Source organism: Streptomyces sp. NPDC001070 (genome assembly GCF_053598835.1).
This window is the reverse complement of sequence record NZ_JBSFLB010000034.1, coordinates 1-95,318: the sequence shown is the minus strand read 5'-3', so window position 1 is coordinate 95,318 and position 95,318 is coordinate 1. Positions and strand designations below refer to the sequence as shown.

74 protein-coding genes, 8 pseudogenes and 1 riboswitch are annotated in these 95,318 nt (G+C 70.5%); of the genes and pseudogenes, 36 read left to right on the top strand and 46 right to left on the bottom strand.

The features are described 5' to 3' along the window. The 4 genes and pseudogenes from ACWDAS_RS33455 to ACWDAS_RS33440 all read left to right on the top strand — a co-directional run. Nucleotides 1-598, top strand: a pseudogene (locus ACWDAS_RS33455) (hypothetical protein); the annotation flags it as partial. Between the two features lie 790 nt (nucleotides 599-1,388). Then, entirely contained in the window at nucleotides 1,389-2,648 is a 1,260-nt protein-coding gene (locus tag ACWDAS_RS33450) for a YbfB/YjiJ family MFS transporter (protein WP_450398410.1), read from the top strand. Nucleotides 2,649-2,675: 27 nt separating this feature from the next. Beyond that, a complete protein-coding gene (locus ACWDAS_RS33445) occupies nucleotides 2,676-3,098 on the top strand; it encodes a universal stress protein (RefSeq protein WP_450398408.1) in 423 nt (140 codons plus the stop codon). 452 nt (nucleotides 3,099-3,550) lie between these two features. After that, entirely contained in the window at nucleotides 3,551-4,366 is an 816-nt protein-coding gene (locus tag ACWDAS_RS33440; protein ID WP_450398406.1) for an MIP/aquaporin family protein, read from the top strand. A 148-nt stretch (nucleotides 4,367-4,514) separates the two neighbouring features. Here ACWDAS_RS33440 and ACWDAS_RS33435 read toward each other — a convergent pair whose 3' ends face one another. From ACWDAS_RS33435 to ACWDAS_RS33405, 7 genes and pseudogenes are all read right to left on the bottom strand, one after another. Then, nucleotides 4,515-4,949, bottom strand: coding sequence for an STAS domain-containing protein (locus tag ACWDAS_RS33435; RefSeq protein ID WP_450398404.1), 435 nt, complete (start codon nucleotides 4,947-4,949; stop codon nucleotides 4,515-4,517). 206 nt (nucleotides 4,950-5,155) lie between these two features. Then, nucleotides 5,156-5,806, bottom strand: a pseudogene (locus tag ACWDAS_RS33430) (response regulator); the annotation flags it as partial. Next, on the bottom strand, nucleotides 5,775-6,977 hold the full coding sequence (locus ACWDAS_RS33425) for a sensor histidine kinase (RefSeq protein WP_450398402.1): 1,203 nt from the start codon (nucleotides 6,975-6,977) through the stop codon (nucleotides 5,775-5,777). The pseudogene ACWDAS_RS33430 and the gene ACWDAS_RS33425, both read right to left, overlap by 32 nt. Nucleotides 6,978-7,251: 274 nt before the next feature. After that, nucleotides 7,252-8,262, bottom strand: a complete 1,011-nt coding sequence (locus ACWDAS_RS33420) for a GlxA family transcriptional regulator (RefSeq protein WP_450398401.1) — start codon at nucleotides 8,260-8,262, stop codon at nucleotides 7,252-7,254. A 40-nt stretch (nucleotides 8,263-8,302) separates the two neighbouring features. After that, the gene (locus ACWDAS_RS33415; protein ID WP_450398399.1) at nucleotides 8,303-9,394 is read right to left on the bottom strand and encodes a GlxA family transcriptional regulator; all 1,092 of its coding nucleotides are present in this window, start codon (nucleotides 9,392-9,394) and stop codon (nucleotides 8,303-8,305) included. 224 nt (nucleotides 9,395-9,618) lie between these two features. Continuing rightward, on the bottom strand, nucleotides 9,619-10,623 hold the full coding sequence (locus ACWDAS_RS33410; RefSeq protein ID WP_450398397.1) for a helix-turn-helix domain-containing protein: 1,005 nt from the start codon (nucleotides 10,621-10,623) through the stop codon (nucleotides 9,619-9,621). A 486-nt stretch (nucleotides 10,624-11,109) separates the two neighbouring features. After that, the gene (locus ACWDAS_RS33405) at nucleotides 11,110-14,535 is read right to left on the bottom strand and encodes a S8 family peptidase (RefSeq protein WP_450398395.1); all 3,426 of its coding nucleotides are present in this window, start codon (nucleotides 14,533-14,535) and stop codon (nucleotides 11,110-11,112) included. A gap of 719 nt (nucleotides 14,536-15,254) precedes the next feature. Between ACWDAS_RS33405 and ACWDAS_RS33400 the strand changes: the two genes are divergently transcribed. Beyond that, on the top strand, nucleotides 15,255-15,932 hold the full coding sequence (locus ACWDAS_RS33400; RefSeq protein ID WP_450398393.1) for a hemerythrin domain-containing protein: 678 nt from the start codon (nucleotides 15,255-15,257) through the stop codon (nucleotides 15,930-15,932). 85 nt (nucleotides 15,933-16,017) lie between these two features. Here ACWDAS_RS33400 and ACWDAS_RS33395 read toward each other — a convergent pair whose 3' ends face one another. The 3 genes from ACWDAS_RS33395 to ACWDAS_RS33385 form a co-directional block, all read right to left on the bottom strand. After that, on the bottom strand, nucleotides 16,018-16,437 hold the full coding sequence (locus tag ACWDAS_RS33395; RefSeq protein WP_450398391.1) for a transposase: 420 nt from the start codon (nucleotides 16,435-16,437) through the stop codon (nucleotides 16,018-16,020). After that, nucleotides 16,371-16,511 carry a hypothetical protein gene (locus ACWDAS_RS33390; protein ID WP_450398420.1) on the bottom strand — a complete coding sequence of 47 codons (141 nt, stop codon included), beginning with the start codon at nucleotides 16,509-16,511 and terminating at the stop codon, nucleotides 16,371-16,373. Before ACWDAS_RS33390 ends, ACWDAS_RS33395 begins: the two co-directional genes overlap by 67 nt. 851 nt (nucleotides 16,512-17,362) lie before the next feature. Next, nucleotides 17,363-17,998 carry a CBS domain-containing protein gene (locus ACWDAS_RS33385; RefSeq protein ID WP_450398390.1) on the bottom strand — a complete coding sequence of 212 codons (636 nt, stop codon included), beginning with the start codon at nucleotides 17,996-17,998 and terminating at the stop codon, nucleotides 17,363-17,365. A 216-nt stretch (nucleotides 17,999-18,214) separates the two neighbouring features. Here ACWDAS_RS33385 and ACWDAS_RS33380 point away from each other — a divergent pair. Both ACWDAS_RS33380 and ACWDAS_RS33375 read left to right on the top strand, forming a co-directional pair. Continuing rightward, nucleotides 18,215-18,632 (top strand): annotated as a pseudogene (locus tag ACWDAS_RS33380) (transposase); the annotation flags it as partial. 282 nt (nucleotides 18,633-18,914) lie between these two features. Next, on the top strand, nucleotides 18,915-19,559 hold the full coding sequence (locus tag ACWDAS_RS33375) for an aggregation-promoting factor C-terminal-like domain-containing protein (RefSeq protein ID WP_450398388.1): 645 nt from the start codon (nucleotides 18,915-18,917) through the stop codon (nucleotides 19,557-19,559). A gap of 93 nt (nucleotides 19,560-19,652) precedes the next feature. Here the strand turns inward: ACWDAS_RS33375 and ACWDAS_RS33370 are convergent, their stop codons facing one another. Then, nucleotides 19,653-23,720 carry a carboxypeptidase regulatory-like domain-containing protein gene (locus ACWDAS_RS33370; RefSeq protein WP_450398418.1) on the bottom strand — a complete coding sequence of 1,356 codons (4,068 nt, stop codon included), beginning with the start codon at nucleotides 23,718-23,720 and terminating at the stop codon, nucleotides 19,653-19,655. A 792-nt stretch (nucleotides 23,721-24,512) separates the two neighbouring features. Continuing rightward, a complete protein-coding gene (locus ACWDAS_RS33365; RefSeq protein WP_450398386.1) occupies nucleotides 24,513-27,005 on the bottom strand; it encodes a SpoIIE family protein phosphatase in 2,493 nt (830 codons plus the stop codon). Between the two features lie 331 nt (nucleotides 27,006-27,336). On the opposite strand from ACWDAS_RS33365, the gene ACWDAS_RS33360 reads away from it, so the two are divergent. From ACWDAS_RS33360 to ACWDAS_RS33350, 3 genes are all read left to right on the top strand, one after another. Then, nucleotides 27,337-28,233, top strand: coding sequence for an RNA polymerase sigma-70 factor (locus ACWDAS_RS33360; RefSeq protein WP_450398385.1), 897 nt, complete (start codon nucleotides 27,337-27,339; stop codon nucleotides 28,231-28,233). A 94-nt stretch (nucleotides 28,234-28,327) separates the two neighbouring features. Further along, on the top strand, nucleotides 28,328-28,582 hold the full coding sequence (locus ACWDAS_RS33355; protein WP_450398384.1) for a hypothetical protein: 255 nt from the start codon (nucleotides 28,328-28,330) through the stop codon (nucleotides 28,580-28,582). A gap of 36 nt (nucleotides 28,583-28,618) precedes the next feature. Beyond that, nucleotides 28,619-29,191 carry a GNAT family N-acetyltransferase gene (locus ACWDAS_RS33350; protein WP_450398416.1) on the top strand — a complete coding sequence of 191 codons (573 nt, stop codon included), beginning with the start codon at nucleotides 28,619-28,621 and terminating at the stop codon, nucleotides 29,189-29,191. A 490-nt stretch (nucleotides 29,192-29,681) separates the two neighbouring features. Here the strand turns inward: ACWDAS_RS33350 and ACWDAS_RS33345 are convergent, their stop codons facing one another. From ACWDAS_RS33345 to ACWDAS_RS33330, 4 genes are all read right to left on the bottom strand, one after another. Further along, the gene (locus ACWDAS_RS33345) at nucleotides 29,682-30,293 is read right to left on the bottom strand and encodes a hypothetical protein (RefSeq protein WP_450398383.1); all 612 of its coding nucleotides are present in this window, start codon (nucleotides 30,291-30,293) and stop codon (nucleotides 29,682-29,684) included. A 463-nt stretch (nucleotides 30,294-30,756) separates the two neighbouring features. Further along, nucleotides 30,757-31,446 carry a thiamine phosphate synthase gene (gene thiE / locus ACWDAS_RS33340; protein WP_450398381.1) on the bottom strand — a complete coding sequence of 230 codons (690 nt, stop codon included), beginning with the start codon at nucleotides 31,444-31,446 and terminating at the stop codon, nucleotides 30,757-30,759. Continuing rightward, nucleotides 31,443-32,252: a hydroxyethylthiazole kinase gene (gene thiM / locus ACWDAS_RS33335; protein WP_450398379.1), complete on the bottom strand. Its 810-nt coding sequence runs from the start codon at nucleotides 32,250-32,252 to the stop codon at nucleotides 31,443-31,445. Before thiM ends, thiE begins: the two co-directional genes overlap by 4 nt. Nucleotides 32,253-32,339: 87 nt before the next feature. Beyond that, entirely contained in the window at nucleotides 32,340-33,746 is a 1,407-nt protein-coding gene (locus ACWDAS_RS33330; protein WP_450398378.1) for a purine-cytosine permease family protein, read from the bottom strand. Beyond that, nucleotides 33,738-33,831: riboswitch (TPP riboswitch) on the bottom strand. (Overlaps the previous gene by 9 nt.) 539 nt (nucleotides 33,832-34,370) lie before the next feature. On the opposite strand from ACWDAS_RS33330, the gene ACWDAS_RS33325 reads away from it, so the two are divergent. The 3 genes from ACWDAS_RS33325 to ACWDAS_RS33315 all read left to right on the top strand — a co-directional run bounded on the left by ACWDAS_RS33325 (nucleotide 34,371) and on the right by ACWDAS_RS33315 (nucleotide 40,261). Continuing rightward, nucleotides 34,371-34,718, top strand: a complete 348-nt coding sequence (locus ACWDAS_RS33325) for a transcriptional regulator (protein WP_450398377.1) — start codon at nucleotides 34,371-34,373, stop codon at nucleotides 34,716-34,718. Beyond that, the gene (locus ACWDAS_RS33320) at nucleotides 34,715-35,380 is read left to right on the top strand and encodes a nucleotidyl transferase AbiEii/AbiGii toxin family protein (protein ID WP_450398375.1); all 666 of its coding nucleotides are present in this window, start codon (nucleotides 34,715-34,717) and stop codon (nucleotides 35,378-35,380) included. The genes ACWDAS_RS33325 and ACWDAS_RS33320 overlap by 4 nt, the downstream gene beginning before the upstream one ends. 822 nt (nucleotides 35,381-36,202) lie before the next feature. Next, complete coding sequence (locus tag ACWDAS_RS33315) at nucleotides 36,203-40,261, top strand: carboxypeptidase regulatory-like domain-containing protein (protein ID WP_450398374.1); 4,059 nt, start codon at nucleotides 36,203-36,205, stop codon at nucleotides 40,259-40,261. Between the two features lie 263 nt (nucleotides 40,262-40,524). Here the strand turns inward: ACWDAS_RS33315 and ACWDAS_RS33310 are convergent, their stop codons facing one another. Continuing rightward, the gene (locus ACWDAS_RS33310; RefSeq protein ID WP_450398372.1) at nucleotides 40,525-40,959 is read right to left on the bottom strand and encodes a hypothetical protein; all 435 of its coding nucleotides are present in this window, start codon (nucleotides 40,957-40,959) and stop codon (nucleotides 40,525-40,527) included. Between the two features lie 324 nt (nucleotides 40,960-41,283). Beyond that, nucleotides 41,284-42,282, bottom strand: coding sequence for an AsnC family transcriptional regulator (locus ACWDAS_RS33305; RefSeq protein ID WP_450398370.1), 999 nt, complete (start codon nucleotides 42,280-42,282; stop codon nucleotides 41,284-41,286). Between the two features lie 112 nt (nucleotides 42,283-42,394). Here ACWDAS_RS33305 and ACWDAS_RS33300 point away from each other — a divergent pair, with 112 nt between their 5' ends. Beyond that, nucleotides 42,395-43,213, top strand: a complete 819-nt coding sequence (locus ACWDAS_RS33300; RefSeq protein ID WP_450398369.1) for an inositol monophosphatase family protein — start codon at nucleotides 42,395-42,397, stop codon at nucleotides 43,211-43,213. Between the two features lie 369 nt (nucleotides 43,214-43,582). On the opposite strand, the gene ACWDAS_RS33295 is transcribed toward ACWDAS_RS33300, so the two are convergent. Then, on the bottom strand, nucleotides 43,583-44,044 hold the full coding sequence (locus ACWDAS_RS33295) for an RrF2 family transcriptional regulator (RefSeq protein WP_450398367.1): 462 nt from the start codon (nucleotides 44,042-44,044) through the stop codon (nucleotides 43,583-43,585). A 222-nt stretch (nucleotides 44,045-44,266) separates the two neighbouring features. On the opposite strand from ACWDAS_RS33295, the gene ACWDAS_RS33290 reads away from it, so the two are divergent. Next, on the top strand, nucleotides 44,267-44,740 hold the full coding sequence (locus tag ACWDAS_RS33290) for a nuclear transport factor 2 family protein (protein ID WP_450398365.1): 474 nt from the start codon (nucleotides 44,267-44,269) through the stop codon (nucleotides 44,738-44,740). Between the two features lie 438 nt (nucleotides 44,741-45,178). Here the strand turns inward: ACWDAS_RS33290 and ACWDAS_RS33285 are convergent, their stop codons facing one another. The 5 genes from ACWDAS_RS33285 to ACWDAS_RS33265 form a co-directional block, all read right to left on the bottom strand. Further along, on the bottom strand, nucleotides 45,179-47,389 hold the full coding sequence (locus tag ACWDAS_RS33285) for a SpoIIE family protein phosphatase (RefSeq protein WP_450398363.1): 2,211 nt from the start codon (nucleotides 47,387-47,389) through the stop codon (nucleotides 45,179-45,181). Between the two features lie 86 nt (nucleotides 47,390-47,475). Beyond that, nucleotides 47,476-47,622 (bottom strand): hypothetical protein, encoded by a 147-nt coding sequence (locus ACWDAS_RS33280; protein ID WP_450398361.1) that lies wholly within the window; start codon nucleotides 47,620-47,622, stop codon nucleotides 47,476-47,478. Nucleotides 47,623-47,669: 47 nt separating this feature from the next. Further along, complete coding sequence (locus ACWDAS_RS33275; RefSeq protein ID WP_450398359.1) at nucleotides 47,670-48,209, bottom strand: DUF6448 family protein; 540 nt, start codon at nucleotides 48,207-48,209, stop codon at nucleotides 47,670-47,672. A gap of 93 nt (nucleotides 48,210-48,302) precedes the next feature. Next, nucleotides 48,303-49,208, bottom strand: coding sequence for a universal stress protein (locus ACWDAS_RS33270; RefSeq protein WP_450398357.1), 906 nt, complete (start codon nucleotides 49,206-49,208; stop codon nucleotides 48,303-48,305). A gap of 55 nt (nucleotides 49,209-49,263) precedes the next feature. Next, on the bottom strand, nucleotides 49,264-49,533 hold the full coding sequence (locus ACWDAS_RS33265) for a hypothetical protein (RefSeq protein WP_450398355.1): 270 nt from the start codon (nucleotides 49,531-49,533) through the stop codon (nucleotides 49,264-49,266). A 371-nt stretch (nucleotides 49,534-49,904) separates the two neighbouring features. Between ACWDAS_RS33265 and ACWDAS_RS33260 the strand changes: the two genes are divergently transcribed. Next, entirely contained in the window at nucleotides 49,905-50,030 is a 126-nt protein-coding gene (locus tag ACWDAS_RS33260; RefSeq protein ID WP_450398354.1) for a hypothetical protein, read from the top strand. Further along, the gene (locus tag ACWDAS_RS33255; protein ID WP_450398352.1) at nucleotides 50,027-50,914 is read left to right on the top strand and encodes a universal stress protein; all 888 of its coding nucleotides are present in this window, start codon (nucleotides 50,027-50,029) and stop codon (nucleotides 50,912-50,914) included. Before ACWDAS_RS33260 ends, ACWDAS_RS33255 begins: the two co-directional genes overlap by 4 nt. 209 nt (nucleotides 50,915-51,123) lie before the next feature. On the opposite strand, the gene ACWDAS_RS33250 is transcribed toward ACWDAS_RS33255, so the two are convergent. From ACWDAS_RS33250 to ACWDAS_RS33240, 3 genes are all read right to left on the bottom strand, one after another. Next, the gene (locus ACWDAS_RS33250; RefSeq protein ID WP_450398351.1) at nucleotides 51,124-51,393 is read right to left on the bottom strand and encodes a hypothetical protein; all 270 of its coding nucleotides are present in this window, start codon (nucleotides 51,391-51,393) and stop codon (nucleotides 51,124-51,126) included. A 15-nt stretch (nucleotides 51,394-51,408) separates the two neighbouring features. Further along, nucleotides 51,409-51,540 (bottom strand): hypothetical protein, encoded by a 132-nt coding sequence (locus ACWDAS_RS33245; protein WP_450398350.1) that lies wholly within the window; start codon nucleotides 51,538-51,540, stop codon nucleotides 51,409-51,411. A 111-nt stretch (nucleotides 51,541-51,651) separates the two neighbouring features. Beyond that, the gene (locus tag ACWDAS_RS33240; protein ID WP_450398348.1) at nucleotides 51,652-52,128 is read right to left on the bottom strand and encodes an Hsp20/alpha crystallin family protein; all 477 of its coding nucleotides are present in this window, start codon (nucleotides 52,126-52,128) and stop codon (nucleotides 51,652-51,654) included. A 505-nt stretch (nucleotides 52,129-52,633) separates the two neighbouring features. On the opposite strand from ACWDAS_RS33240, the gene ACWDAS_RS33235 reads away from it, so the two are divergent. The 4 genes and pseudogenes from ACWDAS_RS33235 (at nucleotide 52,634) to ACWDAS_RS33220 (ending at nucleotide 55,872) form a co-directional block, all read left to right on the top strand. Beyond that, complete coding sequence (locus tag ACWDAS_RS33235) at nucleotides 52,634-54,148, top strand: DUF1254 domain-containing protein (RefSeq protein WP_450398347.1); 1,515 nt, start codon at nucleotides 52,634-52,636, stop codon at nucleotides 54,146-54,148. A gap of 38 nt (nucleotides 54,149-54,186) precedes the next feature. Further along, a pseudogene (locus ACWDAS_RS33230) lies at nucleotides 54,187-54,654 on the top strand (amino acid permease); the annotation flags it as partial. A gap of 133 nt (nucleotides 54,655-54,787) precedes the next feature. Continuing rightward, nucleotides 54,788-55,591, top strand: a complete 804-nt coding sequence (locus ACWDAS_RS33225) for a sigma 54 modulation/S30EA ribosomal C-terminal domain-containing protein (protein ID WP_450398345.1) — start codon at nucleotides 54,788-54,790, stop codon at nucleotides 55,589-55,591. Nucleotides 55,592-55,626: 35 nt separating this feature from the next. After that, entirely contained in the window at nucleotides 55,627-55,872 is a 246-nt protein-coding gene (locus ACWDAS_RS33220; protein ID WP_450398344.1) for a hypothetical protein, read from the top strand. Between the two features lie 91 nt (nucleotides 55,873-55,963). On the opposite strand, the gene ACWDAS_RS33215 is transcribed toward ACWDAS_RS33220, so the two are convergent. Further along, nucleotides 55,964-57,286: a phosphoribosyltransferase family protein gene (locus tag ACWDAS_RS33215; protein ID WP_450398342.1), complete on the bottom strand. Its 1,323-nt coding sequence runs from the start codon at nucleotides 57,284-57,286 to the stop codon at nucleotides 55,964-55,966. 1,089 nt (nucleotides 57,287-58,375) lie between these two features. Between ACWDAS_RS33215 and ACWDAS_RS33210 the strand changes: the two genes are divergently transcribed. Continuing rightward, a complete protein-coding gene (locus ACWDAS_RS33210) occupies nucleotides 58,376-58,795 on the top strand; it encodes a CBS domain-containing protein (protein ID WP_450398340.1) in 420 nt (139 codons plus the stop codon). 201 nt (nucleotides 58,796-58,996) lie between these two features. Here the strand turns inward: ACWDAS_RS33210 and ACWDAS_RS33205 are convergent, their stop codons facing one another. From ACWDAS_RS33205 to ACWDAS_RS33195, 3 genes are all read right to left on the bottom strand, one after another. Further along, nucleotides 58,997-60,103, bottom strand: coding sequence for a baeRF2 domain-containing protein (locus tag ACWDAS_RS33205; protein ID WP_450398339.1), 1,107 nt, complete (start codon nucleotides 60,101-60,103; stop codon nucleotides 58,997-58,999). A 205-nt stretch (nucleotides 60,104-60,308) separates the two neighbouring features. Continuing rightward, on the bottom strand, nucleotides 60,309-61,019 hold the full coding sequence (locus ACWDAS_RS33200) for a class I SAM-dependent methyltransferase (protein ID WP_450398414.1): 711 nt from the start codon (nucleotides 61,017-61,019) through the stop codon (nucleotides 60,309-60,311). Nucleotides 61,020-61,062: 43 nt separating this feature from the next. Beyond that, entirely contained in the window at nucleotides 61,063-61,278 is a 216-nt protein-coding gene (locus ACWDAS_RS33195; protein WP_450398338.1) for a hypothetical protein, read from the bottom strand. Nucleotides 61,279-61,539: 261 nt separating this feature from the next. On the opposite strand from ACWDAS_RS33195, the gene ACWDAS_RS33190 reads away from it, so the two are divergent. Both ACWDAS_RS33190 and ACWDAS_RS33185 read left to right on the top strand, forming a co-directional pair. Further along, nucleotides 61,540-61,857, top strand: a complete 318-nt coding sequence (locus ACWDAS_RS33190; protein ID WP_450398336.1) for a hypothetical protein — start codon at nucleotides 61,540-61,542, stop codon at nucleotides 61,855-61,857. A gap of 158 nt (nucleotides 61,858-62,015) precedes the next feature. Continuing rightward, nucleotides 62,016-62,645 carry a hypothetical protein gene (locus tag ACWDAS_RS33185; RefSeq protein ID WP_450398335.1) on the top strand — a complete coding sequence of 210 codons (630 nt, stop codon included), beginning with the start codon at nucleotides 62,016-62,018 and terminating at the stop codon, nucleotides 62,643-62,645. A gap of 262 nt (nucleotides 62,646-62,907) precedes the next feature. Here the strand turns inward: ACWDAS_RS33185 and ACWDAS_RS33180 are convergent, their stop codons facing one another. Then, nucleotides 62,908-63,873 carry a hypothetical protein gene (locus tag ACWDAS_RS33180; RefSeq protein ID WP_450398333.1) on the bottom strand — a complete coding sequence of 322 codons (966 nt, stop codon included), beginning with the start codon at nucleotides 63,871-63,873 and terminating at the stop codon, nucleotides 62,908-62,910. Next, the gene (locus ACWDAS_RS33175) at nucleotides 63,870-64,280 is read right to left on the bottom strand and encodes a hypothetical protein (RefSeq protein ID WP_450398331.1); all 411 of its coding nucleotides are present in this window, start codon (nucleotides 64,278-64,280) and stop codon (nucleotides 63,870-63,872) included. The genes ACWDAS_RS33180 and ACWDAS_RS33175 overlap by 4 nt, the downstream gene beginning before the upstream one ends. Before the next feature lie 92 nt (nucleotides 64,281-64,372). On the opposite strand from ACWDAS_RS33175, the gene ACWDAS_RS33170 reads away from it, so the two are divergent. Further along, complete coding sequence (locus ACWDAS_RS33170) at nucleotides 64,373-68,638, top strand: CHAT domain-containing protein (protein WP_450398330.1); 4,266 nt, start codon at nucleotides 64,373-64,375, stop codon at nucleotides 68,636-68,638. 6 nt (nucleotides 68,639-68,644) lie between these two features. On the opposite strand, the gene ACWDAS_RS33165 is transcribed toward ACWDAS_RS33170, so the two are convergent. The 3 genes from ACWDAS_RS33165 to ACWDAS_RS33155 form a co-directional block, all read right to left on the bottom strand. Further along, the gene (locus tag ACWDAS_RS33165) at nucleotides 68,645-69,025 is read right to left on the bottom strand and encodes a hypothetical protein (protein ID WP_450398328.1); all 381 of its coding nucleotides are present in this window, start codon (nucleotides 69,023-69,025) and stop codon (nucleotides 68,645-68,647) included. A 397-nt stretch (nucleotides 69,026-69,422) separates the two neighbouring features. Beyond that, nucleotides 69,423-72,215 carry an FtsX-like permease family protein gene (locus tag ACWDAS_RS33160; RefSeq protein ID WP_450398413.1) on the bottom strand — a complete coding sequence of 931 codons (2,793 nt, stop codon included), beginning with the start codon at nucleotides 72,213-72,215 and terminating at the stop codon, nucleotides 69,423-69,425. A gap of 5 nt (nucleotides 72,216-72,220) precedes the next feature. Continuing rightward, nucleotides 72,221-72,919 carry an ABC transporter ATP-binding protein gene (locus ACWDAS_RS33155; protein ID WP_450398327.1) on the bottom strand — a complete coding sequence of 233 codons (699 nt, stop codon included), beginning with the start codon at nucleotides 72,917-72,919 and terminating at the stop codon, nucleotides 72,221-72,223. Nucleotides 72,920-72,988: 69 nt separating this feature from the next. Here ACWDAS_RS33155 and ACWDAS_RS33150 point away from each other — a divergent pair, with 69 nt between their 5' ends. Further along, nucleotides 72,989-73,573 (top strand): PadR family transcriptional regulator, encoded by a 585-nt coding sequence (locus tag ACWDAS_RS33150; protein ID WP_450398325.1) that lies wholly within the window; start codon nucleotides 72,989-72,991, stop codon nucleotides 73,571-73,573. A gap of 54 nt (nucleotides 73,574-73,627) precedes the next feature. On the opposite strand, the gene ACWDAS_RS33145 is transcribed toward ACWDAS_RS33150, so the two are convergent. Continuing rightward, entirely contained in the window at nucleotides 73,628-74,563 is a 936-nt protein-coding gene (locus tag ACWDAS_RS33145; protein ID WP_450398323.1) for a LysR family transcriptional regulator, read from the bottom strand. A gap of 133 nt (nucleotides 74,564-74,696) precedes the next feature. On the opposite strand from ACWDAS_RS33145, the gene ACWDAS_RS33140 reads away from it, so the two are divergent. The 7 genes and pseudogenes from ACWDAS_RS33140 to ACWDAS_RS33110 all read left to right on the top strand — a co-directional run bounded on the left by ACWDAS_RS33140 (nucleotide 74,697) and on the right by ACWDAS_RS33110 (nucleotide 81,554). After that, nucleotides 74,697-75,947 (top strand): MFS transporter, encoded by a 1,251-nt coding sequence (locus ACWDAS_RS33140; RefSeq protein WP_450398321.1) that lies wholly within the window; start codon nucleotides 74,697-74,699, stop codon nucleotides 75,945-75,947. A 69-nt stretch (nucleotides 75,948-76,016) separates the two neighbouring features. Next, nucleotides 76,017-76,346, top strand: a pseudogene (locus tag ACWDAS_RS33135) (transposase family protein); the annotation flags it as partial. Nucleotides 76,347-76,599: 253 nt separating this feature from the next. Beyond that, nucleotides 76,600-77,198: pseudogene (locus ACWDAS_RS33130) on the top strand (hypothetical protein). 185 nt (nucleotides 77,199-77,383) lie between these two features. After that, complete coding sequence (locus ACWDAS_RS33125; RefSeq protein WP_450398319.1) at nucleotides 77,384-78,577, top strand: esterase-like activity of phytase family protein; 1,194 nt, start codon at nucleotides 77,384-77,386, stop codon at nucleotides 78,575-78,577. Nucleotides 78,578-78,964: 387 nt separating this feature from the next. Then, nucleotides 78,965-79,834, top strand: coding sequence for an LLM class F420-dependent oxidoreductase (locus ACWDAS_RS33120; protein WP_450398317.1), 870 nt, complete (start codon nucleotides 78,965-78,967; stop codon nucleotides 79,832-79,834). Between the two features lie 357 nt (nucleotides 79,835-80,191). Next, nucleotides 80,192-80,971 carry an aminoglycoside adenylyltransferase family protein gene (locus ACWDAS_RS33115; RefSeq protein ID WP_450398315.1) on the top strand — a complete coding sequence of 260 codons (780 nt, stop codon included), beginning with the start codon at nucleotides 80,192-80,194 and terminating at the stop codon, nucleotides 80,969-80,971. Between the two features lie 79 nt (nucleotides 80,972-81,050). Beyond that, complete coding sequence (locus ACWDAS_RS33110) at nucleotides 81,051-81,554, top strand: AAA family ATPase (RefSeq protein WP_450398313.1); 504 nt, start codon at nucleotides 81,051-81,053, stop codon at nucleotides 81,552-81,554. Nucleotides 81,555-81,671: 117 nt separating this feature from the next. Here the strand turns inward: ACWDAS_RS33110 and ACWDAS_RS33105 are convergent, their stop codons facing one another. From ACWDAS_RS33105 to ACWDAS_RS33075, 7 genes are all read right to left on the bottom strand, one after another. Further along, nucleotides 81,672-82,475 (bottom strand): aminoglycoside phosphotransferase family protein, encoded by an 804-nt coding sequence (locus tag ACWDAS_RS33105; RefSeq protein ID WP_450398411.1) that lies wholly within the window; start codon nucleotides 82,473-82,475, stop codon nucleotides 81,672-81,674. A 690-nt stretch (nucleotides 82,476-83,165) separates the two neighbouring features. Further along, nucleotides 83,166-84,650, bottom strand: a complete 1,485-nt coding sequence (locus tag ACWDAS_RS33100; RefSeq protein ID WP_450398311.1) for a long-chain-fatty-acid--CoA ligase — start codon at nucleotides 84,648-84,650, stop codon at nucleotides 83,166-83,168. A gap of 17 nt (nucleotides 84,651-84,667) precedes the next feature. Beyond that, nucleotides 84,668-86,401 (bottom strand): aldehyde dehydrogenase family protein, encoded by a 1,734-nt coding sequence (locus ACWDAS_RS33095; RefSeq protein ID WP_450398309.1) that lies wholly within the window; start codon nucleotides 86,399-86,401, stop codon nucleotides 84,668-84,670. A gap of 37 nt (nucleotides 86,402-86,438) precedes the next feature. Then, entirely contained in the window at nucleotides 86,439-87,764 is a 1,326-nt protein-coding gene (locus ACWDAS_RS33090; protein ID WP_450398307.1) for an MFS transporter, read from the bottom strand. A 49-nt stretch (nucleotides 87,765-87,813) separates the two neighbouring features. Further along, entirely contained in the window at nucleotides 87,814-88,734 is a 921-nt protein-coding gene (locus tag ACWDAS_RS33085; protein ID WP_450398306.1) for a TauD/TfdA dioxygenase family protein, read from the bottom strand. A 123-nt stretch (nucleotides 88,735-88,857) separates the two neighbouring features. Then, nucleotides 88,858-89,460, bottom strand: coding sequence for a TetR/AcrR family transcriptional regulator (locus ACWDAS_RS33080; RefSeq protein ID WP_450398304.1), 603 nt, complete (start codon nucleotides 89,458-89,460; stop codon nucleotides 88,858-88,860). A 58-nt stretch (nucleotides 89,461-89,518) separates the two neighbouring features. Further along, nucleotides 89,519-89,884, bottom strand: a complete 366-nt coding sequence (locus tag ACWDAS_RS33075; protein WP_450398302.1) for a nuclear transport factor 2 family protein — start codon at nucleotides 89,882-89,884, stop codon at nucleotides 89,519-89,521. 691 nt (nucleotides 89,885-90,575) lie between these two features. On the opposite strand from ACWDAS_RS33075, the gene ACWDAS_RS33070 reads away from it, so the two are divergent. Together ACWDAS_RS33070 and ACWDAS_RS33065 are read left to right on the top strand one after the other, a co-directional pair. Further along, nucleotides 90,576-91,523 (top strand): SDR family oxidoreductase, encoded by a 948-nt coding sequence (locus ACWDAS_RS33070; RefSeq protein ID WP_450398301.1) that lies wholly within the window; start codon nucleotides 90,576-90,578, stop codon nucleotides 91,521-91,523. Between the two features lie 117 nt (nucleotides 91,524-91,640). Continuing rightward, on the top strand, nucleotides 91,641-92,117 hold the full coding sequence (locus ACWDAS_RS33065; RefSeq protein ID WP_450398299.1) for an N-acetyltransferase family protein: 477 nt from the start codon (nucleotides 91,641-91,643) through the stop codon (nucleotides 92,115-92,117). A 14-nt stretch (nucleotides 92,118-92,131) separates the two neighbouring features. On the opposite strand, the pseudogene ACWDAS_RS33060 reads toward ACWDAS_RS33065, so the two are convergent. Beyond that, a pseudogene (locus ACWDAS_RS33060) lies at nucleotides 92,132-92,363 on the bottom strand (helix-turn-helix domain-containing protein); the annotation flags it as partial. A 427-nt stretch (nucleotides 92,364-92,790) separates the two neighbouring features. Here ACWDAS_RS33060 and ACWDAS_RS33055 point away from each other — a divergent pair. Beyond that, nucleotides 92,791-93,329, top strand: a pseudogene (locus ACWDAS_RS33055) (GNAT family N-acetyltransferase). 1,481 nt (nucleotides 93,330-94,810) lie between these two features. On the opposite strand, the gene ACWDAS_RS33050 reads toward ACWDAS_RS33055, so the two are convergent. Continuing rightward, complete coding sequence (locus ACWDAS_RS33050) at nucleotides 94,811-95,032, bottom strand: hypothetical protein (protein ID WP_450398297.1); 222 nt, start codon at nucleotides 95,030-95,032, stop codon at nucleotides 94,811-94,813. Nucleotides 95,033-95,318 lie beyond the last annotated feature (286 nt).

The window sequence follows — 95,318 nt, the reverse complement described above, 5'->3', positions numbered from 1 at the left end:
CCACCTGGCACATCGTCCCGGCCACCGCATAAAGGAAAGGGCCGCCCGGCCTCCGGCCGGGCGGCCCCACAACAAGATTTTCAGCAGTCTTCTAGCCAGCGCGCTCGGCCGCGGCGGCCACTCGCTGAACCAGTTGTGCGACGCCGTCCTCTCCGATCTGCGCCCGCACGGCGGCGAGGACGACATCACCCTTCTGGCGATGGGGATCAGGGGCCTGCCCGACCATCGCACCGCCTCATGGGACCTTTCATGCGACAGCACCGAGGCCTGCCGGGCGCGCCACCTCATCCGTGGCCAGCTGGAGCAGTGGGACCTGCCGATGCTCGCGGACATGGCAGAGCCTTTGATCGAGGAGCTGGTCAGCGCTGCCGGCTGCGACGACGGTTGCCCCCTCGGTGTCCGCCTGCACCGCACGAATGTGCTGCTCGTCGAGGTGCTCAGCGCCCGCGGAACCCTGCGCGGGGCAGCACTAGGTGGCTGCGAAAGCGGGGAATTGCGCATGGTCGGCGATCGGGCACAGCACTGGGGAGTACGCGAGCATGCCGACGGCAGGACTGTCTGGTTCGAGATTCCTCTGGGCGCGGAGAAACACCGGTGATGGCCTCGTGTTCCCCCATGCGGGCCATCCGGGACCTGCCCGACCAGCGCACGGCCTGCTGAACGCGGGCTGACCTCCGGCCTCAAGGACGAGGCCGCCGCCCCGTACCTGGGACTCGGCCTGCGCACCGTGCGCCGCCGTATCGCCGCCCTGATGGACCGGACCGGGGCGGAACACCCGCTTCCGGGCCGGAAGGCTGCTGGGATTGGGCTCCACCACTGCCCCGGCCGCGAGCCCAGCCGTCCGGCCGGCTGACCGGACGATCGTCCCTACGCTCCCACGGGCCTCGTCGCGGCGTACCGCGAATCGAAAGACACCGACATCGCGCCTGGAAGAGGAGCGGCGGCGGGGCCCTCCTCCGGCGACCTGTCCTGACTTGGGGGCGCCACCTCACGGCTCCCCGGTCTGCTCCTGGCTCATCGGTTGCCTCCGCCCCATGCCGACGGCGCGGCTGCCCGGTGCGCACTGCGCGTCCCCGAACCCTGCCCGACGCCATCCGGCGCGTGGCGGCGCATCGAGCCGCCTTGCCGGCTCCTGCCAGCTACCGGCTACCAGCCCGCTGTGCCGCGCCTGTCGTGACGGGCTCGGCGGCCCGATGACCGCCGCCCGCGGCGCGGGTCTTCGCGATGGCCCGATTGGTGGGCAATGCGGCCCGGCGACCGGCCATGGCAGCACCTGCAGCACGCATTGAACCCCCGTGAAGGCGCTAATCAAGCGCCGTGATCCTCACATCCGAATCGTTCGAGAAAGGCCCTGTCGTGATCGACTGGACTGTCTGGGAGCGTGTGCGATGACCGCCTCACCGTCTGCGGCCGCCAAGCAGCGGCCGGAGTTTCTCGTTGCACTGGGGCTGGCGGCCGGCCCGGTGGTGGCGCTGGGCTTCACCCGTTTCGCCTACGCGCTGCTGCTGCCGGCCATGCGGGAGAAGCTGCACTGGAGCTACGCCGCGGCCGGCGGGATGAACACCGCCAACGCCCTGGGCTACATCATCGGAGCCGCCACCGCGGCCTGGTGGTCGCGCCGCTTCGGCGCCCGGGCCGCGTTCGTGTGGGGCATCGTCATCAGTGCGCTCACCCTGCTCGCCTCCGGGGCGACCGGCGACCTCGCCGGCCTTGCCGTCCTGCGGTTCATCGGCGGTCTGAGCACCGCGGTGACCTTCGTAGTCGGCTCGGCGCTCGCCTCCCGCGTCCACAGCGGCGGCCAACAGACCCGCTCGGCCGCGCTGGTCGCCATGTATATGGCCGGCGTCGGCATCGGGGTGGTGCTCTCCGGCGTGGTGATCCCCGCGGCCCTCACCGCCTGGGGCGTGTCGGGCTGGCAGGCCGGGTGGCTGCTGATGGGTGTGCTCGCCCTCCTCGCGATCGGGCCGGCCGCCTGGGCCGCACGCCAGGTGCCCGAGCAGGTGGCGGGCGGCGCCACCCACGGCGGCCGCATCAGCCTCAAGCCGCTGACGCCTGTCTTCGCCTGGTACGTGCTGTTCGGCGCCGGCTACGTGTCCTACATGACCTTCGTCGTCGCCCTGCTGCACAGCCAGGGCATGAAGGTCTGGGGCACGGCCACGTTCTTCATCGTGCTGGGCATCGCCTCCGCGGCGGCGACACTGCTGGTGTGGGGCCGGTTGATCGGCCGGCTGCGCGGCGGCGCCGCTCCCGCGCTGGTGTCGGCCGTCGTCCTGGTCGGTGTGCTGCCCGTGCTGCTGTGGCACGGGATGGGCGCCGCAATCGCCTCGGCGATCATCTTCGGCGGCTCGTTCATGGCCGGCCCCACCGCCGTGACCGTCCTGGCCCGCCGGATGCTGCCCGCGCACGCGTGGACCTTCGGTATCGCCCTGCTGACGGTGGCCTTCAGCGTCGGCCAGGCAGTCGGGCCTCTGGTCTCCGGTTTGCTGTCCGACTCCTCCGGAGGCATCGCCAAGGGCCTGTGGCTGTCCGTGGTGCTGCTCGCCGTCTCCGCCGCTGTCGCCCTCGTCCAGCGCGAGCGGGCCATCGAGCACCACCACCAGGAGACGCCGGCCGTCGCCCCCGCCGCTCCCGGCGCCGCCGGACGCTGACCATTCCCGTACGTCAAGGAGATCCCCATGTTCCACCGCATCCTTGTTGCCCTCGACGGCAGCCCGGCCTCGCACAGCGCGGTCCGCACCAGCGCAGAACTGGCCGCCGTGACCGGCGCGAAGGTCCGGGTGCTGCACATCGACCCCTCCGAGGTGGTGTACGACACCGTCGTCGGCCTGGAGGACGACGCAGCCGCCCACCAAGTCCTGGACTCGGCCGTCGCGACCCTGCGGCAGGCGGGTGTCCCGGCGGACGGTGAGCTGCTGGACGGCCTGGTGTCCGATGTGGCGCAAGCCGTGCAGGAGGCCGCCGAGGGCTTCGACGCCGACCTGATCGTCGTCAGCCCGCACCACCGCAGTCGTCTCGCCGCCTGGTTCTCCCCCAGTGTCAGCATCGCGATCGCCCACAAGAGTCGGATCGCCGTGCTCCTGACTCCCGGGCAGGACTGAGGTGTCCCACCGCGCGGTGCACGTCACAGAACAGGAAGCCTCGCCCGCCTGATCACTGTCGGGCCCCACCGTCTGATCGCCGACGAACACACCCCCATCGGCGGCGACACGGGGCCCGACCCGTTCCAGCTGCTGCTCGCCGGCCTGGGCCCCGCACTTCGACAACGTTGAGGATGTACGCCGACCGCCACGCCTGGAAACTGCACGACGTGCAGGTCCGGCCGCGGCTGGAGCAGGGCAGCGAGCCGGCCGTCGTCCGGGGGATCCTCCCGGACGGGAGCCTGGACGACGACCTGCGCAGCAGGTTCACGGCCGTGGCTGGATCCCGTGCGGCGGCCCGCCTCCGCCCGCGCAGGCCGGCGACAGGGCCGGGAACTGGCCCGGGGCCCGCCACCGGCCGCCGGCGGCGGCTTCCTGGCCCGTGCGGCCGCCCTTCGACGTACCGTCGAAAGGTGCTCCGGGAAAAAGCCACCGGCCCCGCTGCCGCTCCTTGGGACCGCCGCCCGCTGTACGGGCTTGCCGACGCGGCCTGGGAGTTCGTGCTGACGACCGTCCTGTTGTACTGCGTGGTCACGGCCGTCCGCTGGCTGACGTCACCTGACTCGCCGCTCGCCGTGGCAGGCACTCGGGCGGCGACAGCGCTCGTGGGGGTCGTGGTCGGGATCGTCCTCGTGGTGCTGATCACCTCCCCGCCGGGGCGCTGCTCCGGCGCCCACATGAACCCCGCGATCAGTCTCGCGCTGTGGCTGATGGGTGCCTTCCCCGGGCGCTACGTGCCGCTCTACGCCGCCGCGCAGCTGGCAGGCTCGGTGGCAGGCACTGCGCTGGGACGGCTGTGCTGGGGACCGGTGATTGCCCGGCCATCGATGCGTTATGCCGCCGTGCACCCGAGCCCGGCGTGGAACACGACCGCACTCATGCTCGCGGAAGGCGGCTGCCTCGCACTGGTGGTGTTGATGGTGGCGTTCTTCCTGGCGCACCCCGCCATCAGCCGCTGGCTGCCCTATGCCGTCGGCGCGGCGACGACCCTGATCATCACCGTGCTGGGGGGATGGAGCGGGGGTTCGGCGAACCCGGCCCGCCAGCTGGGCCCCGCGCTGCTGTCCGGTAGCACCCGGCTGCTATGGGTCTACCTGGTCGCCCCGCTGATCGGCGCGTTGCTCGGGGCTGCGGCCTACTGCCTCCTCCAGCGCCGCCTGGGCGCCCCCACCCCGTGCACCTACCGGCTGTGCGGGAACGACGACGCCCTGCGAAACCGGGCCCGATAAAGGGTGCGGGCGCGTTCAGCGGCAGGCGTCGAGCCACCGTGCCGGAGTAGTCGATGCGCGCGGCAGGTGCGCCCCGGCCTTCGGGCCGGAAAGGAACCGGCTTCCTGCGCAGCAGGGAAAGGGCCCCTCCCTTCGGAGAGGGGCGCAGTCAGCGCTTCGGCAGCGATCCGGGCAGAACCTGCTGGGTGTCGACCTCACCGGCTGCCGTGCAGTCCAGGAGCCGGTGGGTGTGCCGGGTCAGGACCACAACCCGGCGCAGCGCCGCACTCACGGGTGCGATGCGCAGCCACTGGCCGCGTCGTCGGCTGAGCGTGTGAGCCTCGACCAGGGGGCGCAGGCCGGCCGCGTCGACGAAGGTGAGGTCGGCTGCGTCCAGGGTCACGCCGTGGCTGTGATCGAGGCTGAGGCAGAAGTCGAGTGCGCTGTTGACCGCGGGAGCGCCGGCGATGTCCAGTTCACCGCTCAGGCGGACGAGCATGCTGCACCCCGGCCCCGTCAGGAGGGTGATCCGCAAAGAAGGCGGGCACGGCCAGGAGATCGTCGGGCAGGGGGCGGGACGGTCGAGTGTGGTCGTGGTCGTCACGTGTTTCCTCAATGAGATTCCGGCCGCCTGTCACACGCGGCGCTCGCTACCGCCAACGGAGGGGGTGGCCGTTGACTGCATCCAGCCTGCACTTGACGGCGTGTGCGGGCATCGGCCCTGGTGGCGATGGCGGAGGTCATTCGCATGGATGACCGCGGGCGGGCCGTCTCCTGCCCGGTGCTGTGCCCGCGGCCGGGTGAGGTGGAGGGCAGGGCGAGTCCGGTGTCGTAGGCGAGGATGACGGCCTGGACGCGGTCGCGCAGGTGGTACTTGTCGAGGATGTGGGCGACATGGGTCTTCACGGTGGATTCGCTGATGAAGAGTTCGGCGGCGATCTCGGCGTTGGACAGCCCGCGGGACAGGGCCCGCAGCACGTCTGTCTCCCGCTGGGTGAGGGCGTTCAGGCTCGGCGGGGCGGGCGCCGGTTCGGGCAGCGCGGCGAACCGCTCCAGCAGTCGGCGGGTCACTTGGGGGGAGATGACCGCTTCCCCCGAGACGATGGCGCGGATCGCCTCGACGAGGGAGTCGGCCGGGCCGTCCTTGACCAGGAAGCCGCTGGCCCCGGCGCGCAGGGCGTCCAGGACGTGTGCGTCCAGGTCGAAGGTGGTCAGGATGATCACCCGGGTCGCCGAGGGGGCCTCAAGGATGCGGTAGGTCGCCTTCACCCCGTCCAGCCGGGGCATGCGGATGTCCATGAGGACGACGTCCGGCTGCAGGCTGCGGGCGTCGGCGACCGCGGCCAGGCCGTCGCCGGATTCGCCGACCACGATCAGGTCGGGTTCGGCTTCCAGGATGAGACGGAACCCGGTGCGGATCACGGGCTGGTCATCGACGAGGAGGATGCGGGTGGCGGTGATCAAGGACAGCCCGTTTCGTTGTCGCAGGGTGGGGTGGGGTCAGGGGCAGGTCGGCGCGGACGAGGAAGCCGCCGTCCGGTTGCGGGCCGGTGTGCAGGGTGCCGCCGGCGGCGGTGACGCGTTCGCGCATGCCCACCAGGCCGTGGCCGCCGCCGGGCGCCACCGCATGGGAGCCATGGGCGCCGGCACGCGGGCCGTCGTCGCGCACCGTGACGGTCAGGCAGTCCGGCTGCCAGTCGAAGGTGACGGCTGCGTGCGTGTGCCCGGCGTGTTTGAGCGTGTTGGTCAGCGCCTCCTGCACCACCCGGTATGCGGTGAGCTCGGTGCCGGCCGGCAGGCGGCGGGCGATACCCGTGGAGGCCTCCGCCACGCGAAGCCCGGCGTCGCGCAGGGAGTCCAGCAGTGAGGGGATGTCGCTGATCGCCGGCTGCGGCGAGCGACCCGCCACCGCCTCGTCCTCCTCGGTGCGCAGCAGCCCCAGCAGGCGCCGCAGCTCTGCGATGGTGGCCCGGCCGGTCGCCTCGATGGCGGCGTGCAGCTCCCGGGTCTTGCCCGGGTCGCTGGACTGGACGCGGTCGGCGGCGATGACCTGCACGATCATCAGGCTCACATGGTGGGCCACGATGTCGTGCAGTTCACGGGCGATCCTGGCCCGCTCCTCCACCACCGCAGTGCGCGCCAGCGCGACCTGCTCCCGCTTGAGCGCGGCCGCATGCTCCAGCGCCTCGGCCGCCATGGCGCGGCGGGCGCGCACCAGGCAGCCCAAAGCCCACGCGGCGACCACCAGGACGTCCACGACGAGGGCCGAACCGATGCCGCCGGCACCGCCGATCAGTACCTCGGTACCGCCGGCTGCCAGTGCCGTCCCGGCCAGCAGCCGGTAGGTGGGACAGCGCATGGAGCGGACGGTGGTGAGGAAGACCGCCACGGCGAAGGCGAGCAGCACCGTGCCGATGGCGGCGCCGGCTCCGGCGCCGGCGACCGGTGCGGGGATGGAGTGCCGGGCCTGCAGGGCGGCCGCCGCCGCGCCGACGACCAGCAGTGCGGCAACCGGCCACCGCCGGTGCATCGCGAAGGGGGCTCCCACCATCAGGGCCAGGGCGATGCCCACCGCGTCCAGGCCGTGTCCGGCCGGGTGCGCGGGATCGACGGCCTCCGTGAGGGCGGCCACCGCCAGCAGCGGGGCGAGCAGGAGGTCGACTGCTGCACGCGGTAGCCGGTGCCGGGCAAGGGCCTCCAGACGCCCGTGCCTGCTCGCCTGTTGTGGAAGAGGGAATCGTCTGCCGATGACAGCTACCAAAGCGGCCCCTTTCGGTTACGGACTCGGCAACGTGCAGGAACTCCGGCGGATTTCCGGATCCGGCGCGAGAAGGAGGCCTTGGCCCGTTCGGCGGGAAGCGCGGCCGAATATGCGGGCGGGCCGGAAGAAAAAGGCGAGGGGGCGGTCAGTGGGCGTGGGCCATGGCCGACTGCGCTGTGAGGGTGGTCCTGAACCGCGCCCGGTACGTGCCCGGGGTGACGCCGCGTTCCCGCTGGAAGGCGCGGCGCAGGGTCTCCTCGGAGCCGAAACCCGAGCGGCGGGCCACGACGTCCAGCGGGTCGGTGCCGGACTCGAGCAGCCCCTGTGCCGCCTCGAGGCGGATCTGCTCCACAAAGCGGGTCACGGTCATCCCGGTCTCGGTGCGGAAGAGCCGGGTCAGCTGGCGCACGCTCACACCGACCCGCCCGGCCACCGCCTCCAGGCTGTGATCGGCGGCGGGGTGGGCCGTGACGTCGTCCATCACCTGCCGCACCACCTGGTGGCGGGGCTGCCGGGCGGCCTGGCGGACGCTGAACTGTGACTGGCCGCCAGGCCGGGCCATGAAGACCACCAGATACTTCGCCGCCGCACGCGCCACCTTGGGCCCGAAGTCCTCCTCGACCAGCGACAGGGCCAGATCGATACCGGAGGTGACCCCGGCGGAGGTGATGACCTTCCCGTCGCGCACGAAGATGGAGTCGGCATCGACCTGGATGCAGGGGAAGTGCCTGGCCAGGTCGCCGGCCAGGCACCAGTGGGTGGCCGCTCGGCGCCCGTCCAGCAGTCCCGTGGCCGCGAGCGGGAACGCGCCGGCGCACACCGAGGCCACCCGGCGGGAGAATCCGGCCAGGCGGCTGATCCCGGCGATGAGGGGGGCGTCCGACACCGCCGTGCGCCAGTCGGGGCGGCCGGGAATGATCAGGGTGTCGATTCTGCCGGTGAACTCCTCCAGGGCCACATCCGCCGCCAGCCGCGCACCCGCCGTGGTCACCACCTCCCGCCCCCCGCAGGAGGCGGTCAGCAACCGGTAGCGGGCGCCCTGGTCGTTCGCGGCGGCGAACACCTCCAGCGGCCCGGTGACGTCCAGCAACTGGACGCAGTCGAACAGCACCATCACCGCCAGGTGCGGCCGGCTCCGCCCGCTTCGCCCGTCCATGGGAAAATCCTCCGCCCGCCCCACCTGCGGGGCAAGGCGTTCACCCACCGTGAGCCGGCCCGCCGTCCAGCGCGGCTGCCACCCGGCCTGCGGGCACTGCGCCGCCGGATCCGGAAGACGCCCGGGGGGATTCCGGCTGCGTGGTACGGAAACGCGCACGGTAGGCGCCGGGGGTAATCCCGAATTCGCGTTGAAATGCACGGCGCAGCGTTTCGGCGGATCCGAATCCGCTCCTGCGGGCGACCGTGTCCAACGGGTCGGTGCCCGACTCGAGCATCCCCTGCGCCGCCTCCAGGCGGATCTCCTCGACGAACCGGGCGGCCGTGGTGCCGGTCTCCTGACGGATCAGCCGGGTCAGGTGGCGCACGCTCACTCCCGCCCGGGCGGCCAGTGCGTCCAGCCGGTGATCCCCGTGGGGAGCGGCCGCCACGGCGTCCAGCACCGCACGGACCGTCGCGCTGCGGCAGTACCGTGCGCGCAGCCGGACACTGAACTGGGACTGCCCGCCGGGCCGGGCCATGAAGACCACCAGGTCCTTCGCCGCGGCCCGTGCCGTCTCGGGCCCCAGGTCCTCCTCCACCAACGACAGCGTCAGGTCGATGCCTGCCGTCACGCCCGCCGAGGTGATGATCCGTCCGTCACGTATGAACAGCGCATCGCGGTCCACGTGCACCGACGGGAAGCGGGCGGCCAACTGGTCGGCCTGCCGCCAGTGGGTGGCCACACGGCACCCGTCCAGCAGACCCGCGGCCGCCAGCGGGAAGGCCCCCGCGCACAGGGAGGCCACCCGGCCGGCCGAGCGGGCCAGCCGCGTCAACTCCCCGATCAGCCCGTGGTCTTCCACGGGCACGCGCCAGTTGGGACTGCCGGGAACCATGAGTGTGCCGATCCGCCCGGACCACTCCTCAAGCACCCCATCGGCGGCAAGCCGCAACCCGGACGTGGTCCGCACCTCCTTACCACCGGGCGACAGGGCGACAACCCGGTAGCGGCCCCCGTGGTCGTTGGCGGCCGCCAGAACGTCCGTCGGCCCGGTGACGTCCAGCGCCTGCACCCCGTCGTAGAGGACCATCACGACGAGGTGGGTGCGCGGGCGCCAGTCCGCGCCGGCCGGTCCGTTCGAGGTGATCATGACTGCCAGGGTCGGGCCATGCCTTGCGGCGGGGCAAGGACCGATACCCCTCGTATCCGGCCATCACCGCGCAGGAGCGCCGAAACGGGGCCGGCCGGGCGGAGTGCGGGTGGCGGGCGGTCGGCTCCTGGCCGCTCCGGCGCTCACGACGGAAGCGGAGTTCGGGCAGCGGCCGCGCCGCCGGCCCCTGTGGTGCTGAACGGCGGGTCGGCTCCCGGGCCGTGTCACAGCAGTCCGGCTCGGGCGGCGTACCAGCCCAGTTGCATGCGGGTGGTGGAGCCGGTGAGGGACATCAGCCGGCGGATACGCCGGTGGACCGTGCGGACGCTGACGCCCAGTTGGGATGCCAGCGCCTTGTCGGGCAGGCCGGCCAGCATCAGTGCGAGCAGCTCGAGATCGTCGCCGCCGACGGTGGTCAGCGCGTCGTTTTCCGGCCCGGCCTCATCGTGCGGCTGCAGGGGCACCGAGCGGTCCCAGACGTACTCGAACAGGGCTGTCAGGGCGTCCACGATCCCCGTGGTGCGGATCAGGAGGCAGCCGGAGGCCATCTCCTGCTGGTCGCTGCGGACCGCGATCATCGCAAGGTGGCGGTCGGCGATGACGAACTTGCTGGGCAGGACGGTCGCGGCGCGGGCCTGTTCACCGGCGTTCAGGTAGTCGCGCAGCTGCTCTCGCGCGCCGGGCTGGGCCAGTACGGCCCGCTCGTAGACGGCCCGGTAGCCAACGCCCCGCTCCAGCATCTCCAGCTCCGTGTCGTTGCGGTCCAGGGCCAGGGCGAAGGGCAGGCGGGTGAAACTGAGCACCTCCTGGCGGGCCGTGCGCTGCAGGTGCACGAAGCACTCCCGGACTTCTTCGGGGCTGCGCAGGAGCTGGACCGGCGGGCCGACCCCGACCGCACGGCTGCGGTAGGTCTGCATCAGTGTGTCGATGCGTGACTGGACCTTCAGCAGGGCCAGCTGGCGCTGCATCACCGCCGCCGCCACCGCGACGTCGGGTGCCACGGCCGTGTACCGGCCGCCCGCGGTGTCCTGCCTGGCCACGAGCCCGAGCGCCGCCAGGGTGGACAGGTCCCCCGCCGCGGCCTGCGCAGGCACATCCAGCATGTCGGCGAGCCGCTCGGTGTGCTCGCCGCCCAGCGCCAGCAGCGTCAGGTAGATCCTCTCCTGGGCCGGGGAGAGGCCCAGCGGGGCCAGGTGGGGTTCCGCCTCCTGGCCGGGTCCCTGGTCCATCACGTTGACCTGCACACTTGCCTTTCAGGTTCGGTTCGCTCCCGACACAGGGGACACACCTGGCTCGGTCTCGTCTTCCGCGGCCCTGCTGCCCGGCCCCCATGAAGGCTGGCAGACCTGCGCCGGCTCGGTAACCGCACGGCAGGCCAGCATTGCCTCGCACCGGGCCACTCCCCCACTCCTCCTCCCAGACGTCGCATCACCTTCCGCCCGGCCGCCGGCGGGACGGTACGGCCGGCAGCATCAGGGCTCTGGGGGCCCGGCAGTACCGGCCCTTGATCAGGCGCCGGCGAACACCGTCGAACGCCCCGCCGGGCAGGGGCGTCCCTCCCCCGTGCTCCACGGCGCACCCCTGTCCGGTGAGGGTGCCGGACCGGCGTCGCGGACGGGACCGGCGCCCTCCTGCACAGCCTGCCGCGTGCAGGCGGAACCGCATCCGGCGGGGACGGGTGCCCGTCCCCGCCGGATGCGGCCTGTGGTGAGGACTCAGCGGGCGACCAGGATCGCCTCGTTCAGAGTCTGGTCGACGGAGCCGCCGTCGGCGTCCCGGGCGGTGACGTGGAGGGCGACCATCTGACCGGCCGCCAGGGCGCCGCTGGGCAGGACACCGTGGTAATGGCCGTCCTGGATCTCACCGTACGGCTTGCGCCAGGTCTTTCCGCCGTCGGTGGAGTAGCTGACCTGAAGCGAGGTGATCCGGCTGGACCGCGCGCCGTCCAGTCGGTGCACATCGACGGTGATGGGCAGGGCGTGGGCCGGTCGGGCTTGGTTGTTCTCGTCCAGCGGGATGCGGTAGTCGAGGTTGAGCAGGGGCAGGGAAGCGGTGCCGTCCGTGACGGGCTTGGTCCGGAAGGTCCACACGGTGTGCGTGTCGTTGCCGCTGGTGAGCTTGCCGGGGGTCGTGATGTCGCGCTGGACCTTCCAGGTGGCCGGGGCGGACGGCGCGGGCAGGTCGAAGCCGCCTTGGTAGTCGCTCCAGTCGGCGACCAGCCGGCCGTCCCGCCATGCCTTGGTCTCGTTGCCCCAGCCCGGCTGCGATCCGGCGGGGTTGTCGTTCCACAGGCTGTTGCCGGCGGTGTCGGTCAGATCCCAGGCCAGCATCTCCAGGGTGTGCGCATCCAGCCGGCCGGTGCCGATCGTGGTGAACGGGCCGGCGAGCTGGTCCTCGTGTGTGCGCTCACCGGTGCGGTAGTGCTGGGGCCGGACGCCCATCAGCTGGGTGCTCTCCCGGTTGCTGGAGGAGTTGTGGAAGTACCAGCGTTGCCAGTCCAGGCCCGGGCTGACGTACTCCGTCCGCTTGATGGGCAGGGCGATCTGCTGATGCGGGGGCCACAGGAAGAACAGCGGCTTGCTGTTCGCGGAGGGCAGCCGTCCCTCGAAGTCGCCCCGGCTCTGCTGCGGGTAGTTGAGGTTGCGGTAGTCGGCGTCGATCCGGGCCAGCTTTGCCACGTCCCCGCTGGAGAGCACGTGGCGCATGCCGGCGGGGAAGGAGGTGCCGTTCCAGGCCAGGTCGTACACCTGGGAGGCGTGCGCGGTGTCATCGGCGTGCGCGGCATCCACCAGCCGGAAGTACTGCTGGGTGTTCAGGGTGCCGTGGACGACGGGATCGTCGGTCTGGCCGGCGTAGAAGGCGATATCGGAGGAGCCGTTGGTGGCCATGTCGAAGAACGCGATGTGACCGATGCCGTCGGCGCTGGCGCGGTTGGCGTTCACATAGGTGGTGGCGGTCGCGACGTGCCGGCTGGGGATGTCGGCCGTGACGGGCGATGCCTTGCGCATGTCCAGCACGACGTGCTTGCCGGGGGTGACCGTGATCTCGGGGACGTTCATCACGGCGGCGGCCAGGCGCCCGTCGGGCTGCGTCTGCTCGACGCTGAGGGTGAAGGCCAGGTGCTTGCCCTCCGGTAGCAGCAGTGTCGTCCCGCCATTGGGGATGCTCACGCCGGAGGGGTGGTCGGTGTCCAGGTCCAGCACCGGGCCGTAGGCGATGGCGGGGTTGCCGTCCAGGCCGAGGGCGGACAGGTGCAGGGCGCACAGGTCGGACTTCTCGAAGCCGATCGCCAGGTGCAAGGGCGCACCGCCGCCGGTGGGGGTGGCCACGACCTGACCGGAGTACTCGCCCTGCAGGGTGCCGCTCGGGTCGAGGGCGAGGGTGAGGGTCTTGGACCCTCCGGCGGGGACGGTCAGGTGGCCGGCGGACAGCGTCACCATCCCGGCCGGGGCCGGCTCGAGGTTGCTCAGGGCGGTCAGCTGGGAGGACAGGTCGAACGACTGGTCGGTGGTGCCGGTGTTGGTGAGAGTGACCTGACGGGTCACCTCGGTGGTGCTGTCGCACAGCAGCCGGCCGAAGTCGAAGGTCCCGCGGTCGGGGACGACCTGCTGGTCGAGCGCGGCAGCGGCGTCCAGCCGGCCGGCGCCCTGGTCGGAGCCGAAGACCACACCCGGCGCCGGGCCGCCCAGGGTGTGGGAGCTCGACTGCAGGACCGACTTGAGCTGCGCTGCGGAGTAGTCGGGGTGCTCCTGGGCCAGCAGGGCGGCCGCGCCCGCGACGTGCGGGGTGGCCATGGAGGTGCCGGACAGGGCGGTGTAGTACTGATCGACCGGGCTGCCCAGCGAGGTGCCGGCCGCACGGTCCTCGACGATGCCGTCACCGGGGGCGGAGATGTCGGGCTTGAAGGCGCCGTCGATGCGCGGGCCGCGGGAGGAGAAACGGGCCACCGCATCGTCTTGGTCGGTGGCCGCCACCGTCAGCGCGGCATCCGCCGCGCCGGGCGAGGCGATGGTGTGGGTCCTGCCGCTGTTGCCGGCCGCGACGACGAACAGGGTGCCGTACTGGGCGGTGAGCTTGTCGAGGGCCTGGCTGTCGGGGTCGGTGCCATCCGTCGGCTGCCCGCCCAGGCTCAGGTTGGCGACCTTCGCGCCGTGCTGGGCCGCCCACTCCATGCCGGCGATGATGGAGGAGTCCATCCCCTCGCCCTGGTCGTTGAGGACCTTGACGTTCAACAGGCGGGCGCCGTAGGCGGTGCCCCTGCGTGCCCCGCCGGAGGCGGCGCCGGTACCGGCGATGGTGCCCGCCACGTGGGTGCCGTGGCCGAAGTGGTCGACAGCGTCCGGGGCATCGGAGAAGTTGACCGATTCGCTGACCTGGCTCACCAGGTCGGGGTGGGTCGTGTCGATCCCGGTGTCGATGACGGCGACCTTCACACCCTCGCCCGTGGCGCCGGCAGACCACGCCGCCGGGGCGTTGATCTTCTGAAGGTTCCAGTCGAGACCGGCGGCCTTGACCTTGCCGTCCAGCCACACGTGCCGGACACCGGCCAGCGCACCACCCAGCGTGCCGACAGCCTTGTGGCCGGCCAGCGCGCTGCGGCCGGCCGCAGCCAAGGCTGTTCCCAGCCCAGCGGCGGCCTTCGAGCGGACCTCGCCGACGGCGGTGGCATGGATGCTGCTCAGCTCCCGGCCCGCGCGCACCGACGCCCCGCCCAGCGCGGCGGCCCGCGCCCCCGGGCCGTGCTGCACGATCAGCGGCAAGGACGAGGCGTGCGCGTCGTCGTAACCCTCGCGGATGAGCAAACCGACGTCGAACAACCGCTCGTCCAGGACCGATCCCAGCAGCGGCGCCATGTCGCTGGGCACCACCCGCACCTCCCCGCCGGGTCCGGTCCAGGCGCTGAAGACCACATGACGCCCGGGTATGTCGGCAGGCTCCACCGTCACGGCCGGGTGGCCGCCGGTGTCCTTGCCGACCCTCACCCGGTCCCCGGTGATCAGCGTCACCGTGGTGGCCGTACCCGTACCCAGCCGGGTGGCCTTCGAGGCGGCGGGCGCCGCGCCGGCCTGGGCGGGCAGGGCAGCAATGCACAGCGAACCGGCGGCCACGACAGCCGCCGCGGCCGTATGAAGACGTTTCAACAGAACTGACTCCTTGGATCACAAGCAGGCAGGCAGAAGATGTGCCGCATGTCCCGACACAGGCCCGGAACTTCGTGGATTCACCTGCCGGGCACCGACATCCTTCAGCGCCCGCTGTCGATCACGGAAGGGCCTCGCGTGGCGAACAGGAGTCAGCGTCAGGAAGTGGTCAGAAGTGCCCCGGCCGGGCCATCAACTCGGCCGCCCCTGGACCACGTGCCAGGGGTCACAGGCATGCGCCGCCGGGGGCTGAGCCGGGAACGCGTGGTGAACCCCTCGCAACAGTTCGGCCCGGCTCTGTTCGCCGACGAGAGGGAGTTGTTGCAGGTCTGTCTGCTCGGCTCGGTGGCCGGCACAGGCGTGGACCGACTGCTGCGACGCCGTCTGCGCATTCCCGGGCCGTGCACCCACCGGCTCACCCAACCGGCCACTGCCTTCTCGTCCGTGATGTCACAAACGGTCACTGCAAACGCTGCCGTTCGAGGCGGCTTCGACTTCAGCGATCTCGCCGGCTGTCAGCGCCGTACCCGATTCCCGGTAGCTCGTTGCCGGTTCGAGAATGTGCCGGCGCAAGCCACGGACCCTGGAAGTGGTCCTTCAGCAGCGCCTGGCAGGCCGAGGGGCGAGTGGTACTTGCGGGTGGTCACCGACAGGGCATACTCCCGCCACAATAAGTCACCATATTGACAATAAGTCTCTCCAATGAATAGGTTCGGTAAATGACGAAAGATGCCCCCGAGCACTCCCCGGCGGTCGTTGCGACTCGGCGCGCCCATCAGGTCCACCGTGTTGCCACCACGCTGCTGGCCGAGGCGGCTGTTCGCCCCTCGGTGCCGCTCGGCGACCTGGCGCAGCTGCGCGACTTCGTCGTCGCAAAACTGCGCCATCACCACGAGACCGAGGACAACGATCTGTGGCCGCGGATCGTCTCTGCGGCGCCGGCCACGGAGCACGCGCTCGCAGCCCTGAGCGAAGAGCACGAGCGACTGGACGTCGCGCTCGACCGGCTGGCCTCGGTGAACCTGAGCGGCAATGGGGTTGACGACGGGGCCGGTGAGACCGCCGGCACAGGCCGAGGCGGTACCGGCCTCGGTGACGGCGGCGTGGCGGAGAGAACCCGGGCCGCGCTGCGGAACACGGCCGTCGCGGTGCGCGACAATGTGCACGATCACCTGGCCCATGAAGAGCCGGTCCTTATTCCCGCGCTCCGCGACCACATCAGCCCCGCAGAATGGCAGGAGTTCGCGCAGCGGGTGGGCGCGACCACGCCGCCTGTGGTCAGAGACCTGCTGGACGGCTTCCTCGACAAGCAGGGGGGCCCCGCGAAGGTGGAAGTGCTGCTTGCGAGCCTTCAGGCGATGGGCGACCTGCGGATCCTGCGCGGGACCGGCTCATAACCTCCGTCCCCGTCCCATGGCCGGACGCGGCGGATGTCGTGATCAGGGGCGACCGCGCGGTTGCGGTCGCCCAAGTCACCGCGGCTCAGGCCGCGTGGGGGAATCCAAATGCAGGTCGGTGACGGTGAGCACGCGCACCGTGCGGGGCTCGCGGCGCCCGTGCCCGCGGCCGCGCCGGTAGTGGCGGGAGGTCACCTCGGTCCAGGCAGTGCCGCAGCGCCGTGAACAGCGCAGGCTGGTTCGCCTTCACCATCAGCAGGTAGTGCGCCTGCTTCTGCTCGGCCAGGAACCGGGCGTGCTCGCGCTGGGTGTGCCATGCGTCCGCGGTGACCGTGACCCCGAGCGGGTCGTAGGGCGCGAGCAGGGCGGCGAGGCAGGTGACCTCGTTGGTGCGGTCCGGCAACCGCAGTTGTCCGACAGTCTGGCCGGCCCCGGTCATCACGGCGAGGAGGTGTGCGGCCGGCGCGTCGTCGTGGCGGGAACCCCGGGCGGCCGTGCCGTCCACAGCCAGCCAGGCGGCCCAGCCGGGTCGGCGCCGGTCAGCTCGGCCAGACCGCCGGTGCAGACCGGGGAGATCACGCGGCGGATCGTCGCCGTGTTGGGCGCTGTCGGCGTACACCGGGCGCGCGCGGGCACCGAGCCGGGCCGGCGTGTGCTGCGGGGCCGCGGCTGCCCAGTGGCCGATCGCCGCATACGAGCGTGCCCCGCCAGCACCGCAACCAGTGCGCGCCGCCTGCCGCGCCGGTGGCGCGGGTCGGGCAGCGTGGCCAATCGGTCCGCCAACCACGCGACACCGCTCTGTGCGCGCGTCGGAGACTTGTTCAGACACACGGTGGAAGACTGGCGGCACATCGAAACTCAGGTGGTGGCAGGCGACTTGGCGGTTACCTTCACAACCGGAGTTTCGTTGCGTTCGCGACGGCCACGCAGCCGCCGGCCACACTGGCCTGGCCTGCAGACTCACGTGATCACCGGAACTTTGAATCAGCCCTGCCGGAAAGGGGTGGCAGCCGTGAGGAAGGAGGTGGTGCCCGTTATCCGAATGCCGACGCCGCGTATAGGGGCGGGTGAGCCGGCGGAAGGCAACGCGTCGGCAAGAGCCGGGCCAGAGCACAGACGCACCGCCACAATCCGGACCTTCCCGCTGTCTCCCCGACTGATCTCGGGCTGCGGCGGAAGACTGCCGCAGCCAGGTCACCGGGACCCTGGCTCCCCACGGATCCTCGTGCACCGCACGGCGCAGTCGCCAGACGTCACTGTCCGACGACGGGGCGACCGCCCCCGCGAGCAGGCCGGGCCGTGCCGACCGCGCCACAGCCCAACCCCCACCGGGTCCGTGTAGGCGCCCCCGCGGCGGCGAGCCCGGCCAGGGCGCCCGCCGGCAGGCGATACGCGCCTTCCGCGACGTCAAGTGGCGTCGCCCCGTGGGCCTAGCGGATGGCGGCGAGGTGGGCGTCCACGGCGACGACACCGTCGACGCCCTGGCACAAGCCCACGATCACCAGGATCAGACGCTCCGGGACGTGACCCCGCAGGGTGACGGCCCCGTCCCGGACCTCGACCGCGACGGTGCCCTCCTCCAGGCCGAGGATGCGCCCCAGGACGTCCTGCTCGACCTCGCCGCGGATCTCGGCATCGGAGCGGACGAAGATGTCGAGCAGGTCGCTGCGGCTGACGATGCCGACCAAGAGCCCGTCGTCGCCGACCACCGGCAGCTGCTTGACGTGCCGCCTGCGCAGTTCCCGCGCGGCCCGGGGGACCGTCCAGTCGGCGCGGGCGGTGAAGACGGGGCTGCTCATCAGCTCGCCCGCGGTCCGCGCCCGGGCCTTGCCCCAGGCGCGCTCGTCGTCGTCCTCATCCCGCCCGCGCGGATCGGGCATGCCGATCTCGTGCCGCAGCACGTCGGAGGCGGACACGACGCCGACGGGGGCGCCGTCGTCGACAACCGGGGCCGCGGCGATGTCGTTCGCGTCCAGCAGGGCGGCGACCTCGTGGAACGGCGTGTCGGTGCGGAGGGTGACGACCTCCTCGGTCATCACGTCACCGACCGTGCGGCGGTGCAGCATGGCATCGGCCTCCTCCGTGGTGCGAGGGGGCGGCCGCGGTTCGGACCGCCCGGACGGACGACGCGCGGACGCCTGCGACGGCACCTCCCGGGGCAGCCGCGGGCCCCGCCGGCTCATCCACGCCGCCTCCCCACCATGACAGCACCACACCGCCCCGGCGACCAGTGACGTTCGGCCGGACAGGGAGAGCCGGCTGTCCCACGACCCGGGGCCAGTCGGCACGCGGCGACCATCCGCACGATCTTCGCCGAGCCCACCGCCCAGGGGTACGTGCTCAGCTGCGGACCGTGGCCGACATGCTCGGAGCCCAGCCCCCGAGGTCGAGGCGGTGCCGCCGGAGGCGGAGGAGGACCTGACGGCCTTCGCGGTCTTGCCTGAACGACGTGGGAAGAAGATCCAGTCGACGAACCCGCTGGAGCGGGTCAACCGCGAGATCAAGCGTCGCATCGATGTCGTCCAGGTCTCCCCCGACGACGACACCCTGCTGCGGCTGGTCACCGCCGTGCTCTTCGAAATGCACGACGAGTGGATCGCCTTCCCCCGCCGCTACCTCCCCGAAGGCAGCATGGAGCAGATCTACCCCGCCGAACTCCCGGAAAGCGCCCCCGCGCTCCCCAGCGACCGAACTGCTTGACACAGAAAGGTTCCAAGCCGTTGCGCTGTCGTGCCCGGTTGGGGCAAGCTGTCGCTTCTGTAAGGCCCTGCCCATGGCTCACCCGTGATCACCAGGTGTACGGAACCTCGGAATTGAAAGGTGCGCCGCGGGCCGCCCGCGCTGCATCAGCGGGTGCCCGCCTCCGACGGGCGCCCACCGGTCCAGTGGCTTCTGCCACTGGCGCACGACGATGAGGCCGGTACGCAGGGGCATGTTCACGTCCGTGAGGTCACCAAGCGGGCGATGCTGGAAGGAAACCGTGTGAGCCGGATCTCGGTCCGGGGATTCGCGGTGGCTTCGGCCACTGCGGTCACCACCGTGGGTGCTGTCGTCGGTATCGCCTCCGAAGGCGAGCAGTCGGGCCCGCAGCCCGTCGCCGCCGCCGACGCGACGACCGTCCTCGCGGACATACCGGCAGGCCAGCAGGTTCAGCAGGCCTCGCTCACGCAGCAGGTGCAGGCGCAGACGGACGCCGCTGACGCGACCGCGCGGAGGACCGCCGAGGAATCGGCCCGCAGGCAGGCCGCCAAGGACGCCACAGCCCGCAAGGAGGCCAAGGAGAAGGCCGAGGAGAAGCGGAAAGCCGCCACCCTGGTCGTGACGGCTTCCCACTCCACCGCCGAAATCCAGGCGATGGCGCGCGAAATCATAGGCGATTCCTCCCAGTTCCAGTGCTTCTCGCAGATCGTCACCCGTGAGAGCGGCTGGAACTACACCGCGACCAACGCCTCTTCCGGCGCGTACGGGCTCGTCCAGGCCCTGCCCGGCACCAAGATGTCCACCGCGGGCGCCGACTGGCGTACCAACCCCCGCACCCAGATCAAGTGGGGACTGAACTACATGAACGCCGCCTACGGCAGCCCCTGCGGCGCCTGGTCCTTCTGGCAGGCCAACCACTGGTACTGAGGAGCCGTTACTCCCCCACCGTGGTGAGCTCGGGGGGGTGCGCCGACGGCCCGTTGCCCGGGCCGTCGGCGCCGTTCCCGGCGCCTGCCCCGGTTACTTGCGCTTCAGGGTGAAGTTCGCGGTGACCGTCGCTCCCTTCTTCAGCTTCACCGTCGTGACGGTCGGCTGGTAGCCGTCCTTGGCGACGATGACGGTGAGCGGGTTGTTGCGGACGTCGAGCCACAGTCCGTATGTACCGTCGGCGGACGTGGTGAGTGTGTAGGACGAGGCCCAGCTGTCGATCTGTACGGTCGCCCCGGCCAGTGGCGCGGTACCGCCGGTGGCCTTGTTGCCCAGGACAAGACCGGTGATCTTCCCCCAGGTCCTGGGCGGGTCGACGTGCAGGCTGACCGGGATGCGCGGCACGGAGTACGGCGTGTCGGTGCCCACGCTCAGGCCGGCGGTCAGGTCACCGGGCTGGGTCACCGAGACAGCGGTGGCGTCCAGCGAGACGGTGACGGTCGTGCTGGCCCCGGGCTGCAGGGTGAGCTCCTGGACGCTCTCGCTCATCCAGTCGACGTCGCTCGCCCCGCCCTGGTCGTAGCCGGGCAGCAGCTCGACCTTGCTGATCGGCCTGGCGGGGGCGTTGCCGCCGCCGACCTTGTAGAAGCCGGGTGCGCCGCCGCCGCGGTACGTGGCGACGTTGGCGTTGGGCAGAGTGCCCCAGGTGCCGGAGCTCGGGTCGAAGGCCTGGCTCCGGTTGGTGAGGGCGTTGTTGCCGACACCGCCGACCAGCAGCAGACGGCCGTTGGCCGCGGTGTAGGCGGAACCCCACTGCGGGGCCGGGACGTCCGCGAGCTGTGACCAGCTGTCGGCGCCCGGGTCGTAGGCGTAGGTGTGGATGACGTCGTTCTCAGTCGCGCCCAGACCGCCGGCGCAGTAGATCTGGCCGTCGATGGCACCGCACGCCTCCCACGAGATGGGCTCGGGGTAGGCGGCGATCTGGGACCAGCTGTCGGTGCTCGCGTCGTAGACGCTGGCGTCCGTGGTGCCGCAGGAGTCGGCGGCGCATCCGCCGATCATGTAGAGCTTGCCGTCCAGGACGGCGGTGCCGGAGCCGGCGTACGGCTTGGGCGCGGACGCGCCGGTGGTCCAGCTGTCCGAGTCCGGGTCGTAGATCTCCAACTTCGCGTCAGGGGCGCCGGTCGGACCCCAGCCGCCGGCGACGTAGAGCTTGCCGTCGATGAACCCGTGCGCGGGGTCCTCTCGGGTGTCGGACGCGCTCGCCAGCTTCGTCCAGCTGCCGGCGACCGGGTCGAGGACGTACAGGTCCTTGACGTCGGTCGATCCGTTGTACCCGAAGGCCGAGTAGACCTTGCCGTCCAGCGTGTCGACAGCGTTGTCCATGATGGCGGCCGGCAGGTCCGGGGCCGTCTGCCAGGTGTCGTCGGCCGGGGCCGCCGCGGTCGGCTTGGCCGTGCCGGCCGCCGCGTGGGCCTTGCTGGACAGCGGGTTGAAGTCACCCTTGACGGTCTGCAGCTCGGCGCCCTTGACCTGTTGGGTGAAGCCGCCGGACTGTTCGCCGAGCTTGACCGTGGCGGCGGCGCCGCCGGTGTTCTTGACGGTCAGATTCTGCGTCTTGGAGCCGCCCCAGGCGACGGAGGCGGAGACGGAGGCCGGAGTGACGGTGACCTTGCCGGCCTTGAGCTTGAAGTTCGCCTGGACGGCGCTGTCGGCCCCCGGTCTGACGGTCTTGGTCAGCGAGGTGTACTTCGCCTTGGCCGCGGTGAAGGGGTGGCTGCCGAAGGCGGTCGAGACGAACGAGTAGAAGCCGTCGGGCAGGTTCGGGTCGTCGGGGGTGGCCGTCGTGGTGGTCTTCTCGGCGGGCTTGTCCTGGCTGGTGACGGTGGCGCCGACGATGCCCGTGTCGGTGTTGGCGTCGGTCACGGTGCCCACGACCAGGCCGGCGGGGACGGCAGTGAGCTGCCGGTCGCCGATGAAAACGTTGTCGACGGCCCACCACCAGCCGAAGCTCCCGGTGAAGTGGAAGCGCAGCTGCACCTCGGGCTTGCCGGCGAAGTCGGACAGCGACGCCTGGACGTGGTCGCCGGTGACGTCCGAGCCGGGCGACCAGATCCTGGTCCAGTTCTCGCCGCCGTCCGCGGTCGCCTCGACGGCTGCGGACTGGCCGCCGTACTGCTTGTACTCGGTGTCGAAGGCCACCTCGGGGTCGTTCTTCCCGGTGAAGTCGTAGACGGGGCTGACCAGTGAGGTGTCCTGGGTGGCGCCACCGCCGAAGTGGTCGCTGTCGATGATGGCGAACGCGCCGTCACCGCCGGTGTGGTTGCCGCGGCTGCCCGGGTCGTCGAACTGCCAGCCGCCCGTGGTGTCCTCTGCGTTGACCACCTTCCAGTCGGCGGGCGGGGCGTCGGTGGCGTCGAACGGTTCGGTGGTGCCGGTCACGTCGACCCGGTATCCGGGCGGGTTCGCCGTCCAGGCGTCGACCGGGACCGCGATGCCCACCGTCTGCGCGGAGCCGCCCACGGTGATCGTCTTGCTGACGGTCTTGTAACCGGGTGTGGCCGACGCGACGTGCAGGGTGTAGGAGTGCCCCTGGGGCAGGTCCAGGCTGTACGCACCGGTCGCGGGGTCGGTCCACACCACGCCGGGGACGCCGTCCGCGGTGATCTTGGCGTAGAGCGGCCAGCCGTGGCCGGAGCCGTCGCTGACCTTCCCCGCGACCGTCTGGCTCGGCACCGGGGAGAGGCTGAAGTTCTTGGTGACCGTGGCGTCGTCGTCGACCACGATCCCGTCGGCCGAGCCCTCGGCGTAGCCGAACGCCTCGACGGAGACGTCGTAGGTGCCGGTGGGCACGGTCAGGGAGTAGGCGCCCGAGGCGTCGGTGTGGGCGATGCCGGTGCCCGCAGTGACCGTGGCACCGCTGACCGCCTTGCCGGTGGCGCTGTCGGTCACGGTTCCGGCGATCACGCCGTGCGCGCCGGTGCGGAACGCGGTCAGACCGGCGGGTGTGCCCAGGCCGGTTGGGCCGTCGAAGCCCGTGGTTCCGTTGCACAGGTACGACGGGGAGCAACTGCCGTTGCTGCCGGTGGTGATGTCGTTGATCCCGCTGCCGGCCTCGTACGGGTAGGAGTTCGGGTAGGTGCCGGGCTTGGGGGTGCCGGCGACGGCGTACACCGAGGCGATGATGGGCGACGAAACGCTGGTGCCGCCGTAGACCGCCCAGCCGCCGTGGCCGTAGGTCTGGTAGACCGCCACGTCCTCCGCGACGGCCGAGACGTCGGCCAGTGCCCGCTTGTCGCAGCCCGTGTCGTGCTGGAAGGCGGGCTTGGGCTCGTACAGCGAGCAGCCGGAACCGGCCAGGCTCCAGGCGGCTTCGGTCCATCCACGGGGGGTGGACGAAGCGCGGGTCAGCGTGGTGCCGCCGACCGCGGTCACGTACTGCGAGGCGGCCGGGTAGCTCACGCCGTAGCCGTAGTCGCCGGTGGACGCGGTGATCGCGACTCCGGGGTGGTTGTAGTGGGCGTCCAGCACCGTGGTCTCGGACGGGTCCTCGCCGTTCCCGCCGCGGTAGTCGGTGCCGTAGGAGTTGGAGACGTACTTCGCACCGAGCGCGACCGCCTGGTCGACGGCGGCGGACAGGCTCTCGAAGCTGTTGTCGTCGGCTTCGACCAGCAGGATGTGCGCGTTGGGCGCGATCGCGGAGACCATGTCGAGGTCGAGGGAGATCTCGCCGGCCCAACCGGGGTCCGGCGTGGGGTAGTCGGTGCCGCCGCGCTGGTCGACCTTGCGGAAGCATCCGTTGTCCGTGGTGCAGGCCGGCAGCCCGAACTGCGCCCGGTAGACGGCGAGGTCGGCTTCGGCGGTCGGGTCGTCGAAGGCGTCCACGATGGCGACGGTCTGTCCGGCGCCCCCGTCGGTGGGCAGGTCGTAGGCGCTCTGCAGATCACCGGCGCCGTAGCCGGCCGGCGTGTCCGCCGCCCGCATCAGGCCCTTGACCGGCTTCACGTCGGTGCGGCGCAGGGCGAAGCAGTTGAAGTGGCCGGGCTTGGCGGTGTCACAGGTGGGTTCGAAGGAGGGGCGGGCGTCGGTGGCCGAGGCAGCGGACTTCGCGCCTGCGGCACCTGTGGCTAATGCCGGTGCTTGTATTCCGAGGACCGCCATGGCGACGGCGCCGAGGACGGCCAGCCCCCTGATCGCCGTCCGGCGGACGGGGTTTGTGGTTCTCGCTGGTCTGCGCAACGTGACTCCCATGCGTGCTTGCAGGGATCGAGCCGTGGACGGATCCCGGTCGACGGCGAACGTCCGAGCGTTCACCGGAGCCAATTAGCGAGTTCCGCTCTGTTCATGTCAACAAGGACGATCAGCGCCACTGGTGACGGAAAGTGATCATGTGAGTGCTGCAAGTGCGCAGCCCGACATGATTATTGGACGCTTTGGGTGGAATGCGCATTCCTGTGTGTTCGCTGAGTGAACGCCGCGTTTCCGTTGATCGTGAGTGTTCACTGCACGTATCGAGGGCGTGAATACGACACGCGACGGAAAGCCGCCAGCACCCTCGGGGAACCGATCAAGGTTCCCGGACGGCTTTTTGCTGGTCAACTGCCTCTCTGGTCACAACTCGGCGGCCGTAGTGCCGCCCGCCGGAAATGTCCCCGCGTGACGCCCCCTCCGTCGCGGTCTCCGTGGTCACGCCACACTGCACGCGGTCCTGACGGCGCCGCTGCATCCGCAGAGCCCGCTTGCGGCGAGCCCAATTGCTGCCGAGACGGACGCCTGAACAACGGGCCCATCACACCCGACGTCGAAGTCCCGGAAGCACGGGGACGTGGCCATGCGTCGAATTCCGCCACGGAATGGCTCAGAAACCAAGAGCCCTGCCATAAGGCCTCATGACCACAAACTTCGAACCGCCGGCTCTTGCCTTGCAGGTTCGGGCCACTCATCACCCATTCCCTATGCAGCACTGGGCTGCCGCGAGCGTGACAACGGCCGGGGGCCGGAGGTCGCGGGTATGTCTTGTTCCACCCAGACGACCTTGCCTTTCGACATCAATCGTGTTCCCCACCTATGCGACATCTGAGCGACGAGGAGGAGGCCGCGGCCGTTCTCGTCCGTGGAGCGTGCGCGGCGTGGACGTGGGGCGCAGGTGTCGGTGTCGGACACTTCGCAGGTCAGGACTCCGTGTTGTCTCAGGCTCAAACGGATGGGGCCGGTGCTGTGGCGGACTGCGTTGGTGACCAGTTCGCTGACGATCAGCCTCGTCGAGTCACCGAGACCGCCCAGGCGCCCCAGGCGGTCAGCTGACCCTGCTGCCAGGTCGCGGGCACTTCGCACGGCGGTCTCGTCGTTGGGCAGTGTCCAGGAGGCGACCTGGGCCGCGTTCAGGGATCGGGTCCTGACCAGGAGCAGGGTGGTGTCGTCGCACGATGGCTGCCCGGAGATGGTGTCCGTGGCACGCGTGCAGAGTTCTTCCAGGGACCGGCCCGGTTCCGCGAGGAGGGTGCCCAGGCGGCGCATGCCGTCCTCGATGTCGCCGTCGCGGGTCTCGATCAGGCCGTCGGTGTAGAGGGCGAGGAGGCTTCCTTCGGGTAGTTCCAGTTCCACGGTCTCGAAGGGGTCCCCCAGGCCGATACCAAGGGGGGCTCCAGGGGGAAGGTCGGGGAAGGTGACCCGGCCCTGCGGGTCGACGATCACGGGCGGAAGGTGCCCGGCCCGGGCCATGGTGCACTTGCGGGTGGCCGGGTCGTAGACGGCGTACAGACAGGTGGCGCCCACGGCCCCGGAGGCCTGGTCCGGGATATCGCAGTCCTCCTCGGCCAGTCGCTGGACCGTGTAGTCGAGGTGGGTCAGCAGTTCGTCGGGGGGTAGATCCATGTCGGCGAGGGTGCGCACGGCGGTGCGCAGCGTTCCCATGGTGGCGGCGGCGTGCAGGCCGTGCCCGACCACGTCGCCGACGACGAAGGCCACCCGGGCACCGGACAGCGGGATCACGTCGAACCAGTCGCCACCGACGCCGTGGTCCATGTCGGCGGGCAGGTAGCGCGACGCCGTCTCGACTGCTGAACCGCCCTTCAACCGGCGCGGCAGCAGGGTGCGTTGCAAGGTGAGGGCGGCGGCGTGCTCGCGAACGTACCGACGGGCGTTGTCCAGCGCGAGGGCGGCGCGGTTGACGAGCTCTTCGGCCAGGAGCAGGTCGGCCTCGTGGAACGGCGTCCGGTTCTCGGTGCGGACGAAAATCACCACGCCCAGCAGCGCACTTCGCACGCGGACGGGCACGACCATCAGCGAGCGCATGCCGGTCTCGCGGAACCCCCGGGCGCGTGCCGGCCTCCCCACGGCACGGGGCCAGTCGAGGTGCTGTTCCAGGTAGGGCTTGCCGGTGCGCAGGACAACGGCGCGCGGCGACGCGGACGACGTGGGGACCGAATCGCCGCGCGTCAACGGGGATTCCCGGAGCCCCGGATGAATCGAGGCCTGCGCGGCCCGGCGCAGCACGGGAACACCCTCGGCCGTGGTGCCGAGGTGGACAGCCGGCCCCCTGCCGAACGGGACGGACTGCTCCAGGTCGACAGCGACGTAATCGGCGAGCAGGGGTACGGCGAGGTCGGCCAGGCCCTGGCTGGTCTGCATCACATCCAGGCTTTCGCCCAGTCGTGTATTGGCCTCGGAGATGGCGGCGATGCGCTCGCGCATCCGCCGGCTCTCGGTGACGTCGGCGCTGATCACGCACACTCCCACCGTTTCGCCGTCGGCGCCCTTGAGGCAGTGGTAGGCCCAAGCGAACGGGTGCTGCCGCCCCTGGGCGGTGGGCAGCCATGCCCGGTACTCGTGCACTTTGGTAGCGCCGCGCTGGAGGACCTGCTGCATCAGTGCCTCGAGGGCTTCGGCCTTGGCTCCGGGCAGAGATTCGGGGAGTCGCCGTCCGAGCCGTCGGTCAGCGGGGATGCCGTCGTGCTGCTCCATCACGTCATTGGTGAACGTGCACAGCCGCTGCAGGTCCCGGACGACGACTCCGATGGGCGTGCGGGCGAGGAGCGGGCCCCTCGCCAATCCGCTCAGCACGTCGCCGGACGGTGCCCCTGCGTCGGTCAGTGAGGCCAGCCAGCGTGTGGTCCCGTCCTGGCCTTGCAGTGCCGTGATCCGCAGGCCGACGTCGATCAGGTGGCCGCCGCGGTGGCGTACAGCCGTCGCGCCCGGCCAGCCGTTCTCGGCGAGGCAGCGCTCGACAAACGCCGAATTAGTGGCCGCCGCCTCGAAGGACGGCACCACCAGGGCGGCGGAGCGGCCCACGATGTCCCCGGCACCGTAGCCGACGAGCCGCTCGGCGGCCTGCGTCCATCCGACAACCGTGCCCAGTTCGTCGAACAGCGCGAATGCCCTGTGGGATATGCCGAGCCCGTTGAATTCCCTACCGAGGGTCACTTCCAGCATGCTGTCTGTCGTCATCGGGATGTCGTCCTTGTGCAACGAGGGGATAGAGGTCCGTTTTCAACTCATTTGGTTGAATGTTAAACCAGCTCCCGGATTTGCGACAGCTCCCGCAAATTCAACCGAAGGTCACTGCGCGATTACGCTCGGCATCGGGCCGAGAGTGCGGGACACCATCAGGCACGGCAGGGCACGGCACCCTTGGGCGCGGACAGCGCCCGCTCTCCATGGAACTGCACCTATGCGCATCGGAACCCGATCGCTCACGTGCAGCGGGACACCCGCCCGTCTCGGCGCGCGACCCTCTGTGCCCGCTAATAGCATGGTGATCACGAGTTGGAGGCCACTCATGCGCACGCGCGAGAACACAGACTCCCTTGAGCAGGCAACGAGGGATTTCATGGCGGCGCGTCCCCGACTCTTCGGCATCGCCTACCGCGTGCTCGGCAGTGCCGCGGAAGCCGAGGACATCGTCCAGGAGGCATGGCTGCGGTGGCAGACCGTCGACCATGCCGACGTCCAGGAACCGGCGGCGTTCCTCACTACGATCACCACCCGCCTGTCGATCAACCACGCCAAGTCCGCCAGGATGCGGCGCGAGACCTACATCGGGCCCTGGCTTCCGGAACCAATCGACACCAGCGCGGATCCGCAGTTGGGGGCGGAACGGGCAGAGGTGCTCGACATGGCGGTTCTCTTCCTCCTGGAGAAGCTGAACCCCGTGGAACGGGCTGCTTACGTGCTGAGGGAAGCCTTCGCCTACCCGTACAAGAAGATCGCGGACATCCTGGAGACGAGCGAAGCCAATACGCGCCAGTTGGTGAGCCGCGCCCGGAAGCACCTGGCAGCGGAACGCAGAGAGCCGGTCAGCTCTACCGATCACCAACGTCTGCTGAAGGCGTTCGTCACGGCGGCGCAAACCGGCGATCTGGCGGCGCTTGAGGAGCTTCTCGCGGCCGACGTGGTCAGCTACGCCGACGGTGCGGGAATGCGCGGGGCATCCAGGATCCCGATCGTCGGCCGCCCGCATGTCTCCAAGACCCTTGTCGCATACTCCCCGCGCTTCTGGCCCGAGACAGACATCCGCTGGGTAGAGGCCAACGGCAGGCCGGCTGCCCTTGTGACAAGCCACGGTGAGGCGGTGGCTCTTGTGACCGCCGATGTGTCGGAGCGCGGCATCGAGCGCATCATGTGGGTGGTGAGCCCTCCCAAGCTGGCTACCTATGTGGCGTCTCTGGACAGTTGAGGCAGTCAGGCAAATCGGCCTCGGTCGGCCGAACCGGTGTGCCTAACGTCCTCGGTCGATGCCGGTTGGTGGCAGGAGGTGAGCTTGTTCCGCTTTGACGGACATCATCCGGACCACCCGGCCTACCAGCAGATCATGGCAGTTCACCGCGGCCGACGCCCCGCTGCGGGCGCGGGCGGTGTGCGAGGCGATGGACCTGGAGATCACGCCCAGCAGCATCAACAACGTCCGTCTGAAGCTCAAGCGGCTCGCCGAGCGGGGAGGGAGGCTCGGTCGCGCCGATGAGCGGACGTCGTTCTGCCGGCCCGCCGAGAAAACCCATTGCGAGAGACCCGCATCGGATGTCTGATTGATCGGCCACCGATCAGGGGAGGGGGACATGAGTATGCCGCTGCCCACGCCCTCGTTGCACACCGCTCGCCTTCGACTGCGTGCCTTCGAAGACGCGGATGCGAACGGCCTCTTCGCACTGCACAGCAGCGCCTACGTGCTGCGCTACTGGGACGCGCCACCGTGGACCGAACGCGTGCGCGCCGAGAAGTTCATCACGGCTTGCCGGCAGATGGAACAGGAGGGCAGCGGGGCGCGGCTGGCCGTGGATCGTGTCTCCGACGGGGCGTTCATCGGCTGGTGCAGCCTGAACAGGTGGAATCCGGACTACCGCAGCGCGTCGCTCGGCTACTGCTTCGACGATGCAGCGTGGGGCCACGGCTACGCGACCGAGGCCGCGCGCGCTTTGCTGCGGTGGGCATTCGACACACTGGACCTCAATCGCGTCCAAGCTGAGACCGATACGCGCAACGTGGCATCTGCCCGCGTGCTGGAGAAGCTCGGCTTCCTGCGTGAAGGGACGTTGCGGGAAGACTGCGTCGTCAACGGCGAGGTCTCCGACTCGTGGGTCTACGGGCTGATCAGGCGGGACTGGCAGCCGTCGTCCGAGCCGGTTCCCGCCCACTGAGTTCCGTCGCTCGGCACACGGTATCGGCCACACCCCAAACCACTGATCACTGGGCCTCATCCACACAACGGCGAACCGAGCAAAGCCTTACACACCGTCCTCTGAAATCACGCGAATCCGGCTACGGTCGGGCGCATGGATCGCCTGTCCGAGATCACTTTCCTTCTGCCCAACACACACGGATCGCGCAGTCGACCAAGTGCGCTCGATGTCAGCCGAAGTGGCGTACGCCGACTTCACCGTGGGCGCAGGGCCGGCAGCCCGCGCGCTTGATTCGGGAAACACTGCAGGTGGCAGGCCGATCTCGATGGTGACCAGGCACGACCCGCTCACATCGGGTGTGCGCTTCTGGTGCGGCGAACTGCTTGGTCCGTGGGCAACCCGGTCATTGGCATTGCCTCCGTTGATGGACTGTTGGCGTGCGGCAGTATTTTCGTGGGCCTTCGCCCTTGTTCGCGTCTGTGCGGAGAGGTGTCACGCGGTCGGACACTCACTCCCCGTCGGCCAGCGCCGGCACCTCGTGTTCGGGAAACAAGCCGCTGGCTCGCATCGCCTCGGCGGCTCGCGGGTCCAGCAGGAAGACGAGTCCCTCATTGCCACCTGCGTAGAGGGTGTGAGCGCGCTGCGCGCCACGCCCGGCAGCGGCAAGCAGTCGGTTGACGACGGCCAGGGGACGGACGGTGGACAAAGCCCATGGATCCCCGCCCTCCCAGTCCTCGGGCCTCCAAACCACGCACCGGATCCCGTTGATCGAAACCATGTAGTCGTCGGCATCCGGGACCGTCTCGACCTCCAGCGTCACGCCGTATCGCACCAGGGCCGGTGCCAGCGCTCGAAGGAACTCCTCGACCCCGCCCTCGGCCAGTTCCTCTCCGTCCGCGTGGAACTCGATCTGCTCGAAGAGAAGCTCGAAATTGAGCGGATAGCAGCCGGTTGCGACCTCGGTCATTGCGGACTCACGCAGCTCCGCCGGCAGGTGATCCCACAACCCGTAGCGGTTCAGCGCCTCCGCCATCACGCGATGACGCTCATCGCCCCGCCACGGATCATCGCCGGCGTCCCTGGGTCGAAACCGTCCGGCCGCTTCGCCGTCAACCGTCATGGGCCGACGGTACCGCGATGATCTGACATTGCCGCTGGTGCCAAGTAGGCGGGCCAACGAGTGCCGGAACGGCCTTGGACAGCCCACGGACGGCCCGGCGTTCTGCCGAAGGGACCCTTGCCGGTCGATCTGTCCGAGCGGTGCTTATGGTGCCACCGCCCAAGACTTCCCCAATCCCTGGAGAGGATCTGTCCCGGCTGGGGCTGGTGGGCGTGGACGCTTCAACCGCACCGCACCGCCCCAACGAGCCGATCGTGCTCCTAGGTGTGCCACCGCAAGAGGTACCCCGCCCGGCCACCCCTGTGGCCGGCCCGGCTGGATCGGGGGGAGTCACGGCCACCCGTCGCGGCTGCGCGGTGCCGCCCCGTCGGGGACTTCGTGCCGGCTCGACGAGATCGGTGACCGCTCCCCCGATCGGCCCTCCGCTGAGCCGAACGGTCAGCTGCCTTGCGCATGCGCACCGTCAGGCGAGGTTCTTCTCCCGGCTCCGGGTCGCCACACGGCCCCAAGCGAGGGCATACGCACGTGCCGCGGCACAGGGGTCCTCGGCAGCGCAGATGCCGGACACGACGGCCGCCCCCGCTGCCCCGGCCTCCCGCAGTCGCGGAAGGTCGCCCGGGTCCACGCCGCCGATGGCAACAGCGGGCAGCGCGCTGAGTCGGGCGAGGCGGGCGAAGCCGTCGTGGCCGAGCGAGGGCGGGGCGTCCGCCTTGGTCCGGGTCGCGTGCAGCGCGCCGATGCCGACGTGGTCGACGCCTGCCGGATCCTGGGCGGCGGCGCGCAGTTCATCGGGAGTGGCGGCGCTGAGGCCCAGAACCGCGTGCGGCCCGATCAGGTCGCGCACAGCGCCCGCAGGCAGGTCCGACTGTCCGACGTGGACGCCCGACACGCGTATGCCCCCGGCGCGGGCGGCCAGGAACACATCCACCCGGTCGTTGACGATCAACGCCACGCGCTCCGGGAGGACCGCGGCCACCTCCGTGACCGTGCGCAGGAAATCACCGCCGTCGGCGTGCTTCTCGCGGATCTGAACCGCGGTGACGCCCCCCGCCACCGCCTGGGCGACGGTCTCGGCCACACTGCGGCCACGGTCCCTGCACTGGTCCGTGTCCGTGACCAGGTAGACCGACAGATCGACCGGCGTCACCGTCACGACACGGCCGCCCGCACGGCGATGTCGGACTCGCGCAGCGCGGCGAGCGCGTCCAGGAACGCCACGGCGAAGCTGCCGGGCCCGGAGGCCTCCTTCGCGGCCAGTTCGGCGGCGACCGTGTAGGCGGTGACGGCCGCCACGGTCGAGGCGAACCGGTCCCCGTCCACCGCCGCGTAGGCGGCCATCACGGCGCCCAGCGCACAGCCCCCGCCCGTCACCCGGGTGAGCAGCGCGTCACCGTTGGCGATGCGCGCCGTACGCACCCCGTCGGTGATGAAATCCACGGGTCCGGAGACGGCGACCACGCCGCCGGTCGCACCCGCCAGGCGCCGCGCCGTCTCCTCCGCCGCCTCGACGCCGTCGGACGAATCCACTCCGCGGCCGCCGCCGCCCGCTCCCGCCAGCGCGATGATCTCCGACGCGTTGCCCCGTACGACCGTCGGCCGCAGTTCCAGGAGCTCGCGTGCCAGCGCGGTGCGCACGGGCAGCGCGCCGACCGCCACCGGATCGAGCACCCACGCGGTGCCGGCCGAGGCAGCCGCCTGCGCGGCCTCGATCATGGCGGCGCGCTGCTCGGCGTGCGGGGTGCCGAGATTGACCAGGACCCCCGAGGCGACCTGGGCGAAAGGTCCGGCCTCCCCCGGAATGTCGACCATGGCGGGTGAGGCGCCCAGCGCCAGCAGCACGTTGGCGGTGAACCCCGTCACCACCGAGTTGGTCAGGCACTGGACCAGCGGGGAGTGGGCCCGTACGCGCGAGAGCGCCTGCGCGGCGAAGGCGGTGTGATCGGCGGAGGTCGGGGGCATGCGGTGTCGCTCCTTGGGGGACGGACGGTGTGCGGGCGCCTGGGGTCGGCGGCGGCTTCCGGCGCCGGGTGGTGGGGCCACGGCGGATCAGGGTCGCGAGCGGTGGCGCAGCCGCAGCGGGGTGTACACCCCGAGGGCCACGAGGAACGCCACGTAGTACGACAGGTCCGCGCCGTGCAGGGCCTCCGCGACCGGGCCGACGTACAGGCTGGTGTCCATGAACGGCACAGCGGCGGCGAAGGCGGCCACGAAAGCGACCACGGCAGGCAGGCCGGGCAGCGGCCGGCCGGTCTCGGCGGCGAGGTCGATCTCGGCGCCTGCCCGTGCGCGTGCCCGGGCCAGCCAGTCGACGATGACGATCGCCACGAAGCCGGGAATCCAGTAGCCGACGAACAGCAGCACGTTCTGGAAGCGCGCGGTGGTGTCGGCGGCGTGCATCCACAGCACCAGGGGGAAGCCGAGCACGGCGGCGAAAGCGGCTGCCGCCGGGCGTGGAACGCGCACGCCGACGGTCTGGAGAGCCAGGGACCCGCTGTAGTCGTTCATGGCGTTGCTGCACAGGGCCGCCAGGGCCACGGCGAGCAGTCCGAACGCCCCCAGTGGCCCGCCGCCCAGCAGCTCGGCCACGCCCGCGGCGGTCTGGTCGGTGAGCAAGGACGCGCCCCACAGCCCGAGGGCCTGGACGGCCACGAAGGACACCACCAGGCCCGCCAGGGTGCACCAGAACATGAGCGAGCGAGAGGTGGTCCGGGGCAGGTAGCGGCTGAAGTCGCTGGCGTAGGGAGCCCAGGACAGGGCCAGACTCAGCGCGATGGTGCTGGTCAGGACGAACGCCCCGCCCCGGTCGGCGCCATGGGCGGACCCGGTGGCCGCGGGGTGGACGCCGTCGAGCAGCTTCCACGCGATCAGAGCGAAGGCGGCGGCGAGAACGAAGGTCATGACGATCTGGAGCCGGTGGATGGCCTCGTAACCCAGGACGCCGAGAAAGCCCTGGGCGAGCATCATGACCAGGACCCCGAGCCAGAAGGGCAAGCCGCACAGCCGCGCCAGCGCGTCCCCGCCGAAGAGCCCGATCAGCGCGTCCCAGGCGACCGAGGACAGCCACTGCAGGACGCCGGGTACCGCGACGGCCCGGCCGAAGGCGAGCCGGGCCAGCGGTAGCTGCCCCGCCCCGGTCCGGCTCCCCCAGGTGCCCAGGTAGGCGGTGGGTATCGCGCCGATCACGGTGCCGAGCACGACGGCCGCGAGCGCGGTGGCGAAGTCCAGGCCGAGGACGATGCCGATGGTGCCGGTGAAGACGCCGGTCATGGTGAGATTGGGGGCGAACCACACGGTGAACAGGCGCCCGGGGCCGCCGTAGCGGTTGCTCTCCGGGACCGGCTGTATGCCGTGCGCTTCGATCCGGAGATCGCCGGCGGCCGCCGGCATGCGCCCGTCGAAGACGGTCTGCCGGCTGTCGGCGGGCAGACCGCCGGAAACATGCGCCAATGGCATGGAAGACATCCCTCCGCCAGTACGAACTGGTTCAGGTTCGACGGGTGTGATCTCAGCCCTCGGCGGGGCACCCCGTGTCCGGTACGAGGGACAGACTAACCCCACGGCAGTGCCCGGCGCGTCGGCGGGAGGGGACTGCGACAGCAAGGTCAAGCGGCCGGCACGGTGGTCTTGTGTCCTCGAACGTCGACGCCACGGCGGGCACGGCCGCAACGGTCCACGGAGGCAATCGTCCCGCAGGGCTGCGTCCGCGCCGAAGGGCGGGGGTGTCCATCGGGCGGAGGAGTCTCCGGACCGCGGCTATCGCCACACCACCACGTCCAGTTGATGCGCGCGGCCCGGTCGGCGACCGCGCGGGTCCGGCAGTTGGTCGCCACCCGCCGGACCCGCCTCACCGCCGCACGGCCGGGTTCCCCCGCGGAATGGGCGGTGACCGGAGCGCGCTGAACCCATGCACCACCGGCCCGGCCCCGGTTCGGCGACGCGGAGCCAGGGACAGGCCGCAGGACATGCTGCAGCAGGCGCCCTCCCCGCAGACACGGGGAGGGGTCCGCCGTCGACCGCGCCCGTCACGGATCGGCGGGTATGTGGCCTCGGTGCCGCAGGCTGGGAAATAATCGGGGCATGGCACCGACGTCCAGTACAACAGAGCTGCGCCGCGCTCGGTTCCGCAGGCGGCTGCCCGCGGAGCTGTCCGCTCTGCAGGGACCCGCGCACGGGACGGTCGCCCTGCCGCTGCACCTGGCCTGGTCGGGCCTGACAGAGTTCGATCTGGACCAGCCGCGGCTGCGAATGAGTTGTTACCGGACTGTCCTGGCCGAGGGCCTCCACGACGACCTGGTCCGCTACCTCAACCGCGACCTTCTCCTGAACCTCTGGCCTGTGCTGCGCACGCTGATCAGCCGCGACATCCGCGACGTCTGGGAAGCCGCGTTCGGCGAACTTCCCACTCGGGCCTCTCGAGCAGCGTGAACCTCGATCCACTGCACCGCCGGCTTCTGGCGGACGTCCTCACCATCGGCAGCCCGTACCCCCTGGTCCTCACCGGCGGGTACGCCGTGCAGGCGCACGGCCTGGTCCAACGGCTCAGTCAAGATCTCGACGTTGCCACAGACAACAACGACCCGATGGACCGGATCGCCGCGACCGTCACCGCCGGGCTTCGCAACCGTGGCTGGCAGGTACACGTCGTGGAAACCGACCCGCTGGCCGCCCGCCTCACCGTGACAGACCCGGACAGTGGCGAGGAATGCGAGCTCGACATCCTCAAGGAAGTCCTCACCCGCCCCGCCGTGATCACTGACCACGGACCGGTCCTGTCCCTCGAAGACGTGGTGGGTACCAAAGTCCGTGCCCTGGCCGACCGCGGAATCGCCCGGGACCTCATCGACGTCCGTGCCGCAGCCCACCTGTGGTCCGCGATCGAGCTCGAAGAGCTCGGCCGCCGCCACGCCCGCGACGCCTTCGACCTGGAAGACCTTCTGGCCCGCCTGGGCGGCGCGGACTGGATCGACGACACCGAATTCGCTGCCTACGGTCTCACGGAGTCCGCGATCGACGAATTGCGCCAATGGGCCCAGAGATGGGCCGACGATCTCACCGCTCGTCTCCACGACCAGCCGCTCGACGACTGACCGCCGTCACCCGACAGCATGCTCGGCCGTGGAAGCCGAACGCTTCGCCCGTGGAAACCCCAGCAGCCGAGGACCAGCTCAAGGGCGGTCCGCTGTGCCCGGCCCGCAGGCGTCGCGCGTCAGCGCTCCCGACCCGGTTCGGCGCACGCACGCGCTCAGCTCCGGCTCCATGACGCGACCGCCGGAACGCTCCCGGCCGTGCGCCTCCGCCGAGGTCCGCGAGTACCGCGATGCGATCGGGCAGCTGGTCAGGGCCGGCCCGCAGGGCTGGATGTGCGGTCCGTGGGTGATCCGCGGCAAGAACCGGCACCTGCCACCCGGGCACCGCGACCGGTTCGAGAGTGACCCGGTCTCGACGAGGCCCTTGCAAGCGCCGGCGACAACGGCGCCGCGGACTTCATGCGCAACAGGATTGAGGCGTTGCCCGGTTGAGGACAGGGCCGACAAGATCAGCACTCGGCCCCTCGCACATGGCGGCCGGGTGGCCGGCCCGGCCGCCGATGGTAGGTACGCCGCCGCGGTGGAGCGGCGGTCGGCAAGGCGTGAATACGACACACGGCGCCAAGTCGCCAACTCCATCCATTGACCTGGTCGTCGAGGACGCGCGATCTTTCTTCCGGCAACGCGTCACGCGCCCGACAACGTTGTCGGGATTGCCCTGTCCACTCCGCCCTCCATCGGAGTCGCCCTGTGCTCGTTCCCCGCCTTCCACGCCCCCTCGCCAGATATTCGAGGGGTGCCCCTGCCCGACCATCGGGACCCCGGTGGCGACAAGCCACCGGCGCGGCCGCGGCCCTGCTGCTGACCGCCCTCGCGGTCCAAGTGCCGCACCAGAGCCCTGCCGTCGCCGATGACGCCGGGCCCGCGGCGCAGTCTCTCTGCGGCACCCCGCAGCCCGGGCACTTCGGTTGCTTCGCGGTACGCCGAGCGGACACCGACAGCGGGCGCGGCGCACGGCCCGCCGCACCCGAGGGGTTCGGCCCGGCCGACCTGCGCTCGGCGTACGACCTGCCCGCCGAAGGCGGCGCCGGGGCGACCATCGCGATCGTGGCGGCCTACGACAACCCGATGGCCGAGCAGGACCTCGCCGCTTACCGGGCCCGGTACGACCTGCCGCCCTGCACGACCGACAACGGCTGCTTCCGCAAGGTCGACCAGCGCGGCAGCACGGACTACCCGCAGCCCAACGACGGCTGGGCCGGCGAGATGTCCCTGGACCTGGACATGGTCTCGGCCGTCGCACCGAAGGCGCACATCCTCCTCGTCGAGGCCGACACCTCCGCCACGGAGGACCTCGGCTCCGCCGTCAACACGGCGGTGGCGATGGGCGCCCGCTACGTGTCCAACTCCTACGGCGCCTACTACGACGGCCCGGACCTCGGCGCCCTGGACGCGGCGTACTTCGACCATCCCGGAACCGCCGTGGTGTTCGCCTCCGGCGACTACGGCCACGGGCTGAGCTATCCGGCGTCCTCCCCGTACGTGACGTCCGTCGGCGGCACCTCGCTCAGCAGGAGCGACACCGGTGCGCGCGGCTGGACGGAGACGGTGTGGAGCGGCACGGGCTCCGGGTGCTCCGCCTACCAGCCCAAGCCGGCGTTCCAGACCGGCACCGGCTGCGGCAAGCGATCGGTGGCGGACGTCAGCGCGGTCGCCGACCCCGACACCGGCGTGGCGGTCTACAACACCTACTCCGGCGGCGGATGGGGCGTCTACGGCGGTACCAGCGCCTCCGCCCCGATCATCGCCGGTCTGTACGCGCTGGCCGGGACGCCCGTCGAGGGCACCTACCCGGCCGGGTACCCGTACCGCACCCCCGGTGCGCTCAACGACGTGACCACCGGCAGCAACGCCCAGTCGGACACCATGCCCGCGTGCGAGCCCGCGAACAGCTGCACCGCCGGTCCCGGCTACGACGGACCGACGGGCCTGGGCACGCCGAACGGCGTCGACGCCTTCCGCCCCGGCCCGCACGGCACCGTGACCGGCAAGGTCACCGACAAGGCCACCGGCAAGGCGCTGTCCGGGGCGACGGTACGGCTGGGCGCACTCTCGGCGGTCACCGGCACGGACGGCAGGTGGTCGCTGGCGGCGCCCACCGGCTCGTACACGCTGACGGTCAACGCCTTCGGCTACTCCGAGAAGGACCTGGGCACGGTCACCCTCGCCGACGGCACGGAGCTGACCAGGAACGCCGCGCTCGCCGCCGTGCCGACCACCACGGTCTCCGGGACGGTCCGTGACGGCGGCGGACACGGCTGGGGCGTCTACGCCCGGCTGACCGTCGACGGCGTGCCCGGCACCGTCCACACCGACCCCAGGACCGGCCGGTACTCCGTCCGCCTCGAGCGCGGAAAGACGTACACCCTGCGCGCCACCGGCCTCTACCCCGGCTACCGGCCGGCCGAGACGAAGGTCGTGCTCGGGTCGTCGCCGAGGACCGCCGACCTGGCGCTCCCACTGGTCGGCACCGGTGCCCTCCCGCCCGGCTACGCCGTCGACTACCACGGCGGCGGTTTCCAGTCCTTCGACACCGCCGCGAAGCCTGCCGGGTGGAGCATCGTCAACCACACCCCCGCCGGCGGCTGGGGATTCGACGACCCGCTGACCCGCGGCAACCAGACCGGTGGTGACGGCGGCTTCGCCCAGGTCGACGACTACGCCCTCGGCTGGGGCGAGGTCGACACCGAACTGATCAGCCCCGCCTACGACTTCTCGGCGCAGACCCGGCCGGCGCTGGAGTTCGACACCTCTCTGCCCGGCCTGTGGCGCTTCAACGACCCCACGGCCGACATCGACGTGAGCACCGACGGCGGGGACCACTGGGAGAACCTCTGGCACCACACCGACGTCGTGGCGGGCCCCTCCCACCAGGTGGTGCCGCTCACCGCCTACGCCGGCAAGTCCTCGGTGCGGCTGCGTTTCCACTTCGCGGGCTCGCTGACCGGCATCTGGCAGCTGGACAACGTCGCCGTCGGCACCCGCTCGCTGGTCACCGTGCCCGGCGGGCTGCTGACGGGCCGGGTGACGGACGCCAACACCGGTGCCGGCGTGGTCGGTGCGACCGTCTCCGCCGCGAAGGCCCCAGAGGACAGCGGCCACACCATCGCCACACCGGATGACCCGGCCGTCGGCGACGGGCTGTACTGGGCCTTCTCCTCCCGTACCGGCCGCCAGGAGTTCACCGCCGCCCTGCCGGCCTTCGGCTATCCGGCCGGAACGTCGGCCGTGACGGTCAAGACCGACGCCGTCACCGCCGCGGACTTCGCCCTGCGCCCGTCCCGGCTGAAGGCCACCCCCGGAGCGGTGGGCGTCACCGTTCCCTGGGGCGGGAAGAAGACCGTCACCGTGAAGGTGCGCAACACCGGCGGCGCCCCGGCCTCCCTCGCCGTCGGGGAGCAGGCCGTCGCCGGAGCCACGGCGCGCGTTTCCGGCGCCGTCAGGGAGCGGACGGCCGCCAGGCCCGATCCGCTCGACGTCGCGACGGCCACCGCCACGGCGGCGGGCCGGACCAACGGGGCGACCGCCGGGCAGGCATGGCAGCCGCTCGCGGACCTCCCGCAGCCCATGACCGGCGGAATCGCGGCCGCGTACGACGGCGTCCTCTACACCGGTCTCGGCCAGACCCCCGACGGTCAGTGGACCACCGCCCTGCGCTCCTACGACCCGGCCACGGCGACCTGGAAGGACCTCGCCCCGGCCGTCACCAAGCGCAGCGGCGCGGCCTACGGGTTCGTCCGGGGCAAGCTGTACGTCGTCGGCGGCAAGAACCGCGCGGGCACACCGATCGCCGGCGGCGAGGTCTACGACCCGGCGAGCGACACATGGTCGCGGATCGCCGACGCGCCCAAGGCGTACGGCAATTCCGCCGCGGCGGCGGTCGGCGACCGGCTGTATGTGATCGGCGGGTGCACCAGCGTCTCCTGCGGCACGCGCGACGTCCAGGTCTACGACCCGGCGGCCGACACGTGGTCCTCGGGTCCGGCCTACCCTCTGCCGACCTCCTGGCAGAGCTGCGGAACCGTCGACGGGACGCTGTACTGCGCGGGCGGTGTCCACCAGGGCGACGGGCAGCCTCCGCACGCCACGGCCGTCGGCTACGCCCTGGACCGGGCCGCGGACCGCTGGACGCCGATCGCCTCCCCGCCGGTGGACTTCTGGGGTGCCGCGACGGCGAGCGGGGCGGGCCGGCTCATGGCCGCCGGCGGTGTGCTGGTCGGGGCCGCCGCGGTGACCAACGAGGCCTACGCCTACGATCCGGCCGCGGACACGTGGAGCGCGCTGCCGAACCTGCCGCAGCCGCTGTACGCGGCGGCCGGAGCGCCGGGCTGGTCCGTCCTGGGGGGCCTGAGCGCCGACAGGGTGATGCAGACCTCCGCCCTCGAACTGCCCGGCTACGACGCGCCTCACGGGGACGTCGCGTGGCTGGCGGCGAGGGCGGGCTCCTCCTCCGTCGGCGCGGGCAGGACGGCGGAGCTGACCGTCACCGTCGACGCCCGGGACATGGGGCCGGCCGACGCGGGCGTGCACCAGGCACGGCTGGTCATCGACAGCGACGGGCCGTACGCCTCCGTCACCGTGCCCGTCACCGTGACCGTGGTGGCGCCGCCGGGGTGGACGCACCTGAGCGGCACCGTCAGCGGTGCCGGGCGGCAGGGCGGCAGCACCCCGCTGGCCGGAGCCACGGTCCGGGTCGGGACCGGGACGGGCGCGCACACGCTGAGCACCGCGGTCGACGGCACGTACCAACTGTGGCTCCCGGAGGCCGGACCCACCGTCTCCCTCACGGTCAGTGCCGAGGGCTACCGGACGGCCGAGCGCACCCTGCGACCGCACGGTCGCGACGCCGTCACCGCCGACGTGGTCCTGACCAGGCGTTAGGCGGATTCGCAGAACCTGGTGGGGCCGGCCCGGCGACGGGACGGCCCCACCGTGCCGGGCGAGGATCACCTCGTGACAGGCGGGATCAACAGTCTCGAAATACCGCGCCGTTGCTGCTTGTCGTGCCCGAGCCGTCGCGACCCGTTACGACGAACGCGTCTCGATCCTCCTCGGCTCGGCCTCCGCAGCAGCCCTTGTCATCTGGCTCCGAACGCGACCGGCCGGACAAGTGCCGGCGGCCATGTCCGGCCGTGGAACGTGGATCAGTCGCCGGTGAAGCCCCAGAAGCACAGCTCTGCCGGACGGCCCTCGGCGCCGTAGACGATCGTGCAGCAACCGGAGCCGCGATCGAACGGAGGGAACCATCCGTCGCCGGCCCGTGTCGGGGCCTGCTCGACAACCTCCCGCACGGGCTGCGCCGTCCCGAACAGTTCGGCGGCTTCCGCCCCTTCGACCACCCTTACGTCGCCGGGCTCCTCCATGTCCTCCTCGCAGCGGACCACCCGTTCGACGTCCAGCACCGAATGCGCCGGTTCCTCCTCCAGCCAACCGCTCGCCATCAGCGCCGCCAACGTCTCGACGCCTGCTTCCCGGTAGTACCCGGCATCGCGAACGAAGACCACCTCGCGAAGATTGTTCAGTGCATCTTGCTCACTCTGCCGGAAAGGCGTGAAGTACGACCATCTGCTCGCTCCCATGCAGGCGAACCCTATTGCGGACGTGTGACAGGAGCTCTTGGCATGCCGTCGCGATGTGATCGCCCGGACACCTCCCGGCCGCAGCGGTGGCGCAGTCGCCAGGCCTGTTCGCGGGTCGATGCCGGTGACACCCGGGGAGTCCGGCGCCGGCACCGGCGGAGATCAGGTGCCGGCCGTCGACGCCGCGGGCCGCCGCGTCGGACGGCGCCTTGAGGGCCTGCCCGGACTTCCCGACCTGGGAGAACCCGTAGGGGCCGCCGGTCATCGTGGAGGCCGTGTCCGACAGCCGCGGGCGGCGGCGGTGGCCCTCACGGATCAGGTCTGTCACGACTGCCGCGCGGCGACGCGGGTCACTCCCGGGCGTTTCAGGGCGTCTCCGACGATCACCGTCTCGGCCGCGTCGACGCCGAGTGCACCCAGGTCCCGGGTGAGGAAGGCGTAGAGCTCGGCCAAATCCCGCAACCACACGGCCACGTTGAGGTTGGCTTCGCCGGTCGTCGCCACGGCGCCGTGGACGGCCGGGTGCGCCGCGAGCGCGCGGCCCACAGCGTCCAGCCTGCCGGGCGCGACGCGCAACAGCACGTTGGCGTCGACGGCGAGGCCAAGCCGCCGCACGTCCACGGCCACGTAAGTGCGCAGCGCGCCGGTCCGGACGAGAGCGGCCAGGCGCCGCCGGACGGTCGACTCGGGCAGGCCGAGCCGGGCGGAGAGCGCGGCCGCCGGCAGCCGGGCGTCGATCGCCAGTTGGGCGAGCAGGGCGCGGTCCGAGGGGTCGGCGTGTCGCGTCACGGCGGTGGGGTTCGCCACGGGCGACGGGGTGAGGGATTCGCGTTCGGCGGGGGTGAGTACGTCGAGCCGCCAGTCGGAGGCATCGGCGAAGACGTGCAGGACGGTGGCCGCGGTCACTGCGGTCACCGCCTGAGATCGGGGCAGTTGACGGAAGAGCAGGCGGTCCCTGTGGCCGGTCGCAGGGCGGGTGAGCTGGACCGCGAGGATCTCGTCCCCCGTGGCGGACAGGTCGACGAACGGCACGTCCTCACGCGCGGCAAGCGCCGCCGCGATGGTGTCGAGCCGGCCTCGCAGTACCCGGACGCGCAGCAGCGTCGCCCCCTGCCCGGCAGGCCGCGGAGGCTCGGCCAGGACCCGGATGGTGCCCTCGTTCAGCAGCGCGCGCCACCGCCGCTGCACCGTCCGCACACCGAGGCCGAGCACCTGCGCAGCGCGCTCCGCGCCGAGGCGCCCGTCGCACTGGAGGGCAGCGAGGAGTCGCTGATCGCGCAGGTCGAGCAGTGGGCTGTCGGATTCCGCCGGGATATAGGTCATGAGAGCCAGTTTCGATCATCAGAGACACGGACAGGGACGGCACCCCGGAGGCGCGGCCGAGGATGGTGAGCGGCTCGATCACCCCGCCCGCATCTGGAAGGCAGGTCCGCCCGTGACCCCAACCGACCCCGTCGCCGTGCTCCCCGTTCTCGCCGACGCCGCCCGCGAGGCCGGCGCGCTGTTGCTCCGGGCATCGCGTCCCGCGCCGGCCGTCGACCTGGCTGGGTTCCGCCGGGCCTTGGACGCGATCGAGGCACCGCTGGTGGCCGTACTGCGCGAGCGTCTGGACGCGCTGCGCCCGGGGGTGCCCTGGGCGGCCGAACTCGATGAGCGCGTGCCGGACCGCGGCGAGGTGTGGGTCGTGGACGCGATCGACGGCGCCGTGCAGTACCTGCAGGGACTTCCGCAGTTCTGCGTCAACCTGGCCCTGGTGAGGGACGGCGAGCCGGTTGCGGCGGCGCTGCACGCGCCGCTTCTCGGCGAGACCTGCACGGCCGCCGCCGGCGAGGGCGCGGCCCGCGACGGTGTGCGAATCTCCCCCTCGATGAAGACGGACCCGGCCGCGGCCGTGCTCGCGACCAGCCATCCGCCGTTCCTCGCCGCCCGGGAGCCGGGGCTCGCCGAGCCGACCGGCAGGGCGCTGGCCGCCGTACTGCCGCACGTGGGGGCCGTACGCAACCTCGGTCCGACGTCCTGGCAGCTTGCCGACGTGGCGGCGGGCCGCCTGGACGGCTTCTGGCAACTGGGACGGGACGACGCCAACCTGTTGGGCGGCGTCCTGATCGCCCGCGAGGCCGGTGCCGTCGCGACCGACCTGCACGGCCTCCCGTGGCGGGCCGGGGCCACGAGCGTCCTCGTCGCGGGCCCCGGCCTGCACGGGCGGCTGCTGGCACCGCTGAGCGCGGTCGCTCCGCCGGCTGTGACTGCCTAGGCTCCCGCCGCTACGGCAGTGCCTGCGGCCGGAACGCGGACGAGCGGGACCGACCGGTGCAGCCGGGAGTTCACCGACAGCGCCGGCCACGACAAGCGCTGACAGCCAGGCACGCGGCGCCCCGGAGCAACCCGCCCGCCGGGCGGCCGTAGGGCGTTGTGGACGCCCCGGCCGCCAGGCAAGGCACCGGCGGACCGCCGCCCATGCCTGGCGCGCTGCGCTGATCGGCACGGCGGCCCCGACGCCTGCGCCCAGCGCCGCTTGGAGTATGCGAGGGTCCCGGCCGACGAGAAGGAGTCGCCGATCTTGAAAGGATCGCACTGATCTGAAACGGACCGCGGCCGGACTGCCGCTTGGGCCTGTTGCCCCTCAGCGGTTCCCGAGGCCGAGGGCATCACCGGCCCGGTCGATGGCGCGCAGGTCATCGAGGCTGTCTGCGAGGGTGCGGCCTGCCAACGCGCCGAGGACGGCTGCCTCGGTCTCGTCGGTGAGTCGGGCGAAGTACTCGGCGGAGTGGTTCGTCACCAGACACTCCCGTGGCCCCTCCGGCCGGGGTGCCCACAGCGGCTTGTCGCCGATGGACGAGCGGTAGATCTCCTCCAGCGTGATCCGGTCGGCTGGCCGACCGAGGCGGACACCCCCGCTGCGGCCCTTGATGGACGCGACGAGACCGTCGTGCACCAACGGGACCATCAGCTTGCGCACCAGGCTCGGGTTGGTGTTCAGGCTCCTGGCGAGCTGGGTCGAACTCAGGACGGGACTGCCCTCTTCCTCGGCGTGGCCCAGCAGGAGCATCGCCTTCAGCGCGCTGGAGAACCGTACGTCCAGCATGCCCGCACCCCTTCCTTCCGCCGGCTTGGTCCGGGTGACCCCCATATTAGCAACTTTCACAGTTGCACTTCCGTGGAGAGATATGTACTTTTCACAAATGCAGATTGCGGTCCGCTCAAGGTGACCGCAAGCACGAGCACCCGGCGCACAAGTAACCCGTCACCTGTCCGCCACCGGAGTCCCGGACACCCACAGGCACCACACACAGAACCGGAGAACACCATGAGCACCGAGAACGAGATCAGGGAGATCGTTTCCCGGTACACCCGGGCAGCCGACTGGCGCGACGGCGCGGCGCTGGTGAAGCTCTACGAGGCCGACGCCGTCGTCGAGATCCACTACCGCGGGCCCGACGGGATGGAGCTGCTGGGAACCCTCTCCGGAGGGGAGCAGATCGCGGCGGCCATGTCCACGGCCATGGCGCCGCACCCGCCCCTGGGCTGGAGCCACCACACCACCTACGACCACCTGGTCACCGTCGACGGCGACGAAGCCACCATCGACACCCAGTTCATCACCTTCGACGTCGCCGGAACCAGGAAGCCCGAAGGCGGCTGGCCCGCCGGCACCTTCGGCGCCCAGGGCACCATCAAGCCCATCGAGTCCGGGTACTACCGCTTCACCTTCCGCCGGACCGATGGAACCTGGCGCATCCGCCACCAGGACGTCATCCACGACATCCCTTACGTCTTCTGATCGCCTGCGGCTCGCACCGGCCCTCGGCACAGCGGGCTCCCACAGCTCCCGCACCGACAGGCCGGTCAGCTCCGCCGCTGCCCGCAGCGTGTGCAACGCAGGATCGGTGGCCATCTGCCGCAGATCGGCCCGACCCGCAGCACCCGCCGGACCCGACGCCACCATCTCCGGCGTCACATCCGTCAAATGCATCGGCCCGAAACCAACACCTCCTCCGGCACCCCGAACTCCGGGGCCGACGCCGCGAACTCCTCCTGCCGCACACCATCCGACGGCGACTTCTCACCGGCCGCATGTGCCGTCAACGGCACCGCGGCCGACCCCACGACGAAGCGGCGGTGGAGCCATCGGCGGGCGGTGTCGACTACGACGCCGTGGCGTCGGTCTGCTAAAGAGTCTTGTGACTCCGGGCTGGGCAGCCACCTGGCGACAGGGGCTCTAGTGGGGAACGGTGGTTTCGCACCAGACGACCTTGCCACGACCACTGGGCGAACTCCCCCACTCGCCGAGAGCGTCCACGATGAGCAGGCCGCGGCCGTGCTCTGCCTGAGCGTTCTCCTCCTCGCATGCTGAGAGGGAGGATGGGACCGGAGGCGTTACGTCGGAATCGCGGACCTCAAGCCGGATCCGATCCGGATACAGCCTCAATTGCAGCTCGACGTAACTATCGGCATGAAGCAAGGCGTTCGTCACGACTTCCGATGCCATGAGTTCCAAGTCATCCGCCGCTGCTTCCACTTCCCAGTCCTTCAGGCAATCTCGAACGAACTCACGGGCAGCCTTGACGCCGTGCAGATCGTGGCGCTGAATCTCCATCCTGCCGGTACGGTGTTGTGGGCCTGTGCCGGCGCAGAGCGCGAAGAGGAGGACGACGTCGTCCCGGCGCTCAGGCGGAGAGGGCACCATGGACATGAGATGGTCCGCAAGGTCCTCCAAACAGTGGTCGGTTTCCCGACTGCCGGTGGCGAGCATCGTGCGTGCTGAGGAGACCGCGTCAGGCCCATATGCTTGACTGAGACCGTCGGTGTACAGAAACAACAGTGCCCCCGGGGAGAGGTTCGCCTCGAAAGCGCGATAGGGAATAGGTGACGGCACCCCAAGAGGGACACCGATGACCGTGTCAAGCGCTGCGATACCTCCGTCGGGACAGCGGATCAGCGGTGCGGGGTGACCTGCCAGGGCCACCTCAGCCGTCCCGTCGGCCGATTCCAGATAGACAACGCAACACGTGGCCAGCAGTTCGCGCTCCAGCTGACTGAGCAGGTTGCTGGCGCGCGTCAGAACCGCTTCCGGTCTGTGCCCCTCGCTGACAAATGCGAGTACTGCACTGCGCAGCTGGCCCATGACCACGCAGCTTTCTACGGAGTGACCCTCCACATCCCCGATCACCAGCCCGATGCCACCGGACGGAAGTGAGACCACGTCGTACCAGTCCCCACCTCCTCCAGCCGGGGCGGGAATATAACGAGCAGTGGCGACCACCTCCGGCAAGTCGGACAGGACACGTGGCAGCAGCCGTCTCTGCAGGCTCTCAGCGAGAGCGTGCTCGCCTTCGCCCAGAAGAGTCCGCTCCAATGCCTGGCCAAGCAAATCCGCCATCATCATCATCACGGCCTGGGCTTCCGCACCGAAAAGCCGGTGCTCCGCCCACCCAAGAGAGCAGACACCCACCGGGTGCCCGCCCGCCCGCATGGGCAGGTGCGCCCACGCTCGATTGCCGTCGTCCTGTGCGTCGGGGTAGGCACGGAGCAGGTCGCCACGCTGCGGGAAGAAGTACGGGTCCGAGCCGCGCAGAACGTCGGCCAAAGGAGTCGTCCCTTTCCTCAGGGCACTGGACCCGTGGAGTTGCCTGACCGCCCTGGCGGTCGGGCCGGTGTGTCCGACGACCCACAGTCTCCCGTCGGCGACCATCGTCACGATGAGGCTCTGCGCGCCGAGAGTGTCCATCAATCGTGACCGGGCAACCTCGACGACCCCACGTGGGCTCACGACCGAGTTCAATTCGTCGGCCAGCTTGAGGACCTGGTATATCCAGCTCAGGCCGGCAGAGCCGGGGACGTCCGGCAGTGCCCACCGGGTGGCAGGTTCGGTAAGAGGGCTGCGTGGCTTGAACACGGGGAAGATCAACGGCTGCCTGTCCGGCCGTACGGCCGTACCGCGCGCGGCCAGGGACGCCAGCTCGCGCGTCAACTCCGCGCCCATGTCCTGAAGCCGTTGACGCTGGGCCTCGCCGAGGACACCGTCCCTCCAAGGGATCCGGCTCACGGCCAGCGCGCCGTACCGGCGATCGGCGTCGGCTAGGGGGACGGCCACCACTGCGTACGGCGCTCGAACGGGACCCACGTCGTCCGGACGAACGCCTGGTTCTCCGATAATGGCAGTCCTTCCCGTCCGGCACGCCAGCGCCGAAGCCCGCGGTCCGTTCAGGGACATACGCTCTGGCATGTTGAAGACGGCCGGAGGCGAACCACCGATTACCGCCGCGCTCAGGAACTCTCCGTCATCTTCCAGAAGGTAGGCAATCCCTGCCACCGCGTCGAACTCCACCACCGCTTCGCGGACGGCGGCAACCAGCAGCGTGTCCAGGACCTCGGCGTCCGCCGAATGGCGAGCGCCACCTTCCGGATTCTCTCCCGCAATGCTGCTCATCCGTGGCCCCGTCCCAAGCAACGAAAATCACCAGGCCGGCCAAATCGAGGATCTCGAGAACGGCACAACCTGCGTTGCGTGGCGTACTACGTCGCTTTTAGCTTACAGACGAAATCGATACCCTGGATCCACTTGATCTGTTTGAAGCCGAGCTGCACCTCGTTGCGCAGGCGCAAGGGGGCGCGCCGTGGCCGAACGGCAGCGGTCGGCCGTTCAATGTCGTAGGCGAGCACGGTCAGGTGGTGGCGTACCGTGGCTCGTCATCTGGTGGCGGTGGCGATCAGACCCTCGACCTGGGAAGCGTGGCATGGGCATGTGGGGCGGCGATGGCCTGCTTATAGAGGCCGTGGGCCCATACTTGCAGGCCAAGCGCCGCTTCGATGTACTCGCGGGCGGCGGCCACACCGTCGCCGGCATGTTCTTTGAGTGCCATGGCGTGTGCGTGCCGGGCATTCACCTGCTCGCGGACTATCGCGCACAGCAACTGGGCCAGCTCGTCCGCCGAGCCGCCATCCAGCGCGCGCTCGGCAGCCGGGATCACTGGCCCGATGTCCAGCCCGGCCGGCTTCAGCCCTGTGAAGGGCGCGCCTTCGCCTGCACGGTGTACGCGGACAACCGTCTCGAAGAGCCAGCGATCAGCCACTTCCCGGGCCGTCGGGCCGAGCGACCGCGCCCGGTCGGCCAGGGCGAACGCCTCGCGCACTTCCTGCTCCCCTTCCTGGGGGACGTAAGGAAGGACGCGGTCCACGTCTCCCTCCTGCAAGGCCAGGCGCGCAGCCCTGACAACGGGACCGTCGAGGGAATCACAGTGCGGTGGCATGACCGATCACCTCTTCCGAGCGTTACCTCCAGCATCACTCCACTCGCTTGCCCGGGTCCCCCTGGAGTGGGGTGAGTCTGGCTCGGTGGGTGGTCAGGCGGTCACGTCCCCGGCGTCGTGCGGCACAAGGACAACCGGGCACCGTGCATGATGCATAAGGCCCTGGCCGACCGAGCCGAGCAGCAGTCCGGAGAATCCGCCCAGCCCACGACTGCCCACCACCAGCGCCAGCGCCCACTGGGCCGACTCGCTGAGTACCTGTACCGGGTGCCCAGGGATCACCTCGTGCCGAAACTCGACTTGCGGGTACTTCTCCTGCCAGCCCGCCGTGGACTCCGCCAGCACCCGCCGCACCTGGTCCTCTGTCTCGTCCCCCACATCCTCCGAAGGGAAACCGCGCGGATGGGGTGGCTGCCAGGTGGAGACCGCGACCAGGCGAGCCTCGTGGAACGCGGCCTCCTCGAAGGCGAACCGCACCGCCTCCGTCGACAGGGCCGAACCATCGACGCCCACCACGACTTGGGGCGGAGCGTGGTTCACATGCGCGGACTCCCGGACCACGACGACCGGGCACGGTGCGTGCCTGACCAAGGGCATGCCCACCGACTCGCGGCTGAACAGATCCCGCACGATGCCCCGGTGCTGTGAGCCGATCACCACCATGGCACTGCCCGGTGCCCGGGCCCGCAGGACGTCCGCCGGAGAACCATCGGCAAGTTCGGCGACCACCGTGAGTCCCGGGTGGCGCTGAACGGCGAAGTCCCGCGCCTCCTCCAGCACTGCGGCGTACGCGGCACGGACCGCCGGCCCCCACGACGTCCACAACGAGGTCAGCTCGGCAGAGCCGCCTTCCAGACCGGGCGCGTCGACGGCGAGCACCACGTGCAGCGGCAGACGCCGAAGCGCCGCCTCATCCGCCGCCCAGGCCAGGGCCGGCCTGGCGGCAGGCATGGCATCCACCCCGACGACAACCGCGCCGCGCTCATGTGCCGTGCTCATGCTGTCCTTCCCTTCGCAGCTCGATGCATCCTCGCTCGGGTGTCAGTCCACATGGTCAGTCGTCCCGAAGCTGCGGCACCCACAGCGGACAGCACGTGTCCTCGAACGCGGCCAGCCGCGCCATGGCGTCCTGATACTCCTGCCAACTGAGAACGCCGGTTGTCCGACCGGCGACGAGCAGCTTCTCGACCTCCTCCCGCAGGAGAGGACCGGAGCCGGTTCGGGCCGGGGAAGACGATCGCCGGACACGAGCAGCAGTCACCAGCCCTCGCACGCGCGTGGCCACCAGCATCGCAAGGAGGATGACAACGATTACGGTTGCCACGCCGACCACCTCCTCTTGCAGGCGGCTTTCTTGACCAGCGTCTCTCCCGGCTCCTCCGGCAGGGCATGGGCCGGAAGGCCCGGACGCCAGGGCCGGACAGCCCCGGCCCGGTGAACGATCCCCGGCGACATGGAGCGCGACCGGTGCCGCAGGCCCCGAGGCATCGCCGCACTGTGCCGCCGGAACCCGCTCTGGCGGAGTCGGTCGCTTCAATCGGCGGCCTGCGACGGGTGCCGGAATTGCGGTGGCATCGCGCCCGAAGGGTGCGCGGCCGGCTTGCCAAGGGACTGGAATGTCTCGTGACCCTGCTGTCGATCCGTTGGCGCGGCAGAGGAGCCTGCGCGAGTGTGAGAAGCAAGGAGGTTGCGCCCATGATGATCACCGAACCCATGATGGCCGTCACCCACCGGCACAACAGCACCGAATGCCCGGCACGAACCGGCCACGTCCCCTGCCCAGGGCGCAGGACACGCCTGGAGACCAAGGGCCCGGCATGAGCGCGCCGGTCGTGGTCGGGGTGGACGGCTCGCCCTTGAGCCTGGAAGCGATCGAGGTAGCGGCCGGCGAGGCACGGCTACGCGGGTGCGCGCTGACGGTGGTCCACGCGTTCTTCTGGCCGACCCTGCATGCGCCGCTGGGTCCCTCGCCGCTCGGACTTACCGAGGGCGAACTGCGGAATATGGCGGGCCGAGTGGTGACCGAGGCGGTGGAGCGCGCGCATGCTGCCGCGCCGGAGGTGGAGGTCACGGACATCGTCGTGGCGGGTGAGCCGCTGACGGTACTGGAGGCCCAGTCGCGCTCCGCGGCGCTGGTCGTGGTCGGCAGCCGCGGGCTTGGGGGCTTCGTGGGGCTGCTCCTTGGCTCCACGGCGGTGCATCTGGCTGCCCATGGTCGTTGCCCGGTCCTGGTGGTGCGAGACGGCGCTGCCGCAGCGGGCCCGGTGCTGCTCGGGATAGACGGCTCACATGCCGGTGAGACGGCGATCGATTTCGCCTTCGCTGAAGCTGCGCTCCGCGGCACCAGCCTCGTGGCCCTGCACGCGTGGACGCCATGGGACACGCCGGTTCCGGCGCCGCAGGATCCCTCGATGCCCTACGCGCTGGAGCGCGGCAAGCTCGCTGCCGGCGAGGAGCGTCTGTTGGCCGAGGCCGTCGCCGGCCGCGGCGAGCGGTACCCGGATGTGCCGGTGGTGCACACTGTGGTGCGGGGTGGTGCCCGCGAGGAGCTCATCGGCGCCAGCCGGAGCGCCGGGCTGGTGGTGGTCGGCGCCCGGGGCCGGGGCGGATTCACCGGCCTGCTTCTGGGATCGGTCAGCCAGGCCCTCCTCCATCACGCGCACTGCCCGGTCGTCGTTGTACGGGGCCCCGGTTCCCGACGGTGAGCCCGCCCCGGAGGGCGAACCCTCGGGCCGGCGGGCGAGGCGCCACCGCTGCTCGACGCCACCGCCCCGGTGCCCCACGCCATGCTGCTGTGCGGCACGCTGCAGGATGGGCGGGTCGCTCACGTCGGCATGAGGTTCGCTGACGAAGGTCCTGCCTTCCGCACGGCGGAGGCGTCACCCGTACCCCTCGGCAGTCCGCAATCGGTCGCTCAAGGAAGGTGTGGCGGGTGCTCCGTCCTCGTCACGGGGTCCTTGGACATGGCGGCGTGCACACCGGTGATGAGCCACTGTTGCGCCTCGATGAGGCCGCAGAAGTTCGCTGTCCCGCTGTGGGTCGAAATGTGGCTGTCGCAGATGGTGAGGTTGCCGAAGATGTATTGTTCAGGGCCGCCGAGGGCGGCCACGAGCGGGTCGGCGACGTGGTTGGGCGGGTATGCGTCGCGGTCCGGAGTGGAGGCATCGGCGATGTGTCCGTGCAAGCCGTGCGCACCCCATCAGGCGCCCTGAATGGTGAACCCGTAGGGTGCGCCCTGCCGGGGCTCGGCGTCCTTGAGCATCCGGTCCGGGACACCGTCGCGAAATTCCAGGCTGCCGTCGGGACTGATCAGGGCGTAGACATCGATCATAGCTGTCCTCTTCGGCCGTGAGTCGGCTGACGGGGGACTCCGCACGTGCAGCGGGGCGGGCAGCGATCACGCCGCCCGCCCCGCTGCACGTGTCGGTTCCTGCGGCAGCTGTCAGGATCCCGTGATCTCGATGTGCCGTGGCTTGACAGCCTGGGCCTTGGGGACGGTGACGGTGAGTATTCCGTCGGCAAGGGTCGCTTTGATCTCCTCGGCCTTGACGTCAGTGGGCAGCAGCGCCCGGTACTCGAAGTGTCCCGTACGCCTGGTGCGGTGGCGCAGCACGCCTTCACGCTCGCGTTCCTTGTACTCACCGGTGATGCACAGCTCCCGCTGGCTGATCTCGACGTCGATGTCCTCGCGCTTGATGCCGGGCAGCTCCGCCTCGACCAGGTAGGCCTCGTCGGTCTCGTGCATGTCGGCCATGGGCGACCAGGCGCCGGCGGGGGTAGCGGCGGCAGCTGACTGCAGCAGATTGTTCATCCGCGCGAAGAGTTCGTCGAGTTCGGAGGCCATCGGCTCGCCCCAGCCCAGGGCCGGGAACGACCTTTCCAGGAGCCGGCCGGGCCGGTGGTGTACAGGCAGGGTCATCGCGGTTCACACCTCCGTGAAACGACGGCATTCGGGTTATTTCCATGCTGCGCGTTCCCGCCTCGTGAGGCGAATCGGGATCCGTGAAGCGGCACCGGGAACGCGGCCGTGGCACCTGGATGCCCTCGTGATTCCCTCGCTGCGCGAGCGTGCATGATGCGGGTGGATGCGTACGCCGCGGCCGTACGCGCTTCGCCCGAAAGGTGCCACCGGCGGGTGCCCGCGATCAGGGAGTGGGGCCTGCGCAATGCCGTTTACGGTTGTCGCCTTCCCGCCGACGGGACAGGATGAATGTTGCCGTCCAACTCTTGGTCGACATGTGGCCAAGAGCGTGCCGGCCCGCCCGTCCTCTCCGGGGTTCACGCTTGCAGCCTGCATCAGCCGTGCGGTCGAAGTGCGGTCGGCAGGGCTCGGGCTGCGTCGATCCGGTGAATGCCGGAGGATGGAAGAGCTGTGGATTCGGGGGATGCAATCAGCCGATCCGGCCAGGTGAAGTGACGCGGATATGTCCGAAACCATGAAGGCTCACGCCCGACACGACATTGCGGCGGAGGTGGCGGGGGCGGCCGCCACGGCAGCACGAGCTGCCGGGCGTGCGGTTCTTCACCCCAAAGCCACCGTCGAACGTGCCCGGCGATTGCCGAGGATCCTCCCTGCGCTGCGCCAGGCGGTGGAACCCATTTTGACCGGACACGTGGGCGACTGGCGTGGAGAATACGCGTACACGCTGGGTGAGCAGGCTTTCGTCTACGGGTTTCCGTACATGTACAACGCCCAGCTCCGGTACGACTGGGTGACGCAGCCGCGGAACCCGGCGACCGTGCCGTATGCGCCGGTCAACCATTTCTGGCACGCCGAACGGCTCTTGGACGCGACCTACCGGGATGGCGGGTGCCCCAACAACGACACCCTTTATTCCGTGGCATGGGTCGACCTCCGCAGTGAGCCGGTCATCCTCTCCCACCCGGACATGGGTGACCGCTATTTCACGTTCGAGCTGATCGGAATCACGTCGGACAATTTCGACTACGTCGGACAACGTGCCACCGGCTCCGTGGCCGGCCACTTCGCTCTCGTCGGCCCCGGCTGGAAGGGGAAACTGCCCCCGGACGTCCGGCCCCTGGAGAGTGCTCCCAGCCCCTGGATACTCATCCTCGGCCGCACCCTCGTGAACGGCCCGCACGATGTGCCCGACGTGCGTGCGCTGCAGGAACAATACAGGCTCACGCCGCTCAGCCTCTTCGGCACACCAGGTGCGAAAGTCCCCGAAACCCGTGACGTACTGACGCCGATCACCGCCAAGGAGGATCCGCTCGGACCCTGGAAGACCCTGAATGCCATGCTGGACGAGAATCCGCCGCCGGACCACCACGAGATCCTGCTCAAGCAGTTCGCCCAAATCGGGATAGGTCCCGGCCTCGACATCGACAGCCAGCCCGACGTGGTCAAGCGAAGCCTCATCAGGGCAGCCGCAGTGGGTCTGCCCATGCTCAAGCAGCAGATCCTCAGCGGGGACTGGGCACACCTGGTTCATGGCTGGCGCTACCCGCCCCCGCAGATGGGACGCTTCGGCGACGACTTCCTCAAACGCGCCGCGGACCAGTCCCTGGTCGGCGTCACCGCCAACGACCCGTCCGAAGCGGTGTACCTGACCAACTTCTGCGATGCGGACGGCAACAGCCTCACAGCCGAGGGCCGCTATGTCCTCCGCTTCGAGGCGGACAATCTGCCGCCCGCCGACGCCTTCTGGTCGCTGACCGCCTACGGCGAGGACATGAACCTCATCCCCAACCAGGCAAACCGCTACTCGATAGGGGACCGCACCGCCGGCCTGGAATGGGACGAGGACGCCGGACTGACCGTCCACCTGCAAAGTCAGTCACCCGGAACCGACAAGGAAGCCAACTGGCTGCCCACCTCCACAAGAGGCAACTGGTTCGTGGTCCTGCGGATGTACCGGCCGCGTCCCGAGGTAGTGGATGCGACCTGGGCATGTCCTCCGCTGACTCGCGTCGGCTGAAGATTGCGCCGTCCTACCGTACGGACAGCGGCTGGGCCATCGCCATCGGCATCTCCGGACACTTCGGCTTCCGGGCGGTGAAACGGGCGCCGATCTTCCGGCGTGGACATTGGGAGCCCCTGGTACGGGTGCCGGACACCGGGTCGACCTGATCGCCGCCCTGCTGTGTTTGCTGATCGCGCACCCTGCTGAACCTGGGCATCAAGAGCGCGGCACGCTTCGAGGCCACTGCGGTGGGGCTGAAGATCCTCGTCGTGCTGCCGGTCATCGGCATCGGCGTCTTCCACATCAACACCGCGAACCACCACCCGTTCTTCCCCTACGTGGTCCGCGGAGCGTTCACCGGAGCCGCAACCGTCTTCTTCGCCGTGTTCGGCTTCGACGCGATGAGCACCGCGGCCGAGGAGTCCAAGGACGCCCAGCGCCACATGCCGAAGGCGATCATCTACTCGCTCGCCATCTGCATGGTGCTCTACGTCGCAGCCTGCCTGGTCCTGACCGGCATGTTCGTGATGCCAGGAGGCCATCGGCTCGGGGTCCCCGGGGACGGCCTGCCCTGGGCTGGGACCGTTCGGCCCTCCGCACACGGCTGATGAACGACGAGTGTGGAAGGAGAACCTATCCGGTCAGGAGAAAGCCATGAAGCATTCTGCACCACCCCAGGCCCCGGAGGTCCAGGTGGAGACACGCGGGCAGCTTCCACCGGACGCGGCCGAGTACGCACAGGCCAAAGTGCGGGCACTGATCAGCCGGACACGAGAACCGGTTCTGTTCGCCCGCGTCAAGCTGACGCACATGGCCAACCCCGCCATGGACCGCCCGGCAATCGCACAGGCCAGCGTGGACGTCAACGGCCGCCCGGTCCGCGCACACGTCGCCGCGGCGACCATCGGCGAGGCCATCGATCTGCTCCAGGACCGGCTGGGTGAACGGCTGGCCCGGCTGGCGGAGCACTGGGAGGCCCGGCGCGGCAGGATGCCCATGCCGGGCCCGCACGCGTGGCGGCACGGCAGCGAACCCAGCCACCGCCCCGACCACTACCCACGTCCGGCCGAGGAGCGTCAGGTCGTACGCCACAAGTCCTTCTCCCTCGCTCGGGAGTCGCCCGATGAGGCGGCTTTCGAGATGGAGATGACGGACTACGACTTCCACCTGTTCACCGATCTCGGCACCGGCGAGGACAGCGTGCTGTACCGGTCCGGACCGACCGGCTACCGGCTCGCGCAGGTCCACCCCCGTCCGCGTATCGTCGGCGATGTGGCCGTACCGCTGACCGTCAGCGAGATCCCTGCACCGCGCATGAACGTGGCCGAGGCGAAACATCGGCTCGACATCACCGGGTTTCCGTTCGTGTTCTTCGCCGACGACACCACTGGTCGGGGCAATGTCCTGTACCACCGCTACGACGGCCACTACGGCCTGATCACCCCGGCTGACGAGTAGCGGCCCATCCATCACACCCCCGTAGGGAGCACGAGATGGCCCACCAAGACCCCGGCGGGCGGGACACCGAGACCCGCCCCACCGCACCCGACGCCGGTGCCGCCGAGAGCCCCAACGCTCGGCTGACACGGCTGGAATCGCAGGTGAAGACGCTGGCCGACGCCATCCGGGCGCTCGCCCAGGGCCTGGAAAGCATCCCGTCCCAGGACACCGCTCTGGCGGAAGAGGCGGCACGCGGCGCCCGGCTGGCCCACGAAATCCTGCTCTCACAAGAGCTTTGACATCCTCGTCGCCCCAAAGGACGACGATTCCCGCCTGCCGCGTCGTTGAAGGCTGCGGTGTCGGGTGGGTACCTGCCGCAGCGGCGCGTGTTCAACCTCCTGTGACGGCGTGGGCGGCCGGAGCCAGGTGATCGGCGAACCAGTCCCGGGCCAGTTCGGTGACCGCGTCCAGGGCGCCGGGCTCCTCGAAGAGGTGGGTGGCGCCGGGGACGACCGCGAGACCGTTCTCGCAGAGCAGCCGGGCCTGCGCCTGGCGGTTGAGGTCGAGCACCATGTGGTCGTGACCGCCGACGATCAGCAGCGTGGGCGCCGACACCGAGGGCAGCCACGGCCCGGCGAGGTCGGGCCTGCCGCCGCGGGAGACGATCGCCGCGATCCGCGCACCCTGCTCCGCGGCGGCACACAGAGCGGCAGCCGCGCCGGTACTGGCGCCGAAATATCCGACCGCGAGCCCCTCGGCCTCGGGCTGTTCGCGCAGCCAGCCGGTGGCAGCTGCCAGGCGGCGCGCCAGCAGCCCGGTGTCGAACACGTTGGCCCGATCACGCTCCTCGTCCTCGGTGAGCAGGTCGAACAGCAGGGTGCCCAGACCCGCCTGGTTCAGCCCGGCGGCGACGAACCGGTTGCGCGGGCTGTGCCGACTGCTGCCGCTGCCGTGGGCGAACACCACGAGCCCGGTGGCGTCCCCGGGGACGGTGAGCTGCCCGCGCAGCCGCACGGGGCCGGCCGCCACGTCCAGCTCCCGGTCCGGCAGCACCGTGCCGGCGGCGGATCCATGAGGGTGGCCCGCCGCCCGCCCCAGGCAGGCCACGACCTCGCTGTCGTCGACTTGGGAGAAGTCGGTGTAGAACTGGCCGATCGCATAGAAGTGCCGGGGCGTGGCCAGGGAGACCAGCTCGTCCGCCTCCCCACCCAGCCGTTCGGTCCAGTCCGGCGGGGCCACGGGCACCGCCAGGACGATCCGCGCCACCCCACGCGCCCGGGCGATACGGCAGGCAGCCCGAGCGGTCGACCCGGTGGCCACCCCGTCGTCGACCACCACCACCGTCCGTCCCGCCGGATCGACCGGCTCCCGATCGCCCCGGTACCGCCGGCCACGCTGCTCCAGAACCTCGCGCTCGCGGTGCTCCACCTGGGCCAGCTCCTCCGAGGTGACGCCCGTGGTGCGCACCACCTCGTCGTTGATCACACGGACGCCGTCCTCGCCGATCGCCCCCATCCCCAGCTCCGGCTGGAACGGCACCCCGAGCTTGCGGACCATGCACACATCCAAGGGCGCGCCCAGCGCCTTGGCGACCTCCGCCGCGACCGGAACCCCTCCCCGGGGCAGCCCCAGCACCACCACATCCTCGTCCTTGAGGTACTCCAACCGGGCGGCAAGCCGCCGCCCCGCGTCGAGACGATCCGTGAACAACACGATCCGGCCTCCTCGTTCCGAAGACAGCCGGCGTGGGTCCGCCATGTCACCGAACCCTCACCCGCCCGCGGCGAACACCCGGAGACTCCGTGACGGACGGATCCGTGGTCGAGCATTCGGACACCTTCCGACCCACCGCACCGGTTGCGCGCGACGTGGCCCCAGCGGCCGCCTGTGCTTCCACTGTGACTCCGGTCGGCGCATACGGCATGGGCTGGAAGTTCCCGCTGTCTTGCGGCGTCACGAAAGGCGGCGCCGCTGCCCCGGCGAGCGGTGACGCTGATCAGGCACAAGCCCGGGAAGGCCCGCTCGGGCGATGAGGCGGCCTGCATGCCGGTCGTCACGGCGCGAGGCATCGGCCTCCGGCTGCCCGGGCACCGGCCATAACCGCCGATGGCGAGATTTCGTGGGGCCGACGTGGGGCCGAATGGAAGCGGGAACCGGGGCCGGTCGGCCCTGGTACCCGGCACTGCGGGGCGTATGGTGGGAATTGGCCTGCGGGGCGAGCGAGGGAGTTCGACCGGAACAGCCGGTGAGGAAGCAGGAAGTAGCAACTCCTGCAGAGCCGGTCATCGACGGTCGGACTGAGAGGCCGGAAGGTCGGCAAGACCGGACGGCGACCTCCACCACCTGATCCGGGCAATGCCGGCGAAGGGAGCCCACCTCGCAGGTCTCCATATGTGCGCAAGGGCAGGCCCGCAGCCAGTAGATCACTTCTCCTGTCGCCTGCGAGGCGGAGGTTCTTGTCGGATGACGGGCTCAGGACACCCCTGCCGCAGTTGGCGGCACGCGGCTTCCACGCATCGTCGTGTCCACCATGCCCTGGCCTGCATCGAGGATCGGGGACGACGCCGCCCGCCAATTCCTGCGGCAGGACGGCGTTGGTGCGTGCACGACGTGCAACGGTTGCAGAGGGCGCCGTTCCAGTGACACCGGCCCGCGAACCCCGCGAACAGCGCGGGAGGCGCAGTGGTCTCTTCGGCCCTGTGGAAAACGAATGTGTATGTATCAGACTAGTGAGATCGACCCAGCAGTGAGGGCCCGGCCCCATCGGGGGTCCCGCCCCGCGGCAAAGCGACGGAGGCAGCGATGACCACTGCACGGGACATCATGCACGTGGGCGCCGAGTGCGTCCAGGAGACCGAGACGCTGGACGTGGCGGCGCGTCGGATGCGCGAGCTGGACATAGGCGCGCTACCGATCTGCGGCCCGGACGACCGGCTCCACGGGATCATCACCGACCGCGACATCGTCGTGAAGTGCCTGGCCCGGGGGAAGGATCCCAAGCACATGACCGCGGGCGAGCTGGCCCAGGGAAAGCCCGTCACGATCGACGCCGATGCGGCAGCCGACAAGGTTCTGCGCACCATGCAGGATCACCGGATCCGGAGGTTGCCTGTCGTCGCCGAGCACCGGCTCGTCGGCATGATCAGCGAAGCCGATCTCTCCCGGCGTCTGTCCGAGGAACAGGTCGGTCACCTTGTCGAGGCCGTGTGCGCGGCGCCCTGAGGCACGTCGTACAGGGATCGAACCGAGGCCTCACGACGGCTCGTGCCCGCCGGCACCACGGTGCCTCGGGGTCACCCTCGCATTCCAATGAAAGCCCGGTCTGCCATCGCGGGTGGACGCTCCACTGTGTGGCATCCGTCTTGATCACTCCGCCGACGTTCCCGGATCACCTCCGGGATGGCCGGCACCGACCGGACCCGGTCAATCCCCGGTGACCGCACCTCGGCCTGCGTAGCGCAGCAGCACGCCTACGCCCTCCCGCAGGCGCAGTCGCCGCTGGGGCACGACAACCAGTTCGGCTGAGGTGCCGACCAGGGCGCGCAGCAGCGCCACCCCGGCTCGTTCCTGCCGAGGATTGTCCACGCCGAAGTGCCGCAACTCCTCCTCGCTGAGGGCGAGCTGCGTGGGCCGGGGGCCGACCCACAGCCGTAGCGCGGACTCGGGGTGGTCGTTGAGCAGCATGGCCTTGACCTGCCCTCGCTGCAGGGCTGTCACAGCGGGTGCCAGGCCCTCGGCCGCGGCTCCGTCGTGCGCCCGCTGGGCGAGGAACATGCTCATCAGCATCCGGTCGTGCGCCGACATGCGCCCGGAGAAGAGGTGTTCCAGTTGAATCTCCAGCAGAGCCCGTTCCGGCTCCGACGCGTCCCGGCCCTCGACGGTGACGATGCGCCCCCGTGCGAAGGTGGGCAGACGGCGCTGGAGAATACCGCGTGCCCACACGTCCCCGGCGAGCACGAGGACGTCGGCGTCGATTTGCCGGGCCCATCCGTTGAGAGTGCGGCCGATCCACACGGCTGACTGCGGCCACTCGTGCACCGGGATCCGCTCGTGCAGGCGCGCACCGGGGCTGACCTTCGTCAGCGGCCAGGCACCGGCCTCCGCCTCGACGGTCACGATCCGGTCCGCGTCGGTCGTGTGGCGGCCGGAGTAGCGGACGACCGCGGCCACGTAGGGGATGTCCGGCGCGCGCTGGGTGGCCAGCGGCATGGTGTCCGGGAGAGTACCGAAGCTGGCCGTGTCCCGCGCCGGCGGGCGCGGCAGTTCATCCTTCAGCGCCAGCGTGCCGTGGGCGGTGAAGATGGCCTGGCCGTGCGGTCCGGGCAGGTCCGCGTCCGAACCCACCGCGCGCGCCAGGGACGTCAGGCAGGACGGGTCGGCCCCCTGGGATGTCAGCTCGTCGCTCAGGTGCCGCCAGCGGAGCGCGACCGCCGCGTCCGGGTCGGCGCCGACGTCGCGTGAGGTGTCCAGGTACACGGACGCGTAGGGGCCAGGATTGGCGTACAAAGGTTCGAGGAACGCAAGTCTCATCGGGCAACACCCTTGACGTCTTGTTCCGCGGCTGTGGTTCCCAAGGGGACCACAGCGGTCTTTTCAGTGCTCCGCTTCTCAGACTCCCCGGTGGAACGGCGCACAAGAAGGGCCGAATGTCCCTATTGCCCGCGATCTTCAATGACGCGTCGCAGGGCCTGCCCGGGCCCCATCGGCTTGTGCGACCTCGATGCGGGGCCCTGCGTCACGCTTTACGGGCGAGGACCAGGCGGGAGTACGGGGCGCCGTCGGGGCGGTGGCCGAAGTCGGGCACCGCGGTCGTGCTCACGGTGAAGCCCGCCGCGGTCAGTTCGGCGCGCACCGCGCGGAGCGGGAAGGTGCGGTAGTACATGACGAAGGGCGGCCGCCAGATCGTGTTCCGTATCCGCATCGCCGCGTCGAACCCGGCGGGTATCCAGTAGCGCCGGGAGGCGATGCGGGGCGGCGCGAAGACCGGGAAGGCGAAGAGCCCGCCGGGCCGAAGGGCGCGGTACACCCCGGTGAACAGGGCCGGCCGCTCGGTGGCCAGGAAGTGCCCGAAGGCGCCGAAGCTGACGGCCAGGTCGAACTCCGCGGCGAAGGGCGGCTTCCGTGCGTCCGCGCGTATCCATTCCGCGTCCGGGTGGGCACGGCGCGCCTGTGCGAGCATGCCGGCGCTGAAGTCCACTCCCGCTACGCGGCCCTGGCACAGCGGTTGCAGAACGCGCAGGCCCGCTCCCGTGCCGCAGCACACGTCCAGCCCGTCACCGAAAGGGCCAAATGGGCGCAGGGCAGCGGCGGTCGCGTCGAGAATGCGGTTCGAGGTGCGGAACGGCGTGTGGTCGAACCTCGGGGCAAGCAGGTCATAGCCGTGCTCGACAGAGGACAGAGCCTGCACGGCCAACTCGCGCAACGAGGGCCCTTCGGGTGAGAACACCATGCCAGGGTAAGCCGGTGTCCCGATTGGCGATGTGCAGTGGCTACAACTCACACCACTCACCCAGTTCGCCGGCCGCCCCCACCTTGATGAAGGTGCGCACAAGGAGCCAGGCACGATCGACGGTCAGGACGAAATCGCCACTGACCGCGTCGACTGCGGTTCTGACGATCTGAGTCACCCAACAACCGCTGAGCATCTGCAGCAGAGCACCAGCACTTGCGGACTCGGAAGATGAGTTCGGACGATTCTCAGTCATCGCGAAATAGCCGCGGCGGTTTCCCCGCAGGCCGTGAGGAACCGTGCGGTCCCGGCGTACGTCGTATCCGTCGTGATCAAGGAACCTGTACGACGCCTGTCCGGCGCCACGTTGCTCGCCGTCCCGCTCGTCGCTCTTCTGCTCTCGTGCTCTGCGCCATCAGACGCCGGCACCGGCCGGACAGCCGGCGACAGCCCCGCGCCGGCGGCCGCATCGGCGTCCGCGTCCGCGTCCCTTTCGGCCGCCGAGCCGGCAGCACCGGTGGAGAGGGTACGCGACGCCTTCGCCACCCTGCAGGCCACCTACCACTCCGGCTGCACAGCAACAACGTCCCCGGGTGAGTGCGAGTACTTCCTGACCCGGGTCCACACCGAACTCGTCGAACTCGATGCCGCGATGAAGGCCGACCCCCAGGGCCCTGGCCACTTCCGCGAGCCCCTCGAATGGATGGCGGATCTGCACGACGCACTCGGCGCGAACACCTCCTTTGAGAACCTCAAGGCGCACCAGGACCAGCTCGTGACGACGCGCGACCGGATCAACCGCTGGATGCAGGGGCACCCCGAGGACTACCGCTGAGCCGCTGTTCAAACAGCGGGAGAGTTCGTCACCAGGCGGGCGACTGTGGACGACCACGTGATTCGGCTCTTTCGTTGATCTTGTGATGCCGATCAGCGAGACGGCTAGAGTTGCCCCGAAGACCGAGAGGGGTCACGGTGAGCTCGACAGGGGTATGGGTGGTCGGCGGCATCCCCGACACGGAGGCTCGGGAACTTCCGGACCGTTACGTCCATCTCATACGGCCCGGCGACTGGGACAAGCCGCCGGATTTCAGCCAGGCGCTGGCCTGGTGGTTGAACGGCGGCGAGGAAGAGGCCTTTTTCGAGCGTTCCATGGGTCCTTCCGGACCCTTGGCACCCACGCCGGTCGCCCATCGATTCGCGGACTTCATCGAGGACGCCAACGTGTCCACCGCGGCCACGGACGCCATGCAGGACGCGAGTATGACGATGATGCCCGAGGCAGTTGGCGATGGTCTCTTCGTAGCGACCGCCCGCAAGGCGAACCCGGTCGCGGCCCTGTACTACGGCCTTGGCGCCCAACGATCGGCGATGCTCCCCGGCTGGTTCGGAAACTTCCTGCTGTCCGCCGACGAGGTTCGGACCGCTCTGCCTCGGGCTGAGGAAGCCCTGCTCATGTCCGACGCGCAGCGAAGCACCGCCCTCTCCCGGATCACCGACTGGATGGCCGCGATGGGCGACACACCCGACTGCGATGCGGCGGAACTCATCGACGCTCCCCTACGGGTTGTTCGACACGCCGCAGAGGCCGGATCCGGCGTTGCCGCTTTCAGCCGCTGGTACTGACCTCCTTCTGGCAGCCACCGACGGGACCTTCTCCACCGGAGGGACCACCGGGGTGATGCCGTTGCGGTTACTGCCGGTCAGCGAGAGGGCGAGGGGAGTACCCCGCGCTCTGCCTTGCCCTCCGCAGCCTGGTCAGCAGGGCCGGGTGGGCGAACGGTCCCACACACCGGACTCATTCCCGGCTGCCAGGCGCCGCCAACAGGGCTCCGAAGAAGCGCCCGAGGGTGGAGGCAGCCTCAGGCCGACTGACTTTCCGATCCGCTCAGCCGGACTCGGACCGTGCATCAGGAACTATCGGTGGCGCCGAGCCGAGCAGCTCACTGAATCGGTCACCGACGTGGGAGGACAGCGGCCCGGCAGGGTCGATTCCGAGCCGCTGCGCCAGTTCACGGACATGCAGACGGACGGCTGCTTCCACAAGCCGGGCATAGCCATCCGTCGCGTCGCGGGTGCGCCGGCAAGCGGCCGCCCCCAGCGACAACCCGACGATACCCGCAGGCCACCATACGAATGCCAGCAGCGTGTACAGCGCTGCCCAGGCACCGAGTTCGGTAGCACGGGCGATGGCGGTACGCGTCGCGGTGATCTCGTTCCGTGCCTCATCAGGAAGCATCAGCCACATGTGTGGCCAAACCTGGGTCAGGTCCAGGCGATGGTCACGCCGCAGCCGCACGGAAACAGCATGCATCCGGTCACCACTCCAGGTCGGCCGGTCCGGGCGTTCCGCCGAGATCGCCGCTCTGGTGCGGAGTGCGGCATGCCGCGGCCCCGGGTCGTGGGGACGGTTCAGTGCCTGTGTGCGTGCGCCCTCCTCCCACCAAAGGCTGTATTCCCGGTGTGCCTCGTCCCACCGGTTCCGGCGCTTCTGAGTCCTGCGTCGCGCGAGGTCACGTGCAGGACGCGGCCACGAGCGCCAATCCGCTGCCAGCGCCACCCGTTCGATCGCCGCCCCCAGGAAGCGGGCCGCCAGACCTGTCGCCACGGACGCCGCGAGGACGGCCGCGAGCAGTACGATCTGGCCGCCGGCGGTGGTCGCGGCCGGATCGTCGGCCCAGGACGTGATGCGGCGAACCAGGAGTGAGACATCCAGTGCGTGGAACTGACCGAGGGCTCGTCCGGCCACGAACACAGCGAGGTACAGCGCCCCGGGCAGCGCCAGCAGACTCACCCACTTGTCGGCGAGGTTCTTGCTGAGTTCGGTGCCGAACCCGCCGAGGAAATCCGTCATTTGGTGAGTGTCGTGCGCCGGAGGGGAGTTCCCGTCACATGGCAGACAGGCGTTCCTTCCGGCCCCGGCCAGGCGTAACGGGCGCACGGATGACCGGCGCGCGGACAGAGAAGGACGGGTTCGCCGGGCAGGCCGGCATCGATCCCGGCCAAGGTCACCGTCGAAGCGTCACGGACACTCCCGAAGACGCCCATGGCGTCCTGCGCCCGCCGCAGCGCGCGGTGAACGGTCTCGAGCAGATCGGCGGGATCCGTGCCGTCGTGGAGGGCGATCAGCAGTTCCTCGAGTCGCCGCAGGTCGTCCGCCGGGCCGGGTTCCAGTGTGGCGCGCATCCGTTCGGCGTTCTCGCAGACGCGTGCGATGCCGTCGGCGATCTGTTCCGTCGTCCGCCTACCGCCGCGTGCCACTGGCCTTCTCCCGGATTGTCGCCGTCAGCGGACCCGAGCGCTGTGGGTCGCCGCCATCGTACGCTGAGACGCCGTGCCACGAGGAGGACTGGATGGGACGCGATGAACTTCTGGGGCTGCTCGGGGAGTTCGTGCAGCGGATCCGAGCGACAGGTGATCCGTCACCGGCATGGTCCCCCGGTGTGATCGCGATGGCCGACAGTCTGGCGGGAACCCTCGATGCGGAAGAGCGCCCGGACATCCCAGCCAGGCATGTGCTGGGCTGGCTGAAGTGGTATCAGGCCGAAGCCGTGCCGGACGGACGGCGTCAGGCCCTGGTTGACGAGGCCTTCGACCTGCTGGCCGCGGCCTCGATCGCCATCGGCTGGGTGGAGTTCCCCGAACCGCTGCTTCCCGCGTTGGCCGACCAGGCCGCGTTGCGACTTCCCGCGATGCTGCACCATGCGGCGCTCGGCCCGGACACACGTCTGCTCTCGGATCTGGTCGATCAATGGATCCACGTGGTGAACGCCACCGCGGAAGGGCATCCAAAGCGGGCGCAGCGGCTGGCGATAGCCTGCGGTGCGCTGGTTTCACGCTCCCAGCGCACCGATGCGGCAGCGGATCTGGACCAGGCGCTGGCCGCGGGCCGCCGCGCCGTGCAACTCGGCGCGGACGAAGAGAACCTGGGGATGTATCTCTCGAACCTGGTCGCCGCTCTCAAGCTGAGGTACGAGCGCACTCGCGATGCGGCGGATCTGGACGAAGCCATCGCCGTCGCGCGCCGAGCCGTCGCCGTTGCGGCAGGTCACAGCGGGGTCGCCGCTGCGGCAACAAACCTGAGCGGAGTGCTGAGTCTGCGCTTCAAACGCGAGCGCAGGCCGGAGGACGCGGCCGAGGCGGCACGAACCGCCCGGCAAGCCGTCGCAGCAGCCGACCCGCACGACCCGAGCCTGGCCGCGACACTGCACAACCTGGCCAGGGCGCTGCATGACAGCTTCGAGCTCACCCGCTCGCCGGCGGATCTCGACGAGGCGCTGGGCGCCGCGCGTCAGGCTGTACTGGCTGGCGAAGGGCAGGCCGGTATGGCCATGTACCTGTCGAACCTCGCGGACGTGCTGCGTGGCAGGTTCGAGCTGACCGCGTCCGAAGCCGATCTGGACGAGGCCATCGTCGTGACGCGCCGCCTCGTCGACATCAGGCCCATGGAGCACGACTCCCGCGTCCTCGACCTCTTGCGCCTCGCCTCACTCCTGTCCGCCCGGTTCACCCGCACCAGCGATACGGCAGACATCGACGACCTGGTCGCGGTCAACCGGCGGGCCGTCCACGCCGCTCCCTGCAGCGCGCCGCTGCTCACCAGCCTGAGTACCGCGCTGCTGTTCCGCTACGAGGAGACCGGGACGACGGCGGACCTGGTCGAGGCCACGGCTCTTGCCCGTCGCGCCGCCGCGGTCTCGGCGGAGGGAGACCACCGGGACCGCCTCTCCGTCTTGCTGCAGTTCGATCGCGCGCTGTGGGCGGGTTTTCAACTCTCCGGTAGGTCCGGGGACCTGGACGAGATCATCGTCGTCCGGCGGTCGATCACCGAGGCGACTCCGACCGGCAGCGCGGAACTGTCCGAGCGCCTCTCCCGGCTGGCTCAGGCACTGTTCAGCCGCTTTCACGACCGCAGGACGCCTGCGGACCTGGACGACGCCGTCTCCGTCCTGCGCAGCGCCCTCGCAGCCGCGGCGACCGACGCAGAGCGCATGTCCTGCCGGTCGGATCTCAGCTGCGCGCTGCAGAGCCGCTTCGAGCACGCCCGCGCGCGACCCGACTTGGACGAGGCGGCGGACATCGCCCGAAGCTTCACCGCCGCGGCGCAGCCAGAACCCTCGCCGGGACTGCTGATCAGCATGGCGATCGTGCTGGACGCTCGCGCGCGGTGGGCCGGGGCTCTGGACGACCTGGATGCGGCGATCGCCCTCGTTCGGCGTGCCGCTGCCGCGACGACCTCGGAGCCCCGGCCACGGGTGAACCCTCGTGGACATCTCCAGCTACGCGTCGCGCAGATCCGGACGGAACCAGGGAACGATGACGAGCCGGGGCAGACCGAGGTGCGGCGCCTGCTCGGGGCCTACCTGACACGACGGTTCGAATGGACTTACGTGCAGGCTGACGTGGACGCCGTTGTGGAGTCGCGACGGGAAGCGGCCGCGACGACGTGCGCCGAGGGTACGCAGCACGCCAGAGACCTGGCTTCGCTCAGCTACGCGCTCAAGCTCCGGTACCACAGGACAGGCGACCGGGCGGACCTCGACGAAGCCGTGACGGCGTGCCGGCAGGCCCTTGCGATCGATCCGGAGAACGCCGTCCATCTGACCTCCCTGAGCGACGGCATGCGACACCGGTTCCTGGCGGACCGGAACGAGACGGATCTTGAGGAAGCCGTCGAGCTGGGCCGCCGCGCGACACAGGTCGCGGCGGACGCCGACGGACATCGGGCAGAGGCGTACGGGAATCTCTGCCAAGTGCTGAAGACCCGCTTCGAGCTGCACCCGTACACGACAGACATCGACGAGGCGGTGGATGCCGCTCGTCAAGCCCTCCTGGCCGCCGACGATGATTTCTCCCGGCCGAACTGGCTGCTGGTTCTCGGAGAGGCGCTGCTGACCCGGATCACCCGTGTCCGTCCCGGGAGTGATGCCGACGGCGAGACCTGCCGCGAAGAGGATCGCCCAGAGGCGCTTCGCGTCCTGTCGGAGCTGGTCCGCTCCCCTGCCGCGGCGCCTCGGCTACGCGTTCACGGGGCGAAGGTCGGCGCCTGGTTGGCCGCCGTAGCTCCCGCGGCACCGGGCCCGGAGGATCTGGCGCTCGCCTCCGACCTCCTGGAAACCGCGGTCCACCTGCTGCCTGAGGTGGCGCCGCGGCGGATGCGCCGCGCCGAGCAGCAGGGTGTCATCGAGTCGGCCGCGGGACTCGCCGACGATGCCGCGGCTCTGTCCCTGGCCGAGCCGACCAGGCCGCCGGCCGAGCGCGCGCGACGCGCCCTGTCACTGCTGGAAGCGGGCCGCGCCGTGCTGCTCGGCCAGCTTCTCGATTTCCGCGGGGACCTGACCGGGCTCCAGGAGGTTCACCCTCAGCTGGCAGCGCGCTTCACCGCTCTGCGTGACTTTCTGGACCGGGACGCCGACCCGGCACTGCCCGGCGACGGCGACCGCATCGGGCCGGCCGCGGAGCTGGCGGCAACGCTTCGCGAGATCCGGGGCCTGGACGGCTTCGCCACCTTCGCGCTGCCTCCCACGGCTGACGAACTTCTCGCCGTCGCCGACCAGGGCCCGGTCGTCAGCTTCAACGTCGCGTACCGCGGCGACGCCCTTCTGCTCACACGGGAGGGCATCACCTCGCTGCGCCTGCCCGCCGTCACCGCGACCACGGTGATCGACCAGGTCAACGCCTTCCACGTCGCGCTGCGGGAAGCCCACGACCCGGCCGGGGATCGCGTCGCGGCGCAGCACACCCTCACCAACGTGCTGAAGTGGCTCTGGGACAACATCACGGGCCCGGTTCTCGATGTGCTGGGCTACCACGGACCCCCCGCCGACGGCACGCCGTTGCCCCGACTGTGGTGGGCGCCCGGCGGATACCTCAGTCTGCTGCCGCTGCACGCCGCCGGCCACCACGACGACCCCCCGAGCGGCCGGACGGTCATGGACCGCGTCGTATCGTCCTACACGCCCACCATCCGGGCGCTGTGTCACGCGCGACTGCGACAGGCTGCGACCAGCACCTACGCGAACACCTCGCTGATCGTCGCCATGCCGGCCACCCCAGGCCTGCCGGACCTGCGGAACGTCCCTGACGAGACCGGGTTGCTGGCGGACATCCTGCCCACCCCCCTCGTCCTGACCGAGCCGGACCGTGACCGGGTCCTGGCGGACCTCCCCGGCCGCGCCGTCGCCCACTTCGCCTGCCATGGCAGCTACGACATCGACGACCCGGCAGCCAGCCGACTCCTGTTGCACGACCACGAACAGAACCCACTGACCGTCGCCGATCTCAACGCCATCAGCCTCGAAGGCTCACAGCTCGCCTATCTCTCCGCCTGCCACACCGCCCTGAACCCGGCCGAGCGCCTGCTAGGGGAAGGAATGCACCTGGCCGGCGGACTGCAGGCAGCAGGCTTCCCACAGGTCGTCGGGACGCTATGGGAACTGGACGACGAGATCGCCGTGGAGATCACCGACGAGTTCTACACGGGGCTCCGCGACACGCGCACCGGGAAGCTCGACCTCGCCCACGCCGCGCGTTCCCTGCACCGGGCCGTCCGTTTGCAGCGGGGCCGCTACCCCAACACCCCGTCCTTGTGGGCATCCCACCTGCACTTCGGCGCGTGACGATGCTCAGGCCTCCCCCAGGATGATCCTGCGCAGCTCCGGCAGGTACCGGACCACCGGATCACCTTGAAACGACAGCGGGCCGGACCGGAGAACCGTCGCCCCGAACCCGGGACCATCTGGCCGCGGACCGTGTACTCCTGCAGGGGTTCCGTCGCCGCTGACATCAGGTGATGTGGCGTAGACCGGGCCCTTGTAGCGCAGGGCGCCCACCGTCTCGGCACCGACCGCGGCGCAGCCGAGAAACACCAGCGCAGCGGCGTCCAGGTCGTGATCCCGCGCCGCCACGACCACGTAGCGCGCGTTGTCCGGATTGTTCCGTGCGATGACCACCCGCCCCTCGTCGACATCCAAGTGCAGGAGCAGGATGCGATTGCCGTCCGACATGGACCGCAGTCTGTACGGCCGGGCAACGCGATGGCAACCACGTTGGGAAACACGGGACTTGGGCGAACGTCCATCACCGCCGTCGATCCGCCGCACACTTCCACGTGGGGTGCCGGCTGCCGCGGACGCGTCAGCGACGTGCCGACGCCCCGGACGGCGTCGAGCGATCCCACCGGGCGAGGTCGGCCGGCCGTGGCCCGTACACAACTGCGCCCGGAGTCCCGAAGCGGCCGATGTCGGTGCGCAGTGGAGCACCACCGGTCCGGCCGCCGTCAGGTCGGGGTCGGACTTGTAGAGGGCGTACCGGGGCTCCGGCCGTCGTGCGGCCCGGGCGCTCGGGCCCCGGGCCGCAGGACGGTCGCCACGCGGGTGACGTCCCCGCCGTTCCCGGCCGCCGTCACCCGACCGCCAGCAGGTGGGCGGGGGCGATGCGTGACTGGGCGCGGACCGGGAGGGCCAGGGCGGCGCAGACGAGGGCCACGGCGGCCAGGGTGGCGAGCAGCGCCGCGCCGCCGACGGCGGGGAGGCGTCCGTCCAGCGTGCCCCAGCCGATCGCGAGGACCGTCCCGAGCCCGGTGACCGCGCCGGTGAGGCCGCCCACGAGGGCGAGCAGGGCACCTTCCCAATAGCTGAGCCGGGCGAGTTCGCGGGACGTCCAGCCGGTGGCGCGCAGGACGGCGAGGTCGGCGGCGCGCTCACGCATGGACAGGACCAGGACGTCGACGGCGCCGGCGGCGCCGAGGAGCAGCGACAGGGCGACGCTCAGGTAGTCCGCGGTGCGGGCCTGTGCGACGACGGCGTTGCCCAGCAGTGAGCCGGCCACCTGGCCCCGGAAGCCCAGGGTGAGGGCGAGCAGGACGGTGAAGGCCGCCACCGCCAGTGCCAGTCCCGCCGCGCCGAGCGCGGTACGGCCACGTACCCGCAGCAGGTTGCGTACGGCGAGTCCGCGGACCGAACGGACGGGCGCCGCGCGGCCGGTGGCGGTCACCGGGGGCATGATCGAGTCCAGGGGCCTCAGCCGGGTGGCGCGCCAGGCCGGGAACAGCCCGGCGGTGACCGCGAGCAGCAGCGAAACGGGCAGCACGAGAGCCGCCTTGGTCCCGGCGTCTGGCAGCTTGAGCACCAGGCCCAGGACGTAGGCGAGCACGGCGCCCGCAGCTCCCGCGCCGAGGCCGATGGCCACGAGTTCGCCGAGGATGAGCCGGAGGATCTCCGGCGGGCTCCAGCCCAGGCAGCGCAGGGTGCCGATCTCGGTGCGGCGTGATCGCACGGAGGCCAGGGCTGCTTGGGCGAGGAAGAGCGCGCAGACCACGAGGACCAGCACGAACAGCACGGCGCTCTTGGCGTCGACGGCCTTGAGGATGCGCAGGGCCACGCCCTTGGCGGTCCAGCTCTCGACGACGTCGACTCCGGGCAGCGCGATGGTCTGCGGTGCCGGTGAGCTGCCGATGGTGATGTCGACCTGGAGGCCGGGGTACGCGGTGCGGATCCGGCCCGCCACCGCGTTGACCCGTGCCTGGGAGGCGGGGTCGACGCCGGTGACGCCGGCGACCCGGATGCGGATGGCGCTGATGGGGGCCTTGTCCTGCACGGTCGGCTGCCTGCGGCTCTTGGTGAGGACGGAGAGCGAGTCCAGGGAGGTGAGCATGGTGGGCGGCGCGGCGAGGTAGCCGCCGAGATTGCGGTCGGGGCGCAGCGGCCGGTCGTGCAGCGCCGTCCGCCCGGCCTCGTCGGCGCCGGTGACCTGGGGCGCGCGGTAGGTCTCCAGCGGCACCTCGGAGAGCGAGGAGAAACCGGGGAGCTTGGTGGCGTCGTAGCGGCCGACCGGGTTCAGATACGGGATCGGTGTCCTCCCGTAGTCCTCGTGCCCGCACGTCCGGGTGCCCCAGCAGGCGGTTCCGGGGTGGCTGACGACCTCGCGGAACTGGGTGCCGGTGTTCTCCTCGGGCACGAACTCGACGAACTGGCGGTCCTCGTTGGTGCGCCACACCTCGGAAGACTGGTCCGCGCGGGTGCGCGGGGCCAGGCCCGCCTCGGCGTGGCGGTAGTCGACGGGGCCGACCGTCCAGTAGCTGTCGACCTGCTGGGGGTAGAGGGTCTTCCCGGGGAAGCCCTGCTCGAGGTCGGCGCTGACGCGTCCCACCGGCTTTCCGCGAAGGTTGTTGACGAAGTCGTGGGCGGCGGGGCTGCCGAGCTTCGCGCGCAGGGCCGCGGGGTCGCCCGCGTCCAGCCGTTCCACCGTGGCGTTCACGCTCCCGGAGGTGAGGACCTGGTCGCTGAGCACGGTGGGGATCGTCCAGTAGGGCAGGTTCGACCACTCCTTTCCGCCCCAGACGGGCTTGTCGCGGTCGGTGAGCATACGGCCGGAGGTGATGGCGCGTCCGAGACCGACCAACCGGTCCTCGGCGGCGGGGTCCACCGCGGACAGCAGCACCGGGTAGGAGACCGGGATCTCGGCGATCGCCTTGTCCCGCCCCGACCGGCAGGTGAGCCAGGCGTTCATGTCGGGGTCGAACGGCGACATCTCGCGGCGGTCCTCACGGATGAGATTGGGCTTGAGGGGCCCGAATCCACCGTCGTCGGTGTGCTCGACGTGGACGTCGGTCTTGTTGTGGTTGTAGTACCAGCACACCGGATAGTTGCGGTGGTCCGCATGTTCCTCGAGCAGGCCCGGAAACGTGGAGTCGGAGAGGGTCTTGGACGGCTCGATCGGGTTGCGGCTCAGGTACACGTACTGGTCGGCGGTCCGGTAGCGGCCCAGGCCCGCGGTCAGGGTCGGCTTGATCCGCAGTATCTGGGCGGGCGCCGTGCCGTCCAGAAAGGACGACACGTCGACCTTCAGCGTTCCCGGCACCATCAGGTAGCCGACGTTGGCGACCGGCGCGGCGACCTCGATCCCGGGCATCTTCTTGATCCGGTCGTACTGGCCGAGGCCGATGCCGCCGAAGATCCCGGACAGGAAGTTCGCCTCGACCAGTCCGTCGCCGCGCTCGACCGCGGTCTGGCTCGCATGGGGGCGCACCAGGACGTCGTACGCGGAGCGGGCGTTCTTCCGGACGGTCTCGGTGGTCCGCGCCTGACTGGTGGTCACCGTAGAGGTGAGCAGGGTGAAGCTGGTCGCGGCCACGAGGATGCCGGCGGCCAGTGCCAGCGCGCGGGCCCGATGGCGCCGCAGCTGGGAGCAGATCATGGCGATCACGGGCGGAGCCCCCCGAGCCGGTCGAGGACGTCGGCCGCCGGCGTCACGCGTTCGTCGGCCACGATCCGTCCGTCACGCAGGCGCACGATCCGGTCGCAGCTCGCGGCCACCTCGACGTCGTGCGTCGCGACGAGCAGCGTCATCCCGTACTGCTCGGTCAGCGAGAGCAGCAGGTCGATGATCTCCCTGCCGGTCGCGCTGTCCAGGTTGCCGGTCGGCTCGTCCGCGAGCAGCAGACCGGGCCGGTTGATCAGCGCCCGGGCGACCGCCACGCGCTGCTGCTGGCCGCCCGACAGCTCCGAGGGCAGCGCCCCGGCCCGCTGTGCCAGGCCCACGGCGTCGAGGAGTTCCATGGCGCGGGCCCGCCGGTCGAAGTCCACCCGGCGGGGCAGCACTGGCGCCATGACGTTGTCCAGCACGGTCAGCGCGGGCAGGAGGTGGAAGCGCTGGAAGACGAAGCCGATCCGGCGGCGATGGGCGTCGAGCCCGCCCGGTGTCAGCGCGGTGCCGTCGACCTCCACCGTGCCGGAGTCCGGCAGGTCCATGCCGCCGACCACGTGCAGCACGGTCGACTTGCCGGCGCCGGACGGGCCGGTCAGGGCCACGGATTCGCCGTCCCCGATCTCCAGGTCGACGCCGTCCAGCGCGACGACTCCCGGGTGCCGGCGGGACACGTCCCGCAGGGTCACGCTCATGTTTCCGACCACCCCTCCTGCATTGCGGCAATGCAGGGGTACATTGTCACAATAGAGAGGGGATGCAAAATGCCACTGCACCACGCGGTGCTCGCGCTGCTGTCGGAGGGGCCGAGCCACGGCTACGAGCTCAAGGGCCGTTTCGAGGACGCCATCGGCCCGCAGTGGGGCGGCCTCAACATCGGGCACCTCTACCAGATTCTGGACCGCCTGGTGCGCGACGGCCATGTCACCCGGTCCCAAGTGGCACAGAGCGACCGCCCCGACAAGACGCGCTACACCCTCACCGCGCAGGGCCAGGACGAGTTGCACTCCTGGGCGACCACAGCGTGGGTCCGCACGGGCGGCTTCCGCGACGAGTTGTTCCTCAAACTGTTCGGCGCCGCCTCACTGGGCTCCGACGCCGTGCACGCCCTGGTGGAGACCCAGCGCCAGACCTACCTCTCCGAACTCGCCGGTCTCACCCGCCTGCGGCGCGGCCACACCGACGACCCGCTGGTGGCCCTCCTCATCGACGCCGCCATCGCCCACACCAAGGCGGACCTGGAACTCGTGGACAGCGCCGTCCAGCGGCTCGCGCCGCTCACGCGACCCGGTGTCGCCTCGCACGGAGCGGCGGAGGAACCGGATGCCCGCGAGCGCAGGGCGACGTAGTGCAAGCCCCGCGCCGCCGCGGTCCTGCCGGGATGATCGTGGACGCGGCGGCGTTCAGTGCGGAGTCACCCAGCCCGGTGTCCAGGTCCCGGCGACGTCGTGGCCGGACGCGGTCGCGGCGAGGTGGGCGCGGAGGGTGGCCAGCGCCGGGTGGGGGTTGTCGCGGTGCCACAGGAGCGAGTGCGGGTAGACCGGTGTCGGGTCGGTCACCGGGATGCGGCGCAGGCCGTGGCCGGCGGGCCAGACGAGGCGGGTGTCCCCGCCCATGAAGGTGGCCAGAGCCGGGGTGTCGGCGACGGTGTCGAGGAGCGCGTCGGAGCCGAAGTTGGGGCCGGTCGCCTCGATGGTGAGGCCGAACTCGGCGACCAGGTCGTCGTAGTAGGCGGCCCACTCGGTACCGGGGACGATGCCGGGCATCCAGATCCGGTGCCCGGCGAGCTGGGCGACGGTCACCGACCGGGCGCCCGCCAGCGCGTGGGCGGGGCCGGTGAGGAGCTCGAGCGGTTCGTCGAGCACCCGGACGGACTCGATGTCCTCGGGAAGGGGCCGGCCGGGAGCGGCGACGGCGCGGAAGGACGCGTCGATCTCACCGGACCGGATGGCGGCGACGGCCGTCTCGATGTCGAACAGCATCACCACGTCGAGCTCGATCTCGGGGTGCGCGCGGTGGAAGGCCCGCATCAGGCCCGACGCCGCGCCGCGCGAGGCGATGATGTCGACGCGCAGCGGACGGCGGCCGGTGCGCACCGACGCGACCGCCCGCTCGGCGACGCGCAGCAGCTCGCGCGCGTGGGGCAGGAACGCCTGACCGTCGATGGTGAGCTCGGCGCCGCGCGCGGTACGGGTGAACAGCCGCACGCCGAGGCTGCGCTCCAGCGCGGCGATGCGCTTGGAAACGGCCTGCTGCGTGACCGCCAGTTCGGCGGCGGCCTCCTGGAACTGCCCCGCCTCGGCGGCGGCGACGAAGGTCCGCACGGTCTCCAGGTCCATACCGACACCCTAGGGCCACAACCGTTCGTTGTGGCCGATGGCCCCGCGGTTGTTTGATCCCAGGCCGTGGGTCTCGCTTTGATGACTCCGATCGCGGATCGGTTGTGCGGGGAGTTGGCGAGAGGCATCGGGCATGGGGAGCGGGCACCGGCTGGGGCGGCGGTTCGGGTGGCTGTGGGCAGCGTACGGGACCAGCGCGCTCGGCACCTGGCTCGCCTTCGGCGCGTTCCCGCTGATCGCCATCCGGGTGCTGCACGCCGGACCGGCCGAGGTCGCCGCGCTCTCCTCCGTGGGGGCCGCGGTGGGCGCGGCCGTGGCGGTGCCGCTCGGCCCGTGGGTGGAGTTCCGCAGCAAGCGGCCCGTGCTGATCGCGATGGACCTGGTGCGATTCGCGGCGCTGCTGACGATCCCCGCCGCGTTCGCGCTCGGCGTCCTCACCTTCCTCCAGCTCCTGCTGGTCTCGGTCGTCGTCGCGGCGGCCGACATCACCTTCCGCGCCACCTCCGGCGCGTACGTGAAGACCCTGCTGCCGACCGGGGACCTGCTCGTCGCCAACGCCCGATTCGAGTCCACGGCCTGGACGACCACGATCATCGGACCACCGCTGGGCGGCGCGGCGATCGGGCTTCTCGGCCCGGTGGCGACGGTGGTGGCCGACGCGGTCAGCTACCTGCTCTCGGCCCTGGGCATCCGCGCGACGGGCGGGAACGAGCCGCGGCCCGAGCGCCGGGAGGCGGCGCGCCTGCGCACCCGGGACCTGCTCGACGGCTGGCGGTACATCCTCGCCGACCGGGCGCTGCGTCCGCTGTTCTTCAACACCGCCTTGTTCAACGGCCTGGTGATGGCCGTCCAGCCGTTGCTGGCCGTCCTGATGCTCGGCCGACTCGGGTTCGCACCGTGGGAGTACGGCCTCGCCTTCGCCGCGCCCTCGATCGGCGGACTGCTCGGTTCGCGGCTGGCCCCACCGCTGGTCGCCCGGTTCGGACAGCACCAGGTCCTGGTCGCCATGGGGGCGCTGCGCGCGCTCTGGCCCATCGGCCTGGCCCTGCTGGGACCGGGCACCGGAGGACTGCTACTGGTGATGGGCGTCGAGCTCGGCATCATCTTCTGCTGCGGGATCTTCAACCCCGTCCACGCCACCTACCGCCTCGAGCGCACCGCGACCGATCGGGTCACCCGCACGCTGTCCGCCTGGGCGGTGACGACCAAGGCCTCGACCGCGCTCCTGACGGCCGTCTGGGGCGTGCTCGGAGGCCTGCTCGGCCCGCGTACGGCCATCGGCCTGGCCGGCGTGCTCCTGCTGGCGACCCCGCTGCTCCTCCCCCGCCGCGCGGCAGCGCGTCCGCGGGAACCGGAGCCGGAGACGGCACCGAGCCGCACCTGACGGAGTGCGCAGTCATGACGGGCATCCCGCGCACACTCACTCAGGTGGACGCGGCCGTATCTCCTCCGTCCGACCGGGCGTCTGCTGTGGGCCTCGGCCGCCCTGCCGGGTGCGGTCCACGACGTCCGCGCCGCCCGCACCCACGGCATCGTCGACGCCCTGACCCAGGCGGACATCTCCTGCTGGGCCGACAAGGCGTATCAGGTGGTGCGGGTTCCCTACCGCGGCCGCTGGGAGTAGCTGTCCGCAGGCCAGCAGGCCGTCAACCGCTCCCACGCCAATATCCGCGCGCTCGGCGAACAGGCCATGGCCACCCTCAAGACCTGGCGACTCCTGCGCAAGCTCCGATGCAGCACCACCCGCATCACCGCACTCGTCCAAGCCGTCCTCACCCTCCACCGCAACGCCCCAGCCCGAGGTTGGGAAAGGCTGCGGCTGCGCTGTCAGACCTCCGCACTACACTCACGCCCCGTGGCTCCTCGGGGAGCCGAAGGTGTCCGGGATCCTGGCCGGGGCAGCGACGTCGAACGACGCACCCAACCACCGGCGCCACGTGACCCGGGGTCACCACTTGGCTGGCTGGCGGGCCGTGGCGAAGCCGCGAGCAGCGGGTCGCCGAACTGTCCGTGGCTGTACGAAGAAGGGAAACAGTGTGAACACCGAGAAGGTTACGGCTCGACGTCTTACGGCCGAGGAGGTCTCGGAGTTGGGTCTCCAGGACTCTGTCTTCGTCTCGGCGGAGATGGAAGGTCTTCCTCTCGACTGCTACGCCCCGGCATTCCTCACGAAGTCGGGTAAGAATTTCGAGGGCGGGTCCTTCACCGCAAGGACGATCTTCGGTGAGGAGATCCATCTCCTTCCGGACGACGCCGAAGGGCGCGGCATATGGGTGGCCGACGAGGCAGGGGAGGAAATCGAGGTTCTCCAGAGTGCCGGCGTCCTGCTGAACCTCGCCCTCTTCGTGCCCGACGGGAACCAGGCGTCCCTGGAATCGCTCTACACCGCAGCAAGGGAAGCGTTCGGCGCGGGAATCGTTCAGCGCTGGAACGAAGAAGTCGTCGCGGTGCCGGATGTCAAGGTCGACCTCTTCGAAGAGCAGACCCGCGGACGGAAGAGCACGGGCGGCCAGAACGCGACCGCCGCGCCCTGGACATCTACCCCACCCGAGTGCGGTTCATGGAACCCAGCGCCGGCTGGAGGTTCGTCCTCGAACCGCACCAGGAGCACATCGACGACACACCCACGATCTGAGCCGGCAGCAGTCCGCAGCAGGACACTCACCGGAACAAGGCCCCCTCCACGACGGAGGGGGCCGTACGTCGCTGCTTCCGTCCGACTCCGCCTTCGCGCAATGATGTTCAACGCGTCATCCCGTCCGAGCCCGGCCTTTGCCTTCCGTTGAACGTTCCGCCATCCGGCGTCCCTACCGTGCGGCCATGAGAAAACTTCTGATCATGCTCAGTGCCGCCGCACTGACCGTCGGACTCGCTTCGCCCGCCGTTGCCGACCGCGACCACGCGGACTTCGGGCAGGCCCGGCTGACGGGCTTCGCGTCCCTTGCCGCCGAAACGTTCGTGCCGGGCAGCGAGCCGTCGGGCTCGGCCATCGGGACGGGCCCGTTCAACGGCATCGCGGTACCGTTCGCGGAGCAGCCGATCCAGGGCTTCAGCGGCATCGTCAACCGGCATGACGGCAGCTTCGACGTCCTGTCCGACAACGGATACGGCAACAAGGCGAACAGCGCGGACTTCCTGCTCCGCGTCCAGCGCCTCAAGCCCGACGTGCGGACCGGAAAGGTCAAGGTACTCGGGGGCTTCAACCTGAGCGACCCCTACCGCCGCGTGCCGTTCCCGCTCACGCGGCCCGACCGCAAGCTGACCGGTGCCGACTTCGACGTCGAGTCCATCGTGCGGGCCTACGACGGCACGTACTGGATGGGCGATGAGTTCGGCCCGTTCCTGCTGCACTTCTCGCCGAACGGGCACCTCCTGCAGGCGCCGATTCCGCTGGCCGGGGTGAAGGCGCCGGAGAACCCGTACCTGAACGGCGAGCAGCCCACCACCAGCAGCAGCAAGGGCTTCGAGGGCATGGTCCGCTCGGTCGACGGCCGCCACCTGTACCCGCTCCTTGAGGGCACGGTCAACGGCGACACCCCCGGCGACCTGCGCATCAACGACTTCGACCTGCGTGCGGGCAAGTACACCGGCAAGCGCTGGATCTACCGCCTGGAGTCGCCGGCGAACGCCATCGGCGACGCCATCGCCGTCGACAGCCACCGCTTCCTCATCATCGAGCGTGACGGCGGGCAGGGCGACGAGGCCCAGTTCAAGCGCATCTACCTCGCGGACACTCGCGACCGCGACGACGACGGCGTCATGGACAAGACCCTGGTGGCCGACCTGCTGAACATCGCGAACCCCAACCGCATCGGCGGCTTCGGGACGACCTTCCGCTTCCCGTTCACCACGATCGAGGACGTGGTCCTGCTCGACGACCGCACCCTGGCGGTCATGAACGACAACAACTTCCCGTTCTCCTCAGGCCGCACCCCGGGCAAGGCGGACGACAACGAGTTCATCACCATACGGCTCTCGCACCGCCTGAACGCCGACAAGCGCGCGTTCATCTGATCCCCGCCCGAATCGCCCCGCCGGCGGCCGGACCTCCGGGCGCCGGCGGGCCCGTACGGGTCCTGGAAGACCGTTCCCGACGTGCCGCCTGCGAAGCCGTCGAGCGGGGCTGGTGGGCACTGCAGGCGGTCGAGCCGGGCACGGACCACCCGCCCCCGCGCCGACCTGCGGTGCCAAAGCCCGAAGAAGGCACTGGAGTCCACGGACGGGCACCGCAACCGGTGCCATCAAGCCCACAAGACTTCCGCCCGGGGCCGGGACGACAGCTCGAGCGGCGGCGGCGACTTCACCCGTCCGAGTGGCATGCCGCGCTGCCTCCACGCGTTGCCTGCCATGCACCCGAACGCGTCCGCACTTCGCACCTAGGGTGACGCCAGGAGGTGGCGGATGCGAGTGGGGTTGCATGCGCTCGGCATCGGTGACGGTGCCCGTCCGGAGGTCATCCGGGCGGTGGCCACAGCGGCGGAGACGCACGGCTTCGCCAGGCTCTGGTGCGGCGAGCACGTGGTGCTCGTGGACGCGCCCGACTCCCGCTACCCCTACTCCGTGGACGGCCGGATCGCCGTGCCCGCGGACGCGGACTGGCTGGACCCGCTGCTCGCCCTGACCTTCGCGGCGGCGGTCACCAGCCGGATCGAGCTCGCCACCGGCGTGCTCCTGCTACCCGAGCACAACCCGGTAGTGGTCGCCAAACAGGCCGCCACACTAGACGTGCTCTCAGCCGGGCGCTTCAGCCTTGGCGTCGGGGTGGGCTGGTCGGCCGAGGAGTTCGCCGCGCTCGGGGTCCCCTTCGCCCAGCGCGGGCGGCGCGCCGAAGAGTACCTCGCCGCGATGCGCACCCTCTGGGCCGAGGATCCGGCCTCCTTCTCAGGGGAGTTCATCCGCTTCGACGCGATCCGGGTCAACCCAAAACCGTTGCGCGGCGGCGGGCTCCCGGTCGTGGTCGGCGGCCACAGCGACGCCGCCCTGCGTCGCGCGGTCACGCTCGCCGACGGCTGGTACGGCTTCAACGTCGCCGCGTCCGACGTCCGCTCGCGCGTCGCCGTCCTCACCGACGAGTGCGCCCGCCAGGGCCGCGCCTTCGACGAGCTCACGGTTGCCGTCGCGTTGAGCGACGGCACACCGGAGCACCTGCCCGCCCTCGCCGCGGCGGGCATCACCGAACTCGTGGTCGTCGGCGCACCTCCGCCGGCTCCCGACGCGGCGGCCACCTGGGTCTCGGAACTCGCCCAGAGGTGGATTCACCGGATGCAGTGATCGGGTCCGGTCGGGGCACGAGCCCTCACGCACCTGCCGACGCAGACAGTGGATCAACAGCGCACGGCCGGGAGCACCAGCGGCACGCAAGCAGCGCGCGCCGCAGGCGGCCCTCCTCATGGCCTCATGGACGGCCGGCCCACACCAGGCACGGCTCGGAGCGTTCGGCCGGCGCCCAACTCCGATTCGATCTCCAGCCGGGTAACCCAGCGTTACCGATCACAGAACTTGAGCCAGAACCACTACTGGGGTCTTCGGTTCGGGGTGACGTCATGACGGGCACCGTCATGACGACGTCACGTAGGCAACGTCAGTAATGCCGTGCAGTCGGCCCAGGCGCCGGGAGACACTGGCGCTGTGGATCAGATTCAGGAGATCACGGGGCTGGTCGGCGGTGTGCTGGGCCCAGAGGCCGTCGGCACCTACCTCCACGGGTCCTCCGTGCTCGGCGGCCTCAGGCCTGCCAGCGACGTGGACGTGCTGGTCGTTTCCCGGCGGCGGATGGACGAGCGGGAGCGACGGGCACTCCTCGGTGGACTGCTGGGGATCTCCGGCTCCCGGAACAAGGCCCGTCCGGTCGAGCTCACTGTGGCCGTCCAGTCCGAGGTGCGGCCGTGGCGGTACCCGCCGACCGGCGACTTCCTGTACGGCGAGTGGCTGCGCGCCGAGTACGAAGCCGGCAAGATCCCCGGGCCGGAGCCGATGCCTGATCTGGCCCTGCTGATCACCATGGCACTGGCCGGCGACCACCCCCTCACCGGCCCGCGCCCGGCGCAGGTCCTCGACCCCGTCCCGCACGCCGACCTGGTCCGGGCGAGCGTTGCGGGCATCCCCGGCCTGCTCGACGACCTGGACGGCGACACCCGGAACGTCCTGCTGACCTTGGCCCGCATCTGGACCACACTCGCCACCGGCGAGATCAGGTCGAAGGACGCCGCTGCCGACTGGGCCCTCGCCCAGCTACCGCCCGGGCACCGCCCCGCCCTCGAGCACGCCAGACAGCTCTATCTCGATTCCCGCTACTCCGAAGAGAGCTGGAGCGACGCGCTACAGGCGCAGGTGCGTCCGCATGTGGACCGAGTGCTCGCCGAGATCGACCGGTCGCGCACCCGGACCCCGCGCCATGAGGGCCGCTGACTCAAGGCCTCGGGTGTCAAGCCCGACGCCCGCGTCCGCCGCGGAGAGGGGGGGTGTCTTTCGGGCCTGACCTGGCTCCGTGACGCAGCGACTGAACACGGTGGTTCTGATGTGTGGTCCTCCGGGGGCCGGCAAGACCACCTACGCGATGGGGCTGGTGCGACGCGGTTACGTGCGGCTCTCGATTGACGAGGTGGTCTGGCAACGACTCGGGCAGCGCGACGCCGGCCTGGTGCTGGAGGCGGAGGCGTTCGACCGGCTCAAGGAGGAGGTCCGTCGCGAGCAGCGGCAGGAACTGGTCGAGCTGATGTCGGCCGGGCGCGATGTGGTGGTGGACTACAGCTTCTGGAGTCGTGCCGCCCGCGATGACTGCAAGGCTCTGATCGAGAACCACGGGTGCCGCTGGGAACTGGTCCACCTCAAGGCCGATCGGACGACGTTGGAGCGTCGCCTCGCAGTGCGGAACGGCGAGGAAGGCGCCAACTCCGTCACCGTGGATGAGACGCTGTTCAGCCGCTACCTGGCCGACTTCGAGGAACCGAACGGTGAGGGTGAGCGGGTCGTCGTGCAGTCCTCGGCCTGAGGACCTCAAGCCGTTCGGCGGGGTGGGAAGGCCCGGGAGGAGCCCCGTCGAGAAGGTGCTCCTCGACGGCGGTCCCCGGTCCGAATCCGCCGGGGCCAGGTGCCGCCGGATCATTGATCAGCGGAGGGGCGGGAAGAGAGCCTCGGCGACGATCCGACACATCTGCGGATCCTCGGTCAGGCCGATCCCCAGGGCCCACAGCCAGTAGTCCACCGTGCGCACCAGCGTCCAGACGCGTACCCGGTCGGCATCGAGGTCGGCCGTCTCGACGAGGGCGGCCAGGCGCGTTCGGATGCCGGCGACCCCGTCCATGTCCCGGAATCGCCGCCAGATCAGCGGCGCCACCGCGTACTCGGGATCGCCGGTGAGCGGCTTGGGGTCGATGACCAGCCACGGCTCGCGGGCGCCGGCCAGCACGTTCTCGTAGTGCAGATCACCGTTGACCAACTGCCCCGCCGTTGTGGGGCCGTACTCGGCGGCGAGGCCGGCCGCCGCGTCGACCAGTCGCCGGGGGAAGGGACGACCGAGCTGCTCCCACTGGAGGTTCAAGCGGTCGGGGAGTCCGGCGGCGAGATCTCGCAAGCTGCCAAAACCGGGCGGGGCCGGGACCGAAAGGCGCCGCAGCAGGAGCCCGGCGGCGGTGACCGCCTCGTCGGCGTCGACTGCGGAGAGGGTGCGGCCGGCGTCGAGTCGCTCCAAAAGCAGCGCTCCCGCGGCCGGTTCGTGGTCAAGGAGCAGCACGGCCCCGTGGCCGTCCCAGGCGGCAAGACCCAGGGCCTCATGCAGCGTCGTGGCGTCCTGCCATGACACCTTGAGCGCGCAGGGCTCCTCGCCACGCCGGACAGGGACGACCAGGCCCAGGTGACCGTGGAGCGGCGCGCCGTCCACCGCCAAGCCCCATCGTGCACAGAGGCTCTCCACCAGTGCGGGCAGGGAGTCGACCCACTCCTTGCCCCTTCGGCCTGCACGGTTCACTGCCGCGGTTGCGAAATCTGCGGGAACGTCGATCACGACCCCGATCCTGCCAGGACGTGGCCGGCCCGCCCACCGACGGGCGCGGTCGACAGGCTGCAAGCCACGACGGCTTCGCGGCCGACGTGGGGAGGCTGTGGGCTGGAGTTGCAATGAACGACTCAGTCAAGCGCCGCCGTACTCGGATCGTGGGGTGCCAGCCTGGCGGAGTGAGGCTGCTGAGCTGGGCTGAAGCCGACCTTGGCGACCCGGTCCGGATGCCCGTGGTTCCCCGCCATCACCCGCCGTCCCCTGCCTCATCGGGCACACGTGCGGCACGCTCCAGCGGACCTGGTGTCTGCCCCGTGGGCTCGACGACTCGCCTTGGGCGCATCTCGTCGTCTTCGCCGCTGCCTGCTGATGCGCACTCTGGGCGGTGTTGCAGCCGCGTCAGATGACCTTCCGGTGAGTTGAGGCGTTCCGGCCGTGACCGGTGAGCGAATCGGTGGGCGCTGCGGGCCTTTCCGGCGAGCCTGCCAGGTCGGGGACGGGCCCGGGGCCTCACCGTCGCCGTCCGGTCGGACCCGACTCGCCACCCCGAAGACCCGTCCTGTCGACCGCGTCGTCGGCGCACTGGACGACCTCGGCTCCAGCGACCGGTCAGAGCGCGGTGGGAGCGGCGATCTGCCGCTTGAGGATCTTGCCGGTCGGGCCCTTGGGGAGGGCGTCGACGAGCCAGACCTCTCGCGGGTACTTGTACGGGGCCACCCGGTCACGGACGAAGTCCCGCAGCTCACCGGCACCGATCGCCGGGGTGCCGGGCCGCAGGGCGACGACGGCGGCGATCTCCTCGCCGAGGGCGGGGTGCGGGATGCCGATGACGGCGGCCTCCGCGACGGCGGGGTGCTCGTACAGGACCTCCTCGATCTCGCGCGGGTAGACGTTGCAGCCGCCGCGGATGATCAGGTCCTTCTTGCGGTCGACGATGTAGTAGTAGCCGTCGTCGTCGACCCGGGCCAGGTCACCGGTGCGCAGCCACCCGTCCACGATGGTCTCCGCGGTCGCGGCGGGGCGTTCCCAGTACCCGGCCATCACGTTGTGGCCGCGTACGCACAGTTCACCCACGCCGTCCTCGGGGTCGAGCAGGCACATCTCGACGCCCTCGATCGGGGTGCCGACGGAGCCCGGCTTGCGAGGCCGGTCCGGGTGGTTGAACGAGGCCACCGGGGAGGTCTCGGACATGCCGAAGCCCTCCAGGACGGCGCAGCCGTAGGCGGTCTCGAAGGCGTGCAGGACCTCGACGGGGAGCGAGGCGCCGCCGGAGGCGCACAGGCGCAGGGAGCCGACGTCGTGCTGTTCGGGGGCCTCCAGGCGTGCCGCGAGCATCGCGGCGTACATGGTCGGCACGCCCTCGAAGATCGTGACCCGTCGTTCCTCGATGGTGTGCAGCACCTGAGCGGGGTCGAACCGGGCCAGCAGGGTCAGCCGGGCACCGGCGGTGACCGCTGCGTTCATGGCGCAGGTCTGCCCGAAGGCGTGGAACAGCGGAAGGCAGCCCAGGACGATGTCGTCCGCGGTGATCCGCATGAGGGTGCGTGCGGTGATCTCGGCGTTGCGTGCCAGGTTGGCGTGGGTGAGCATCGCGCCCTTGGGGGTGCCCGTGGTGCCGGAGGTGTAGAGGATGACGGCCAGGTCCGTACCGTCCAGGGCCGCGGCCGGTGCCGGGTCGCGGTGTCCGGCCAGCAGGTCCTCCAGTGCCCCTGGGGCGACGGGGACGACGGTGGTCGCGGTGCCTTCGGCGCCGGCGCGGGCCTGGTCGGCGACGTCCTGGTGGGCGAAGAGGATCACCATGCCGGAGTCGCGTACGTAGTGCGCGATCTCGCGCGGCTTGAGCAGCGGGTTCATCGGAACGACGACGCCGCCCGCGCGCAGGATGCCGTAGTACAGGGCGGGGAACTCCGTCAGGTTCGGCAGCATCAGCCCCACGCGGTCGCCCGGGCGCACGGCGTCCGCCGTGAGCAGGGCGGCGGTGCGTCCGGCGAGGGCGTCGAGTTCGGCGTAGGTGAGTGTGTGGTCGCCGAGTTCGACCGCGAGGCGGTCGCCGTGGGCGTCGGCGGCACGTGCGAGGAAGTCGGTCAGATGCATGGGGTGGCCGTTTCTGGTCAGCCGCGGAGCGCGGAGGCGAGGAGGGCGGGCAGCCGGGCGATGCCGGGGGCGGCGGTGAAGCGGGTGAGGCGTTGCAGGGTGGCGAGGCCGGTGCGGCTGGTGACGAAGTACGGCGGGCGCGGCGAGAGGGACGGGGACCCGGTGAGCAGTCCGCGCGGGGCGGGTGCGAAGGGCGCGCGCAGCACGGTCTTCTCGACGCCGTCGAGCATGAAGGCGTTGTGGACGAAGCCGATGCCGCTGCCGATGGCCTGGCGGGTGTGCCCGGGATGGGCGCCCCAGGGGGTGTAGCCGAGCAGGAAGCCCACCCCGGACCAGCAGTTGACGCCGAGGGTGCCGTACCGCAGGGAGGCGATGGCGCGTTGCACGGCGGCCGCGGCCGTCTTCTCCGTCCGTGGGTGGACGATGAGGGTGGCGCCGAGGGTGCCGGGAAGTGTGTCGTTGGCGAAGTCGACGGCGTGGCCGAGGAATTCGGCCGCGGTCGCGCCCGGGAGGCGGACGACGCCGAGCGCGCTGGCGAAGACCTCGGCGGTGAGGAGGACGTCGTCCGGGTCGGTGATGTCCGGCACCAGGATGCGGCTGCCGTCCCCGAGCACTTCGGCCTCCGGGTGGGCGTCGCGGACGGCGGCCAGGCGCCGGTCGGCTCCGGGGTAGTAGTCGGCGCGCGGGGGCAGCCGGCGCAGGACGGTGCGGATCTCGTCGAGGAGGCGGTCGCTGCCGGCCCAGTCGCGGGGCAGGAGCAGGACCTGGCCGGCGATGCAGTTGTGGCCGGAGTTGATCATCTTGCTGGTGACGATGTGTTCGGCCTGGAAGCGCACATCCGCGTCGCTCCAGGGTCCCGGGACGACGATGCAGGGGCTGACGCCGCCGAGTTCGCTGGTGAACGGCTTGTCGATGAGCGGCGTGTCCTGTTCGCGGCGCTGCCCGGCCCGCTCGTCGGTTCCCCACACGATGGCGTCGTGGGTCCTGTCGCTGCCGGTGACGTGGATGGTGTCCACGGCGTCGTGGGTGGTGAGGTGGGCGCCCTCGGCGGCGCCGCCGTCGACGAAGCGCACCCAGCCGGATGCGGTGAACTCGGCGAAGACCTGCTCGAAGTGGGGGCGCAGGTAGGCATTGACCGGGTTCATCTTGGCGACCACGACCTGGCCCTGGACGTAGAGCTTGTGCAGGATGTCGAGCGCGGTGATGGAGGCGACGTTGCCCGCGCCCAGGACGAGCGCGACGCCCGGCTGCGGCGGGGAGCCGCGGTATGCGCTCGCGGCCGTGGCGAGGACGCCCTCGACCGTGGTCCCCGCCTGCATCCGTACCTGGGCCGAGTAGCCGCTGAGCAGGACGCGGTCCCAGACCGTGGCGGGGAAGACGTCGACCCGTACCCCGTCGTCGTGGCGGCGGACGGCCGCGGAGTGGACGGGGTCCTTGCCCGCGGCGATACGGCGCAGGACGTGCAGGAGGGCGCCGGTGTTCTGGGCGAGCGCCCAGGGGCCGCCGGCCCAGTCCTCGGCGGCCCAGGGTGAGTCGGGGGCGTATCCCTTGGCACGGGCGCCGGCTCCGGCCACGTCGGCGGCGCCGTCGACGATGCGCTGCATGAGCCGCTCCAGCAGGCCGATGCGCTCGCTGAGCGGGGTGGCGGCCCAGGTCCCGGCGTTGCGGCGCAGTTCATTCACGGCTCGGTCGAGGGCGGCGGTGTCGAGTGCGGTGGCGTCGGGGGTGGGGGTGTCGGGGGTACTGCTCACGTCACTCCTTGGCGGGGCGAACAGGGGCGAGGGGGCGTCATGCGGCCAGGCGGCTTGCGTCGCGGTCGGGGTCGATGAGCGTCACGGCGGCGATTCCGCCGAGCAGGAGCAGCACACCCGAGAGCAGCAGTGCGTGGCGGTAGCCGGCCGCGCCCTGGGTGTCGACCAGGCGTCCGGTGAGGGTGGGCGCGATGAGGCCCCCCGTGGTCACCACCGCGTTCATCACCCCCAGGGCACCACCGCGGCGCCGCTGGGGGGCGAGTTCGGCGACCGTGGTGACCGCGATGTTCGTCATGACTCCGGCGATCCCGAACGCGACGAGGAGGAGCACCACGGTGCCGGGTCCGCGTGTGAGGCCGGGCAGGGCCAGGCAGCCCAGCGCGGAGATGATCAGTGTGATGCCGCCCACGCGGGCGCGGGCCCACCGGCTGCTGACGCCGCGTCGCAGCAGCCATCCGGTGAGCCCGGCCTGTCCGAGCAGGGCAACGGCGTTGACCGCCCAGAGCAGCGCGATCAGGTTGGCCGCGGTGGTGGTGGAGTAGCCCAGGCCGTCGTGCAGGTAGGAGGGGACCCAGACCAGCAGCAGGGCCACGCACCAGTAGGTGCCGAGGTAGGCGGCGGTGGCGCCGATCCAGGTGCGGGTGCCGAGAACGCGCCGGTAGGGAGCGTCGTCCTGGGCATTTGCGTCGGTGCCGGGCCGGCCGGCCTCCGTGTCCCGGGCCTGTGCCGCGGTGGTGCCCAGGTAGCGGCCCTCGCCGCCGAGGGGAGCCCACGCCACCGCCCACAGCACACCGGCCACCGCGACCAGGCCGAAGGCGGCACGCCAGCCGTGGTGATGGATCAACCAGGTCAGACCGGGGGCCGCGATCACGACGCCGAGCGTGGTGCCGACGGTGATCAGCGCGCCGGGCAGATTGCGGCGCTTGTCCGGGAACCAGGACAGGGCGCTGTGCTGGGCGACGGGGAAAGCGGGCCCCTCGGCGGCTCCCAGCAGGATCCGTGACGCGACGAGCATGGCCATCCCGCCGCCGAGCGCCATCGGCAGTTGGGCCACCGACCACAGCAGCGCCATGACCAGCAGCAGCAGGCGGGGCCGTATGCGGTCGGCCAGCAGCCCCACCGCTGCACCGGAGATGGCGAACAGCAGGAAGAACGCGCTGTTCGCCAGGCCGAAGCCGGTCGCCGACAGCCCCAGGTCCCGGCGGATGGGGTCGGCCGCCAGCCCGAGGACGGACTTGTCGGCGAAGTTGACCATCATGAAGACGACGAGGAGCGCGGTGACGGCCCACGCGCGGCGTCTGTGGGCGTGAGGTGTTCTTCGGGGCGGGGCGGGCTGGACGGGTGCGACGTCGGTGTCGGTCACGGTGGCTCCGCGGTGGATGCTGCTGGAGAGCAGGAAGGGTGGCGGGGGGTCAGGAAAGCGGGACGCCGGCGATCGCGATGCGTTCCATCACCCGGCGCCGGGGGAAGTAGTCGTTGATCGCGTAGTGCTGGGTGGCGATGTTGTCCCAGATCGCGACGGAGTCGGCCTGCCAGCGGAAGCGCACCTGGTACTCGGGGACGCGGGCCTGCAGGACGAGTTCGTCCAGCAGCTGCCGGCTCTCCTGGTCGGACAGCCCCAGGATCCGCACGGTGAACGGCTCGTTGACGTAGAGCAGCTTGCGCCCCGTGCGCGGATGCCGGACGACGACCGGGTGCTCGACGGGCGGCAGGGTGACCCGCAGGGCCTGGACCTGGTCCGGCGTCATGAGCGCGCCCCAGCTGGGCACCCAGTCGTGCACGGCGGTGAGCCCCTCGATCCGGGACTTGAGGTCCTCGGACAGGTTGTCGTACGCCGCCCCCATGTCAGCCCACATGGTGTCGCCGCCGGCGGGCGGGATCTCCACCGCGCGCAGGACCGAGCCCAGCGCGGGGGCGGCCATGAAGGAGTGGTCGCTGTGCCAGATGTTCTCGCCGCCGGCGGTCATGGCGTCCTTGGCCAGACGCGAGACGCCGGCCATGTCGCCCTTGGGGAAGAAGGGGTTCGGCTCCGGCTCGCCCCAGATCCCGGCCAGGGCGAGCTGCGCCTGCGGGGTGAAGTCCCGCTGGCCGCGGAAGAACACCACCTTCCACTCCAGCAGGGCCTGCCGGAGCTCCTCGGCGAGCTCCTCGTCGACCGGCTGCGCGAGGTCGACACCGCTGATCTCCGCGCCGATGTGCGGGGTGAGGGGCGAGAGCCGCAGCCGGCGGTACTCGAAAGGAGCCGTCCCCGGCGCGGTGCGCTCCAGCACGCGCGGGCCGTAGTGCATCAGCGGCTTGTCGACGGCAGGTCGGGGGGTGGCAGGGGCGGACATGCGGGCCTCCACGGTCGCACCGGAATATCGTTACCGGAAGTATCGATATTGAGGTGTGGAGGGGCAAGAGCCGACCGGAAACTTTTTTCGGGGCGGGAGCGGCCCGAACGGCCGCGGCCCGGCTCAGGCCGGGCGGCCCACCGCGCGGCCCACAAGATCGATCAGATCGTCCACGAGCCGCTCGTCGGGCAGCTCGCGCTCGGCCAGCAGGCGGTAGACCAGCGGCGCCGCCACCAGCGTGGCCGCGGACCGCACATCGACGTCGGGCCTGACCTCGCCACGGGCGATCCCGCGCTCGAGGATGCTCCGGGTCTCGCCCATCATCCGTCCGACGAACTCGGCGTACACCCCGCGAGCCCCGCCGTCCTCCGCGGCCGCCCCGATCATCTCGGCCATCAGCCGGTCCGTACCCGGCCGCCGGTAGGCCGCCAGGCGCGCGGCGAGGACCTCACGCAGCTCCGCCCGGAAATCGCCCAGGTCCGGTACGGACAACTCGCCGATCCGCGCCTCGGCTGCCGCGATGACCAGGGCCTGCTTCGTGGGCCACCGCCGGTAGATCGCCGGCTTGCTCACCCCGGCGCGCGCCGCGACGGCATCCATGGTCACCGCCGCGATGCCCTGCTCCGTCACCAGCTCGATCACGGCGTTCAGGGCGGCACTGGTCACCCGCTCGTTCCGCGGGCGCCCCGGGCCCCGCTCGGCCTTCTGCGCCTGTGTACCGACCATGGTCCGAGCATACGGGCCGCCCCTGGACGGCCCGCCGGGTACCGTGCCGCGCCTTCGCTCAGCCGGCCGAAGTGCCCTGGTGGAAGTACATGCGCCAACCCGTTTCCGTCAGACGCCACAGGGAGCTTCGCCATGCCCGGCGTCCGCCGTTGTCAGCCAAGTACGTCAGGTGCACGACACCCGGAGCGAGCACGACGCCTGACATCTCGCTGACCTTGACCGGCGACTCCGGATCCACTGAGCCGGCACTCGTCACGGTGAGGATCGATGTCGCGTCCCACCGGCGGCCAGATGCCCCGAACTCGACGAACTCCGGGTCCAGCAGCTCCGAGACAAGGACCGGCGAAGCACGCACCTCAGGATCGAGAAGCCTCAGCTCTGCATCAATGGCCGCCTGAACAGCTCGCTCACTCTCGTCTGCCACACCCGAACCCTACGTCCACGTGCCGTCGCCTCTCATCCACATCCCCGGCCGGCCCGATCAGCGACTGCCGTCCAACCCATGCGCAAGTGCTGTCACTCGCGGTCGGGGTCGGTCAGCTTGATGCCGTCCGGGGTGATGCCGGCGCGCCGAAGGAACTCCGGCAGATCAGCCGGGCGGTAGGCGAGACCCAGGATCTCGCCGCTACCACCCGACTCACGTCCCCAGGGTGCGCTGTCCCGGACCGGGGCGCATCCTTGAACCTGCGGCCCCGTCCGACCTACCTCCACACATACGCGCTCCGAGCGGGGTCGCCCGGGCGTAGGCGCTCACCGCCAAGGCGCTGGAAGCGGTGGGGCCTCCATCGGCCTCCCGTGGTGCTCACCGTCGGAGGCCGCCGCGTCCGGCCGCCATCACCCTCCTGCCTGCTTCGAAGTACGATCTGACCGAAGATCACGCCTACGGCTCCGCCGATGGGCTGCGCACCTGCAGCCGACGCGCACCGCTGGGCCATCACGCCGTCACAGCGAAGGGCTCCGTCGGCGCACACCGTGCCAAACAGCAGGCGGTGCCTGGGACCCGCAGCTTTGAGTGGTGATTGCCTCCCACTCTCAGACCGCCTCACCGCGCTCGAACAAGAACGAACAAGACGCAGATGACGACAAGCGCCGTCGGCGGCGGGAAGGAGCCAGGCGTGAGGGACATCACTGGTGCCGGCGCACGCGCCCGCAGCGCCAAGGGTGCGCTGGAAGGGCGCGTCGCTGTCGTCACCGGTGCGGCTCGAGGTGTCGGCGAGGCACTCGCCCGGAACTTGTCGGCGGCCGGCATGCTGGTCGTGCTGCTGGGCCGCGAGGAGAAAGCCCTGTCCCAGGCGGCAGCCTCCCTGCTCAACCCGAGCATCTGCCTCGAGGCGGATGTCACCGACCGCGCCGCACTGGATCGCGCTGCCCGGCGGGTGGGTGAGGAACTCGGTCCTGCCAGCGTGGTGGTGGCCAACGCGGGTATCGCCGTCGGGGGGCTTTTCGCTCAAACCGAGGCCGAGCTCTGGCAACGCGTCATCGACGTCAATCTGGTGGGGGCCGCGAACACCGCCAGAGCCTTCCTGCCCCAGCTCACCCGCACCCGCGGCTACTTCCTGCAGATCGCCTCGACCGCCGCCTTCTCCTCCGCACCCTTGATGAGCGCCTACTGCGCCTCCAAAGCCGGCGTGGAGTCCTTCGCGCAGGCGCTGCGCGGCGAGGTCGAGCCCGACGGCGTGACCGTCGGTATCGCCTACCTCCACTGGACCGGTACCGACATGATCACCGGAATGGATGATCATCCGGTGCTGCGTTCCCTGCGGCGGAACCAGCCGGCGTTCGCCCGCCGCGTCCACGCACCCGATCAGGTGGCTGACTGGCTTGCCACGGGTATCGCGCATCGCGCCCACCATGTGTACGCGCCACCGTGGCTGCGCTGGTGCCAGCTGTTGCGGCCGCTTTTCCCGGCGGTGGTCTCCCGGGTCGCCCGACGCGAACTGCGTTCGCTTACCCCGGCAGAGCTCGGGGCCGCCACCGAAGTCATGGGGGCAGGCGGCCGCGCCGATTGGGATGCCTTCACCTCGCCCGTCCGATCACAGCCGCCGGAACGCCCGCCCACGTGATCGCACGTTACTGGCATCGGCTCTTCGGGGTGACGATTCGTTGAAGAGCCCAGCGGTAGCCCTTCGCCCGACCGAAACCACGTGACAGCGACTTGATCGGAGACCGAGGATGTCGCTGTGATCAAGATACGAACTGCTTCCACTGACGATGCTCCGCTGCTTGCAAGCCTGAACGGCACCGTCCACGAGCTGCATGTGGCACACCGTCCTGACTTGTTCGTCGACTCGCCTGAGCAGGATGCCCTTGAAGCGTTCTTCGTAGCCCGGCTGACCGATCCCTCAACCACCGCCTTCGTCGCCGAGACCTCAGACGGCAGAACCGTTGGGTACGCCCAGGCTCGAGTCGTGAGCTGGGATTCCAGTGCACTGGTCCGATCGGACCTAGTCGTGGTTCTTGATCAAATCGCGGTGGTCCCCGATGCCGGCGGCATGGGCGTCGGCTCGGCGCTGCTCGAAGCGGTGCGTGAAGTGGGACGCAAGGAAGGTTGTCGACGCCTGGTGACTGAAGTCTGGGACTTCAACGAAGGCGCTCGTGCGTTCTACGACGCTACTGGCTTTCGTCGCATGAACGTTCGACTGGATCAGCTGCTCTGACTCGGAAGCACGATTAGGCAGCGCGCTGACAGCTTGCACCGATGACCCCTTCGCCCGCGTGAGGCCAGCGCCACTGTCCCGCCCTCCCGCCAGGCCTTCTGCCACCCGTAGGCCGACTTTCGAACTCACCCGCAACCTGCGGGCGACCTCCGGCGAAGCGACTTCCTGGTCGAACAACCCGGCGGCCTCCAACCGCACTGCCTCGCGACGCCGACGGCCCTTTTTGTGTGGCTGACTGACGGTCATCGGCGCGGTACGCCATGCGTATGCGCTATGCGGATGGGGGCGGGCTGACGGCGACCGGCCAGCCACGCTGTCTGACGCAGGTCAGCCAGGATGCTGTGCATGGCCGAATCTGAAGAGGGCCCAGACGTGGTCTCGTTCCGCGAACTGGCACTACGACTCAACACCGCCGGGATCGCTGATGGGGATCTTTGAAAACGGCCGGGGCCGCTCCTCGCCCCACTTGGTTGGTCTGCGAGCTGGACGGGGAAGATGGGGAGCGGAGAGCGGTCCTTGATCACCAGAATGTAGGCTTTGGCCATACCTGGTGACCGACGGATGGATCGGATCGGGACGGCGCGGCCCCGTTGGTGAGTGTGGGACCCGGGCCGTTGGCCTGATCGGTCCGCGAGTCTTGATCGTTGCCGAGCCTGCTGATTAGTCGGTCGGCATGACTGATCTTGGACCCGTCGCCTGGCCGCCTGCCCCGATCAAGACCGAGCGGCTCGCGCTCCGAGAGCCCGAGGCCCGGGACCGTGCGGCGTTCATCGAGCTGCTGGCGTCGCCAGAGGTGCACACCTACCTTGGCGGCCCCCGGCCGCGTGACGAGCTTGAGCGCGAGATGCCCGGGTTGCCCGAGCGGTGGCCGGGGAGTTACGTCGTTGATCTCGACGGGTCGATGATCGGCCAGATCCTGCTCAGGAGGCAACGGAGCATCGTCGCCCGGCTGCTGCGGGGAAGGCCGATCTCGGCTACCTGTTCCTGCCGCGGGCATGGGGATTCGGGTACGCCGCCGAGGCGTGCGCGGCGGCACTCGATTGGTTCGACGGCGTCCTTCCCGGCGAGCCGGTGGTGCTCACCAGCCGAACCGCCAACGTCGGCTCGATGCGCCTCGCGGCAAAGCTGGGGTTCACCGAGGTAGAGCGGTTCCACGCCTGGGACGCCGAGCAGTGGCTCGGCTTGCGGTCCCCGGTCACGCCGTCCGCTTGAGCTCGTGCTCGACGGCCTCGGAGCCCCAACGCGACAGGTACTGCTGGGACGGAGCTCAGCGCTGTCGAAACTCGTGGACGAAGCCGCGTTGTGGGCCCGCCGACCGTCAGGTCGACGAGCCCGGTGATCAGTGAGGGTCAGTGGACGACGGTCACGGGGTCCTTCGCAGCGGAACGATGTCGGGGATCGTGGTGGGGACGGAAGGGCGGGGCGGCTTCAGGGGTCGCGAGCAGCGCGACGATGGTGACCGGCAGGTTGCCGGATCACCGGCCAGTCGGGTGGTGATCGACCAACCGCCTTCGACGACCGGCAGCCGGCACGTTCACACGAATCGAGCGATCCCGGAGAGGGCCGCCCCCAACGTCCGACCGAGGGGGCGCCGACCCTGAAACAGGACAGGCCCCCGTCGCTTCGCCGCGGGTCTCCTGCCCGAGGGCTACGCGGGGGGTGGAGGGGGCCCTTCACCCTCGGGTGCTGCGGCCAGCTTCACGCCCGCCAGGCGGGACCACAAGCCGCGCGACCCATACGAGTGTGCGGGGCGCGCTCTGCACGCATCGAGGGCCAATGGGTGCATTCGCGGCGCAAGTGTCAGCGAGAAACACCCATCTTGCCGGCCGTCCACTCCTCGGCGGAAACGAGTAGGTGAGCGACCTACCTCACGCCCCTGACCTGGGCTCGCTCCCATCGGCCTCGTCGTCGGTCGTCGTCAGTCGTCCCGGGGCGCCCGCGCACGGTCCAGGGAGCGCTGTGCGCGCCGCAAGCGGGCTTCGAGTACGGGCAGCCGGCTCGGCCCGTTGGACCGTGGCGTCCGCAGCATCGAACTGCATCTCGGAAAACAGACGGATCACCCGCAGGCGTGTCAGATCTGGCGACAGCTCGAACGTCTACGATCCGCGGCATGGGTGGCGTCGCTGTTCCGGAATCTCTCGCTGACCTGCAGCGAGCGTACGACGCGGCCCGGAAAGCAGTCCGCGGTCATCACCGGGCGACAGGTCCGGTGCTGGAGTGGACGGAGGAGCAGCGGGCCGAGTGTGGTGCGCTCCACAGCAAGTGGGGGAGGTTGCGGCGGACCTCCGCGCGGCCATTGAGGAATCCGGCTTGGACACGGAGCACGGCGCGTACGAGCTGCGGCGCGCGCTGCGGCGGGCCACGTACGGCGAGGACCACACCGGCGACCGCCGCACCGGAGGCGGCCCGCTGCCGGCTGCGAGACCACCGCACTCGTGGGAGCTAAGTTGCCTTGGGTTGCACGGCACGCGTGCCCGAGGCGGGCTCCTGTACATCCTCGGGCAGGAAGGTCTCGCCTTCCCCGAAGTCCGGGGCCTGGAAGGGGTTTGTCGTCGGGGTCGGCGATGCTGCAGTGGCACAGCGGGGTCGCCCTTCCAGGGCGGAGAACAGCGACGTCAGATCGATGAGAGGTTTCCCTTCCGTAACAGGACCCCCTGAAGGGGCCTGGTGTGCCGTGACCCGGCACAGCGGTCCTAAAGCTTGGTCATCTTGGCGTACGGGCTCAAGATCCGCATTTGCGCCGAGCCGAAATCCACGAGCGCCGCGGTTCCGTCGTCTATGCCGATCACCCGGCCGAGACCATAGATGTCGTGTGTGACCTGGTCACCCACGGCGAAGACCTTGGGAGCCGGCGTGACCGGGGCCTTGAAGGGGCTGGTGGGCAAATGACGCTTCGGTGCAGCAGGCTTTGTCATTGTCCCCAGTATGCACCTACGAAATGTGTCGGTGGCTGACTCCCAGGGGCAGGAGTAGCTGATCGTTGTACTTCACTCCGGCAAGAGCCGGGCCAACCGACCGGCCGGCAGACGGGCGGGGCAGCCGCGTGGGAGGCCGAACCGGACGTACCCTTCGTGGTGTCTACGGCGTCACATAGCGGGCGCCAATCACTGGAGGCAATACCTCATGCTGATCGCTCAGCGCCCCTCGTTGACCGAAGAGGTCGTCGACGAGTTCCGCTCCCGGTTCGTGATCGAGCCGCTG

Excerpts from the sequence above, each read along its gene's own strand:
- ACWDAS_RS33450 (WP_450398410.1), top strand. The coding sequence starts at position 1,389 with ATGACCGCCTCACCGTCTGCGGCCGCCAAGCAGCGGCCGGAGTTTCTC.
- ACWDAS_RS33445 (WP_450398408.1), top strand. The coding sequence starts at position 2,676 with ATGTTCCACCGCATCCTTGTTGCCCTCGACGGCAGCCCGGCCTCGCAC.
- ACWDAS_RS33420 (WP_450398401.1), bottom strand. The coding sequence starts at position 8,262 with ATGGACGGGCGAAGCGGGCGGAGCCGGCCGCACCTGGCGGTGATGGTG.
- ACWDAS_RS33415 (WP_450398399.1), bottom strand. The coding sequence starts at position 9,394 with ATGATCACCTCGAACGGACCGGCCGGCGCGGACTGGCGCCCGCGCACC.
- ACWDAS_RS33410 (WP_450398397.1), bottom strand. The coding sequence starts at position 10,623 with ATGGACCAGGGACCCGGCCAGGAGGCGGAACCCCACCTGGCCCCGCTG.
- ACWDAS_RS33400 (WP_450398393.1), top strand. The coding sequence starts at position 15,255 with ATGACGAAAGATGCCCCCGAGCACTCCCCGGCGGTCGTTGCGACTCGG.
- ACWDAS_RS33385 (WP_450398390.1), bottom strand. The coding sequence starts at position 17,998 with ATGCTGCACCGCCGCACGGTCGGTGACGTGATGACCGAGGAGGTCGTC.
- ACWDAS_RS33370 (WP_450398418.1), bottom strand. The coding sequence starts at position 23,720 with ATGGCGGTCCTCGGAATACAAGCACCGGCATTAGCCACAGGTGCCGCA.
- ACWDAS_RS33365 (WP_450398386.1), bottom strand. The coding sequence starts at position 27,005 with ATGACGACAGACAGCATGCTGGAAGTGACCCTCGGTAGGGAATTCAAC.
- ACWDAS_RS33360 (WP_450398385.1), top strand. The coding sequence starts at position 27,337 with ATGCGCACGCGCGAGAACACAGACTCCCTTGAGCAGGCAACGAGGGAT.
- ACWDAS_RS33350 (WP_450398416.1), top strand. The coding sequence starts at position 28,619 with ATGCCGCTGCCCACGCCCTCGTTGCACACCGCTCGCCTTCGACTGCGT.
- ACWDAS_RS33345 (WP_450398383.1), bottom strand. The coding sequence starts at position 30,293 with ATGACGGTTGACGGCGAAGCGGCCGGACGGTTTCGACCCAGGGACGCC.
- thiM (WP_450398379.1), bottom strand. The coding sequence starts at position 32,252 with ATGCCCCCGACCTCCGCCGATCACACCGCCTTCGCCGCGCAGGCGCTC.
- ACWDAS_RS33330 (WP_450398378.1), bottom strand. The coding sequence starts at position 33,746 with ATGCCATTGGCGCATGTTTCCGGCGGTCTGCCCGCCGACAGCCGGCAG.
- ACWDAS_RS33325 (WP_450398377.1), top strand. The coding sequence starts at position 34,371 with ATGGCACCGACGTCCAGTACAACAGAGCTGCGCCGCGCTCGGTTCCGC.
- ACWDAS_RS33310 (WP_450398372.1), bottom strand. The coding sequence starts at position 40,959 with ATGGGAGCGAGCAGATGGTCGTACTTCACGCCTTTCCGGCAGAGTGAG.
- ACWDAS_RS33305 (WP_450398370.1), bottom strand. The coding sequence starts at position 42,282 with ATGACCTATATCCCGGCGGAATCCGACAGCCCACTGCTCGACCTGCGC.
- ACWDAS_RS33295 (WP_450398367.1), bottom strand. The coding sequence starts at position 44,044 with ATGCTGGACGTACGGTTCTCCAGCGCGCTGAAGGCGATGCTCCTGCTG.
- ACWDAS_RS33290 (WP_450398365.1), top strand. The coding sequence starts at position 44,267 with ATGAGCACCGAGAACGAGATCAGGGAGATCGTTTCCCGGTACACCCGG.
- ACWDAS_RS33285 (WP_450398363.1), bottom strand. The coding sequence starts at position 47,389 with ATGAGCAGCATTGCGGGAGAGAATCCGGAAGGTGGCGCTCGCCATTCG.
- ACWDAS_RS33275 (WP_450398359.1), bottom strand. The coding sequence starts at position 48,209 with ATGCCACCGCACTGTGATTCCCTCGACGGTCCCGTTGTCAGGGCTGCG.
- ACWDAS_RS33270 (WP_450398357.1), bottom strand. The coding sequence starts at position 49,208 with ATGAGCACGGCACATGAGCGCGGCGCGGTTGTCGTCGGGGTGGATGCC.
- ACWDAS_RS33260 (WP_450398354.1), top strand. The coding sequence starts at position 49,905 with ATGATGATCACCGAACCCATGATGGCCGTCACCCACCGGCACAACAGC.
- ACWDAS_RS33255 (WP_450398352.1), top strand. The coding sequence starts at position 50,027 with ATGAGCGCGCCGGTCGTGGTCGGGGTGGACGGCTCGCCCTTGAGCCTG.
- ACWDAS_RS33245 (WP_450398350.1), bottom strand. The coding sequence starts at position 51,540 with ATGATCGATGTCTACGCCCTGATCAGTCCCGACGGCAGCCTGGAATTT.
- ACWDAS_RS33240 (WP_450398348.1), bottom strand. The coding sequence starts at position 52,128 with ATGACCCTGCCTGTACACCACCGGCCCGGCCGGCTCCTGGAAAGGTCG.
- ACWDAS_RS33235 (WP_450398347.1), top strand. The coding sequence starts at position 52,634 with ATGTCCGAAACCATGAAGGCTCACGCCCGACACGACATTGCGGCGGAG.
- ACWDAS_RS33225 (WP_450398345.1), top strand. The coding sequence starts at position 54,788 with ATGAAGCATTCTGCACCACCCCAGGCCCCGGAGGTCCAGGTGGAGACA.
- ACWDAS_RS33220 (WP_450398344.1), top strand. The coding sequence starts at position 55,627 with ATGGCCCACCAAGACCCCGGCGGGCGGGACACCGAGACCCGCCCCACC.
- ACWDAS_RS33210 (WP_450398340.1), top strand. The coding sequence starts at position 58,376 with ATGACCACTGCACGGGACATCATGCACGTGGGCGCCGAGTGCGTCCAG.
- ACWDAS_RS33205 (WP_450398339.1), bottom strand. The coding sequence starts at position 60,103 with ATGAGACTTGCGTTCCTCGAACCTTTGTACGCCAATCCTGGCCCCTAC.
- ACWDAS_RS33195 (WP_450398338.1), bottom strand. The coding sequence starts at position 61,278 with ATGACTGAGAATCGTCCGAACTCATCTTCCGAGTCCGCAAGTGCTGGT.
- ACWDAS_RS33180 (WP_450398333.1), bottom strand. The coding sequence starts at position 63,873 with ATGACGGATTTCCTCGGCGGGTTCGGCACCGAACTCAGCAAGAACCTC.
- ACWDAS_RS33170 (WP_450398330.1), top strand. The coding sequence starts at position 64,373 with ATGGGACGCGATGAACTTCTGGGGCTGCTCGGGGAGTTCGTGCAGCGG.
- ACWDAS_RS33165 (WP_450398328.1), bottom strand. The coding sequence starts at position 69,025 with ATGTCGGACGGCAATCGCATCCTGCTCCTGCACTTGGATGTCGACGAG.
- ACWDAS_RS33160 (WP_450398413.1), bottom strand. The coding sequence starts at position 72,215 with ATGATCTGCTCCCAGCTGCGGCGCCATCGGGCCCGCGCGCTGGCACTG.
- ACWDAS_RS33155 (WP_450398327.1), bottom strand. The coding sequence starts at position 72,919 with ATGAGCGTGACCCTGCGGGACGTGTCCCGCCGGCACCCGGGAGTCGTC.
- ACWDAS_RS33150 (WP_450398325.1), top strand. The coding sequence starts at position 72,989 with ATGCCACTGCACCACGCGGTGCTCGCGCTGCTGTCGGAGGGGCCGAGC.
- ACWDAS_RS33145 (WP_450398323.1), bottom strand. The coding sequence starts at position 74,563 with ATGGACCTGGAGACCGTGCGGACCTTCGTCGCCGCCGCCGAGGCGGGG.
- ACWDAS_RS33140 (WP_450398321.1), top strand. The coding sequence starts at position 74,697 with ATGGGGAGCGGGCACCGGCTGGGGCGGCGGTTCGGGTGGCTGTGGGCA.
- ACWDAS_RS33125 (WP_450398319.1), top strand. The coding sequence starts at position 77,384 with ATGAGAAAACTTCTGATCATGCTCAGTGCCGCCGCACTGACCGTCGGA.
- ACWDAS_RS33120 (WP_450398317.1), top strand. The coding sequence starts at position 78,965 with ATGCGAGTGGGGTTGCATGCGCTCGGCATCGGTGACGGTGCCCGTCCG.
- ACWDAS_RS33100 (WP_450398311.1), bottom strand. The coding sequence starts at position 84,650 with ATGCATCTGACCGACTTCCTCGCACGTGCCGCCGACGCCCACGGCGAC.
- ACWDAS_RS33085 (WP_450398306.1), bottom strand. The coding sequence starts at position 88,734 with ATGTCCGCCCCTGCCACCCCCCGACCTGCCGTCGACAAGCCGCTGATG.
- ACWDAS_RS33080 (WP_450398304.1), bottom strand. The coding sequence starts at position 89,460 with ATGGTCGGTACACAGGCGCAGAAGGCCGAGCGGGGCCCGGGGCGCCCG.
- ACWDAS_RS33050 (WP_450398297.1), bottom strand. The coding sequence starts at position 95,032 with ATGACAAAGCCTGCTGCACCGAAGCGTCATTTGCCCACCAGCCCCTTC.